Annotated in this window: 114 protein-coding genes, 4 tRNA genes, 1 pseudogene and 1 riboswitch (1 of these 120 running past the window's edge); of the genes and pseudogenes, 86 read left to right on the forward strand and 33 right to left on the reverse strand. The window is 45.1% G+C overall.

Annotated features, from left to right (window positions below):
- Positions 1-288: 288 nt before the first annotated feature.
- The 7 genes from gyrA to dnaA all read right to left on the reverse strand — a co-directional run bounded on the left by gyrA (position 289) and on the right by dnaA (position 9,342).
- Entirely contained in the window at positions 289-2,748 is a 2,460-nt protein-coding gene (gyrA, locus tag G9F48_RS04975; RefSeq protein WP_014416706.1) for a DNA gyrase subunit A, read from the reverse strand.
- Positions 2,749-2,963: 215 nt separating this feature from the next.
- A complete protein-coding gene (gyrB, locus tag G9F48_RS04980) occupies positions 2,964-4,880 on the reverse strand; it encodes a DNA topoisomerase (ATP-hydrolyzing) subunit B (protein WP_004392900.1) in 1,917 nt (638 codons plus the stop codon).
- Between the two features lie 59 nt (positions 4,881-4,939).
- The gene (remB, locus tag G9F48_RS04985; protein ID WP_004392908.1) at positions 4,940-5,185 is read right to left on the reverse strand and encodes an extracellular matrix regulator RemB; all 246 of its coding nucleotides are present in this window, start codon (positions 5,183-5,185) and stop codon (positions 4,940-4,942) included.
- Between the two features lie 17 nt (positions 5,186-5,202).
- Positions 5,203-6,315 (reverse strand): DNA replication/repair protein RecF, encoded by a 1,113-nt coding sequence (gene recF, locus G9F48_RS04990; protein WP_007409910.1) that lies wholly within the window; start codon positions 6,313-6,315, stop codon positions 5,203-5,205.
- Positions 6,316-6,330: 15 nt separating this feature from the next.
- Positions 6,331-6,546, reverse strand: coding sequence for a ribosome maturation protein RlbA (gene rlbA, locus G9F48_RS04995; protein WP_004392910.1), 216 nt, complete (start codon positions 6,544-6,546; stop codon positions 6,331-6,333).
- A 134-nt stretch (positions 6,547-6,680) separates the two neighbouring features.
- A complete protein-coding gene (gene dnaN, locus G9F48_RS05000) occupies positions 6,681-7,817 on the reverse strand; it encodes a DNA polymerase III subunit beta (protein WP_165409135.1) in 1,137 nt (378 codons plus the stop codon).
- 184 nt (positions 7,818-8,001) lie between these two features.
- Positions 8,002-9,342, reverse strand: coding sequence for a chromosomal replication initiator protein DnaA (gene dnaA / locus G9F48_RS05005; protein ID WP_004392913.1), 1,341 nt, complete (start codon positions 9,340-9,342; stop codon positions 8,002-8,004).
- 621 nt (positions 9,343-9,963) lie between these two features.
- On the opposite strand from dnaA, the gene rpmH reads away from it, so the two are divergent.
- The 10 genes from rpmH (at position 9,964) to G9F48_RS05055 (ending at position 19,333) form a co-directional block, all read left to right on the forward strand.
- Entirely contained in the window at positions 9,964-10,098 is a 135-nt protein-coding gene (gene rpmH, locus G9F48_RS05010; RefSeq protein ID WP_003178075.1) for a 50S ribosomal protein L34, read from the forward strand.
- Between the two features lie 154 nt (positions 10,099-10,252).
- Positions 10,253-10,603, forward strand: coding sequence for a ribonuclease P protein component (rnpA, locus tag G9F48_RS05015; RefSeq protein WP_004392944.1), 351 nt, complete (start codon positions 10,253-10,255; stop codon positions 10,601-10,603).
- A 160-nt stretch (positions 10,604-10,763) separates the two neighbouring features.
- Positions 10,764-11,513: a YidC family membrane integrase SpoIIIJ gene (gene spoIIIJ, locus G9F48_RS05020; protein WP_007409906.1), complete on the forward strand. Its 750-nt coding sequence runs from the start codon at positions 10,764-10,766 to the stop codon at positions 11,511-11,513.
- Positions 11,510-12,151 (forward strand): RNA-binding cell elongation regulator Jag/EloR, encoded by a 642-nt coding sequence (gene jag, locus G9F48_RS05025; protein WP_017418434.1) that lies wholly within the window; start codon positions 11,510-11,512, stop codon positions 12,149-12,151. The genes spoIIIJ and jag overlap by 4 nt, the downstream gene beginning before the upstream one ends.
- A gap of 289 nt (positions 12,152-12,440) precedes the next feature.
- Positions 12,441-13,820 carry a tRNA uridine-5-carboxymethylaminomethyl(34) synthesis GTPase MnmE gene (mnmE, locus tag G9F48_RS05030; protein ID WP_165409136.1) on the forward strand — a complete coding sequence of 460 codons (1,380 nt, stop codon included), beginning with the start codon at positions 12,441-12,443 and terminating at the stop codon, positions 13,818-13,820.
- 16 nt (positions 13,821-13,836) lie between these two features.
- Complete coding sequence (gene mnmG, locus G9F48_RS05035; protein ID WP_004392959.1) at positions 13,837-15,723, forward strand: tRNA uridine-5-carboxymethylaminomethyl(34) synthesis enzyme MnmG; 1,887 nt, start codon at positions 13,837-13,839, stop codon at positions 15,721-15,723.
- Between the two features lie 13 nt (positions 15,724-15,736).
- Positions 15,737-16,456: a 16S rRNA (guanine(527)-N(7))-methyltransferase RsmG gene (gene rsmG / locus G9F48_RS05040; RefSeq protein WP_014306213.1), complete on the forward strand. Its 720-nt coding sequence runs from the start codon at positions 15,737-15,739 to the stop codon at positions 16,454-16,456.
- A 121-nt stretch (positions 16,457-16,577) separates the two neighbouring features.
- Positions 16,578-17,429: a nucleoid occlusion protein gene (noc, locus tag G9F48_RS05045; protein ID WP_007409900.1), complete on the forward strand. Its 852-nt coding sequence runs from the start codon at positions 16,578-16,580 to the stop codon at positions 17,427-17,429.
- Between the two features lie 298 nt (positions 17,430-17,727).
- Positions 17,728-18,489 carry a sporulation initiation inhibitor protein Soj gene (gene soj / locus G9F48_RS05050; protein WP_007409899.1) on the forward strand — a complete coding sequence of 254 codons (762 nt, stop codon included), beginning with the start codon at positions 17,728-17,730 and terminating at the stop codon, positions 18,487-18,489.
- A complete protein-coding gene (locus G9F48_RS05055) occupies positions 18,482-19,333 on the forward strand; it encodes a ParB/RepB/Spo0J family partition protein (RefSeq protein ID WP_004392966.1) in 852 nt (283 codons plus the stop codon). The genes soj and G9F48_RS05055 overlap by 8 nt, the downstream gene beginning before the upstream one ends.
- A 28-nt stretch (positions 19,334-19,361) precedes the next feature.
- On the opposite strand, the gene yyaC is transcribed toward G9F48_RS05055, so the two are convergent.
- Positions 19,362-19,976 (reverse strand): spore protease YyaC, encoded by a 615-nt coding sequence (gene yyaC / locus G9F48_RS05060; RefSeq protein WP_004392969.1) that lies wholly within the window; start codon positions 19,974-19,976, stop codon positions 19,362-19,364.
- Positions 19,977-20,353: 377 nt separating this feature from the next.
- Positions 20,354-20,614, reverse strand: coding sequence for a GNAT family N-acetyltransferase (locus G9F48_RS19960; protein WP_309251740.1), 261 nt, complete (start codon positions 20,612-20,614; stop codon positions 20,354-20,356).
- Between the two features lie 170 nt (positions 20,615-20,784).
- On the opposite strand from G9F48_RS19960, the gene G9F48_RS05070 reads away from it, so the two are divergent.
- From G9F48_RS05070 to G9F48_RS05125, 12 genes are all read left to right on the forward strand, one after another.
- On the forward strand, positions 20,785-21,810 hold the full coding sequence (locus G9F48_RS05070; RefSeq protein WP_095324108.1) for a YkvI family membrane protein: 1,026 nt from the start codon (positions 20,785-20,787) through the stop codon (positions 21,808-21,810).
- Positions 21,811-21,895: 85 nt separating this feature from the next.
- Complete coding sequence (locus tag G9F48_RS05075; protein WP_004392973.1) at positions 21,896-22,102, forward strand: DUF951 domain-containing protein; 207 nt, start codon at positions 21,896-21,898, stop codon at positions 22,100-22,102.
- 46 nt (positions 22,103-22,148) lie between these two features.
- Positions 22,149-24,152, forward strand: a complete 2,004-nt coding sequence (locus tag G9F48_RS05080; protein WP_165409137.1) for a molybdopterin-dependent oxidoreductase — start codon at positions 22,149-22,151, stop codon at positions 24,150-24,152.
- A gap of 126 nt (positions 24,153-24,278) precedes the next feature.
- Positions 24,279-25,379, forward strand: coding sequence for a redox-regulated ATPase YchF (gene ychF, locus G9F48_RS05085; protein WP_004392975.1), 1,101 nt, complete (start codon positions 24,279-24,281; stop codon positions 25,377-25,379).
- A gap of 111 nt (positions 25,380-25,490) precedes the next feature.
- Positions 25,491-25,778: a 30S ribosomal protein S6 gene (gene rpsF, locus G9F48_RS05090; RefSeq protein ID WP_004392977.1), complete on the forward strand. Its 288-nt coding sequence runs from the start codon at positions 25,491-25,493 to the stop codon at positions 25,776-25,778.
- A gap of 39 nt (positions 25,779-25,817) precedes the next feature.
- Positions 25,818-26,336, forward strand: a complete 519-nt coding sequence (gene ssbA / locus G9F48_RS05095) for a single-stranded DNA-binding protein SsbA (protein ID WP_004392979.1) — start codon at positions 25,818-25,820, stop codon at positions 26,334-26,336.
- Between the two features lie 43 nt (positions 26,337-26,379).
- Positions 26,380-26,619 (forward strand): 30S ribosomal protein S18, encoded by a 240-nt coding sequence (gene rpsR / locus G9F48_RS05100; protein WP_004392983.1) that lies wholly within the window; start codon positions 26,380-26,382, stop codon positions 26,617-26,619.
- Between the two features lie 188 nt (positions 26,620-26,807).
- A complete protein-coding gene (locus G9F48_RS05105; RefSeq protein ID WP_165409138.1) occupies positions 26,808-27,389 on the forward strand; it encodes a bifunctional transcriptional activator/DNA repair enzyme AdaA in 582 nt (193 codons plus the stop codon).
- Positions 27,386-27,913, forward strand: a complete 528-nt coding sequence (locus tag G9F48_RS05110) for a methylated-DNA--[protein]-cysteine S-methyltransferase (RefSeq protein ID WP_156735305.1) — start codon at positions 27,386-27,388, stop codon at positions 27,911-27,913. The genes G9F48_RS05105 and G9F48_RS05110 overlap by 4 nt, the downstream gene beginning before the upstream one ends.
- Before the next feature lie 26 nt (positions 27,914-27,939).
- Positions 27,940-28,698 (forward strand): exodeoxyribonuclease III, encoded by a 759-nt coding sequence (gene xth / locus G9F48_RS05115; RefSeq protein ID WP_165409139.1) that lies wholly within the window; start codon positions 27,940-27,942, stop codon positions 28,696-28,698.
- Positions 28,699-28,760: 62 nt separating this feature from the next.
- Complete coding sequence (locus G9F48_RS05120) at positions 28,761-29,699, forward strand: LacI family DNA-binding transcriptional regulator (RefSeq protein ID WP_014306206.1); 939 nt, start codon at positions 28,761-28,763, stop codon at positions 29,697-29,699.
- A 55-nt stretch (positions 29,700-29,754) separates the two neighbouring features.
- Entirely contained in the window at positions 29,755-30,135 is a 381-nt protein-coding gene (locus tag G9F48_RS05125; RefSeq protein WP_156735308.1) for a VOC family protein, read from the forward strand.
- Positions 30,136-30,165: 30 nt separating this feature from the next.
- On the opposite strand, the gene G9F48_RS05130 is transcribed toward G9F48_RS05125, so the two are convergent.
- Positions 30,166-31,497 (reverse strand): MFS transporter, encoded by a 1,332-nt coding sequence (locus G9F48_RS05130; RefSeq protein ID WP_004393001.1) that lies wholly within the window; start codon positions 31,495-31,497, stop codon positions 30,166-30,168.
- 214 nt (positions 31,498-31,711) lie between these two features.
- Here G9F48_RS05130 and G9F48_RS05135 point away from each other — a divergent pair, with 214 nt between their 5' ends.
- Positions 31,712-32,608 (forward strand): CPBP family intramembrane glutamic endopeptidase, encoded by an 897-nt coding sequence (locus G9F48_RS05135; protein ID WP_165409140.1) that lies wholly within the window; start codon positions 31,712-31,714, stop codon positions 32,606-32,608.
- Here the strand turns inward: G9F48_RS05135 and G9F48_RS05140 are convergent.
- Complete coding sequence (locus G9F48_RS05140; RefSeq protein ID WP_165409141.1) at positions 32,605-34,674, reverse strand: thioredoxin domain-containing protein; 2,070 nt, start codon at positions 34,672-34,674, stop codon at positions 32,605-32,607. The genes G9F48_RS05135 and G9F48_RS05140 overlap by 4 nt on opposite strands.
- Before the next feature lie 255 nt (positions 34,675-34,929).
- Between G9F48_RS05140 and dcm the strand changes: the two genes are divergently transcribed.
- The gene (gene dcm, locus G9F48_RS05145; protein ID WP_165409425.1) at positions 34,930-36,234 is read left to right on the forward strand and encodes a DNA (cytosine-5-)-methyltransferase; all 1,305 of its coding nucleotides are present in this window, start codon (positions 34,930-34,932) and stop codon (positions 36,232-36,234) included.
- 61 nt (positions 36,235-36,295) lie between these two features.
- Here dcm and G9F48_RS05150 read toward each other — a convergent pair whose 3' ends face one another.
- The 3 genes and pseudogenes from G9F48_RS05150 to G9F48_RS05160 all read right to left on the reverse strand — a co-directional run bounded on the left by G9F48_RS05150 (position 36,296) and on the right by G9F48_RS05160 (position 38,406).
- Positions 36,296-37,021 (reverse strand): PmeII family type II restriction endonuclease, encoded by a 726-nt coding sequence (locus tag G9F48_RS05150; RefSeq protein ID WP_043867603.1) that lies wholly within the window; start codon positions 37,019-37,021, stop codon positions 36,296-36,298.
- A 137-nt stretch (positions 37,022-37,158) separates the two neighbouring features.
- Positions 37,159-37,346 (reverse strand): annotated as a pseudogene (locus G9F48_RS05155) (DUF255 domain-containing protein); the annotation flags it as partial.
- Between the two features lie 148 nt (positions 37,347-37,494).
- Entirely contained in the window at positions 37,495-38,406 is a 912-nt protein-coding gene (locus G9F48_RS05160) for a DMT family transporter (RefSeq protein ID WP_165409142.1), read from the reverse strand.
- Positions 38,407-38,534: 128 nt separating this feature from the next.
- On the opposite strand from G9F48_RS05160, the gene pdxR reads away from it, so the two are divergent.
- On the forward strand, positions 38,535-39,983 hold the full coding sequence (pdxR, locus tag G9F48_RS05165; RefSeq protein ID WP_165409143.1) for a MocR-like pyridoxine biosynthesis transcription factor PdxR: 1,449 nt from the start codon (positions 38,535-38,537) through the stop codon (positions 39,981-39,983).
- A gap of 205 nt (positions 39,984-40,188) precedes the next feature.
- Here the strand turns inward: pdxR and G9F48_RS05170 are convergent, their stop codons facing one another.
- A complete protein-coding gene (locus G9F48_RS05170; protein ID WP_165409144.1) occupies positions 40,189-40,623 on the reverse strand; it encodes a GNAT family N-acetyltransferase in 435 nt (144 codons plus the stop codon).
- A 120-nt stretch (positions 40,624-40,743) separates the two neighbouring features.
- Here G9F48_RS05170 and G9F48_RS05175 point away from each other — a divergent pair, with 120 nt between their 5' ends.
- The 7 genes from G9F48_RS05175 to G9F48_RS05205 all read left to right on the forward strand — a co-directional run bounded on the left by G9F48_RS05175 (position 40,744) and on the right by G9F48_RS05205 (position 45,993).
- Positions 40,744-41,196, forward strand: a complete 453-nt coding sequence (locus G9F48_RS05175) for a MarR family winged helix-turn-helix transcriptional regulator (RefSeq protein ID WP_014306189.1) — start codon at positions 40,744-40,746, stop codon at positions 41,194-41,196.
- A gap of 182 nt (positions 41,197-41,378) precedes the next feature.
- A complete protein-coding gene (locus tag G9F48_RS05180) occupies positions 41,379-42,257 on the forward strand; it encodes a YitT family protein (RefSeq protein WP_014306188.1) in 879 nt (292 codons plus the stop codon).
- A gap of 110 nt (positions 42,258-42,367) precedes the next feature.
- The gene (locus tag G9F48_RS05185) at positions 42,368-42,829 is read left to right on the forward strand and encodes a MarR family winged helix-turn-helix transcriptional regulator (protein ID WP_185153149.1); all 462 of its coding nucleotides are present in this window, start codon (positions 42,368-42,370) and stop codon (positions 42,827-42,829) included.
- 13 nt (positions 42,830-42,842) lie between these two features.
- Positions 42,843-43,469, forward strand: a complete 627-nt coding sequence (locus G9F48_RS05190; RefSeq protein WP_032875378.1) for a nitroreductase family protein — start codon at positions 42,843-42,845, stop codon at positions 43,467-43,469.
- A 30-nt stretch (positions 43,470-43,499) separates the two neighbouring features.
- Positions 43,500-43,868, forward strand: a complete 369-nt coding sequence (locus G9F48_RS05195; RefSeq protein WP_004393040.1) for a DUF1304 domain-containing protein — start codon at positions 43,500-43,502, stop codon at positions 43,866-43,868.
- A gap of 347 nt (positions 43,869-44,215) precedes the next feature.
- On the forward strand, positions 44,216-45,433 hold the full coding sequence (locus tag G9F48_RS05200) for an MFS transporter (RefSeq protein WP_165409145.1): 1,218 nt from the start codon (positions 44,216-44,218) through the stop codon (positions 45,431-45,433).
- 50 nt (positions 45,434-45,483) lie between these two features.
- Positions 45,484-45,993 carry a DinB family protein gene (locus G9F48_RS05205; RefSeq protein ID WP_070082663.1) on the forward strand — a complete coding sequence of 170 codons (510 nt, stop codon included), beginning with the start codon at positions 45,484-45,486 and terminating at the stop codon, positions 45,991-45,993.
- 77 nt (positions 45,994-46,070) lie between these two features.
- Here G9F48_RS05205 and G9F48_RS05210 read toward each other — a convergent pair whose 3' ends face one another.
- From G9F48_RS05210 to G9F48_RS05230, 5 genes are all read right to left on the reverse strand, one after another.
- Complete coding sequence (locus tag G9F48_RS05210; protein WP_014306186.1) at positions 46,071-46,733, reverse strand: GntR family transcriptional regulator; 663 nt, start codon at positions 46,731-46,733, stop codon at positions 46,071-46,073.
- A gap of 79 nt (positions 46,734-46,812) precedes the next feature.
- The gene (locus G9F48_RS05215; RefSeq protein WP_094247908.1) at positions 46,813-48,369 is read right to left on the reverse strand and encodes a glycoside hydrolase family 32 protein; all 1,557 of its coding nucleotides are present in this window, start codon (positions 48,367-48,369) and stop codon (positions 46,813-46,815) included.
- A gap of 61 nt (positions 48,370-48,430) precedes the next feature.
- Entirely contained in the window at positions 48,431-49,852 is a 1,422-nt protein-coding gene (locus tag G9F48_RS05220) for a glycoside hydrolase family 68 protein (protein ID WP_014306184.1), read from the reverse strand.
- A gap of 347 nt (positions 49,853-50,199) precedes the next feature.
- Positions 50,200-51,117 (reverse strand): EamA family transporter, encoded by a 918-nt coding sequence (locus tag G9F48_RS05225; protein ID WP_281063059.1) that lies wholly within the window; start codon positions 51,115-51,117, stop codon positions 50,200-50,202.
- Positions 51,118-51,301: 184 nt separating this feature from the next.
- On the reverse strand, positions 51,302-52,231 hold the full coding sequence (locus tag G9F48_RS05230) for a manganese-dependent inorganic pyrophosphatase (protein ID WP_004393053.1): 930 nt from the start codon (positions 52,229-52,231) through the stop codon (positions 51,302-51,304).
- A gap of 206 nt (positions 52,232-52,437) precedes the next feature.
- On the opposite strand from G9F48_RS05230, the gene G9F48_RS05235 reads away from it, so the two are divergent.
- A complete protein-coding gene (locus tag G9F48_RS05235; RefSeq protein WP_004393054.1) occupies positions 52,438-52,809 on the forward strand; it encodes a winged helix-turn-helix transcriptional regulator in 372 nt (123 codons plus the stop codon).
- Positions 52,810-52,844: 35 nt separating this feature from the next.
- Here G9F48_RS05235 and G9F48_RS05240 read toward each other — a convergent pair whose 3' ends face one another.
- Positions 52,845-53,330 carry a spore coat protein gene (locus tag G9F48_RS05240; RefSeq protein ID WP_017418488.1) on the reverse strand — a complete coding sequence of 162 codons (486 nt, stop codon included), beginning with the start codon at positions 53,328-53,330 and terminating at the stop codon, positions 52,845-52,847.
- Positions 53,331-53,463: 133 nt separating this feature from the next.
- Between G9F48_RS05240 and G9F48_RS05245 the strand changes: the two genes are divergently transcribed.
- From G9F48_RS05245 to G9F48_RS05290, 10 genes are all read left to right on the forward strand, one after another.
- On the forward strand, positions 53,464-53,616 hold the full coding sequence (locus G9F48_RS05245; RefSeq protein ID WP_004393059.1) for a hypothetical protein: 153 nt from the start codon (positions 53,464-53,466) through the stop codon (positions 53,614-53,616).
- 243 nt (positions 53,617-53,859) lie between these two features.
- The gene (locus G9F48_RS05250; RefSeq protein ID WP_025650094.1) at positions 53,860-54,795 is read left to right on the forward strand and encodes a YybS family protein; all 936 of its coding nucleotides are present in this window, start codon (positions 53,860-53,862) and stop codon (positions 54,793-54,795) included.
- Positions 54,796-54,825: 30 nt separating this feature from the next.
- Positions 54,826-56,805, forward strand: coding sequence for a DHH family phosphoesterase (locus tag G9F48_RS05255; RefSeq protein WP_014306180.1), 1,980 nt, complete (start codon positions 54,826-54,828; stop codon positions 56,803-56,805).
- Positions 56,802-57,251: a 50S ribosomal protein L9 gene (gene rplI / locus G9F48_RS05260; protein WP_004393063.1), complete on the forward strand. Its 450-nt coding sequence runs from the start codon at positions 56,802-56,804 to the stop codon at positions 57,249-57,251. Before G9F48_RS05255 ends, rplI begins: the two co-directional genes overlap by 4 nt.
- A gap of 6 nt (positions 57,252-57,257) precedes the next feature.
- Positions 57,258-57,956, forward strand: coding sequence for a kinase (locus tag G9F48_RS05265; protein ID WP_165409146.1), 699 nt, complete (start codon positions 57,258-57,260; stop codon positions 57,954-57,956).
- Between the two features lie 87 nt (positions 57,957-58,043).
- The gene (locus tag G9F48_RS05270) at positions 58,044-58,700 is read left to right on the forward strand and encodes a PIG-L deacetylase family protein (RefSeq protein WP_004393067.1); all 657 of its coding nucleotides are present in this window, start codon (positions 58,044-58,046) and stop codon (positions 58,698-58,700) included.
- The gene (locus G9F48_RS05275) at positions 58,697-60,031 is read left to right on the forward strand and encodes a glycosyltransferase family 4 protein (protein WP_156735326.1); all 1,335 of its coding nucleotides are present in this window, start codon (positions 58,697-58,699) and stop codon (positions 60,029-60,031) included. The genes G9F48_RS05270 and G9F48_RS05275 overlap by 4 nt, the downstream gene beginning before the upstream one ends.
- Entirely contained in the window at positions 60,021-61,208 is a 1,188-nt protein-coding gene (locus G9F48_RS05280; RefSeq protein ID WP_156735327.1) for a carboxylate--amine ligase, read from the forward strand. Before G9F48_RS05275 ends, G9F48_RS05280 begins: the two co-directional genes overlap by 11 nt.
- Positions 61,201-62,256: a phosphotransferase gene (locus G9F48_RS05285; RefSeq protein WP_165409147.1), complete on the forward strand. Its 1,056-nt coding sequence runs from the start codon at positions 61,201-61,203 to the stop codon at positions 62,254-62,256. The genes G9F48_RS05280 and G9F48_RS05285 overlap by 8 nt, the downstream gene beginning before the upstream one ends.
- Before the next feature lie 22 nt (positions 62,257-62,278).
- A complete protein-coding gene (locus G9F48_RS05290) occupies positions 62,279-63,571 on the forward strand; it encodes a glycosyltransferase family 4 protein (RefSeq protein ID WP_165409148.1) in 1,293 nt (430 codons plus the stop codon).
- A 386-nt stretch (positions 63,572-63,957) separates the two neighbouring features.
- On the opposite strand, the gene G9F48_RS05295 is transcribed toward G9F48_RS05290, so the two are convergent.
- A complete protein-coding gene (locus G9F48_RS05295) occupies positions 63,958-64,101 on the reverse strand; it encodes a YycC family protein (RefSeq protein ID WP_014306172.1) in 144 nt (47 codons plus the stop codon).
- Positions 64,102-64,219: 118 nt separating this feature from the next.
- On the opposite strand from G9F48_RS05295, the gene G9F48_RS05300 reads away from it, so the two are divergent.
- On the forward strand, positions 64,220-64,429 hold the full coding sequence (locus G9F48_RS05300) for a hypothetical protein (RefSeq protein WP_015418617.1): 210 nt from the start codon (positions 64,220-64,222) through the stop codon (positions 64,427-64,429).
- Between the two features lie 31 nt (positions 64,430-64,460).
- Here the strand turns inward: G9F48_RS05300 and G9F48_RS05305 are convergent, their stop codons facing one another.
- Positions 64,461-64,658, reverse strand: coding sequence for a DUF2188 domain-containing protein (locus tag G9F48_RS05305; RefSeq protein WP_007407900.1), 198 nt, complete (start codon positions 64,656-64,658; stop codon positions 64,461-64,463).
- Positions 64,659-64,827: 169 nt separating this feature from the next.
- On the opposite strand from G9F48_RS05305, the gene dnaB reads away from it, so the two are divergent.
- The 21 genes from dnaB (at position 64,828) to G9F48_RS05405 (ending at position 84,330) form a co-directional block, all read left to right on the forward strand.
- Entirely contained in the window at positions 64,828-66,192 is a 1,365-nt protein-coding gene (gene dnaB / locus G9F48_RS05310; RefSeq protein ID WP_146275947.1) for a replicative DNA helicase, read from the forward strand.
- Positions 66,193-66,309: 117 nt separating this feature from the next.
- Positions 66,310-66,723 (forward strand): VOC family protein, encoded by a 414-nt coding sequence (locus G9F48_RS05315; protein WP_156735330.1) that lies wholly within the window; start codon positions 66,310-66,312, stop codon positions 66,721-66,723.
- A 238-nt stretch (positions 66,724-66,961) separates the two neighbouring features.
- On the forward strand, positions 66,962-68,254 hold the full coding sequence (purA, locus tag G9F48_RS05320) for an adenylosuccinate synthase (protein ID WP_165409149.1): 1,293 nt from the start codon (positions 66,962-66,964) through the stop codon (positions 68,252-68,254).
- 201 nt (positions 68,255-68,455) lie between these two features.
- A tRNA-Lys gene (locus G9F48_RS05325) sits at positions 68,456-68,531 on the forward strand.
- A gap of 8 nt (positions 68,532-68,539) precedes the next feature.
- Positions 68,540-68,611: transfer RNA gene (locus tag G9F48_RS05330), tRNA-Glu, on the forward strand.
- 84 nt (positions 68,612-68,695) lie between these two features.
- A tRNA-Asp gene (locus G9F48_RS05335) sits at positions 68,696-68,772 on the forward strand.
- A gap of 36 nt (positions 68,773-68,808) precedes the next feature.
- A tRNA-Phe gene (locus G9F48_RS05340) sits at positions 68,809-68,881 on the forward strand.
- A gap of 336 nt (positions 68,882-69,217) precedes the next feature.
- Entirely contained in the window at positions 69,218-69,925 is a 708-nt protein-coding gene (walR, locus tag G9F48_RS05345) for a cell wall metabolism DNA-binding response regulator WalR (protein WP_004393104.1), read from the forward strand.
- A gap of 6 nt (positions 69,926-69,931) precedes the next feature.
- The gene (gene walK / locus G9F48_RS05350) at positions 69,932-71,767 is read left to right on the forward strand and encodes a cell wall metabolism sensor histidine kinase WalK (protein ID WP_004393106.1); all 1,836 of its coding nucleotides are present in this window, start codon (positions 69,932-69,934) and stop codon (positions 71,765-71,767) included.
- A complete protein-coding gene (yycH, locus tag G9F48_RS05355; RefSeq protein ID WP_004393107.1) occupies positions 71,757-73,115 on the forward strand; it encodes a two-component system activity regulator YycH in 1,359 nt (452 codons plus the stop codon). Before walK ends, yycH begins: the two co-directional genes overlap by 11 nt.
- Positions 73,102-73,941, forward strand: a complete 840-nt coding sequence (locus G9F48_RS05360; RefSeq protein ID WP_165409150.1) for a two-component system regulatory protein YycI — start codon at positions 73,102-73,104, stop codon at positions 73,939-73,941. The genes yycH and G9F48_RS05360 overlap by 14 nt, the downstream gene beginning before the upstream one ends.
- 14 nt (positions 73,942-73,955) lie before the next feature.
- The gene (locus G9F48_RS05365) at positions 73,956-74,750 is read left to right on the forward strand and encodes an MBL fold metallo-hydrolase (protein WP_004393110.1); all 795 of its coding nucleotides are present in this window, start codon (positions 73,956-73,958) and stop codon (positions 74,748-74,750) included.
- 86 nt (positions 74,751-74,836) lie between these two features.
- Positions 74,837-76,033, forward strand: coding sequence for a S1C family serine protease (locus G9F48_RS05370; RefSeq protein ID WP_071392522.1), 1,197 nt, complete (start codon positions 74,837-74,839; stop codon positions 76,031-76,033).
- Between the two features lie 516 nt (positions 76,034-76,549).
- The gene (locus tag G9F48_RS05375; RefSeq protein WP_070082653.1) at positions 76,550-76,762 is read left to right on the forward strand and encodes a winged helix-turn-helix domain-containing protein; all 213 of its coding nucleotides are present in this window, start codon (positions 76,550-76,552) and stop codon (positions 76,760-76,762) included.
- Positions 76,759-78,177 carry a sensor histidine kinase gene (locus G9F48_RS05380; protein WP_165409151.1) on the forward strand — a complete coding sequence of 473 codons (1,419 nt, stop codon included), beginning with the start codon at positions 76,759-76,761 and terminating at the stop codon, positions 78,175-78,177. Before G9F48_RS05375 ends, G9F48_RS05380 begins: the two co-directional genes overlap by 4 nt.
- Positions 78,178-78,408: 231 nt before the next feature.
- Entirely contained in the window at positions 78,409-79,416 is a 1,008-nt protein-coding gene (locus tag G9F48_RS05385) for a ThiF family adenylyltransferase (RefSeq protein ID WP_156735333.1), read from the forward strand.
- On the forward strand, positions 79,413-80,735 hold the full coding sequence (locus tag G9F48_RS05390; protein ID WP_165409152.1) for an ABC transporter substrate-binding protein: 1,323 nt from the start codon (positions 79,413-79,415) through the stop codon (positions 80,733-80,735). The genes G9F48_RS05385 and G9F48_RS05390 overlap by 4 nt, the downstream gene beginning before the upstream one ends.
- An 18-nt stretch (positions 80,736-80,753) precedes the next feature.
- On the forward strand, positions 80,754-81,944 hold the full coding sequence (locus G9F48_RS05395) for an MFS transporter (protein ID WP_077723097.1): 1,191 nt from the start codon (positions 80,754-80,756) through the stop codon (positions 81,942-81,944).
- A 27-nt stretch (positions 81,945-81,971) separates the two neighbouring features.
- The gene (locus G9F48_RS05400; protein ID WP_165409153.1) at positions 81,972-83,597 is read left to right on the forward strand and encodes an ABC-F family ATP-binding cassette domain-containing protein; all 1,626 of its coding nucleotides are present in this window, start codon (positions 81,972-81,974) and stop codon (positions 83,595-83,597) included.
- A 13-nt stretch (positions 83,598-83,610) separates the two neighbouring features.
- Entirely contained in the window at positions 83,611-83,760 is a 150-nt protein-coding gene (locus G9F48_RS19690) for a hypothetical protein (RefSeq protein ID WP_238785803.1), read from the forward strand.
- Positions 83,761-83,766: 6 nt separating this feature from the next.
- Complete coding sequence (locus tag G9F48_RS05405; RefSeq protein ID WP_238785804.1) at positions 83,767-84,330, forward strand: cupin-like domain-containing protein; 564 nt, start codon at positions 83,767-83,769, stop codon at positions 84,328-84,330.
- A 45-nt stretch (positions 84,331-84,375) separates the two neighbouring features.
- Here G9F48_RS05405 and G9F48_RS05410 read toward each other — a convergent pair whose 3' ends face one another.
- A complete protein-coding gene (locus G9F48_RS05410; protein WP_446697966.1) occupies positions 84,376-85,791 on the reverse strand; it encodes a sigma-54 interaction domain-containing protein in 1,416 nt (471 codons plus the stop codon).
- A 207-nt stretch (positions 85,792-85,998) separates the two neighbouring features.
- On the opposite strand from G9F48_RS05410, the gene G9F48_RS05415 reads away from it, so the two are divergent.
- From G9F48_RS05415 to G9F48_RS05435, 6 genes are all read left to right on the forward strand, one after another.
- Positions 85,999-87,204 (forward strand): ornithine--oxo-acid transaminase, encoded by a 1,206-nt coding sequence (locus G9F48_RS05415; RefSeq protein WP_138093449.1) that lies wholly within the window; start codon positions 85,999-86,001, stop codon positions 87,202-87,204.
- A gap of 223 nt (positions 87,205-87,427) precedes the next feature.
- Complete coding sequence (locus G9F48_RS05420; RefSeq protein WP_017418506.1) at positions 87,428-88,828, forward strand: amino acid permease; 1,401 nt, start codon at positions 87,428-87,430, stop codon at positions 88,826-88,828.
- Between the two features lie 73 nt (positions 88,829-88,901).
- Complete coding sequence (rocF, locus tag G9F48_RS05425; protein WP_007407883.1) at positions 88,902-89,792, forward strand: arginase; 891 nt, start codon at positions 88,902-88,904, stop codon at positions 89,790-89,792.
- A gap of 131 nt (positions 89,793-89,923) precedes the next feature.
- Positions 89,924-91,039, forward strand: a complete 1,116-nt coding sequence (locus G9F48_RS05430) for a response regulator aspartate phosphatase (RefSeq protein WP_024086023.1) — start codon at positions 89,924-89,926, stop codon at positions 91,037-91,039.
- On the forward strand, positions 91,026-91,160 hold the full coding sequence (locus tag G9F48_RS19910) for a hypothetical protein (protein WP_004393139.1): 135 nt from the start codon (positions 91,026-91,028) through the stop codon (positions 91,158-91,160). The genes G9F48_RS05430 and G9F48_RS19910 overlap by 14 nt, the downstream gene beginning before the upstream one ends.
- A 37-nt stretch (positions 91,161-91,197) precedes the next feature.
- Entirely contained in the window at positions 91,198-91,671 is a 474-nt protein-coding gene (locus tag G9F48_RS05435; RefSeq protein WP_165409154.1) for a GNAT family N-acetyltransferase, read from the forward strand.
- Positions 91,672-91,700: 29 nt separating this feature from the next.
- Here the strand turns inward: G9F48_RS05435 and G9F48_RS05440 are convergent, their stop codons facing one another.
- Positions 91,701-92,681, reverse strand: a complete 981-nt coding sequence (locus G9F48_RS05440) for an aldo/keto reductase (RefSeq protein WP_165409155.1) — start codon at positions 92,679-92,681, stop codon at positions 91,701-91,703.
- A gap of 181 nt (positions 92,682-92,862) precedes the next feature.
- On the opposite strand from G9F48_RS05440, the gene G9F48_RS05445 reads away from it, so the two are divergent.
- The 7 genes from G9F48_RS05445 (at position 92,863) to G9F48_RS05475 (ending at position 98,424) form a co-directional block, all read left to right on the forward strand.
- On the forward strand, positions 92,863-93,612 hold the full coding sequence (locus G9F48_RS05445; protein ID WP_165409156.1) for a YiiX/YebB-like N1pC/P60 family cysteine hydrolase: 750 nt from the start codon (positions 92,863-92,865) through the stop codon (positions 93,610-93,612).
- Between the two features lie 10 nt (positions 93,613-93,622).
- The gene (locus tag G9F48_RS05450; protein ID WP_165409157.1) at positions 93,623-94,786 is read left to right on the forward strand and encodes a hypothetical protein; all 1,164 of its coding nucleotides are present in this window, start codon (positions 93,623-93,625) and stop codon (positions 94,784-94,786) included.
- Between the two features lie 5 nt (positions 94,787-94,791).
- Entirely contained in the window at positions 94,792-95,049 is a 258-nt protein-coding gene (locus G9F48_RS05455) for a hypothetical protein (protein ID WP_238785805.1), read from the forward strand.
- A 40-nt stretch (positions 95,050-95,089) separates the two neighbouring features.
- Positions 95,090-95,260: a hypothetical protein gene (locus G9F48_RS05460; RefSeq protein ID WP_004393146.1), complete on the forward strand. Its 171-nt coding sequence runs from the start codon at positions 95,090-95,092 to the stop codon at positions 95,258-95,260.
- Between the two features lie 153 nt (positions 95,261-95,413).
- A complete protein-coding gene (locus G9F48_RS05465) occupies positions 95,414-95,584 on the forward strand; it encodes a CxxH/CxxC protein (protein ID WP_004393147.1) in 171 nt (56 codons plus the stop codon).
- An 80-nt stretch (positions 95,585-95,664) separates the two neighbouring features.
- Entirely contained in the window at positions 95,665-96,144 is a 480-nt protein-coding gene (gene rlmH / locus G9F48_RS05470) for a 23S rRNA (pseudouridine(1915)-N(3))-methyltransferase RlmH (RefSeq protein ID WP_025650077.1), read from the forward strand.
- A 564-nt stretch (positions 96,145-96,708) separates the two neighbouring features.
- A complete protein-coding gene (locus G9F48_RS05475; protein WP_070082644.1) occupies positions 96,709-98,424 on the forward strand; it encodes an AIPR family protein in 1,716 nt (571 codons plus the stop codon).
- Between the two features lie 628 nt (positions 98,425-99,052).
- On the opposite strand, the gene G9F48_RS05480 is transcribed toward G9F48_RS05475, so the two are convergent.
- Together G9F48_RS05480 and G9F48_RS05485 are read right to left on the reverse strand one after the other, a co-directional pair.
- Positions 99,053-99,214: a hypothetical protein gene (locus G9F48_RS05480; protein WP_004393168.1), complete on the reverse strand. Its 162-nt coding sequence runs from the start codon at positions 99,212-99,214 to the stop codon at positions 99,053-99,055.
- A gap of 58 nt (positions 99,215-99,272) precedes the next feature.
- Positions 99,273-99,827, reverse strand: a complete 555-nt coding sequence (locus G9F48_RS05485; RefSeq protein ID WP_165409158.1) for a Pathogenicity island protein — start codon at positions 99,825-99,827, stop codon at positions 99,273-99,275.
- A gap of 317 nt (positions 99,828-100,144) precedes the next feature.
- On the opposite strand from G9F48_RS05485, the gene G9F48_RS05490 reads away from it, so the two are divergent.
- The 6 genes from G9F48_RS05490 to G9F48_RS05515 all read left to right on the forward strand — a co-directional run bounded on the left by G9F48_RS05490 (position 100,145) and on the right by G9F48_RS05515 (position 106,480).
- On the forward strand, positions 100,145-101,161 hold the full coding sequence (locus G9F48_RS05490; RefSeq protein ID WP_165409159.1) for an FUSC family protein: 1,017 nt from the start codon (positions 100,145-100,147) through the stop codon (positions 101,159-101,161).
- A 63-nt stretch (positions 101,162-101,224) separates the two neighbouring features.
- A complete protein-coding gene (locus G9F48_RS05495) occupies positions 101,225-102,241 on the forward strand; it encodes an XdhC family protein (protein WP_165409160.1) in 1,017 nt (338 codons plus the stop codon).
- Positions 102,238-102,858, forward strand: coding sequence for an NTP transferase domain-containing protein (locus G9F48_RS05500; protein WP_165409161.1), 621 nt, complete (start codon positions 102,238-102,240; stop codon positions 102,856-102,858). Before G9F48_RS05495 ends, G9F48_RS05500 begins: the two co-directional genes overlap by 4 nt.
- Positions 102,859-102,863: 5 nt before the next feature.
- Positions 102,864-105,194, forward strand: a complete 2,331-nt coding sequence (locus G9F48_RS05505) for a xanthine dehydrogenase family protein molybdopterin-binding subunit (RefSeq protein WP_165409162.1) — start codon at positions 102,864-102,866, stop codon at positions 105,192-105,194.
- Complete coding sequence (locus G9F48_RS05510; protein WP_156735347.1) at positions 105,181-106,023, forward strand: FAD binding domain-containing protein; 843 nt, start codon at positions 105,181-105,183, stop codon at positions 106,021-106,023. Before G9F48_RS05505 ends, G9F48_RS05510 begins: the two co-directional genes overlap by 14 nt.
- Positions 106,016-106,480 (forward strand): (2Fe-2S)-binding protein, encoded by a 465-nt coding sequence (locus G9F48_RS05515; RefSeq protein ID WP_165409163.1) that lies wholly within the window; start codon positions 106,016-106,018, stop codon positions 106,478-106,480. The genes G9F48_RS05510 and G9F48_RS05515 overlap by 8 nt, the downstream gene beginning before the upstream one ends.
- Before the next feature lie 60 nt (positions 106,481-106,540).
- Here G9F48_RS05515 and fbp read toward each other — a convergent pair whose 3' ends face one another.
- Positions 106,541-108,466 (reverse strand): fructose-1,6-bisphosphatase, encoded by a 1,926-nt coding sequence (fbp, locus tag G9F48_RS05520; RefSeq protein WP_146275918.1) that lies wholly within the window; start codon positions 108,464-108,466, stop codon positions 106,541-106,543.
- Between the two features lie 298 nt (positions 108,467-108,764).
- A riboswitch (glycine riboswitch) is annotated at positions 108,765-108,845 on the forward strand.
- A gap of 145 nt (positions 108,846-108,990) precedes the next feature.
- Between fbp and G9F48_RS05525 the strand changes: the two genes are divergently transcribed.
- Positions 108,991-110,337, forward strand: a complete 1,347-nt coding sequence (locus G9F48_RS05525) for an amino acid permease (protein WP_165409164.1) — start codon at positions 108,991-108,993, stop codon at positions 110,335-110,337.
- Between the two features lie 58 nt (positions 110,338-110,395).
- On the opposite strand, the gene ahpF is transcribed toward G9F48_RS05525, so the two are convergent.
- Both ahpF and ahpC read right to left on the reverse strand, forming a co-directional pair.
- Positions 110,396-111,925: an alkyl hydroperoxide reductase subunit F gene (gene ahpF / locus G9F48_RS05530; protein ID WP_165409165.1), complete on the reverse strand. Its 1,530-nt coding sequence runs from the start codon at positions 111,923-111,925 to the stop codon at positions 110,396-110,398.
- A gap of 13 nt (positions 111,926-111,938) precedes the next feature.
- A complete protein-coding gene (gene ahpC / locus G9F48_RS05535) occupies positions 111,939-112,502 on the reverse strand; it encodes an alkyl hydroperoxide reductase subunit C (protein WP_004393188.1) in 564 nt (187 codons plus the stop codon).
- A gap of 298 nt (positions 112,503-112,800) precedes the next feature.
- On the opposite strand from ahpC, the gene G9F48_RS05540 reads away from it, so the two are divergent.
- Positions 112,801-113,487 (forward strand): VOC family protein, encoded by a 687-nt coding sequence (locus G9F48_RS05540; protein WP_165409166.1) that lies wholly within the window; start codon positions 112,801-112,803, stop codon positions 113,485-113,487.
- A gap of 36 nt (positions 113,488-113,523) precedes the next feature.
- Here G9F48_RS05540 and G9F48_RS05545 read toward each other — a convergent pair whose 3' ends face one another.
- The 3 genes from G9F48_RS05545 to G9F48_RS05555 all read right to left on the reverse strand — a co-directional run.
- Positions 113,524-113,979, reverse strand: a complete 456-nt coding sequence (locus G9F48_RS05545; protein WP_004393190.1) for an RDD family protein — start codon at positions 113,977-113,979, stop codon at positions 113,524-113,526.
- A gap of 69 nt (positions 113,980-114,048) precedes the next feature.
- Positions 114,049-115,215 carry an MFS transporter gene (locus G9F48_RS05550; RefSeq protein WP_165409167.1) on the reverse strand — a complete coding sequence of 389 codons (1,167 nt, stop codon included), beginning with the start codon at positions 115,213-115,215 and terminating at the stop codon, positions 114,049-114,051.
- Between the two features lie 78 nt (positions 115,216-115,293).
- Positions 115,294-115,343, reverse strand: partial view of an ArsR/SmtB family transcription factor gene (locus G9F48_RS05555; protein ID WP_007407855.1) — the 3' portion only. 262 nt of this gene lie beyond the right edge of the window; the window shows 50 of its 312 coding nt (coding positions 263-312); its start codon lies beyond the right edge, outside the window — the gene reads right to left on this strand; its stop codon occupies positions 115,294-115,296.

Raw genomic sequence — 115,343 nt, forward strand, 5'->3', positions numbered from 1 at the left:
GACTACGCACATCGCTGTGCGATTTATTTAAAACTTTGAATTAACAGGTACGTTTTGTCTTGTTTAGTTTTCAAAGAACTTTTTCCACTTCTCTCGAAGCGACCTCTTAATCATAACATTTTCAGTTTGCTAGGTCAATACTTTTTTTAAAAAATATTTTCGCTAGGCTTGCCTTTCTATTAAAAAGACAACAAAAAGAATTATATCAGCATCATTACTATGTGTCAAAGCTTTTTTTCATTTCTTTATATAGTAAAAGCGCAGCCTGTTGCAGCTGCGCTTTTTCGTTTATACTTCTTCCGTTTCTTCCGGCTCTTCTTCATTCTTTTCGACAAGCGCCACAGTGGCTACATGCTCTTGATCAGACATGCGGATCAGACGGACGCCTTGAGTTACGCGTCCCGTAGTGGAGATATCATTAATATCCATTCTGATTAACACGCCGCTTGCCGTAATAATCATTAAGTCCTCTTCGCCTTTTGTTGCTTTCACGGTTACTAACGGACCGTTGCTGTCAGTGATTTTACATGTTTTAAGGCCTTTTCCGCCCCGGCTTTGAACTCTGTATTCTGAAGCCGGTGTGCGTTTGCCGTAGCCGTTTTCTGTCACTATGAGGACATGGGAGTCTTCTTCAAGAATCTCCATGCCTACAACGACATCATCGTCTGTCAGCGTGATGCCTTTAACACCCGCAGCTGTGCGTCCCATTTGTCTTACATCTTCTTCAGGGAAACGGATCAGCAAACCGTTCTTCGTTCCGATGATGATTTGTTTCTTGCCGTCAGTCAGGCGGACGGCCATCAGTTCATCGTCTTCCCGGAGACCTAGGGCGATCAGCCCGTTATTCCGTATATTCGCAAACTGGGACAGTGCCGTACGTTTCGACACCCCTTGTTTGGTCGTAAAGAAGAGGTATTGCTCCTCATCAAACGTGCTGACCGGAATAATGGCATTAATCCATTCGCCTTTTTCAACTTCCAGAAGGTTAATAATCGGAATGCCTTTTGCCGTACGGCCGTATTCAGGGATTTCATATCCTTTAGAACGGTATACCTTCCCTTTATTAGAGAAGAACAGAATCGTATCGTGCGTTGATGTGGAAATTAAGTGTTCCACAAAGTCATCTTCATTCGTTCCCATTCCCTGTACGCCTTTTCCGCCCCGTTTTTGGCTGCGGTATGTGGACGCCGGGAGACGTTTAACATAGCCGTTATGGGTCAGTGTGATGACGATATTTTCTCTCTCGATAAGATCTTCATCTTCAATTGTTTCAAGACCGGACGTCACGATTTCAGTGCGTCTCTCATCATTGAAACGCTCTTTGATTTCATTAAGTTCTTCACGGATGATCTCAAGAACTCTTTCTTCATTGGCTAAAATATCTTTCAGCTCAGCGATAAGCGCAACAAGTGATTGATATTCCTCTTCAATCTTTTCGCGCTCCAGACCGGTTAATCGCTGAAGGCGCATATCCAGAATGGCTTGCGCTTGTTTTTCAGTTAGTGAGAATTGTTCGATCAAACCCGTTCTCGCAATTTCAGCCGTCTGGGAACTGCGGATGAGAGAAATAACGGCATCTAAATGATCGAGAGCAATTCTTAAACCTTCCAAAATGTGAGCTCTCGCTTCCGCTTTGCGGAGTTCGTAAGCCGTTCTGCGCCGGATCACAACCTTTTGGTGATCAAGATAATGCTCCAGACATTGTTTCAGGCTTAGTACCTTCGGCTGTCCGTCAACGAGCGCCAGCAGGTTGATCCCGAAAGACGTCTGCAGGGCCGTTTGTTTGTACAGGTTATTCAAAATGACGTGAGCATTGGCGTCACGGCGGATCTCAATGACGATTCTCATTCCGTTACGGTCGGATTCGTCTCGCAGATCGGTAATTCCTTCGATTTTTTTGTCCCGGACAAGATCCGCGATTTTTTCAATTAATCTCGCTTTGTTCACCTGATAAGGAAGTTCCGTGACAATAATTCTTTCTTTTCCCGATGAAGTCTCTTCGATTTCAGCCTTAGCCCGGATCGTGATTGATCCCCGTCCGGATTCATATGCCTTGCGGATGCCGCTCCGGCCCAAAATCTGACCTGCAGTCGGAAAATCCGGACCCGGGATGTATTCCATCAGCTCCTGGTTTGTAATCTCAGGATTCTCACTTACGGCAAGCACGCCTTCAATGACTTCTCCAAGCTGATGCGGGGGAATGTTTGTCGCCATTCCGACCGCAATACCGGCAGCCCCGTTTACGAGCAGATTCGGAAATCTCGAAGGCATAACGGCAGGCTCTCTTTCTGAACCGTCATAGTTATCTTGATAGTCAATCGTGTCTTTCGTAATGTCACGCAGAATTTCCATTGCGATTTTTGACATTCTCGCTTCTGTGTAACGCATCGCGGCCGCTGAGTCGCCGTCAACCGAACCGAAGTTGCCGTGTCCGTCAACAAGCATGTAGCGGTAGTTAAAATCCTGCGCCATTCTGACCATTGATTCGTAAACCGCTGAGTCACCGTGCGGGTGGTACTTACCGATAACTTCACCGACGATACGGGCAGATTTTTTATATGGTTTGTCACTGGTCATGCCTAAATCATTCATTGCGTACAAAATCCGTCTGTGAACCGGCTTCAGACCGTCACGCACATCCGGAAGCGCCCGGGATACGATAACGCTCATTGCATAGTCCAAGAAGGATGTCCGCATTTCCTGACTGATATTGACTTCACGTACTTGTGGTGTGTTTTGTTCACTCATTAAAAAAACCTCCCTGAAGTATCACATGAAATAATGTGGGAGTAGATTGTCCATTATGATCTTCAATACGATTTCACTATTCTCCATTATATCAATAAACTTGTGTTTATACACATTAATTTAGTAGAATATACGGGTTTTGCGGGTTTTCAGAGGCTTTAGAAGCCGCTTTGAGAAAAAAGCCTTATTTCTTAACGAAAATAAGGCTTTCTTGGTTAAATATCAAGATTTTTCACGTATCTGGCGTTTGCTTCTATGAAGTTTCTCCGCGGTTCTACTTTGTCACCCATCAGCATTTCAAAAGTCTCGTCAGCGTCCATTGCATCTTCAAGATTGACTTGCAGAAGCGTTCTGGTCGCAGGGTCCATTGTCGTTTCCCAAAGCTGAGTCGCGTTCATTTCTCCAAGACCTTTATAACGCTGGAGGCCGGGCTTAGGTGATTGCGGAAGCTCTTTTAACAGCTCATCAAGCTGCTTATCGTTATAAGCGTATTCCACCCGTTTTCCCTGCTGCACTTTATAAAGCGGCGGCTGGGCAATGTAGACATAGCCGTTTTCGATGATTTCCCGCATGTATCTGTAGAAGAACGTTAATAAAAGCGTTCTGATATGGGCGCCGTCAACATCGGCATCCGTCATGATGACCACTTTATGATAACGCGCTTTTTCAAGATTAAAATCTTCTCCGATCCCTGTTCCGAGGGCCGTGATCATTGATCTGACCTCATTGTTTGAGAGAATCTTATCAAGTCTGGCTTTCTCAACGTTCAGAATCTTACCGCGCAGCGGCAGAATGGCTTGGAAATGACGGTCCCGTCCCTGTTTCGCTGATCCGCCCGCAGAGTCACCCTCTACGATATACAGCTCGGAAATGCTCGGATCTTTAGAAGAACAGTCCGCCAGTTTGCCCGGCAGATTGGAAATCTCAAGCGCACTTTTGCGCCGGGTCAATTCCCGTGCTTTTTTCGCTGCCATCCGCGCTCTTGCGGCCATTAAACCTTTTTCAACGATTTTGCGGGCTGAGTCCGGATTTTCAAGAAGGAATGTTTCCAGCGCAGAAGAAAACAGCGTATCAGTGATCGTTCTCGCTTCGGAGTTGCCGAGCTTGGTTTTCGTCTGCCCTTCGAATTGCGGATCAGGGTGCTTAATTGAAATAATGGCAGTCAGCCCTTCTCTCACATCATCCCCGCTTAAATTCGGATCATTTTCTTTGAAAATCCCTTTTCTTCTTGCATAGTCGTTTATGACACGGGTCAGACCGGTTTTAAATCCGGCCTCGTGCGTGCCGCCTTCGTATGTGTTGATATTATTTGTGAAAGAATAAATATTGCTTGTATAGCTGTCGTTGTATTGCAATGCAACTTCAACCGTTATGCCGTCTTTCTCGCCTTCGATATAAATCGGCTCTTCATGAACGACTTCTTTGGAACGGTTTAAGTACTCAACATAGCTTTTGATTCCGCCTTCGTAGTGGTACTCGTTTTTCCGTTCTTGTCCTTCACGTTTGTCTTCAATCGTGATGTTTACGCCTTTTGTCAGGAAGGCCAATTCCCGGACACGGTTTGAAAGCAGATCATAGTCATATACGGTTGTTTCTTTGAAAATTTCCGGATCCGGAACGAAGTGCGTAATCGTTCCGGTCTTATCAGTTTCGCCGATCACTTCAAGATCGGCCACAGGTACACCGCGCTCGTACGCCTGATAGTGGATTTTCCCGTCACGATGAACCGTAACGTCAAGAGTGGTCGACAAGGCGTTTACGACGGACGCCCCTACACCGTGAAGACCGCCGGATACTTTATATCCGCTTCCGTCAAATTTACCGCCGGCGTGGAGAACGGTCATGATGACTTCAACCGCAGGGCGGCCCATCTTCTCCTGGATACCGACCGGAATTCCGCGCCCGTTGTCCTTAACGGTAATGCTGTTATCTTTTTCAATCTCGATGTTAATATCTGTACAATAACCGGCCAGGGCTTCGTCAATACTGTTGTCGACGATTTCCCACACCAAATGGTGAAGGCCTTTGCTGTTAGTTGATCCGATGTACATCCCCGGTCTCTTTCGAACAGCTTCCAAACCTTCTAATACCTGTATCTGATTCTCATCATAACTATTTTGCTGCTGTTCCATAGCCATGCACATTCACCTACACTTTTCTTAAACGATAATATATTCATTGTAAAGATCCGCTAAGAATCTATTTCTAACATAAATTGCGCACGTTTCTTCAGTGTGCCGGAAGATAAGGGAGAGTAATATATATTCTCAGTCGTGACTACGATAGACTTTGGCGTGCCGTTTACGGACGGCACTACTTTTTCTTTCTGTCTGTCCAGAAATTCTTCAACGATCGGCGATACATTGACCTTGCAGTCAAAAATGCCGACAATATCGCGGGTTGAAACGACAAAGTCGTCACCTAAATGAATATACAATCGCTCACCTCATTTCTTCACTTCACTAACGTACCGTTTTCCACACGGAACATTCCTGCTTGATGTAAGGTATCGTGGTCAATGCCATCCACGCTCGTCGTGGTGACAAATGTCTGCACACGGCCTTGGATCGTATGAAGCAAATGGGACTGCCGGTAATCATCCAGCTCGCTTAGTACATCATCCAAAAGTAAAATGGGGTATTCTCCGATTTCTTCATGAATCAAATCTATTTCAGCCAGCTTCAGAGACAAAGCCGTCGTACGCTGCTGTCCCTGCGAACCGTAAGTCTGCACATCGCGTCCGTTCACATAAAAAAGGACATCATCCCGATGCGGTCCGAATAATGTGACGCCTCGTTCTATTTCTTTTTCTTTTAATTTCGAAAAAGACTCCTGGTAGCTGTTACCTATTTTCGACAAATCTTTAGGATCTGATACATCAAGCGCCGTGTGATACTTAAGCGTCAGTTCTTCAAGTCCCCGGGAAATGCCGGAATGGATCGGCTGCGCCCATTTTTCAAGCTGCGCCGTAAACTGCAGACGTTTGGCGACAACCTTTGCGGCTGCTTCAATCAGCTGATCAGTGAGAACGTCAAGCATGGTCCGGTCAGTCTGTTTCCGGCTTTGCAGCTGTTTCAGAAAATGATTCCGCTGTGAAAGGATTTTTTGATAAAGAGATAAATCATACAGATAAACGGCAGAAACCTGCCCGATCTCCATATCGAGAAATCTTCTCCTCACCTGAGGGCTTCCTTTGACGAGATTTAAATCCTCAGGGGCAAACATAATGGTGTTCAGCGCTCCGACATACTGACTGAGTTTTTGCTGCTCTATATGATTGACCTTGCCCTTTTTACCTTTTTTGGAGATGACAAGCTGCATCGGGATGTCCCCGTTGCGCTTCATCACTCTTCCTTCTATTTTAGCATAGTCTTCGTCCCACCGTATAAGTTCTTTGTCATTTGAGGTGCGGTGTGATTTTGCCATCGAAAGGACATAGATGGCTTCCATCAGATTGGTTTTGCCTTGGGCATTTTCCCCGATGATCACATTCACCTTGTTTTCGAATTGAAGCTCAGCGCGCTCATAATTACGGTAGGATGTTAATTCTAAATTTTGGATATACAACCGCTGTCACCCGCTTTAATTGACGACTTGAAATGAACCAAATCCTTCAATCGCGACCACGTCTCCAACGTAAAGCTTTCTGCCGCGGCGATTGTCAGGTTCATTGTTGACAGTCACCTCATGCTCGCTCAGAAACCACTTCGCCATGCCGCCGGACTGAATCACATCGGCTAATTTTAAAAACTGGCCAAGCGTAATCATTTCTGTATCAATCGAAATCGGATTTGCCATAATATCGACCTCTTTCAAATATCACTAATATCTAATTGTACTAAAAAATCCTGAAATAAGGAAAGGGAAAACTTGAGGGAGCGGCTGATGAATAGAAAAGCTGCCGAACTAAGCCGGCAGCACATTCTGTTTGATTAATACGTTCTGACCGGAAGGATGAGCTGAACGATGGTCTCATCATTCGGCGTACGGATAAGAAACGGTCTCATCGCTCCCGTAAAGCTGATGCGGATGTCCGCTCCTTCAAGTACTTTCAGTGCGTCCATCATATATTTTGGACTGAATGAAATATTTAATTCCTCGCCGTCAATCTTGTCAGCCAGCACAGCTTCGACCACTTTCCCGATTTCCGGAGAATTTGATGAAATCTCAAGCGAATCCGCCGGTTTGGCAGAAAGTTTTACAACGTTGTTGCGGCCTTCTCTCGCCAATAAAGAAGCACGGTCTATCGCCTGTAAAAATTCCTTCGTGTTCACGACGATTTCCGTTTTGCTTTCCTGCGGAATTAAGCTGGTCGTGTCCGGATAGTTTCCGTCAAGCAATCTTGAGAAGAACAATACGTTTTTCGCTTTGAACAGAACTTGGGTTTCTGTAATGACGATATCCACCAGCTCTTGGTTGTCATCAAGAATTTTACTCAGCTCGGTTAAGCTTTTCCCGGGAATGACGACGTTATAAGAGCTGTCTTCCGGAATATCAAGCTTCGCCTTTCTTAAAGCGAGTCGGTGGCTATCCGTGGCAGTGCATAATAATTCACCGTTTTCAACTTTCCAGTTTACACCTGTCAAGATAGGGCGTGTTTCTGAGGCGGACACAGCGAACACGGTTTGGCGGATCAGGTTTTTCAAAAGATCCGTCGGAATCTGAATGGCGTGATGCTCTTCGATTTGCGGTAGATGCGGATATTCATCTGCATCAAGGCCGTTTAAATTAAATTCGGCTTTTCCGGAACGGATAATCGTTAAATATTGATTTTGAACTTCGATTTCAACAGTCGCCATCGGCAGTTTTTTAACGATTTCACTGAAGAAACGCGCTTGCAGCACGATACTTCCCGGCTGATCGATCGTCACGATTTCTTTATCATCTTCTTCTTTCGGAATGAATGACTCGATTGAAATATCAGAGTCACTTCCTGTGAAAGATACTCCTTCATCTGAGGCGACGATCTTAATACCGGTGAGAATGGGAATTGTGGTTCTGGATGAAACGGCTTTTAGAACGTCTTGTACACTTTCGACTAACCGATCTTTTTGAATCGTAAATTTCATGTTTATCCTCCTAACGGATAATATAATTAATATATTTTAAAAATAGCAGTAGTAATAGTAGGGCCTGTGGATTTGTGGATAAGTTGTGAAAAAGACAGGAAACACAGCCTATCCACATGTGGACAGACTGTGTATGGCTATGAAAAAGTTATTCACACTTTCCCCGATTCATCCGAGGACACTATTATTTAAGCAGTTCTTTTATTTCTTTCACCTGCTGCTGAAGCTGCTCGTCATCAATCAGCAGTTTTGAAATCTTTTCGTGGGCGTGAATGACGGTTGTATGGTCTCTCCCGCCAAATTCTTCACCGATTTTAGGTAAAGAAGAATCCGTCATTTCTCTTGAAAGATACATCGCAATTTGTCTTGGGAAAGCCACGGATTTCGTACGCTTTTTCGCTTTGAAATCTTCAAGCTTAATGTTGAACTGCTGTCCGACAATCCGCTGAATCTCTTTTATCGTAATGACCTTCGGCTTAGAAGACGGAATAATATCTTTCAATGCTTCTGCTGCCAGGTCTGCGTTAATGTCTTTATTGATTAAGGATGAATAGGCGACAACCCGGATTAATGCCCCTTCCAGTTCGCGGATGTTGCTGTCAATCTGATTCGCGATGTAAAGCATGACCTCGTTCGGAATATCAAGGCCCTCCGCCTTCGCTTTCTTTCTCAGAATGGCAATCCGCGTTTCCAGATCCGGCGGTGTGATATCTGTAATCAATCCCCATTCGAACCGCGAACGCAGGCGGTCTTCAAGGGTCGGGATCTCTTTCGGCGGTCTGTCACTGGAAATCACGATTTGTTTGCTTTCTTCATGAAGCGTGTTGAATGTATGGAAAAACTCTTCCTGTGTTTGTTCTTTTCCGGCTAAAAATTGAATATCATCTATCAAAAGTACATCAACGTTCCGGTAGCGGTTGCGGAAATCAACGGCTTTATTATCGCGGATTGAGTTGATGAATTCATTTGTGAATTTTTCAGAAGACAGGTACACCACTTTGGCTGAAGGATTATGATCAATGACATAATGGCCGATCGCGTGCATTAAGTGGGTTTTTCCTAAGCCGACTCCCCCGTATATAAATAAAGGGTTGTATGCTTTAGCGGGTGCTTCCGCCACAGCCAGTGATGCTGCATGGGCGAATCGGTTTCCCGATCCGATGACGAATGTGTCGAATGTATATTTCGGGTTAAGCATGCTTTGGGGAAAATCAGACGGTTCCTCTTTTGCCGCTTTTTTCACTTGCGGTTTCGGCAAAAAGTCTTCTTCGTCCTGATTTTGAGGAATGACAAATTTGACGCTCAATTCTTCCCCGGTTAATTCATATATGGTATCTGCAATGAGATGTAAGTACCTGGACTCCAGCCAGTCTCTGGCAAATTCATTGGGAGCGGTGATGGTTAAGGTATCTCCTTGCAGCGAATGGGCTTTCGTCGACTTCATCCAAGTTTCGAAACTCGGTTTGCTTAGCTTTTTCTCAATTTGAGCTAGAGCTTGATTCCAAAGATCCAATATATTCTCCATTATCCGGCACAGCCCTCCTTTTCTTTAAAAATCAGCGCCCTTCCCCTGTTATAGAACACAAAAAAAGAGCATATGGCTCTGACCATTCGTACACACGAAATGTTGAAAACATATAGTATAGTAGAAAAATAGCTTTTCGACAAATTCCACAAGTTGTGGACAACAATCTACACAAGCTGTGTGAAAACAATCCACAACTTATCCACAAATTGTGGATAAAGAGAATGGACTGGATAAGTAATTAAGAGTTAAAACACAAATATAATATCAAATTAAGCGAGGACTTGCAATGGTTCTCGTAATCTTATCCACAAACCTGACAACTTGTTGAAAAATCTTTGTCCACAGGAGTTAGCAATGTGAAAATGTTGTCGATAACGATTGTGGATATTAAAAAAAGACCGAAAAATTATCCACATGTCGTTTTTTCGGGGGAGCGCGGCTTTTTTTGTACGTTAAAAAAAGGAATATGAAAAATAAGGTTTCTAATCTGGTTAAGGTATGTTATCCTATTATGGTTGTAAGAAATAAAAGCACTGCTGAAGTTGACAATGAATAGGCAGCACAAATATAATAAGTAAGACTGTCTTTAACAGCTATTCCTCGAGGGAGGTGTCATAAATGAAAAGAACATTCCAACCGAATAACCGTAAACGCAGTAAAGTTCATGGCTTCAGAAGCCGTATGAGTTCAAAAAACGGTCGTCTAGTATTAGCACGCCGTCGCCGCAAAGGCAGAAAAGTATTATCAGCTTAGGCCACTGAATAATGTCAGTGGTCTTTTTTCACATTAAGAGAAAAGAGATGTCATGCGTCGCCCGGTACTGGAGAAATTTCTTCAGTATTCCGGCGGCCCGTTTTTTTTAGATAGAAATAAAAGTTTCTGCGAGTGAATATCGGAGTGAATTAAAGTGAAGAAGCGAAATCGGTTAAAGAAAAATGAAGATTTTCAAAAAGTGTTTAAACGCGGAACGTCTATGGCAAACCGCCAGTTCGTGCTGTATACGCTTGATCAGCCGAAACAGGAAGAGCTCCGGGTAGGGCTTTCTGTCAGTAAAAAAATCGGCAATGCCGTCGTGCGCAATCGGGTGAAGCGGTTAATCAGACAGGCGGTTCAGGAGGAAAAAGAGCTGCTCAAGCCGAAAGATTTTATTATTATCGCAAGAAAACCCGCCGGCGACCTCAGTTTTGAAGAAACGAAAAAGAGTCTGCAGCACTTATTCAGAAAAACCTCATTATATAAGAAATCTTCGTCAAAATAGCTCATATTTTGTTTTCTTCACGTTTTTAAAAGCGCTTCCTTTTATTTGGCGAAAAATGAACGCCATTTGAAACTGAAAGATGCTAAAATACATACAAGGTTTATAAAGATTGGTATAGGAGGACACGTTCTTGAAAAGGAGAATATGGTTACTACTGAGTATGGTCGGTATGCTCGTGCTGCTGGCCGGGTGCTCGAGTGTGAAAGAGCCGATTACGGCGAATAGTCCGCATTTCTGGGACAAATATGTTGTGTATCCATTGTCAGAAGTCATTACGTACGTAGCGAAACTGACGGGCGATAACTATGGTTTATCGATCATCATCGTTACGATTTTAATTCGTCTGCTGATTCTGCCGCTGATGATCAAGCAGCTTCGAAGCTCAAAAGCGATGCAGGCGCTGCAGCCTGAAATGCAAAAGCTCAGAGAAAAATACAGCTCTAAAGATCAAAAAACGCAGCAGAAGCTTCAGCAGGAAACAATGGCCCTGTTTTCAAAGCACGGGGTAAACCCGCTGGCGGGATGTTTCCCGATCCTGATTCAAATGCCGATTTTGATCGGATTCTACCACGCCATTATGCGTACGCAAGCCATTTCACAGCACAGCTTTTTATGGTTTGATTTAGGAGAGAAGGATCCTTACTATATTCTTCCTATCGTTGCCGGTGTGGCCACTTTTGTCCAGCAGAAGCTGATGATGGCGGGAAATCCGACTCAGAATCCTCAAATGGCAATGATGGTATGGATTATGCCGATCATGATCATCGTATTTGCGATCAACTTCCCGAGCGCGCTTTCTCTGTATTGGGTAGTCGGAAACCTGTTTATGATTGCTCAGACATTCCTTATTAAAGGACCTGACATTAAACACGATCCGGAAACGCAGAAAGCCGGAGGAAAGAAAAAGTGAAGAAGGTGACTGCTGCGGGACGGAATGTCGAAGAAGCAGTTCAATCAGGCCTTCAGGAACTTCAACTGACGAAAGATCAAGTAGAAATAACAGTGGTGCAAGAAGAATATAAAGGGTTTTTGGGTATTTTCGGAAAAAAGAATGCGATCGTAGAACTTGAAGAGAAAAGAAATCCTGTTCAGGAAGCGAAAGCGTATTTAGAAGAAATCATCCATTCTATTGCCGGGCCTTCTGAGATTGTTACGGAAGAAAACAAGAAAACAGTCTGTTTTCACATTAAAGGTGAAAAAGCGGCGCTGCTTATTGGCAAAAGAGGACAAACACTCAATGCATTGGAAACATTGACGCAGCTTGTTTTGAACCGCGGCTCCGGCCAGTATCGCCAAGCCGTTGTCGACGCTGAGAATTATCGGCGGAAAAGAAGAGAAATTCTGGATCAGCTGGCAAACAGGCTGGCCAAGCAAGTGTCGAAAACGAAAAAAGATGTGCATTTAGAACCGATGCCGTCAGGTGAAAGAAAAATCATCCATGACGCGCTGTCAAAGCATCCAAATATCAAAACGTTTTCTACTGGCGAAGGCCGATACCGCCATCTCGTTATTTCCCATAAAGATAGCAGAAAACCGAAGTCCGGGTAAAATCGGAACTTCGGTTTTTTTATTGGTAAAAATGGCTCTATTCCTGAGCAGAATCGCATTTTTTGCGTTTAAGTTTTTTCTTTTTCGGTCTATGCTGTTGATAAAAAAGGTTTTAGGAAATAAAATTAATTGTTATTCACATGTGGATAAGTTAAAGTAATAAGGGATGAATTTCTGCCTTTGTGGATAACGTATCTTCCACTTCAAACCAAACTATGTTATCTTTTAATTTTGGCGTAAATAAAATTTTTTATATAGATGGAAACAGAGATAAAGAGAGGTGAACAGCATGGATACAATTGCAGCGATTTCAACTCCGATGGGTGAAGGCGCGATTGCGATCGTTCGGCTGAGCGGCCCGGAAGCCGTAAAGATCGCCGACAAAATGTACAAGGGTCCGAAAGGCAAAACGCTCAGTTCGGCAGAATCGCATACCATTCATTACGGGCATATCGCGGACAGTACGACGGGACGGATTATTGAGGAAGTCATGGTGTCTGTTTTAAGAGCGCCCAGGACATTCACAAGGGAAGATGTCATAGAAATCAACTGTCACGGGGGTATTGTGACGGTTAATCAGGTGCTCCAGCTTGCTTTAAGAGAAGGTGCGAGACTGGCAGAACCCGGTGAGTTTACGAAGCGCGCATTTTTAAACGGACGGATTGACCTTTCACAGGCGGAAGCGGTGATGGATCTGATCAGGGCCAAAACGGACCGTGCCATGAATGTCGCCATGAACCAGATGGAAGGACGGCTTTCCGCGCTTGTCCGCCGTCTGCGTGATGAGTTGTTAGAAACACTTGCCCATGTTGAGGTGAATATAGATTATCCGGAATATGATGACGTCGAAGAAATGACGCATCAGCTTTTAGTGGAGAAGGCAAGCGGCGTGAAGAAAGAAATCGAGGCGCTGCTCCGTACGTCTGAGCAGGGGAAAATTTTGCGTGAGGGACTGTCTACCGTGATCATCGGCCGTCCGAACGTCGGGAAATCCTCTCTGCTTAACAGCCTTGTCCATGAAACGAAGGCGATCGTAACCGATATTCCGGGAACGACGCGTGATGTGATTGAGGAATATGTCAATGTGCGAGGCGTGCCGCTTCGGCTTGTCGATACCGCCGGAATCCGTGAGACAGAAGACATCGTCGAAAGAATCGGTGTGGAACGGTCACGGCAGGTTCTGAAGGAAGCGGATCTCATTTTGCTTGTGCTTAACCACAGCGAAGCGCTTTCTGAAGAAGATGTTAAATTGTTTGAAGCGGTTGAGGGAATGGACGTCATTGTCATTATGAATAAGACGGACCTTGAGGCTAAGATTGACGCTGAGCGCGTCAAGGAACTGGCGAAAGGCCGGTCTGTCGTCACGACCTCATTGCTGAAAGAAGAAGGCATTCAAGATTTAGAGGAAGCGATTCAGTCGCTATTTTATACAGGAGCGATCGAAAGCGGAGATCTCACCTATGTCAGCAACACCCGTCATATCTCGATTCTGCATCAGGCCAAGCAAGCGATTGATGATGCGCTGAACGGAATTGAACAGGATGTTCCGATTGATATGGTGCAAATTGATTTGACAAGGTGCTGGGAACTGCTGGGCGAAATCATCGGTGATGCCGTCCACGAAAGCTTAATTGATCAGCTCTTTTCACAATTTTGTTTAGGTAAATAAAAAGGAGGAAAAAACCATGGGGTATGAAGCAGGCCAATACGACGTGATTGTCATCGGCGCCGGGCATGCCGGTGTTGAGGCTGCCCTCGCATCCGCGCGCCAGGGAGCCAAAACGCTTGTTTTGACGATTAATCTTGATATGGTTGCGTTTATGCCATGTAATCCGTCTGTCGGCGGCCCCGCGAAAGGGATTGTCGTCCGCGAAATTGACGCGCTCGGCGGAGAAATGGCTAGAAATATAGATAAAACTCATATTCAAATGAGAATGCTGAATACAGGAAAAGGTCCGGCCGTACGGGCGCTGCGTGCGCAGGCGGATAAATTCCAATATCAGCACGAAATGAAGCATACGCTGGAAAAAACACCGAATTTGACACTTCTTCAAGGGATTGCCGAGCGTTTAATCATTGAAGACGGAGAGTGCCGCGGTGTCATTACGCAAACCGGTGCTGAATACAAGGCAAAAACGGTCGTGCTGACCACCGGAACGTATTTAAGAGGGCGGATCATTCTCGGTGATCTGTCTTACTCAAGCGGTCCGAATAACCAGCAGCCGTCTATTAAACTTTCTGAGCACTTAGAGGAGCTCGGTTTTGATCTCGTCCGTTTTAAAACGGGCACGCCTCCTCGTGTCTCAAGCGATTCCATTGATTACAGCAAAACAGAAATCCAGCCGGGGGACCCGGTTCCGCGCGCTTTCTCATATGAAACGGTTGAATACATTACCGATCAGCTGCCTTGCTGGCTGACTTACACGAGTCCTGAGACTCATGAGATCATCGACAGCAACCTGCATCGTTCGCCGATGTATTCCGGTATGATTAAAGGAACGGGACCGAGATACTGCCCTTCGATTGAAGATAAAGTCGTTCGGTTTAATGATAAACCGCGTCATCAGATTTTTCTTGAGCCGGAAGGCAGAAATACGCAGGAAGTATACGTTCAAGGTCTATCCACGAGTCTTCCTGAGGACGTGCAGCAGCGGATGCTGGCGACCATTCCGGGACTGGAAAAGGTGCAGATGATGAGAGCGGGATACGCGATTGAGTATGACGCGATTGTACCGACACAGCTCTGGCCTACACTGGAGACGAAAAAAATCCCTAACCTGTACACAGCCGGTCAAATTAACGGTACATCAGGTTATGAGGAAGCTGCCGGGCAAGGAATTATGGCAGGGATCAACGCAGGGCGTAAAGCGCTTGGAAAAGAAGAAGTGATCCTCAGCCGTTCCGATGCTTATATCGGTGTATTGATTGATGATTTGGTAACGAAAGGAACCAATGAACCGTACCGTCTGCTGACTTCACGGGCGGAATACAGACTGCTGCTCCGTCACGATAACGCGGATCTTCGTCTGACGGAAATCGGCCATGAGATCGGCTTGATTTCTGATGAGCGCTATGAAGCGTTTGAGAAGAAAAAAGCGGCGATCGAGGCAGAGAAAAAACGTCTCTGGTCTGTTATTATCAAGCCGTCTCCTGAGAATCAGGAATATATCCGTTCACTCGGCGGAAGCGAGCTGAAAGACGGAGTGCGCGGCACAGATTTAATGAAACGTCCGGAAATGAACTATGAAACAGTGACAAAACTTGCACCTGCAGATTCTCCGGTTCCGCAAGATGTGGCGGAACAAGTGGAAATCCAAGTGAAATATGAAGGATATATCGAAAAATCCTTGCAGCAAGTGGAAAAGCTGAAGAAAATGGAAAACAAAAAAATCCCTGATCGGATTGATTATGACGCCATTAAAGGAATTGCTACTGAAGCCCGTCAAAAGCTGAAAGAAGTGCGTCCTTTATCAGTTGCTCAAGCGTCCCGTATTTCCGGCGTCAATCCGGCAGATATTTCAATCCTGTTGGTATACCTGGAGCAGGGCCGTATTGCCAAGGTAGCTGAATAGAAAGGATGACGGCATGAATATAGAGGAATTTACATCCAGTTTAGCGGAGAAAGGGATTTCCCTTTCTGACCGCCAGCTGGAGCAATTCGAGTTGTATTACCGGATGCTCGTGGAATGGAACGAAAAAATGAATCTGACATCCATCACTGAGAAAAAGGAAGTTTATCTCAAGCATTTTTATGATTCGATAACGGCGGCATTTTATATTGATTTTGAAAAGGTCACCACTCTTTGTGATGTCGGCGCCGGCGCCGGTTTTCCAAGCCTGCCCGTCAAAATCTGCTTCCCGCATCTGCATGTCACCATCGTCGATTCACTGAATAAGCGGATTACGTTTTTGGAAACTCTCTCTGATGCTTTACAATTAGAGCATACGACATTTGTCCATGACAGAGCGGAGACATTCGGACAGCGGAAAGACGTCCGGGAAAGCTTCGATCTCGTGACGGCCCGTGCGGTGGCGCGTCTGTCAGTCCTGAGTGAGCTTTGTCTGCCGCTGGCCAAGAAAAACGGTATATTTGCGGCACTAAAAGCTGCAGCCGCTGATGAAGAGCTGAAAGCGGGGCAAAAGGCGATTAAAGTATTGGGAGGAGAGCTTGAACAAGTTCATTCCTTTACACTTCCCGTTGAAGAAAGTGAACGGAACATTATGATCATTCGCAAGACGAAAAGCACTCCGAAAAAATATCCGAGAAAACCGGGTACTCCAAATAAATCGCCAATTGAAGGGTAATTTAGACAGCCTGATGTGACAATTCCATCATATTTTCTGCAAAATTGATGAAGATACAGCAGGAAAAACCATGAGAAAATAGAATTATAAAAATGGCAGTTTTTAAAGGTGGTGTAGGTACATGAAGCATTCATTCTCTCGTTTCTTCGGGTTTGGTGAGAAGGAAGAGGAACCGGAGATAGCTGAGCATGATACAAACAAAGAAGAGATACTCGAAATACCGGTACATGCTATCGTTCCCAACCGTTTTCAGCCACGCACCATTTTCTCAGATGAAAAAATCAAAGAGTTAGCAATGACTATCCATACACACGGCATCATTCAGCCGATTGTTGTCAGACATACAGAAGATGAAGGACAATATGAGCTCATTGCGGGTGAAAGGCGCTGGAGAGCGGTACAGACGCTTGAATGGGAGAAGATTCCCGCAATTATTAAAGATTTTTCTGATACTGAAACAGCATCTGTCGCTTTGATTGAAAACCTGCAAAGGGAAGAATTGTCCTCCATTGAGGAAGCTCATGCGTACGCAAGGCTGTTAGAACTTCATGATTTAACACAGGAAGCCTTGGCGCAGCGCTTAGGAAAAGGCCAGTCAACGATTGCGAACAAGCTCCGATTGTTAAAGCTCCCGGAACCCGTCCAGGATGCGATTATGGAGAAAAAAATTACGGAACGTCATGCAAGAGCACTGATTCCGCTCAAACAGCCGGAGTTCCAGGTCACATTGCTTGCGGAAATCATTGAGAAAAGCTTAAACGTCAAGCAGACGGAAGACAGAGTGGTGAAAATGCTTGAACAGAATAAGCAGAAACCAAAGCCGAGACGCAAAGCGTTCAGCAGGGATACAAGAATTGCGATGAATACGATTCGTCAGTCACTGTCCATGGTGGAAGACAGCGGCGTCAGGCTGAACACTGAAGAAGAAGAATTCGAAGAGTACATCCAGCTTACCATTCGGATACCTAAATAAAAACTCTCCTGATCAGCAGGGGAGTTTTTATTTTAATCAAAAAATTATTTTGAGATAATGATAGATTTATTGTGCACTATACATTATATATGTAAAATTTTATCTTTTTGTGTCGTGAATTGTCTTTTTACAGTCAAAAAAGTCACTTTATCGGAGAACTTATATTAGAAAGTGTCTTTTTCGTTTACATTTTTTTCACTTGCTGATAAACAAATTATGAAAAAAATAAAACGCTTTACTCTTTTTTTGATAAGATAGAAACAAGACAGTACATGTTCATGTGAAGGTAGGTGACATCGTGGGAAAAATCATAGCAATTACGAACCAAAAAGGCGGAGTCGGGAAGACGACGACTTCTGTTAATCTGGGGGCTTGCTTGGCTTACATAGGTAAAAGGGTTCTTCTTGTTGATATTGATCCGCAGGGCAATGCAACGAGCGGATTAGGGATTGAAAAAGCCGATGTGGATCATTGTGTGTACGACATTTTAGTAGATGATGCAGATGTTACAGATATTATTAAACCGACTTCAGTAGAGAACTTAGATGTCATTCCGGCCACGATCCAGCTTGCGGGAGCGGAAATCGAATTGGTTCCGACGATCTCACGGGAGGTCAGGCTGAAAAGAGCATTAGAATCTGTGAAACAAAATTACGATTACATGATTATTGATTGTCCTCCGTCTCTCGGGTTATTAACGATTAATGCGCTTACCGCTTCAGATTCAGTCGTTATCCCGGTTCAGTGCGAATACTACGCTCTTGAAGGATTGAGTCAATTATTAAATACAGTTCGGCTTGTGCAAAAACATTTAAATACCGACTTAATGATAGAAGGAGTGCTTCTGACGATGCTTGATGCCAGAACGAATCTCGGCATTCAAGTGATAGAAGAGGTAAAGAAATACTTTAGAGATAAAGTGTATCAAACCATTATTCCTCGCAATGTCCGTTTAAGTGAGGCGCCGAGTCACGGCAAGCCGATCATATTATACGATCCGCGTTCGAGAGGTGCGGAAGTATATTTAGATTTAGCAAAGGAAGTGGCAGCGAATGGCTAAAGGCGGGCTCGGAAAAGGGATTAACGCGTTGTTTAATCAGGTTGATTTGTCTGAAGAGACAGTGGAAGAGATTAAAATCAGTGATTTACGCCCCAATCCTTATCAGCCAAGAAAACAATTTGACGATGAGTCATTAGCTGAACTGAAGGAGTCCATCATTCAGCATGGCATTCTTCAGCCCATTATCGTGAGAAAATCATTGAAGGGCTATGATATTGTAGCAGGCGAACGCCGTTACCGCGCCGCAAAACTTGCCGGTAAAGAGACAGTGCCGGCTATCGTGCGGGATTTATCTGAATCGCTGATGCGGGAAATCGCTCTTTTGGAAAACCTTCAGCGTGAAGATTTATCACCGCTTGAAGAAGCTCTGGCATATGACTCACTGCTGAAGCATTTGGACTTAACCCAGGAACAGCTCGCTAAACGGCTCGGGAAAAGCAGGCCTCATATTGCCAACCATTTAAGACTGCTGACGCTGCCGGAAAGCATCCAGAACCTCATTGCAGAAGGTACGTTATCCATGGGACACGGCAGAACCTTGCTTGGTTTGAAAAATAAAAACAAGCTTGAACCGCTTGTGAAGAAAGTGGTTGAAGAACAGCTGAACGTCCGTCAGCTTGAGCAGCTGATTCAGCAGTTAAACAACAATGTTCCACGTGAAACAAAGAAAAAAGAACCTGTTCAAGATGTTGTGTTAAAAGAGCGGGAATCGTATTTGCAAAATTACTTCGGAACAACAGTCAATATTAAGAGACAAAAGAAAAAAGGGAAGATTGAGATTGAGTTTTTCTCAAATGAAGATCTTGAACGTATCCTGGAACTATTGTCCGAGAGAGAAGCGTAAAAACCATCTTTGTTTAAAAGATGGTTTTTTATATACGTCTTGTCAGCTTATGAAACGGACTGAGCCGTTCCTGCCGGCCTTCTGATTTATCTGTCAGCTGTAACCCCTCTGCTAAAACATTTGCCATGCTCATAACAAGATGAAGCCTCGTATTCTGCAGGACAAAATACTCCATAAACCCGCTGACATTGACGATTCCATTGATATGGACGTCACCGATTTCAGGAAGATCTTTTTGAACACCTGCTCCGGGCTTCAGCGGCCCATCGCCGATTTGAAATGAGCCTACGCTTTTGACGCGGCCTAAACAAGCATCAACCGCTATAATAAACGGATTTTTATGTAGATGTTGAATATCTTTCAGCTTGTCTTTCATATTGACGGCGTGAACAGGATCTGACAGCGTGCCGTAAACGTGCAATCTGCCTAAATTCATTTTTTCTAACTTTGTTCCTACGAGCGGACCTAATGAATCTCCGGTCGACCGATCTGTACCGATACACACGGTGACTAACGGTCTGCCGGCTGCTTTACGTAAAGATGAAGTAAGGATCGCTTGTATTTGATTCGCAGCAGAAGAATCCGTATGGGATACATATTGTTTTGCCCGTTCTTGAGAAAAAAGCCCGCCTTTTCGATTCATAAGGTTCACTTCCTTGTCATGTCATACGAGTATTACATTGTTGTTTTTGGTGATGTATGGTTGTTTACAGTATATCCAGCGCTGCCTTTTTTTATGCTTATGTCATGATCAGCATGCCGGTTGCTTGAAAAGAGCGGGATAGAAAAAAGAACCCAGAGCAGTTATTCTCTAAGTTCATGAAAGAAATAAGACCATTTGATCTACATCAACATATTGCTGATGATCTAATTTCAGCGCTCTTTTTTCTGTAGAGAAGAGGATAAATCCTAACTGAGCGCAGAGTTTTTTGCGGGTTCATTTGTTGAAGTAACAAAGAGATGGAGCTGTTCTGTGTCTTTCATCTTTTTTGCTTGGCTGATGGCTTCCGTCATTAAAGCTTATCCCGCGCCTGACCCTCGGTGTTTGGGGGAAATATACATAGAACCAATAACCGCAATGTGTCTTAGTTTAAACAGCGAATGCTTGGAGATCTTGAGGATTCCTATCAGTCTGTCTTGTTCAAAGGCGCCAAGCACGATGGCATTGCCGGCTTCAAGCCTGGCTTTGCATTTTTCGGACGGCCATTCTTTCTCCTCATCATAGCTGACGGCGAATGCGCCCGGGTGATCTTCTAAAGCTTTGAGCCTGATATCGGGTATCGCTTGCGGTTAAACGCCTGATGTCCATGATTTGAGCGCCTAACATAAATAAATTTTCTGAATAGTCAATCGTCGTTATCATACCATATTTGTCCCATTTGTATGAATGTTTGCCGCTGTCACTCAATATAGTAGCAATATGCGGAGATGATCAGAAATTTTATGAGGTGATGAGGGTGTGGAGAGCCGGGATGAAGTGGATGCTGCTCATATTAAGCAGCCAGATTGGGGCCGGGTATGCAAGCGGGCAGGAAATATGGCAGTTTTTCGGTGTCGAAAGCGGACTGGCTATTGTATTGTTTACAGTCATGTTTACGATTTCGGCTTATATTGTGTTGAAGATCAGCTATCGGGTTCAATCAACGCACTTTTTACCTGTGCTTGAGCATCTGATGGGGCCGGCTCTTGCTAAAGTCTATGATGTGCTTATTATGTTTTATTTGTTTTCAATGACGATGGTTATGATTGCCGGCGGCGGTGTGACACTGCAAATGTACAAGCTGCCGTTTTGGATCGGTATTTTTCTTCTTTGCATTGTGACCGTCGGTTTATTCTTTTGGGATATAAAAGGAATATTATCTCTGAATAGTATTTTGATACCGATTCTTGTAGCGGGGCTGTTATATGCATTGGTCTTTTTTCAGACAACCCATCATTACACGTGGACGATAGATTTGACCCGCCAGTATAATTGGCCGGCAAGCATTACCTTCACGTCCTTAAACATCCTTTCTGTTGTCGCTGTTCTTTCTTCAATCGGGAAAGATATGAAGGGACTGGGAGAAGCGAAAATCGCAAGCGTTGCAAGCGGGCTGATTTTCGGTATGATTTCATTTGTTTACAATGAAACGCTTGTACAGCTTTCAGGCAGTCTTACACAATATGAGATTCCTCTTTTCGCCGTCCTTGAAGGCGCTCCTTATCCGTTATTTCTTTGTATGGCCGCCGTGCTTTTTTTAGCCATCTATACGACAACGGTGACCGGTCTGTTCGGGCTGTCCAGCCGCATGCTTGCATTTGTGAAATTGCCGAGATGGATGCTCGTATCTCTTCTTTTAGCTGTGATGGTGCCTTTTACGACAATCGGTTTTTCAGATTTGATCGCCATTTTATATCCCATTTACGGGCTTTTAAGTCTTTATTTGCTGGTATGTCTTCTTCTTTACCCTATTTTAGGGAGATGGAAAAAAGTATAATGCTCATTTTGAGTGCGGCCGTTGCTCTTATCCTGTTTTTTTTTGTACAATAAATAAAGCAGTCTATGGAGAGAGGTGAAGGGTCTTGGCGGATAAAGACTTTGGCCTGAATGATATTGTTGAAATGAAGAAGCCGCACCCTTGCGGTGAAAACAGGTGGAAAATCATTCGGATGGGAATGGATATTCGGATCAAATGCACGGGTTGTTCCCACAGTGTCATGATTCCGAGAAGAGATTTTGAGAGAAAGCTGAAAAAAGTACTCGTCAAGCATGAGGAGCCTACATCATAAGGGCTGGCGCTCATGCTTTTTCATATAGAGGAGAGGAAGAGGCCCGATGAGCAAAGTGCATCAGTCAGCGTGCCCGCTGAATTGCTGGGACAGCTGCGGCTTTTTGGTGACAGTTGAGGATGGAAAGGTGACGAAAGTAGACGGAGACCCGAATCATCCCATTACGGAAGGGAAAATTTGCGGCCGGGGCAGAATGCTGGAGACGAAAACGAATGCGCCGGAACGGCTTCGTTTTCCTTTAAAAAAGAAAGACGGCGAATTTGTCCGCATTTCCTGGGAGCAGGCGTTAGATGAAATTGCTGAAAAAATGGCGGTGATTAAGGAGACGCTGGGCACTGCCGCAGTGCTGCACAGTCATGACTACGCCAATAACGGTCTTTTGAAGGCGCTCGACCAGCGTTTTTTCAATGGATACGGCGGTGTAACCGAGATTGCGGGCAGCATTTGCTGGGGTTCCGGCATTGAAGCGCAGCGCTGGGATTTCGGGCGTTCTTACGGGCATGGACCGCTTGATATTTATCACAGCAAGCATGTGATCGTATGGGGCAGAAACGTGTCCCGGACGAATATGCACCTCTATCATCATCTGCAGCAGGTGAAGAAAAAAGGAGCGACACTGACGGTCATTGATCCTATTTTTAACCCGACTGCAAAGCTTGCTGACCGGTATATATCCGTCAAACCCGGCATGGATGGCTGGCTTGCGGCGGGTGTTTTAAAAATATTATGCCAAACCGGCAGAACCGATTCTGATTTTATTCAAAAGCATTCGGTCGGTTTTGAGGAAATAGACAAGCTTCTGCAGACGATTTCTTTTGAGGAGATCATTGAGAAAACAGAAACGTCTTTAGAAGCGCTTGAATATCTTGCCGATTTATATGCTGACGGTCCCGCCTCCACTTTTATGGGTCTTGGGATGCAGAGATATAAAAACGGGGGCGGGACGATACGGTGGATTGACGCTTTAGCTGCGGCGAGCGGAAATGTCGGTATCAAAGGCGGCGGCGCAAACTTCGGAAATGTGCAAGTCGGTGAAAGCTTTGCAAAGGCCGAGCTCACTCGTCCTGATTTGAAGAAAAGTTCGAGAACGTTTTCGATGATGACTCAAGCTGAAGAGGCGCTGAATGCAGCCGACCCGCCGATTGAGATGATCATCGTGACGTGCGGCAATCCGCTGACACAGGTGCCGAATACAAAAAAAGTGAAGGAAGCGTTTGAAAAAACACCGGTCACAGTGGTCATTGATTCGGTCATGACCGATACGGCGAAGCTCTGTGACTATGTGCTGCCGACGGCCGTTGTTTTCGAAGAGGAAGATATTTATTATTCCAGCATGTATCATCACTATATTCAATATGGCAAGAAGCTTGCGGAACCGCAGGGAGAGGCAAAATCAGACCGCTGGATCTGGACGGAACTCGCAAAGCGTCTCGGATTCGGGGAGCTGTTTGATTACAGTACGGAAGATTTCTTAAAAATGGGGCTCTCTTCTTTGGAGAAAGAAGGAATCACCCTTGAGCAATTAAAGGAAAAAGGACATATGCCGCTTCCGGTTAAACAGGTTCCGTGGAGTGATTTTCAATTTTTAACCCCGAGCGGAAAATTTGAATTCGTCTCGTCACAGGCAGAAGAGAAAGGATACAGCGGCCTCCCTCAATTGGAGGTGCCGGAGGAGTCTGTTTATCACGACGCCGGACTGGCCGGGAAATATCCGTATACGCTGCTGTCCATTCACCCGCAGCGCTCCAATCATTCACAGCACGTGCCGTTTATTGAAAAGCTTCAGCAGATTCAGGTGGACCTGTCGCCGGATATCGCGGAAGAGCTTTCTCTTCAAGACGGAGATACGGCAGAGGTTTACAATGACCGCGGCCGTCTGCGCGGCAGGGTGAAAATCATGAAGCAGGCTCACCCGAAGACGGTGAATATAGATGAAGGCATGTGGGCGGCATTCGGAGGCTCCGTCAACATGCTCACAAAGGATTCAAATTCCGATAATGGAATGGGAAGTACGCTTTTTGACTGTCTGGTAGCGGTTAAAAAAGGATAATCTAAGGAGAGAGAGGGCGGGAAATGCTTTTTTCTCAGCTTGTCTTTTCCTATGAACCTCCTTATAATTGCTCTAGGTTTACAATACGTTTATACGATGATGGTTTGATATAGAGGAGATGAAAGAATGGCTTTAACTGCTGGAATTGTCGGTTTGCCGAATGTCGGAAAATCGACGTTATTTAATGCAATTACCCAGGCTGGTGCCGAATCAGCCAACTACCCGTTCTGTACAATTGATCCGAACGTGGGGATCGTGGAAGTGCCGGATGAACGTCTGCAAAAGCTGACTGAATTGGTGAACCCGAAAAAAACGGTGCCGACTGCGTTTGAATTCACTGATATCGCGGGGATCGTAAAAGGCGCATCTAAAGGTGAAGGACTCGGAAATAAGTTTCTTTCTCATATCCGTCAGGTTGATGCGATCTGCCACGTTGTACGCGCATTCGCTGATGACAATATTACGCACGTGTCAGGGAAAGTCGATCCGATTGACGATATTGAAACGATCAATCTTGAATTGATTCTTGCCGACATGGAGACAGTCGAAAAACGCATCACGCGTGTAAGCAAGCTTGCGAAGCAAAAAGACAAAGAAGCGGTTTTTGAATTTGACATTCTGTCTAAATTGAAAGAAGCTTTCGAACAAGAAAAGCCTGCCCGTTCCGTTGAATTTACGGAAGAACAGCAAAAGCTTGTGAAGCAGCTTCATCTGCTTACGTCAAAACCCGTGCTTTATGTGGCGAATGTAAGCGAAGATGAAGTGGCTGATCCTTCAGACAATGAATACGTTGCGAAAATCCGTGAGTATGCCGCGGGTGAAAATGCCGAAGTCATCGTCGTCTGTGCGAAAATCGAGTCTGAAATTGCTGAATTGGAAGGCGAAGAAAAGCAAATGTTCCTTGAGGAGCTCGGCATCGAAGAATCAGGTCTTGATCAGCTGATAAAAGCGTCATACTCTCTTCTCGGCCTTGCAACATACTTTACGGCGGGCGAACAGGAAGTGCGCGCATGGACATTCAGAAAAGGCATGAAAGCTCCTGAGTGTGCGGGTATCATCCACACTGACTTTGAACGCGGCTTTATCCGCGCTGAAACGGTTGCTTATGAAGACCTTTTGGCAGGCGGCGGAATGTCCGGAGCGAAAGAAGCCGGAAAAGTGCGTCTGGAAGGTAAGGAATATGTAGTCCAAGACGGAGATGTCATTCATTTCCGATTTAATGTATAGGACACAGTTGTAAAGGGACAAGAGCTTTGGTATAATATAAACTTGTGAGTAATAGAATTATTGCTCCTTGCCCATTATAGGGCCGCTTAGACCAAAAGGAGGTGCAAACAGATGAAAAAGTACGAAGTTATGTACATTATCCGTCCGAACATTGACGAAGAGTCAAAGAAGGCAGTTATCGAGCGTTTCAACAACGTATTGACTTCTAACGGAGCGGAGATCACTGGAACAAAAGATTGGGGTAAACGTCGTCTTGCTTACGAAATCAACGATTTCCGTGACGGTTTCTACCAAATCTTAAACGTTCAGTCTGAAGCTGCAGCGGTTGCTGAATTCGACCGTTTAGCTAAGATCAGTGACGATATCATTCGCCACATCGTTGTTAAAGAAGAAGAATAAGCAATTTGAAATATATAATGTTAAAAGGTGGTCTTTCATATGCTTAACCGAGTTGTATTAGTCGGAAGACTGACAAAAGACCCAGAGCTTCGTTATACGCCAAGCGGTGCGGCTGTCGCCACGTTTACTCTTGCTGTGAATCGTACATTCACGAACCAGTCCGGAGAACGTGAAGCCGATTTCATTAATTGTGTCACTTGGAGAAGACAAGCCGAAAACGTTGCAAACTTTCTTAAAAAAGGAAGCCTTGCCGGCGTAGACGGCCGACTCCAGACAAGAAATTATGAAAATCAGCAGGGACAGCGTGTCTTCGTGACAGAAGTCCAAGCTGAAAGTGTTCAATTTCTTGAGCCTAAAAACAGCGGCGGTTCTGGATCAGGCGGATACAACGAAGGAAACAGCGGCGGAGGCCAATACTTTGGCGGAGGCCAAAATGATAATCCGTTCGGCGGAAATCAGAACAACCAGAGACGAAATCAAGGGAACAGCTTTAATGATGATCCATTTGCCAACGACGGCAAGCCGATTGACATCTCGGATGATGATCTTCCGTTCTAATAGATTATCGCTATATTCATAGCGAGAAAGGTGGGAAATGACAATGGCAGGAGGACGCAGAGGCGGTCGTGCGAAACGCCGTAAGGTTTGTTACTTCACTTCTAATGGCATTACGCACATCGATTACAAAGATGTAGATCTTCTTAGAAAGTTTGTTTCTGAGCGTGGTAAAATCTTACCTCGCCGTGTAACTGGAACAAATGCGAAATACCAACGTAAATTGACTATCGCGATCAAACGCGCACGTCAAATGGCTTTACTTCCATACGTAACTGGCGAGTAAGCCGAAAGAAAAGAGCAAGAGCCTGCGGGCTCCTGCTCTTTTTTTATATCAGTCCTCCTCCATCCTGCCGAAATGTTTCACATGAAACATGGAAGTGCTTCTTACACCTTTGTTATCTTGCTCCTCTATTCAAATACGCGTACTTATGCAATGAATTTGTTTATACTGAAGAACAGGGGGTGGCTGAGATGGAGACAGACAGAAATATCCTGACTGATGAAAAGTGGAGGGCAATCATACGCAATGATGCTTCTTATGACGGAGCATTTTATTATGCAGTAAAAACGACGGGGATTTTCTGCCGGCCTTCTTGTAAATCGAGAGTTCCGAATAAAGAAAACGTGCTGGTGTTTGATACGGCTGATGCAGCGCTCGATAAACATTTTCGTCCCTGTAAAAGGTGCCGGCCGAACGGTCTTCGTCTTCCTGATGAAGAATGGATTGTTCAAATCATTGAGTACATTGACCGCCATTATCACGAATCTCTGACTCTGAGTGTACTGGCCGAAATGTGTCACGGCAGCCCCTATCATTTACAGCGGACATTTAAAAAAATCAGGGGAATATCCCCGATTGAGTATTTACAGAAAATAAGATTGTCGAAGGCGGAACACCTTTTAAAGCATACTGATATGACAGTCATGGAGATCGCTCTGACGGTCGGAATTCCAAACACAGCGCATTTTGCCACTCTTTTTAAAAAGAGAATCGGAAATTCGCCCACAGAATACCGAAAAACTGCCGGAATGGGACAGGGAGGTTCAATATGAGTAAAGAGACAATGGTCTATTGGACACTTTTCACACGGAATGATTGGAGCCTGTATACAGCCGCCACATCTAAGGGGCTATGCTTTATAGGTTCAAATCATGGAAGCTTTGAAGAGATTGAGCAGTGGGCAAAAAAATCACTGCCGCAATACCGATTGGCACGTGATGATGAGAAGCTGGCGTCTTACACGGCAGAGCTGTCCGAGTACATCGAAAATGGCAGATCAGCTTTTTCAGTGCCGGTGGATCTTTACGGGACAGAATTTCAGCTTGCTGTATGGAAAGCGCTTATGGACATACCGTACGGCGAGACATACTCCTATTCGGATATAGCAAAAATGATTCAGAAACCGTCAGCCGTAAGAGCCGTGGGCGCCGCGATCGGAAAAAATCCGGTATTGATTACGGTTCCGTGCCATCGCGTCATCGGAAAAACCGGAAAACTGACCGGATTCAGAGGCGGTTTAGAAATGAAAAAGCAGCTGCTGGCATTAGAGGGCGGAAACATTGAAACACTGGAATGACGGCTGAGCCGGACAGGAGGGAACACATGAAACTGATTTCTTGGAATGTAAACGGCTTGCGTGCCGTGATGAAAAAGATAGATATCAATACTTACGTTCAGGAAACGGCAGCGGATATTTTATGTCTGCAAGAAACGAAAGTACAGGACGGACAAGTATCATTACAGCTTGAAGGATATCACGGCTATTGGAACTATGCGGTGAAAAAAGGCTACTCAGGCACGGCTGTTTTTTCGAAAGAAAAGCCGCTGCACGTGTTTTATGGATTGGGAATTGACGATCATGATAAAGAAGGACGGGTGATCACACTTGAATTTGAGAACGTGTTCGTCGTCAACTGTTATACGCCGAATGCCAAACGCGGATTAGAGCGAATTGATTACCGTCTTCAATGGGAAGCCGATTTTAAGGAGTATCTGCAGAAGCTTGACCGGAAGAAGTCCGTGATATTATGCGGCGATCTGAATGTCGCACACAGGGAGATAGATTTAAAAAATCCGAAAGCCAACCGGAAGAACGCCGGTTTCTCGGATCAAGAGCGGGAAGCGTTCAGCGCCCTGCTGAACACCGGATTTACCGACTCATTCCGCTATTTATATCCTGATCGGGAAGGCGCCTATTCCTGGTGGTCTTACAGGACGAACGCACGTGAGAAAAACATCGGCTGGCGGCTTGATTACGTCATTGTTTCAGACAGACTGAAGACGCGGATCAGCCAAGCGGCCATTTGTGCCGATATCATGGGTTCTGACCATTGCCCTGTTGAAATGACAGTGGATTTATGATGAGATAGCAGTAAGAGAAATCCACTCTTGCTGCTTTTTTATCACCGAAAATGGAGGAGCACATGGCAAATATAAAAGAGATTGCGAAACTGGCGAATGTGTCGGTGGCCACCGTATCACGCGTATTAAACCGACACCCGTACGTATCTGAGGAGAAAAGGCGTCTTGTGAATCAAGTGATGAAGGAGCTGGATTATACCCCTAATCGAACCGCCATTGATCTGATTCGAGGAAAGACCAATACAATAGGCGTGATTTTGCCGTACAGTGACCATCCCTGCTTTGACAAAATTGTAAACGGTATCACGAAGGAAGCGTTTGCCCATGATTACGTGACAACCCTTCTCCCCACCAACTATGACCCCGCTATAGAGATGACCTATTTCGAACTGCTGAAAATGAAAAAGATTGACGGACTGATTGTCACGTCCCGCGCGAATGAATGGGAAACCGCCGTGCCTTACCTGGAATACGGCCCCATTGTCGCTTGTGAATATACGCAGCATCAAGAGATTCCCTGCGCTTATAATGACAGGCAGGCAGCTTACAGAGAAAGCTTTTTGTATTTGAAAAACCGCGGACATCAAGACGTTGCTTTTACATGTGTGCGGGAAGCGGAAAAAAGCCCGAGTACGGCCGACAAGGTAACCGCATATAAGGCCGTTTTCGGCTCTCTTGATGAAACCCGTATTCTGATCGGATGCCATGATATGGACGACGGGAAGCGGGCAGGTGAACACTTCTGGGGTTTCGACAAGGCGCCGACGGCCATCTATGCGCACAGTGATGACGTGGCTGCCGGCTTGTACCAGTTTGCGAAAGAACAGAAATGGGACGCGGAGATCATCGGCGAGGGAAATCTGAGCGTCAGCCGGGCATTGAATATCCCATCTCTGGAACTTCATTTGGAACGGGTCGGAAGGGAAGCATTTTTGCTGTTTTTGCACGGAGAAACGGCTAAAAAACAAATTATGCATCAATTTCAGCGGAAAAAGTCTTGAGCTGAAATGGGTTTCATGCTTTATAACTAGATTGAGAAAAAAAGGAGGCGGACATATGCGAATTGAACATGCGGCCATATGGGTGAAAGATTTAGAACGGATGAAAGAATTTTATGAGAAATACTTCGGCGCCAGGGCCAATGACCTTTATCATAATGAGAAAAAAGATTTCAAATCGTATTTTCTTTCGTTTGACTCCGGATGCAGGCTGGAACTTATGAAAAAAGGCGGCATTGATGAAGCTCCGTCACAGAATATGACCGGATGGGCGCATCTCGCATTTTCTACAGGCAGCAAGGAGCGGGTGAATGAATTGACGGAGACGTTTAAAAACGACGGATTTCAGGTTGTAAGCGGCCCGCGCGTGACGGGTGACGGATATTATGAGAGCGTGATAGAGGATGGGGAAGGCAATTTGATAGAAATCACAGTGTAACAGTGCGGGGAACCCGCACTGTTTTATTGATTAAATTTGCTGAGCATTAGTTTTCGGACCGAAGAGGATTAACAAAACGGAACATAGAAGCCAGCAGCCGCCGATGAACAAAAAGACGCTGATGTAGCCGAGCTTAACGGCAATAAATCCGACGAGCAGGGAACCGAATATATTGGAAAAACGGCCGAGCCCGTACGCCAGCCCGCTCCCGGCCGAGCGATATTCCGTAGGATACGGCTCCGATGTATATGCGTATAAGTTTGAGGTGAATACCCGTTCCGTAACGTTGACGACAAATCCAAACACAATAATCATGACGGGAATAAACGTCATGCCGTATAACAGTCCGGCAATGGCAGTCAGAAAAGCGCTTGCGGCCAGGATCCATTTCCTTTGGAACGTCTCGGATATCATGGAACCGAGCAATGCGCCAAGCGGTGCGCCGACAGAGTGAAGCACATTGTACCACAGCGTTTTTTCCATGGTGATGCCGTTGCTTTTCAGCAGGCTGGGCACCCATGAAGCAAAGCCGTAAAAGCCAAAGGTTTCAAGAATCCATACCGCTGACAGGATGATGGTGATCTTTAAATTCCTGCCCTGAAACAGCCCTAAGTAGCCTGCGTGCTTCACTGTATGTACTTCTGCCGCCTCTTTTGGCGCGGGAAGCGGGCCTTTTTCTTTCTCTATACGTGCTTCAAGACGGTTCATAATGGCGTTTGCCTGATCATATGCGCCCCGATTTTCGTGCCAGCGCGGCGATTCCTCAAGCCGGCGGATAAAAAAGAAATAAATGAGACCGGCCGCCCCCCATACGAATACGAGCCGCCACCCCCATGAGCCTAAAGGAATGACAAAAGCGGAAACAACGTTTGTGACGGGAACGCCGATTAGTCCGATCATGGCGCAAAAGGAGATGTATTTTCCCCGTACGGATGATGGGAAAAATTCCGCCAAATAGCTGTTCGTCACAATCATGGCGGCCGCGACGCCGAGCCCGGTCAAGAAGCGGAAAATCATTAAGGACGGAATGTCCCATGCCAGCGCATTCAGAAAAGATGAGATCGAAAAGACAAGGACAAAACAATTCAGCGCTTTTTTCCTGCCGATCCGATCGGACAGCCTTCCGCCGATGGAGGCGCCTAAAAACATGCCCAGGAAGGATGCAGCCGTGATGTCGGCAATGACGGACAGCTTCACGCCCCAATGCTCAATCAGCGCCGGAGCCACGTTGCTGAGCGTAAACAGATCAGCGAGATCGAAAAAATAGATGATTCCGAGAGCGGTTAATACTTGATAGTGCACACGCGAAATGGGGAGACGGTCTAATCGGTTCGCTACATTTGAGAATGTCTGATGTTTCATAAAAAACCCCCTGACTTAGCAATTGTAATCAGAAAATACTGTAAATTTATCTGACGAATACATTATAAAGGTCTTTTTTTGGCAAAAACAGAGTGTAAATAACCAGAGCCAAAGGAAACGGCATAGCGCTTTCTTCTTAAAATATATAACATTTCCTATATCTGTTTCTGTTTATATTGTAAAATGTTGAAGGAAAGGAAGTTGATGCATAAATATGAATACATTTGTACGGCCCGCAGAGGGAAGAAATAGTGTATCGAGATATCTTCTTTCTCTGTTGCTCATTGTGGGTTTGTTCTTTTTCGGAAGCATACTGACCGTGTTTTATATGTTTCTCACGTCCGCTTTCAATCCTTCACTGACGATAAATTGGGATGAGGCGGCATTAAGTGACCCGCTGGCGGATATTTATTTACAGCATATCGTCTATTTCATAGCGATTCCGGGCATTTGGATAGCGGTTCGTTTCATTATGAAGCGGCGGTTTTTATCCATCATTACACCGAATCAGTCGCTGAACTGGAAGAGAATTTTCTTTGGATTCGGCACATATGTTGTGCTGATGTTTGTCGCGGGGCTGATTGATTTTTTAATTCATCCGGATCGTTTCACGCTTCAGGAATTCCATGCTTCACGTTTTCTGCTGCTGTTAACGGCGGCCGTCTTGTTGGTTCCGATTCAAACCTCTGCGGAGGAATTTCTCTTTCGCGGTTTTCTGCTACAGTTTGCCGGAAAATTGACGGCAAACGCGGTGGTTCTGACGGTCATTATCGGCGGATTATTCGGCGCACTTCATTTCGGAAATCCGGAGATGGAAAATGGAGCTCTCTGGGCGGGAATCGGATATGTCACCATCGGCATGATCTGGACCTTTATCACGGTTAAAACGGGCAGTCTGGAGATGTCCCTTGGCGGTCACGCTGCCAATAATATGTTTTTATTTATCTTTCTCACAGAGGATCATTCGGTGTACGGCGGCATTCCGTCGGTATTTACAACAGCAGCCGGGGGCTATGAAATATACGATTGCATATCGACTCTGGTGATCAATATCATCTTCGCATGGCTCGCGTTCCGTTTTGTGAAAAAAGAAAAGCAGCAGGCCGCCTAGGCTCTGCTGCTGATTTGTAAGGTGTTCATCGCTTCATCAATATCCGTCGTCGGCCTCCGGCAGGCGAAATTCTCACAAATGTAGACCGTTGTCTTCCCATCGATCATTTGATAACCCGCGGCAAAGTCAGAAATGCCAGCAAGCTCATCCGGATGTTCTGCCGCGAGAATCGTATAGGCGGGAGTAAAATGCTCCTGAAGCGCCTCAATGAAACGTTTTCTGTCCGGGTCATCTTTCCTTCCGAACACAACGATTTCTTTTTGGGGCATTGTGTGTGCCAGTACGCTTTGCATGAAGAAAGCATTGCTGCTCGGATAGGCCTCTATTTCCCGTTTGAACACGGAAAACATCGCTTCGGCTTTTTCAATCAGTGATACATCACCCGTCAGGCGGCCGAGACGAAGCAGCTGTACGGCAGCCGCGCTGTTTCCGGAAGGCACGGCCCCGTCATAAACCTCTTTTTCCCTGACAAGAAGGGTCTCAGCATCATTCCCCGTAAAGAAGAAACCCCCGTGCCGTTCATCCCAGAACAGCTCCAGCATGCTTGTACATAACGTTTTCGCTTTCTGCAGATAAGACGGATGAAAACCCGCTTCATACAGTTCAAGATAAGCCCAGATGAGAAAAGCGTAATCATCGATAAACCCTTTGTTTTTCACTTCGCCCTCGCGATAGCGGACCATGACGCGCCCGTCCGGCATGAGGTGCCGTTCGAGAAAGCGGATCGCTGTTTCCGCCATGCTGAGATAGTCAGGCTCGTGAAAGACCTTTGCGGCTTTTGCCAGCCCGGCAATCATGAGCGCGTTCCATGAGGTCAGCACTTTGTCATCTGTATGCGGATAGCTTCTGTTTTCACGGGCCTCCAGCAATTTTATTCTTGCCTCTTCAAGACGTTCGGCCAGCTCATGTCCGGTGAGGCCGGTCTCTTCGAGGATGGCCTCACGCCGCGTGAAAATGAGGTGCGGGATGTTTTCGCCTTCAAAATTGCCTTGATCTGTGATGTTATACACCTTGCAATAAAGCGGGCCGAGTTCATCACCGAGAAGATTCATGATTTCTTTTTTGGACCATATGTAATATTTCCCCTCACGGCCTTCGGTATCAGCATCTAAAGCTGAGAAAAAGCTGCCGTCTTCATGCATCATTTCCCGCTGAATAAACGTTACGATCTGCATCGCAATCTGTTTGTAGCGCTCATTACCCGTGACTTGATAGGCTTCCGTATAGGCGGTCAGGAGAAGGGCGTTGTCATACAGCATTTTCTCAAAATGCGGCACGAGCCATTCATTATCAGTCGAGTAGCGGGCGAATCCGAACCCGATGTGATCAAAAATTCCGCCGTTCGCCATGCCGTCGAGTGTCTTGGTTACGCCGGCCAAAGCCTGTTCCTTGCCCGTATAGCTGTAGTAGCGAAGCAGAAACATGAGCATATGCGGCATCGGAAATTTCGGAGCCTGGCCGAACCCGCCGTACACCGTGTCAAACCCGCCGGCCAGCTGGCGATACGTGTCATGAACCGCCTGTTCGTCAAGCATGCCCTCAGCCGGGTGAACCTTGACTTCAAGATGAGCGGCGGCGTTTTCAGCGATATCCTCGACATGCTGCCGGTCATTCGCAAATGTTTCGGACAGATGTTCAAGCACATCGATAAAGCCCGGACGGTTAAATTTGCTCGTCTTCGGAAAATACGTCCCCGCATAAAACGGCTTCTGATCTGGTGTGACGAACACGTTCAGCGGCCACCCGCCCTGCCCCGTCATCAGCTGGCAGATTCTCATATACACGGAATCCACATCAGGCCGCTCCTCACGATCAACCTTGATGGCTATGAATTTATCGTTTAACATACCGGCGATCTCTTCGTCCTCAAAGGACTCGTGGGCCATTACATGGCACCAGTGACAAGTCGAATAGCCGATGCTGACAAGAACCGGCTTGTTTTCGCGTTTTGCTTTTTCGAAGGCTTCTTCTCCCCAAGGGTGCCAGTTTACGGGGTTGTGGGCGTGTTGGAGCAGATAGGGGGACTTCTCCGTGATTAAACTGTTGGGTTTACTATTGTTTGGCATGGGCTCACCTTCTTTCAATACTTTGATATATTTATCATATCCTAAAGTAACACAGTGATGTATATAATATTCAGGTTTTTTCAAACACAACAAGATTCAATACAACATATAAAAAAACTGCAATAGTTTAATTTTGTTTTATTGACTTAAAGTTAAAAATCGATCATAATAACCCTATTAAAGTTAAATATTTTTTTAACTCTATTGGAGGGTTATTCATTGTATACTATAAGTAAGAATAAAGTTAGATTACATATGGAAAAACATGGGATATCTACTCAAAAACAATTAGCAGAGCAGCTAGGAATTAGTAAAAATCAGCTTTCCATGCTTTTGTCACCTAATTTTAATCCTATAAAATCAAATGCACTAAAATTATGTGAAATATTAGATGTGAATTTTGAAGAAATTATTGAATCTGAACAAATGGAATTATCACTAGATGGAACGGATAATTTAATAGATTCTAATATAGATGAGGAAATAAATGTTTCAAGTTTTGAAGGTAATGAGTTTTTAGACATAAGAGATATTAAAGCCAACAAAAATTATTCAGTAGTAGAACTTTTTGCTGGGGCTGGTGGGTTAGCATTAGGACTAGAACAAGCAGGATTTAAATCTAGAGGTCTTGTTGAGTTTGATAAATATGCTTGTCAAACTTTGAGAAAAAATAGACCCCATTGGAATGTTATTGAAAAGGATATTATTGATGTTGCTGAAGAAGGGATTAAAAACTATGTAAATGTTCCAATTGGAGAATTAGACTTACTATCAGGAGGTTATCCTTGTCAAGCGTTTAGTTATGCAGGAAAGAAAATGGGGTTATCCGATGCGAGAGGTACAATGTTTTATTACTATGCCCAAGTTTTAAAACAGTTACTTCCGAAAATGTTCTTAGCTGAAAATGTTAGAGGGTTGGTTAATCATGATAATGGTCGAACTTTAGCTCTTATGTTAAAAGTATTCTCTGATATTGGTTACACAGTAAAATGGAAAGTTTTAAGAGCATTAGATTATGATGTAGCACAGAAGAGGGAAAGAATAGTATTAGTTGGTATTAGAAATGATTTAATAGAGAAATACGAGACGGATTATTTCTTCCCTCAACCATATGGATATGAGCTTACATTAAATGATGTGCTAAAAAATGTTCCAGAATCTGAGGGAGCAAAATATCCAGAATCGAAAAAAAGAGTTTTAGATCTCGTCCCTCCTGGTGGCTACTGGAGGGATCTTCCTGACGAAATAGCGAAAGACTACATGGGAAAAAGTTATTACTCAGGTGGTGGAAGAACGGGGATGGCTAGGAGATTATCTTGGGATGAGCCTTCTCTGACTTTAACTTGCTCTCCCGCACAAAAGCAAACAGAAAGATGTCATCCAGATGAAACCAGACCATTTACAGTAAGAGAATATGCTAGAATACAAAGTTTCCCTGACTCATGGAATTTTGATTGTTCAACAAACAATGCTTATAAGCAAATTGGGAATGCTGTTCCAGTAAATATGGCTAAAGCTATTGGTTTATCTATAATTAGCACACTAAATCAGATAACATGAGCATTCTGCTTTTTCTGTGAAAATTAACAGGGATGAAAATTATACATCCCTGTTTTCACTCCTACTCTTCCAAAGACTCTTGTTCTTTTAATTCCTCCTCTATTTGTTTGGCTAGACTATCAATTACTTCTTCTATAAGTTTTGATCCATCAAATTCTGATGCAATTTCTCCTATTGCATCAGTTAATCGCTTATAGAAGTTTTCTTCACCTGTAAGTCTATACCAAAATTCGGCACCTACAATTACTGGATATTCTTCTTTTATTTTTTTGTAGTGACCACTTAATTTATCATCGGAACCATAAAAAACACCTACAACAAGGTCATTAAATCCAATACTCAAATTATTTGTTCGAGCAAGATTTTTGATCCCTAAAAAGTGATTTTTAATAGTTGGAACATCGTCAGCATTAATTGTGTTGGGGCCGGCCTTTATTTGACAGTACTTTCTATTGCCGTCTAATTTATCAATGAATTCAATATCAATTCCAGATGTAGTTGAGGCGAAACCATCCAAGACGTCACTACAGAATTTCTGTAACTTGTTTCCAAATGTCGTGTTTAAAGATGTGCCTAATACTCTTGGATAAACTAATGCTCTTGCAATATTTTGCGGATTATCATTCCCTGCCAAGAAGTTAGCTCTGTACTTATCTAAAAATGGATTCAGTGATAAATGTTTCAATTCTTTCAACTTTAAAGTGTTCGCAAGGTGACTTTTTGCAATTTCGTTTCTAAAAAAATCTTTTGCTTTCTCAATAATATCATCTGGATGTTGTGTATTCATTATTCTCCCCCATTTCTCTTTAACACTTCTATTATAGGGTCTTTTGCACTATCTGTAAAATTAACCATTTATGTATTTGAAAGTTTGACTAAGAAAAAAATGTGTTAGAAGCAGTTTTAAATTAAAAATTGGACCTAGTGGTGTCTGTTATGACACCAATGACACGTCGAATAGCCGATGCTGACAAGAGCCGGCTTGTTTTCGCATTTTGCTTTTTCGAAGGCCTCTTCTCCCTAAGGGTGCCAGTTTACGGGGGTGTGGGCGTGTTGGAGCAGATAGGGGACTTCTCCGTGATTAAACTGTTGGGTTTACTATTGTTTGGCATGGGCTCACCTCTTTCTATTCATATTTGTATGTTTAACATACCACAATCCTCTAAAATAATTCATACACTCAACTTTGTGATCCAAACCCAAGTCATTAAAAAGGAGAACGGCTTATGACTCTATTTTCAGGGATAAATGTCATCCACTTTATTGCTTTTTAGATAAGAAATAAGGATTTAAAATCTTTATCATTTTATTTACTGTTAGATAAGTGAAACACACCCCGGCGACTGTAACCATCCCGCCTGTCAGTGCAATAAGCGTGGGTACTTCACCTAACCACACCCAAGAAATGACCAAGGTTATGGCTGGTGTTAAATAAAGTGAAATGGCTGCTTCTGAAGCACCGACGAGTGAAGTGACATACGCAAGTGCAAAGTAAGGCACAACCGTTGGTAATAAGCCTAAGTAAACGATAGACAATGTTGAGTTCATGGAAGCGTTCAAAAACTCTTCCCCTAAGCCAGGCAGAAATAGAAGCATAGGTATTGTCCCGCCCCAAATAGTGAATGTAACGAATGGAATAAATCCATATTTTTTTATATAGCGGGCTTGAAAAACGAAATAAATACTCTCCGAAAAAGCTGCCAGCAGGATTAACAAAATGCCGTTCACTGAATTTGTATAGTTTCCTGCCCCAAATGAAATGATCGACACACCTAATAAACTTATGATAGAGCCAATCCATTTATAAAGCCCAAAATGTTCACCAAAAAACAGACGAGATAACATTGCAGAAAAAATAGGTGTCATGGTCACGAGTAAGCTTGCTACCCCTGCGCTGACGGTTTTTTCTCCGATATTCAGCAAAATGTGATATAGTGCAAAACCTAAAAATCCTAAAGATAAAATAGCAGGGATATCCTTCATGTCAGGTAAACGCATATGAGTCAAAACAGCAAAAACCAGCAGTGCCATTGACCCAATCAACAAGCGAAACAAAGCGAGGTGTTCCGGTGTGTAACTCTCCAAACCCGCGCGAATTCCCGGGAAAGCTGATGCCCACAACCCAATCATCAGACTGTAAGATATACCGATTCGAACTGTTTTCTTTCGCATCTTTCTCACTCCTCTTTACAAAAACCAACCAGTTATTTAATGTTTTTCTATATTAATAAAGATTTGATGAGATGACTTCAACCAGTTAAATAGATTTTGACCCAACCACTTTAAGGAGGATCCTTTTTATGAGCGCTCCAGAAGAAAAAAAGATGAGAAAGCTTCCTAAGTACATACAAATCATTCAATTTATAAAAGAGAAAATAGGAAATGGAGAATGGCCGATCGGAAGTAAGATTCCAAGCCAGCGCACGCTTGCCAAACACTTTGAGGTGAACAGGAGCACAGTCATTACAGCTTTAGAGGAATTGACGGCGGATGGATTAATCGAAGGCAGAATGGGCAAAGGGACAGTTGTTACGAACAATACATGGACACTTTTGGCTAAGAATTCCGCTCCCGATTGGGATCAGTATGTAACCTCCGGAATTCAGCAGCCAAGCCAAAAAATCGTTCAAGAGATCAATAAATCAGAATCAAATTCTGATCTTATACAGCTCAGTAAAGGAGAACTTTCACATGAGATTTTTCCTTTAGCTGTTATGAAAGAGATCATGGGAAAGGTATCTCAAAACATAGAGGCATTCGGATATGAGGAACCAAAAGGATATTTGCCTTTGAGAGAGGCATTAAGCGGCTATTTAAGAACAATCGGCATTCAAGCTTCTCCTTCTTCCATTCTTATTGTTTCTGGAGCGCTGCAAGCCTTACAGCTTATATCAATGGGGCTTTTACAAAGAGGATCGACCGTATTTCTCGATCAGCCTTCCTATCTTTATTCATTACACGTATTTCAATCAGCCGGTATGAAGCTGACTGGAGTTCCTATGGACAATGATGGACTTTTGCCGGAACATATCCGCATGGCAAGGGGGGAACGGGGGAGAGCTATCTTATATACAAATCCTTGTTTTCATAACCCGACAGGTATTTTAATGTCAAAAAAGAGACGAGAAGAAATCCTTGCGGCAAGTGAGAATGCACAGCTTCCCATTATTGAAGATGACATTTATCGGGAGTTATGGATCGATGAGATTCCTCCAGATCCTATTAAAACAATAGATAAAAATGGGCATGTGCTTTACATAGGCAGCTTATCGAAAACATTAAGTCCGGGCTTGAGGATTGGATGGATCGTCGGGCCGGAACCAGTGATTGAACGTTTATCCGACATAAAAATGCAAACAGATTACGGCTCCAGTTCGTTATCCCAGAGAGTAGCGGCAGAGTGGTTTACATCCGGTGAATACCAGCAGCATCTAGAACAGGTGAGAAGTCAATTAAAGGTGAGAAGAGAATTGGCCTTGAGTGTTTTAGAAACTCATTTGAAAGATGTGGCGACATGGAATATCCCAAAGGGAGGATTCTTTGTCTGGGTAAAAATATTGCCTTCCATATCCATGAAATTACTTTATACCAAAGCCTTATCAAAAGGGATACTTCTCAATCTCGGCAGTATCTATGCTCAAGAAAAAGGGAATTATATTCGCTTATCATATGCTTATGCATCTCTTGAAGACCTTCAAAAGGGAATTTATGAATTGGGTTTGATGATTAAGGAATTGGCAAGCAGATAAATTTAAAAGACAGCGGCATACCGGAATTCAAACTGCATGGTTCGTTTTAAACTTGGCGAATCGGGATGCAGTGAGTGACAAGGCAGGGATAGATAAGAAAGTTAAAGGAGGTCAGAATATTCTAATCTCCTTTAACTTCGGTCAACCTTGCATCCTTAATATACTAAAGATTAAAAAGGAAGAAGTCCGGCCGTTTGTTATTCGGTTAAGCCAGCTCTTTTGTCATTAAGACATGCGGGATGCCGTCTTCCATAAATTCCGGTGAATCTGTCTGATAGCCCAGTTTGTGATAAAAGCCTTCCGCATGTGTTTGTCCATGCAGTTTACATTGGGTGATGCCTTTTTCTTTTACCATGTTTTCTAATTCTCTTATGATTACTTTGCCTAACCCGTATTTGCGGTAAGGTTTCAGGATGCAGATTCGTTCGAGCTTGCCTGTATGGTTTACGATGCGGACCCGTCCTGTGCCGGCAGGCTGATTTTCATGATAAACCAAGACATGCCCGCACTGTTCCTCAAGCGTATCGAACTGATCAAATTCATCGGATTCAGGTACTTGCTGTTCCTCAATGAATACTGCTTTTCTAATCTCAAGCGCTGCTTGCAATTCAATTGCCGTTGTTATTCTTTTTATCCTCATGATCAATCAATCCTTTTCACATATTAATCTGGACTGCACGGCTTGCTTGTGGTCTTATAGAAGTAACGATAAAACAATTATATTGCAAATGCAACAAAAACATGAAAGGTTTGAAAAGATATGACTGATATTTTGCGGGAAATCGGCATGATCGCACGGGCATTGGATTCCATCAGCAATATTGAATTTAAGGAATTAGACTTAACAAAGGGGCAGTATCTCTATCTTGTGCGTATATGTGAAAACCCGGGAGTGATACAGGAAAAACTTGCGGAAATGATTAAAGTTGACCGAACAACAGCGGCGAGAGCGATCAAGAAACTGGAAATACAAGGATTTGTTGAAAAGCGTCCTGATGATCAAAATAAAAAAATAAAAAAACTGTTCCCGACCGAAAAAGGGAGAAAGGTTTATCCGTTATTGCAAAGAGAAGGAGAGCACTCTGCGGAAGTAGCCCTGTCCGGCTTTACGTCTGAGGAAAAAGAAACCATTTTCAGCCTTCTTCAGCGGGTGAGAAAAAATATAGAGCATGATTGGGAATATGTGAAGAAGGGAAACAAAAGAGACTATTAATGGATGATAATTCCTTTTACTGAATGATTGCGTTGTGAATGATTAAAGTCATAAATGGATACGTTATCTGTGAAATCTCCTTCCTCGGTTCCTGCTTCAACTAGCCGATAGGCTTATTTTTAACGAAAAGTATCAATTATGGTATATTTAAATAAGACAAAATAATTGAAGCGGGGAATGATATGAGTACAATCGAAAAACAAAGACGTAAGAAATTCAGAGCGAAATCAATCGTACGGGCCATCATGGTCATCATCGGCGGAATTATTGCCGCGTATGGACTGGAAACCGTACTGATTCCGAATAGTGTATCTGACGGCGGTGTAACCGGACTCAGCATTGTCGGTTCACAGCTCTTTCATTTGCCTCTTGGGATCTTGATTGCGGTGATCAATATACCGTTTGTCTGGTTAGGATATAAGCAAATCGGGAAAGGTTTTGCGTTTCTATCAATTATCGGTATTGTCTCACTTGCCGCGGGCACGAGTTTTTTCCACCACACGCCGGCTATCATTGAGGGAGATACCCTGTTAATCACCGTTGTCGGCGGGATTATTCTCGGCTTGGGAATGGGATTGGCATTGCGCAACGGCGGCGCCTTAGATGGAATTGATATGCTGGCTGTGCTTCTGTCACGGAAACTGCCGTTTGGTACGAGCGATCTCATTTTATTTTTAAACATTTTTGTGTTTATTTTTGTTTCTTTTGTATTCGGGCTGCAAGGCGCATTGCTTTCCGTCATTGCTTACTACATCGCATCCAAGGTGATCCATGTGGTTGAGGAAGGCTTAAGCGGTTCTAAAACATTTCAGATTATCACCAATGAGCCTGCATTAATGGTGGAGACCATTCGTGAAGAATTGGGCCGGAGCGCTACGTATAAAGAAGCATACGGCGGTTTTTCTCATGAAAAGTTCAAAGAAATCACATGTGTCATCAACCGTTTGGAAGAAACCAAACTGAAGGAAATTATTAATGACATTGATAATCAAGCCTTTGTGACGGTATATGATGTCGCTGAAGTAAAAGGCAGTAATTTCAGAAAAATCCATAATCATTAAGAAGGAGCTGCCGTTCACCGGCAGCTTTTTTTAAAAAAGGAGAAAACACTTGCAAAAAAAGAATAACGGATGTATATTATTGATATATCAAACATTGACTAGTCAATCAATTGCGCAAAAGAAAGTGGGGATGGGTTTTGACAGCATGTTGTTCAGAGGAAGGCGAGATTTTGTATCAGCTCCAATCACTGCACAAAGTGATCGGCACGAAGTTTGAAGCGTGCACCGGAATCAGCCAATCCCGCCTTGAGCTTCTCGCCGTGCTTTTTTACGTCGATGAGATCAGCCAAAGCGATCTTCAGAAAAAGGTGAATATTGATGGCGCAGCCGTGACAAGACACTTGAAACAGCTTGAAGCCAAAGAAATGGTCACAAGAAGGCGGAAGCCCGAGGACAACCGAATTATACTTGTCCGGCTTACTGATCAGGGGCGGGAGAGAATTGAGGCTTCCAAAAAGGAGAAGGAGCGTTTCATAAAGGAAATGCTTGCCGGTGTCAGCGAGGAAGAACGCAATATGTTAAAAAACGTATTGTCGCAGATGCAGAATAATATAGAAAATATGAAAGCATAGGAGTGTATTACACATGAAAACAAACGACTTTATGGACATTATGAAAGGGCGCCGTTCCATTCGGAATTACGATCCGGCCGTAAAAATCAGCAAAGAAGAAATGACTCAAATTCTTGAAGAAGCAACGACAGCGCCGTCTTCAGTCAACGCGCAGCCATGGCGTTTCCTCGTCATTGACAGCCCTGAAGGAAAAGAAAAACTCGCGCCGCTTGCCAGCTTTAACCAAACACAAGTCAGCACATCATCTGCGGTGATCGCGGTTTTCGCAGATATGAACAGTGATGACTATTTAGAAGAAATTTATTCAAAAGCGGTCGAACTGGGCTACATGCCGCAGGAAGTAAAAGACAGACAAATCGCTGCGTTGACGGCGCATTTTGAAAAACTGCCGGAGCAAGTGAACCGTGAAACGATTCTGATTGACGGAGGTCTCGTTTCCATGCAGCTGATGCTTACGGCACGCGCGCACGGCTATGACACAAACCCGATCGGCGGCTATGATAAAGAAAAGATTGCCGAGGTTTTCGGAATGGATAAAGAGCGTTATGTACCGGTCATGCTGTTATCAATCGGAAAAGCGGCAGACGAAGGATATGCTTCCTACCGTCTTCCTATCGAAACAATCGCACAATGGAAATAAGGTTGAAGTGAAGCTGAGAGGAGAGGGACAGTGGACATAATTGCGGCTGTTTTCGTCGGAATTGTAGCTTTAGAACATATATTTATCATGATACTTGAAATGTTTTTTATCAATTCGAAGGCTGCCAAGCGGTCTTTCAAATTGCCGAAGCATTTAGAAGGTGATCGGAATGTGGCGGTCATGTTTGCAAATCAAGGTCTGTATAATGGATTTCTGGCTGCCGGCCTCATTTGGGGACTGATCCTCGGAGCTGATCCGATTGGCCATATGATTCAAATGTTTTTCGTTATTTGTGTGGTCATCGCGGCCATTTTCGGAGGCTTTACTTCAAACAAATCAATTATCGTAAAACAAGGACTTCCGGCTGTCCTAGCGCTTATTTTTCTTTTATTGGCGTAGCAGACGGAGTGAGGGCTTCCGGAAAGGAAGCCCTCTTTTTTTATTCTGTTTTGAAAATCATTTCTTATATACATCACTATAGATCGGGGAATGTCAAATCAGCGGGGGCAAGCAATGGATTGCAGTCGCTTGGAATGAGTATGGTTCCGGATGTGATCAGCTCGTTTCAACACATATATCCTTATGTCAATTTTCAGTTGAACCAAGCGTCAAATCAGCTGTCACTCCTTCTTAATTGTTATTTGCTGAAATAGATGGAGCGGACTCCATGCCAATCTGTTTTTTTAAAAAAAGCTGATCGGCAAATATGGTATGATTTACATAATCAGGGAGTGGGGTTGCAGAGGATGAATACGAAGAGAGCGTATTACGCTATTTTATACAGCCAGACCGCTATCAACTTGGGCTTTTCACTTTATACGATGGCCGTTATCTTGTTTTTGTTTACAAAAACCGGTTCGACAGCGATGGCCTCTCTTATGACGCTCGTCAGCATTGTATGCCGCGTATTGGGCAGCGCCGTTTTGCCGCTGGTCACCGGCCGGTTCACGCTTCGTTCTTTGTTAATCAGTTCTCAATTGATACAGATCACACTGTTAGTCTGTTTGTTTTTTGTCATCCAAACCGGTTCATCCGCATTCTTTTTTCTGCTGTTTTGTCTGATCGGAGGCATTTCTTTTTGCAACGGATGGTTTGCTCCGATAAAAAGCGCGCTGATTGGGGAAATCATTCCTCCTGATCGAAGGGCGAAAGCGAACAGTTTATTATCTGCGGCGGATCAGACCGTTCAGTTTGCGGGGTGGTCTTTGGGCGGCGTCATCATAGCGTTCCTGGGAGAGAGCGATACAATGATCGTCACTGTCATGTTATTGGTTTCTTCGGTGTTAGGCATCATTCTGTTTCTTCAAGTACGCATGTGTGCGCCGGCAGCAGTCAGGGAACGTTCCCTTTTTGCAGATGCGGCAAGCGGCTGGGTGTATTTATTTCAGCAAAAACAGCTCAGGGTTCTCATTGTGATGGATGTGATCGAATCGTGGGCAGGCATGATATGGATCGGGTCTGTGTCCTTAACTTATGTGCATGACGTCCTTCATAAAGGAGAGGCTTGGTGGGGGTATGTCAACGGAGTCTATTATGCAGGGACGATGATCGGCGGACTGATCATCTATAAGTTATCCGGTAAGCTTCAGCATCATCTCATTCCGCTTATGCTGACGGGAGCCTTGGCATATGGAATGTTCACGCTTATTTACGGGCTGATCACAAGCGCCGTTGCGGCCCTTTTTCTGGTGCTGTGTATGGGGCCGGCTTGTGTATTACGAGATCTCACGCAGGAAACATTACTTCAAAACATCACGACCGAAAAGACACGGGTCAATATATTAGCGGCGAGATCAGCTTTAGTTCAGTTCATTTTTATGTTTTCCATTATCGGAACGGGGGTTATCTCGGATGTATTCGGCGTGCGGTTTATTTATATCGGCGCAGGCCTTCTCTTATTAATTTCGGCTTTTATCGGATTTTCTCAGCTGCGAATGAAGAAAATGGTACAGAGCGGCATGTAGTGTAGTATAATCAGGAACGTACGTTCTATATCGAGAGAGGAGAGGGTAATGTGGGACATCTGGCACTGCAATTGTATGATTATCATCTTTGGGCAAATCAGCAAATATTCACCCGGCTTAAAGAGCTTCCGGAGGATGTGTACCGTAAGGAGATTCAAAGTGTCTTTCCGTCGATAGCCGGTGTATTGACTCATGTGTATCTGTCCGATAAGGGGTGGTTTGATGTGTTCTCCGGAGAGCGTCTGGAGGATACGCTGAAATCAGCTGAACAGCAAAAAGGGGACATCTTGTCTAAAGAGATAGAAGAGCTGGAAGATCTATTTTTGGAATTATCAGACCGGTATCAACTATTTTTGCAGAAGGAGGAAAATATCAGCCTCCCCCTTGAAATAGAGCATCCGTCAGGTGACATCATGAAAACCGCAGCGGCCGATATGATCCTCCATGTTGTGAACCACGGAACGTATCATCGCGGGAATATAACAGCTATGCTCAGACAGATGGGGTATGCTTCTGTACCGACGGATTACGGTATTTATTTATATATAAACAAAAAGTAAACAAGACAGCCCACGCGGCTGTCTTGTGATATCCGCAAAAAAGCCAAATCATATGAGTGATTTGGCTTTTTCGTTTGCTATGCCATGTTTTGCAGCCGTTCTAAACTGTTTTTCCAATTCGCTTCAAGCGCTGTAAAAGCAGCGGCGGCATCTTGCTGTTCTAATGCGTGAATGATATCAGAGTGTTCATTATATGATCTGTTTAAAGCGCCGTTTTCACTGAAATAGCGGATTTCCAGTCTCTGAATTTTGACTTTCAGGCTTACAAGCAATTTGTGAAGTTCAGCGTTGTCCGCAAGCAGAATGATGCGATGGTGAAATGCATTATCCGCTTCCAGAACGGCCATTTTATCGCCGTCTTTCATCGTTTGAAGAAGATTTTCATTCAGCTGTTTCAATTCTTGAATCACGGCATCGTCCATACGCGGGAGGGCTTGCTGCAATGCGAGTTTTTCAAGCGTCCAGACGATGGAATACAAGTTTTCCGCTTCTTTTAACTCAATCGGAGCGACAAGCGTCCATCTGTTCGCTTTTGTTATCACCAAGCCGTCATCTTCCAGCCGCAATAAGGCTTCCCGTATCGGGGTGCGGCTGATTCCCAATGTTTCCGACAAATCCTTGTCCTTTAACTTTGTTTCCGGTTTGAGCTTGCCCGTTATGATCCAGTTTCTGAGTGTGCGATACACTTCGTCCCGCATGATGGTTCTTTTCAGCACAGGTTCTTTGTTTTGATTATCCAATGGAACACCTCATGAATCGTAGTATACATATTTGCATTTTACCACAGTCCGGGCGCCGGTTAGAAATGAAGAGGGACGTCTAAGAATGAATCGAACCGAGATGCTTCATCTCAATATGCTGAAAGTCAGCGGAGCCGCCTTCAGAAAAGAGCGTGATTCCCTGATCTTCGTGTTTTGGGAACACTTCATTTGTCAGAACGGTTTTTCCGTCGTCTGCAAATACTTCAATACTTGTTTTATCTACGAGAATTTTCAGATGGACGCGTCCTTTGTTTCCGTCAAATGGGGCTTTGCTTTCGACGTATGCGCCGGTTTTATCAGGCTGGTCTGTAAACGATCTGTTCACATACGCACAGCCGTCTTCTGCTGAAATACCGACATCAATATGCCGGCTTTGGTCTGCTGATTCTCTGAGTCTGACGCCTGCATTTTTGATATCTGACCAAGCGATATCCATATCAAGCTGATATGTATCACCTTTGATCGGCAGTGTCTCTGAACCGTTCACCTGTTTGTGTTCTATGCTGTCAGTTGAAGAAGTTAATTGGTTCAATGCTTCAACCGGCTCTGACACAAGGCTGTATGTGCCGCCGTCCTGCTGCTGAAGACGGATTTCACGGACGATAGAATCCGTGCCGTTAAAGCCGTTTTTTAGTGTCGGTGTTTCATTCGGATAATCCCAATTGTTCATCCATGCCAGCGCATAGCGTTTTGTCAGCGGATCTTCGCTATTACCGTCTTCAAATGTGACGCCGCCGTACCAGTCAAAGCCGTAATCGAGCCATTGCGGTTCTTCTTGATCGGCGGTAAATTCCTTCCCGTCAAAGTTTCCGGTCCAATACGCGTACGTATTCGGTTTGCCTGCGGGTTTGCCGTTTGCGCTTGCGCCCAGAACCCACTTGGCTGTTCCGTCATCTGCACGCATCATATAAAGGTCGGGGCATTCGACGAGGCCGATCTGCTGAGTGATAAAACCGCCCGTGTATTTCCAATTTTTTAAATCGGGTGATTCATAAAAACCGATTTTTTCTCCTTCGGCCATGGCCATCACCCATTTGTCATCCTGTTCATCCCAGATCACTTTCGGGTCCCGGAAATCCTTAGTTCCCGGGTTTTTCATAACGGGCTGATCACTATAGGAAGTAAACGTTTTTCCCTTATCCGTGCTGTACCATAAATATTGTTCCTGGGCTTTTGTTTTGGCTGTCGGCTGCGTTGTGACGGCGACCAGCGCGTTTTTGCCGAAGCCCGCCGTGTTGTGTTTATCAATGACGACAGAACCGGACCATATATCGCCGTTTTCGTTGGTGTATTTCGGAATAGCCGTGCCTTCGTCCGTCCAGTGCACCAAGTCCTCTGATACGGCGTGCCGCCATTCTGTGCCGTTGCCGTTCGGGTAATCCCGATTATAAAGATAGTAGTAATGATATTTCCCCTCGAAAAAAATGGGCTTTTGAGGGTCGTTTTTCCATTTGTCCGGGGTCGTAAAATGATACGCCGCCCGGTAATCCTTCTTATGCTCCGTGTTTGTGTCAGAGGAATTGTGGGTTTTGTTCGGCAGTAAGCCGACAAACAGGAACGCACCCAAAAAGATCAATATTACAACGGGCCATTTTCGAGCCATGATTGAGTTCACCATCTTGTTGAGAAATAAAAGAAAATGCCAATGAAGTATCGGCATTTTCTTTTTGTTGTTATTAGTTGTTAACCGTAAGCTGTCCTTGTTCAAGGATGCTGTTTTTAACAACGGATGTTTTCTTGCCTTTGATGTTCATTAAGAAGCTTGGCGCAAATGTTGCCTTTTTATCCTCAAAGAAGCCTCTGTTTGTCATGTAGCTTGTGATCACGACATTGTTGCCTTTGGCTTGCGGCACTGCGAAGTGAGAGTAAGTGAACGTTACATCGTTAGGATCAAGACCCATTTGCAGGACAAGACCAGTTTTGTTCAGCGGCTTGTAAGGCCCTGTTAAAGAGTTTGATACATAACCAAGCATGTAAATATCGTTTGAGTTAATGCCGTCGATCGTCATTTTTGAACCGCGTGAATCAGTGAACAGGTACCATTTGCCGTTCATTTTGAAAACATTCGCGCGCTCAATTTCATCAGTTACCGTGTTTGAAGTGATCAGCGGCTTCATGACTTTTTTCAATGTGTAATCATCGTTTAACTCTACCATACCGAGGGCGCCGTTCGCTAATTCAGCATCGCGTTTTTTAGCGCTTTGCTGAAGCTTCTGACTTTCTTTACGGAAGAAGTTTGTGCTGCCGCCGTAGTACGCTTTGTTAAATAAAGATTCTTCGCCTTGGTATCCGTTTTCTGTTCCCGTGTTGGCTTCGAATACAAGGTATTTATGGCCTTTGTCTTCAACGTAGTGAGGGTCTCTCAGCGTATGGTTGTCGCCGGATGTATAGTTCCCTTCATCGATAAACTGCTGAACGTTTTGATATGTTTTTCCGTCGCCGTCAAAAATCGTTTTATGATCTTCCACTCCGTTGATCTTGAGCGTGTCATCAGATTTTGACACATTTACCTGCGCCGTTGTCAGGCTTTGTTTACCGTAATGTTTACCGGAAAAGTCAGTGTAGAATAAACGGATTTTTCCGTCAGATGTAAAGGTTGCAGAACCGGACCATTCTTGTGTCTGTTCTTTCAGGATTTCATCGTTGGCGTCGAACTTATCGCTGTCTTTAAAGACACGGCCCGCGTTTTTCCAGCTGTCGATCGAGTTGTCGCCGACTTTTTGGTAAAACATGTAGATGGATGTGTCATCAGCGTCTTTCGGGCTTCCCGCAAGAGCAAACACGACGTGATAGCCGTTGTATTCAGCTACTGTTCCGTCAGCGTTTTGGAGCGGCCAGCTGTCCCACACATCCAGTCCTTTCGCGGACTCGATATTTTTAATTGTTGATGGGTCGAATTGAGGCACTTGGTATTTTTCACTTTGCTGCTGTTTAGGGATCTGCAGCATATCATGGCGTGTGATATGAGAGACGCCGTACGTTTCTTTGTAAGGTTTTTGGGTATTTTCTTTCGCGAAGGCTTGAGTCGCTCCCCCTGCCAGAAGTGCAGTCGTAAAAGTTAGAACTGTGGCTCGTTTTGCAAATTTTTTGATGTTCATGTTCATGTCTCCTTTTGTATGTACCTTTTTTTGCGATCTGCCGATTCGATCCTCCTGCATTCATGGATGGCAGGTTTGTTACAGAAAAAAAGACCTAAAATATGTATGGGGTGACGCCAAAGAATACACTTTGCCCTTAACACATTTTAGGTCTTGCCTGCTTTATCAGTAACAATCCTGCATGATTTACTTGTCGACATCATTCTATTAGACTCTGATTCTATTGACAACTGGTCTATTTTCCTCTTTTGGATGATAGTAAAATGAAAAAAGGCCTTTTAATATATGGGTAATTGAGACTAAGGGGTGCTCTGGGCCTAGGAAAAAACCTCTCTAAAAAAGAGAGGTTATTTTTTCTTGATAGATAATAAAGCGATGGTGGCTAAAATCAGCAAAGTACCCAGCCATTCTGATATTCCGAAGGGAACATGCAGCCAGATAACAGCTAAAAAAGCTGCCGACAGCGGCTCTGCACAGGCAAGCAGGCTGGTTTCAGAGGCACTCAGATATTTCAGGCTTTCCAAGTAGCAATAAAAAGCGATGAGCGTTCCGAAAATGATGATAAACACAATCGCGGCATATGCAGGAAAGGACCACTCGCCTTCAAATGTCCAGGGCGGGCGGATCAAGCTGAGGGCGGCTCCGCCGATCAGCATGCCCCATCCGACAACAATGGCGGATCCCCATTTCTTCAGCAGACGATGCGGCTGAAGGGTGTAAAACGCCAGTGCAAACGCCGAACTGATTCCCCAAAAGACGGCCAGACCGGATATGGACAGGCTTCCGGCATTCCCGTGAGTGACCAAAATGAATGTGCCGGCAACCGCCAATAAGACGGCGAGCAGTTCTTTTCCCGAAGGAATTCTCTTTGCGCGAATCGCTAAAAAGCATGTAATGATCGCCGGCCCTAAATACTGAAGAACGGTAGCAGTTGCCGCGTTGCCGTACTCAATTGCCGCGAAGTAGGTGTATTGAACGCCTAACATTCCGAAAATCCCGAATAAAAGAAGGGGAATTCTGTCCCGTCTGTCTTTCCAAACAGCCCATATCCGTCCTTTTTCTTTGCGGTACGCGATTCCGAGCAGAAGCGCCCCTGACACCAGAAGGCGCACCGAAGTCAGCCATTCTGTATTAAAATGGCGGTGCTGGAACAGATACTGGGCAACCGTTCCCGAGACCCCCCATAAGATAGCTCCTGTAAGCACAAGCCAAATGCCTGTTGTTCGTGAATAAGAAAGAGCAGCGTGTTTTTCCAGGATAGACACCCCCGATTCTGATGTTGCGATAGCAACTTACAATAATTAGGAAAGCGAACGCCTTACATGTGATATATTATATATTGTATATTAGCAGGCGTCAAAATAATTTTAAAGTAAGCGCTTACTAAATGGCCGTCTGATGAACGAGCTGTAAAAAAAAACACCCCGGCTGGTTTCCGGGGTGTGTTGGTTATTCTGCAATCGCGTCTGTTAAAACAGGAACGACTTGTTTCTTTCTGGATACGACGCCTTTTAAAAGAGCCGTGTTGTTTTCTAACGTCACGTTGAATGCTTTTTCAACTTTTGACGCTTGATCACCGATGGCGAGCGCAAGGGAATCGTTTTCTAAAATATCCGTAATCACGAGAAGGAACAGGTCAAGGTTCTTCTCAGCAATTACTTTTGAAAGAGCCGCTTCTAATTCCGGCTGCCGCTTTTTGACATCTTCAATATCAACTGTGTTGACTTGGGCGATTTCGACTTTTTTGCTGCCGAGCGTGAACTCTTTCGCATCAAGAGAAATCAGTTCTTCCACAGTTTTTTTGCTTAAGTCGGCGCCCGCTTTCAGCATGTTTAAGCCGTACTCTTCCGCATCTACGCCGGCAATTTCAGCAAGCTCTTTTGCCGCTGCGATATCTTGCTCCGTGCAAGTCGGAGATTTAAATAACAGAGAGTCGGAAATGATTGCTGAGAGCATGAGGCCCGCAATTTCTTTCTCGATTTTCACGTTATTTTCTTTGTACATTTTGTTTAAGATCGTAGCCGTACAGCCGACCGGCTCAGCACGGTAGTAAAGAGGTTCCGCTGTTTCGAAGTTGGCGATACGGTGGTGGTCGATCACTTCAAGAACCTGAACGTCTTCGATATCCTTGATGCTTTGCTGGCGTTCATTGTGGTCAACAAGGATGACGCCGTTTACTTCGTTTGCGGCTGTTTCCACCAAACGCGGGCTTTCCTGCTTGAAATAATCAAGCGCGTATTGTGTTTCGCCGTTGACTTGTCCAAGGCGGACGGGCTCAGCATTGAAGCCGAGTTTATTTTTTAGATCAGCATAGGCAATGGCAGAGCAAATGGTATCTGTGTCTGGGTTTTGATGTCCGAAAATAAGAATTTTTTCCATAATAACTCCTTGTCCTTTTTTGTAGTGTAAACAATCTTTTTATAGTTTAACACGTCTTGCGGAGGGTGTAATCTTCAAAACCTTAAAAATTGATGTGAAAAAGAAGCATTTTTGTTGAGCGGTGAGGAGGATTGCGAGTAAAATACTGGGTAAGTCAGATGCTAATCAGCATATAGTATCAAAAAAGGTACTATGGAGGATGAATTATGAACATATATCCGAATAAAGAAGGTTGTCCGGTTGAACTGACGCTTTCCGTTATCGGCGGAAAGTGGAAGGGTATTTTGTTTTATCATATGATCGGCGGAAAAAAGCGGTTTAATGAGTTTCGGCGCATTTGCCCCAGCATTACGCAGCGTATGCTGACGCTTCAGCTTCGTGAGCTTGAGGCGGACGGCATCGTGCATCGCGAGGTATATCAGCAGGTGCCTCCAAAGGTGGAGTATTCTCTTACCGAATTCGGCAGGTCGCTGGAACCGATCGTTTTGCAAATGAAGAAATGGGGAGATGCCAACCGGGAGTTTCTCGAGACATACCGGGAAAAAACGTCGCCTCAAGATCAGTCCGCTCAAAAATAAGAAGCAGCAAAGGATTAAATTCCTTGCTGCTTTTTTTATTTCATCGCGATGGCCTTTCTGGCGTTGCGCACGTCATTCTTCAGCAATTCGCTCAGGTTGTAAGCCGGATATTGACCGCGTTCTTCCATATACTCAAAGACCATTTGATGCCACTTGATGGCCGCGTTCAAGTGCTTGACGAAAACATGTCTTAATTGAGGTGTGGCCGTCTCTGTAATGGCTCCGGCGTAATTGCGGACAGACGTTTTGGCCATGATCAGCAGGCCGCCGCTGTAAAAGGAGGAATCAGCGCGCTCTTCTGTTTCATCCTCACGAAAAGCGGGAGCTTCAGGGAAAAAAGGAAGCAGTTCACGCAGATTTTGTTCCAGCGAATGGATGGAAAATCTGTAAAGCTGTTTTAATCTGGCATCGCTTACGTCCCGCTCTGTTCTTTTTAATTTCACAAGTCCGTTTGCCTGGAAAGCCACTAACTCATGCAGTTCTAACGTTTCATGCCATGCTAATGTTCTCCGCTCGGTCATGGTGTAAGAATCTCCTTTATCCTTCATTTTCACTTTCAGCATATGCCCCGGTCCCGATGTTGTTCCTGATGTTTTGAAGTTTCCAGAAAGGGAAACTCAATGTAAAGGAAATACGAAATAGAGGTGAAACTATATGTGGGACATGATAAAGAACTTCTTCCTTTTCAGCAGCGGGGTTTTACAGGCGACCACTCTCTTACTTATCGTTATCGTCTTGTTATATGTACGAAAAACCAAAAAGAAAAACAGAGATACTTCTGGTTTCATGGATGATCAGGATCACTGATACAACGGGCATTCTTTCACTGGGATGTCCGTTTGTCTGTTTTCATGTTTCACATGGAACATTGCGGGTGTCCGCGCTCATTTTACTTGCGATTTCGACTTATGTTAAAATATATACGTGTATTTTGGAGAGTTTATGGAAAATTCAGGTCTTGAAAGAGACATTGCGGCGTCAAAAGAGCAGTCGTCTAAGCTGCTCTTTTCTATTCGTATGTTCGAATGATACAAGGTTTGAGGTGAGTAAGTGAAAAATACAAGGGCTCTAATAGAAGGCGCCATTTTGATCAGTATTTTTGCAATCATTTCCCTTTTGGTCGTGTACCTCCCTTTACTGGGGGCAATTCTTCTCTTTGCTTTGCCGCTGCCGATCATTCTTTACACCATTCGGCACGGTCTGAAGCCCGGGGTATGGATGGGGCTTGCCAGCCTTCCTGTCAGCTTTATTGTAAGTTCGTTTACCGGGCTTACAGGCGCTTTTACGGCTGCCTGTACGGGAATCGCCATGGGATATTATTTTAAAAAGAAACAGCCCGGCTATGCGGTTGCTGCCGGCGCTATGGCGTATGTGCTGTGCGGCGTCGTTTTTTTTGTGGTCAGCATCGTGTTCCTTAATATGAATGTGATCGATACCACCATGTCCCAGCTTCGGGAGTCGATGTCTTTAGCAGAAACCATGTCAAAGCAGCTCGGTTACGGAGATCAGTTCGGGAAGCAGATCAAGCTGATGGAAAGTCAGCTGAGCACGGTTCAATATCTTTTTCCGACAGTGCTCGTATTGACCGGCATCGTTTTTTCTTTCCTCAGTTATGCTATGGCAAGGCCGCTTTTACGGCGATTTTCCCCTGATCTTCCGAAGATGAAGCCTTTTAGAGAGCTCAAACTCCCGCAAAGCGTTGTCATTCTGTATTTTATTGTGACGATATTAGGGTTTCTGCCTTTAGAAAAAGGGCATATGCTGTATTCGGTTTCATTGAATGGGGGATTTATTCTCAGCTTGCTGATTTGTATTCAAGGATTAGCGTTTATTTTTTTCTATTGCCGCGAAATGGAGATGCCGAAAGCCGTTCCTGTTTTAGCAATTGTGCTGGGTGTGCTTTTTCCGCTCATCTTGTCCGTGTATCTCCTCTTAGGCATCATTGACATAGGCTTTAACATAAGAAATAAGGTGACGCGAAATTGAGTGTGACTTACAGGTGGGGAGTTGATAGAAATGCCTAGTTTTTATGAAAAACCGTTGTTTCGGTATCCCATCTATGCATTGATTGCATTGTCAATCATCATAATCCTCATCAGCATTTACTTTAACTGGCTGATAGGAGCCATCGGCGTTGTGCTGCTCGCCGTGATCCTGTTTTTCATTAAGCGTGCGGATTCTCTGATCAGAAAAGAAATTGACGATTATATCTCCACGTTATCGTATAGATTGAAAAAAGTAGGCGAAGAGGCATTAATGGAAATGCCTATCGGGATTATGCTGTTTAATGATCAATATTACATTGAGTGGGCGAATCCGTTTTTGTCTTCCTGTTTTAATGAAAGCACACTCGTCGGGCGCTCGCTGTATGACACATGCGAGGCCGTCGTGCCGCTGATCAAGCAGGAGGTCGATTCGGAAACGATCACCTTGAATGAGCGGAAGTTTAAAGTAGTGATTAAAAGAGATGAGCGCCTGCTTTATTTCTTTGATGTGACAGAACAGATTCAGATTGAAAAGCAGTACGAAAATGAGAGAACCGTGCTGGCATATATCTTTTTAGATAACTATGATGACGTCACACAGGGGCTGGATGACCAAACGAGAAGCACGATGAACAGCCAGGTCACCTCATTATTAAATGCGTGGGCGCAGGAGTACGGCATTTTCCTGAAACGGACGTCCTCTGAGCGGTTTATCGCGGTGTTAAATGAACACATTTTAACGGAGCTTGAAAACGCGAAATTTTCGATTTTGGATGAAATCCGAGAAAAAACATCCGTTCATACTGTATCTTTGACCCTCAGCATCGGGATCGGCGCATCGGTTTCTTCCTTGAAGGAGCTTGGAGATCTGGCGCAGTCCAGTCTCGATTTGGCTCTCGGCCGCGGAGGCGACCAAGTGGCGATCAAAATGCCGAACGGCAAGGTGAAATTTTACGGCGGCAAAACAAATCCGATGGAGAAACGCACAAGGGTGCGCGCCCGGGTGATTTCTCACGCGCTCAAGGAGATTGTCTCAGAAAGCAGCAATGTCATTATCATGGGGCACAAGTTTCCTGATATGGACGCAGTCGGAGCCGCAATCGGAATATTGAAGGTGGCGCAGGCCAACGGCAAAGAAGGCTACATCGTCATTGATCCGAACCAGATCGGATCAAGCGTTCAGCGCCTGATTGAAGAAATTAAAAAATATGAAGAGCTGTGGTCGCGGTTCATCACGCCGGAAGAGGCGATGGAAATTTCAAATGACGACACGCTGCTTGTCGTCGTTGATACACATAAACCGTCCCTTGTGATGGAAGAGCGTCTCATGAACAAAATCGAGCACATCGTTGTGATTGACCACCACCGCAGAGGCGAGGAATTTATTAAAGACCCGCTGCTCGTTTATATGGAGCCATACGCTTCATCCACCGCAGAACTCGTGACGGAGCTGCTTGAATACCAGCCGAAGCGGCTCAAAATCAATATGATTGAAGCGACGGCCCTGTTAGCTGGTATAATAGTGGATACGAAGAGTTTTTCCCTTCGCACGGGCTCGCGGACGTTCGACGCCGCTTCTTATTTGAGAGCGAAAGGCGCAGATACGGTTCTGGTGCAGAAAGTTCTCAAAGAATCCGTCGGTTCTTACATCAAGCGGGCGAAACTGATCCAGCATACGGCTCTTTATAAAGAACATATCGCGATTGCTTCTCTGCCTGAGAACGAAGAGGAGTACTTTGACCAGGTGCTGATTGCGCAGGCGGCTGATTCCCTCTTATCGATGAGTGAAGTGGAAGCTTCATTTGCGGTAGCCAGACGGGATGAGCATACGGTGTGCATCAGTGCGAGATCGCTGGGCGAGGTCAATGTGCAGATTATTATGGAGGCGCTGGATGGCGGAGGGCATTTAACCAATGCGGCAACCCAGTTATCGGGCATTTCTGTCTCAGAAGCGCTCGTCCGGCTGAAGGAAGCCATTGATGAATATTTTGAGGGAGGCGTTCAGAGATGAAGGTTATTTTCTTACAAGATGTAAAAGGTAAAGGAAAAAAAGGCGAAATGAAAAACGTAGCAGACGGTTATGCACATAACTTTCTCATTAAAAAAGGCCTCGCTGTCGAAGCAAATGCGACAAACATCAGCGCATTGAAAGGACAGAAAGAAAAAGAGAAAAAAGAAGCGATTGCCGAGCTTGAAAGAGCGAAAGATTTGAAAGAAACGCTTGAACAGCTGACTGTTGAGCTGAGTGCCAAATCCGGTGAAGGCGGCCGCCTGTTCGGGTCTGTCACAAGCAAGCAGATTGCAGAAGCGCTGCAAAAAACGCATAAGATTAAAGTGGATAAACGGAAACTGGAGCTCCAAGACGGTATCCGCACACTGGGATATACAAACGTTCCTGTAAAGCTGCACCCTGAAGTTCAGGCTGTGCTGAAGGTTCACGTAAAAGAAGAAGCGTAACGCACAATGAAAAACCCGCCGATCCGGCGGGTTTTTTTTATGTCAGCAGACGGCGCAGCGCAAGAAAATGATGAGATTGTTTCATTTCCGATCGTTACCAGATTGCATATTATATTACATCATAACGAAGGATGTGTCGGTATGAAACGATTTTTTTCTGAAACATATTTTAATAATCCGGAGAATAAAAAGGCGCTGGAGCACTATCCGCTGATCGGAGACGGAAAAGACGGGGAAGTCTACCGCTTAACACACGACAAATGCATAAAATACTTCTTTGAAAAAGGGACATGCAAGAAGGAATTGGCGGCTTTAAAGACCGGACAAGGTTCCCCGGTGATTCCAAGACTGTATGAACACGGAGATCGTTATATTGTGATGGAATATGTCCAAGGCACCTCTCTTGCCCGCCATATCAGAAAAGAAAAATCCCTGTCCGTCAAACTGACTGCTGATATTTTAAATATGCTGGATGAATTAAAAAGAATCGGTTTTACCAGATGGGATGCCGAAATCAGGCACATTCTGATCAATGAACACGGAAATCTTAAGGTCATCGACCATAAAAGAGCTTTTTCCGCCATTACCCGGTTTCCCGTAAAACTATTAAAAGGACTGGACAAATACGGCTTGGCGGATGAGTTTTTGAACACTATAAAAAAATTAAATCCGTCACGTTACCTGGAATGGCAGCCGCACATGTAAGTTTCTGAAAATCCGCATATGTAAGTTTCCTTTTTTTAGGGTCGTCATATGATATTTGTAACATTTGTTTGGTGGAGTGTGGAAAAAATGGCAGAATACATTATGGTTATCGGCGCTCATCCCGATGATGAACTATTGGGAGCAGCGGGCACCATAAAACGGCTGATCAATGAAGGATATAAAGTGATTTCCATTATTACGGCATTAGGAAGAAAAGAAGAAGCTCATCATATTAAACAATTAGGCGAACGCGCGAATCAAGAGCTTGGAATTGAGAAAGTCATCTTTTTGGAGCATACGAATTTAGAGCTGGAATGTATCCCTCTTCATAAGCTTGTCAAAGAATTAGAGCAGCTCATTCGCGTCTATCAGCCTGATAAAATCTTTACACATCATTACGGCGATATCAATATGGACCACCAGAGAACATTCCAAGCAGTTTTAACAGCCGCCAGACCGCTTCCGAATCAAAAGCCTATCGAACTGCTTACGTTCGAAACGCTATCTTCAAGCGAGTGGGAGAGGAATACGGCTGATAAACTCTTCAAACCTAATTACTTCGTTAACATCACAGACACAATGGATGCCAAACTCGCGGCGCTTCACCACTATGACGTAGAAATGAGGGATTACCCTCATCCCCGTTCATATGAAGGCGTTAAACATTTAGGAAGAGTCAGAGGGATGACGGCGGGTGTAGAATACGCTGAAGCTTTTGAAGTCGTGCGGAGGATCTGGAAATGATCAAGACATTTTCCGTCCCGTATCCGTATATGGTTCAGACGCTTGACCGCTACTACGGGGTCAAAACGGGCCCTCAAAAAAAGGCGGCAGTAAAGACACAGTTGAAACATGAACATCATATTCCGCGGTTATACAGGAAAAAAAAGAAGTTATCCATTTTGATTGCCACGTTTTGGGACTACCCGCACACGGGCGGTTTATCAAACTATATTAAAACGCTTAGTGAAGGCCTGAAGAAGAGGGGTCATAAGGTGGATGTCATCTCCCCTAATCTGTTTCCGTCCGCACAGGTAAAAGAACTGCGGGCGGCTGTTGTTCCGAAATTAAAAGATTTCTTTAAAGACAGATATGGGGATTATAACAATCATATTTTGAAAAATAATCGGCTGATGTTTATATACGAGCAAATGCTTCAAAAGATTCATTTGGAAAGATATGATGTGTTTCATGCTCAAGATTTATTTACAGCCAATATATTAGGCAGATTCAATCAAATCTATAAGAAACCTTTATTTTTCACACCGCATGGCATGTTTACTTTCAACAGACTTAAATTTCACATCTTTAAAAAAGGATCGGTAGAAGAGTTTTATTATAAAAAACTAGAGATGAAAGCCATTGAATACGCAGATCGCCTGATTATTATCAGCGATACGTTCCGCAGCCCGCTCATGAAGCTCGGAGCCGAACAGGAAGACATGACAACGGTGATCACAGGAATCGATTACGATGCAAAAACAGGCGGGAAAAGAAAAATCCCGCTGCCGAAAAATAAGATCATCATCTCGTGTATTGCAAGATTAGGCCCGAGAAAAGGACATAATCATTTGCTTGACGCACTTTCACGAATTCCGTCTGATGTGCTTGAACATGTTCAAGTGCTGATCGCGGGCGACGGAGAGATGAGGAGCGCTTTAGAGGAACAGGCTCGAAAACTGAATCTATCTATGGTCTCCTTTTTAGGAAAAAGAGATGATGTTCCCGCTATTTTGAATATGACGGATATATTCGTACTGCCGACCATTAATGATAGTCTGCCCATCTCGATTATTGAAGCGATGTTCAGCGGCTCGGCTATCATCGCGACCGATTGCGGGGGTATTCCGGATCTGATCCGCCATAACAAAACGGGACTTATTGTCGAGCCCGGAAATGCAAAGGTTCTTGCCCGGGCTTTAGCGTTTTTTATCTCTAACAAATCTGCGCGGGAGAAGGCTGCTTCAAACGCAAAGGCCTACGCGGAGAAATATTTAAGCAGTGAGACGATGATAAAAAATATCGAATCGATTTATCAAAATACCAACAGCTCGGAGGGAGATCATGAAACATGAACATGCAGCCGTTGTACTTGATTTCAGTGCAAACGGGATTGGGATCATTCGCAGCCTGGCCCGAAGAGGAATCGATGTTTACGCGTTTGACACGGAGGGACCTTATCGTATCGGAAAATCAAGATTGGCAGATTGCGGGATATGTCCCAGCCCTTTAACACAAGAGGAAGAACTGCTGACATTCCTGACTGATTTCGGGAAGCGATTCCAAGCAAAGCCGGTTCTGTACGCAGGATCTGATGATTATGCGGGATTTATATCTAAATTCCGCGAGACATTAGCCGGTTTTTTTTTATTTTTGCTCCCGAGCCGCTCTCTGTTAGAAACGGTCTTAGATAAAAGCAAAGCATATGAATTAGCGGTCAAGCATAACATCCCCTGCCCGAAAACCTTTTTTCCGAACAACCGGGATGAGCTGGAAGAGGCCATCGCCAATATTGACTTCCCGTGTATTTTAAAACCGGTGGCCGGCCATGAATACAGAAAAAAAGTAAACAAAAAAGCAATTGTAATGAAGAATGCCGCACAATTGCGCAAGGAGTTCAGCTCCTACAGAGAAAATGGAGAACTGCTCGTACAGGAGATCATCCCCGGAGACAACCAGTGTTTTTATAAAGTCGCCACTTTTTATGATGACCAAATGAAATTAATCGGTTTATTCTCTCTGCAAAAGAACCATCAATTCCCTGCTGATTTTGGCGCGGGGGCCCACGTCGTCAGCAAACGGCTTCCTGATTTAATCGAGAAGACCCTGCCGTTTTTTGAAGCGATTCAGCTGAAGGGAGTAGGCATGGCGGAATTTAAAAAGGATCCCCGGGACAATGTTTACAAGTTTATCGAAATTAATCCGCGCTTTTGGCTCAGCCATAGCCTGACAGAACCGGCAGGCATTCATTTCGTTTACATGTACTATCTGTATTTGACCGGACAGCATGTGAAGCCCCAGCTCGAACAAAAAGACGGAATCAACTGGATTTATGAGGTGCGTTACTTCTTAACGTTTTTGAAGAAACGAAAAAGAGGAGAAATGACGTTCCGGGATTTTTGGAAAGGATTTAAAGGAAAAAAAGAGTACGCTCTTTTTGCTTGGAATGACCCGATGCCATTTATCAGAAACACTTGGTCTCATCTCAAAAACAGCTGGAAACGGAAGCGGAAGGAAGATCGGCATGTATGAAAAGGATCTTTTGTATGACGCATTTCAAAAACTGAGAATTGACGAAAAACTGTCGTACTCGTTCGGTGAAAGGGCTGCGGTGAATCCGGATGACATCACATGCCTGAAATCAACAGACAGAAGCGCCATTTATAAACTGTTTGTAAAGAAAAAATCCGGCACTGTGCCGCTGATATTGAAGGTGTATAAATCTTCCCGTGAAAAAAACAAGGTCGAGATTAATATATACGGGAAAGCCCGTTCTGTTTTAGGAGATTTGCTGCCGGACATCTATCTTATAGAGGAAAGTGACCATGAAACGTGGATATTTATGGAGTTTGTCAGCCAGATCAGAGGACAGCTTACATTTCATCCGAAGCATTTCAAGTATATTATTCCGTCTGTCGCAGAACTGCACAGCCGCACCTTTGAAAACAAGACTATTTCTGACGGTAAATGGCGGTCGTGGCTGCCGGTCTACGAATCGGAAACCATGAGAAAAGGGCGTAAAAAGCAGATCAAAAAGACAGCGGAATTATTGGATAGAGCTCTTAAAGATGAGCGCACAAAAGATATCGTGAAGCCTCATTATCGGCAAATCACAAACTTGCTGGAGCAGGAGGAGCCGGATTTTTTCCCTGAATTGATACAAAACGGCTCAGCCATCACACACGGTGATCTTCATATGCAGAATATCTGCACCCACGATGCGTCCGGACATGAACCGTGGGATATTCAATTCATCGATTGGGAATCCGCAAAGTACGCGCCGATTTGGTTTGATATGACGGTGCTGGTCGAAATTCTGCTCGGCTTCAGAAAAGACTGGAGCCGGCACGCAGAAGATATTCGGACGTATTGCGTAAAAGTGTATACGAAAGAAATGAAAAAGCGGGGTATTCATTTTCAGACCCCTCCTATGACGCTTTATAAAATGGCTTATTTGCAGAGAACACTTGAGAAAGGGCTTCATACCCAATTGCGGAGAATCTTCGACAATCGGGGAGGAGAACTGCTGCCGTATCATGTTGACAAAGTGTCAAAATGGGGACGGGAATTAGGATTATAAGTTTAAGAGAGGGGGAGCGGATTTGAAAGAAGAGATCGGCAAGCCGAACGGTCTGGTGCCTCTTGCCTTATTGCGCGTCATGGATCAATTTTACGGGATTGAACATCAAAGTGAGCCGGAGATGCTCTATTCGTTCTGTGCGGAAGGAAAAAGCTCCCCCAAACGAAAAAAGCCATTGCGTATTCTGTACGCAACCTTTCTCCGTTACCCGAATGTCGGAGGACTGGCGAGTTATATCACGTCAATTAAGACGGGTTTTGAGCGCATCGGTCACCAGGCGGATGTCATCTCGCCGCTCCAAATGCCGCCAACTTCTTTTCAGGAAGATATCCCGCGGGCCGCTGACGAGATCAGAGCGTTTCTTGTTGGCAGATACGGGGCCGCAAACGAAAAGTTTGTGAAGAATCTCAGCTATTTACATGTCTTTCAAAGATTTTTGAAGGAGAAAGACTTAGAACAATATGACCTGTTTCACGCGCAGGATTTATTTGCGGTATTTTTGCTGGGATACCTTAATCAAACGTATCGGCGTCCGCTTTTTTTCACGCCGCACGGACATTTTACGAAAAGCCGGATGAAGTTTCATAAAATCCAAAAGGGTTCAATAGAAGAGGCATATTTCAGTGAAATAGAAAGGCAGGGTATTCGGGCTTCGGATAAAATCATTACAATCAGCGACTCCTTTCACGAGCCCTTGCTGGAGTACGGAGCGAAGGAGGCTCAGCTGACGACTGTTCATACCGGCATTGACATCCGGGATGCACCCGAGCCAAAACGTGCTGAAAAGCTCGTGATTGCGTGCGTTTCCCGTCTGACCGAGCGAAAAGGACATGATGTGCTGCTGGACGCTCTCGCCCGCATCCGGCACCATTTATCCGGAGTGGATATATGGATCATCGGAGACGGAAACATGAGAGAGTTTCTGGAAGAGAAGAGACGGAAACTGGGCCTCTCAAATGTGTTTTTCCTCGGAAAACGACATGATGTGCCGGCGCTTTTGGCTGAATCATCTATATTTGTCCTGCCGACATTGAATGATAATTTCCCCATAGCGATCATCGAAGCGATGTTCTCAGGTCAAGCCATTGTCGCAACTGACTGCGGAGGAATCCCTGAGATGATCCGGCATGAGGACACAGGGCTTATCTGTCAGCCCGGCAACAGCCGCGAACTTGCTGATGCTCTCGTAATGCTGATTACGGATCAGTCTCTCAGGGAACGGCTTGGAAAAGAAGCGCGCTCCTATGCCGGCCGGCATCTGTGTCAGGAACTGATGGTTTCAAAAATAGAAAGGATTTATCAATCATTTTTCTGAATGATACCGGCACCGCATGGCAGGTGCTTCAAGAGCAAAATAAAGAGGCCGGCGTTTAACTATCCAGCCTCTTTCCGAGCTGTTTTTTCATCTCATACAGAGTCCGCTGGCTTTGTCCGCCCGGGCCGCCTGTCATTCCTCGCCGGGCTGAGCTTGTTTTTCCGGTGCTGTATCGGTCAGCTGAGATTTTTGTGCCGATCTTTTTAATCCATGAGACAAGCTTTGTGTTGCCTGAATTGTTTCCGGATTATAAGAAATAGTTCACTTTTCCTTCGTCAACAAGTTGTTTCAGCTGTGAGACGGTTTTACCGAAATTTTCTTCACGGAAAAAAGAGGCGGAAAGCCATCGCTTCCGCCTCCCGCACATATATATGAGAGAGCGGCCTTTATTTGTGATCGTTCTCTTTTTGGATTTCAGCTAATTTGGCAAGCAGAATGTGCTGAGGCATGTGCATGATTCTCTCAAGCGGCATATTCAGTGATTCTGCGAGCTTTTGCGCCGTTTCGGCGGAAATTTGCAGCGGTTTCATGTGATCACTCCTTCCGTTTCTTTATTGTACTAAAATCAGAAATCTATCGTAAGAGGATATGACAAAGGAATGGAGGTTTGAAAAGCGGGGCTTTATAACAGAATGGGGGAGGTTTTTTATGCAATCGCCATTGATGTTATTACAGCTGAAGCTGGCTGATTATCAGAAAAAAGCCGCAGAACTGCGGACAATTGACGAATTTATCATACTGAAACAGACATTGCAGGATATGATGAAAGTATTCGCCGCCTGTGAAGAATGGGAGCTGTATCAAAAAACGGCCGATCTCATGGCGCAGACGGTGCTGCACATCCGTTTCATCGAATAAGGAAAAGCCCTCGCTCGGGCGAAGGCTTTTCTTAAAAGGACCGTTCTTCTTCAATGTTTTTATGCTGATCATAAATGACAAGCTTAGACGGGCTGTTCTCTTTCGCCGTCTGCTCCGCTTTCTCAATCGCCGCGTCCTTTGATGTATAAAGAGCCGTCGGCGCCACATTTTCCACCTTCACAAACCATCCGTCCGCATCAACACTGGGTGTTACTGCATATGTTTTCATCCTTCTTACCTCCCGGTTTCGATTTATTTATTTGTTTCCCGGCATTCGGAACGGCAAAACACATAACCCTCTCCTCCAAATACAGGGAAAGTGATATTTTTCTATTCTTTTTCATGAGAAATGGTAAAATGGAGTTTGGATATTTTTTAAGGAGAGGACGGTGCTTAGCATGACAGACCTTCTGAATGATCGGCTGCCGCCGCAAAACATAGAAGCTGAGCAGGCCGTGTTAGGTGCTGTTTTTTTACAGCCGTCTGCGTTGACACTGGCTTCTGAAGTGTTGATTCCGGATGATTTCTACAGAATGTCACATCAAAAAATTTACAATGCCATGCTCGTGCTCGGAGACCGCGGCGAACCGGTTGATTTGATCACGGTAACGTCAGAGCTTGCGAATACCGATTTGTTAGAAGAGGTGGGAGGCGTCTCTTACCTGACGGACATCGCGAATTCCGTTCCGACAGCGGCTAATATAGAATATTACGCGAAAATCGTTGAGGAAAAATCCATTCTCCGCCGTTTAATCAGAACGGCGACCTCGATCGCTCAAGACGGGTATACGCGCGAGGATGAAGTTGAAGATTTATTAAGCGATGCGGAAAAAACGATTATGGAGGTCGCGCAGCGAAAAAATTCGGGCGCCTTCCAAAATATTAAAGACGTGCTTGTGCAAACATACGACAACATTGAGCAGCTTCACAACCGGAAAGGCGATATAACCGGGATTCCGACCGGTTTCATCGAGCTTGACCGGATGACGGCGGGTTTTCAGCGGAATGATCTGATCATTGTCGCAGCCCGTCCGTCTGTGGGGAAAACGGCGTTTGCCTTAAATATTGCGCAAAACGTGGCCACCAAAACGGATGAGAGCGTCGCGATATTCAGTCTTGAGATGGGTGCCGAGCAGCTTGTCATGCGTATGCTCTGCGCTGAAGGGAATATTAACGCCCAAAATCTCAGAACGGGTAATCTGACGGAAGAAGATTGGGGCAAGCTGACGATGGCGATGGGAAGCCTGTCAAACAGCGGTATCTTTATAGATGACACCCCCGGCATCCGTGTCAGCGAAATCCGTTCAAAATGCCGCAGACTGAAGCAGGAGAACGGATTGGGCATGATTTTAATTGACTACCTGCAGCTCATTCAGGGAAGCGGCCGTTCGAGCGACAACCGTCAGCAAGAGGTATCGGAAATTTCACGGGCGCTAAAAGCGCTGGCGCGGGAGCTTGAAGTCCCGGTCATCGCCCTGTCTCAGCTCTCCCGGGGTGTTGAGCAGCGGCAGGATAAACGTCCGATGATGTCAGATATCCGTGAGTCGGGAAGTATTGAGCAGGATGCCGACATCGTCGCCTTCCTGTATCGTGATGATTACTATGATAAAGAATCCGAAAACAAAAACATCATCGAAATCATTATTGCCAAACAGCGTAACGGCCCGGTGGGCACCGTCTCACTGGCTTTTGTGAAAGAATACAATAAGTTCGTAAACCTGGAAAGGCGCTTTGATGACGGCGGTGTTCCGGCAGGTGCGTAAAGCCTCAAGCAATGTCTTGAGGCTTTTTTTCATCCGAAAGAATGAGAGAATGCCGTCCGTTCGGCAGACGAAAAAAAGAAAGCGCTTTTATATAATGGCATTAAGGGAGGGATGATGATGACAATTGAATTTCCGCAATTTCAAGCGGCGCAAATCCGGATTGCCCGGCCGACCGGACAGCTTAAGGAAATCATCAGGTTTTATGAAGAAGGCCTCGGATTGAAGAGAATCGGCAGTTTTTCCGGACATGAGGGCTACAGCGGCGTCATGTTCGGCCTGCCGCATACGCAATATCACTTAGAATTCACCGAAGAAACCGGCTCGTCTCAGCCGGCGCCCGTTCCGCACGGCGACAGCCTGCTTGTCTTTTACATCCCTGATCAGCAGGAGGTCATTCGCATCAGCACGAAATTAAAGCAGATGGGATATGAGGAGAAAGAACCCGAAAATCCGTACTGGGAAGAAAAAGGCGTGACCATCGAAGATCCTGACGGCTGGCGGATCGTCCTGATGAATACAAGCGGAATATAAATGACTGTCTGAAGAACCTGGGATACGGGTTCTTTTTCATGTTAAAGTATGAAAGTTTCGGGAGTAATAGATAGCAAATGAAAGAGAAAACGCTTTTAATCAGGTTTAAGGCGAACAAATATAGAATAATAAGATTTAAACGTTCGGATTTACGATTGACTTTCTGTTTCGGCACTGATACACTTAATTTGTTTGAATGAGATATCGTTTTGAAAGGTTAACGGAGGTGCACGGATATATGTCTTCAGTAGTCGTAGTAGGTACGCAGTGGGGCGATGAAGGAAAAGGTAAAATTACAGATTTCCTATCAGAAAATGCAGAAGTGATCGCACGTTATCAAGGCGGAAACAATGCAGGACATACCATCAAGTTTGATGGCGTCACGTACAAGCTTCATTTAATCCCATCAGGAATTTTTTATAAAGAAAAAGCGTGTGTCATCGGGAACGGAATGGTTGTTGATCCGAAAGCGCTCGTAACGGAGCTTGCGTATCTTCATGAGCGCAATGTGAGCACGGATAACTTGAGAATCAGCAACAGAGCCCACGTCATTCTTCCATACCATCTGAAACTGGATGAAGTAGAGGAAGAACGCAAAGGGGCCAACAAGATCGGCACAACGAAAAAAGGCATCGGACCTGCTTATATGGACAAAGCGGCGCGGATCGGCATTCGGATCGCAGACCTGTTAGATCGCGACGTGTTTGCAGAAAAGCTTGAGCGGAACCTTGAAGAGAAGAATCGTCTTCTTGAAAAAATGTATGAAACGGAAGGCTTCAAAATTGAAGATATTCTGGATGAGTATTATGAATACGGCCAGCAGATTAAAAAGTATGTATGCGATACATCCGTCGTCTTAAATGACGCGCTGGATGAAGGCCGCCGCGTTTTATTTGAAGGCGCTCAAGGAGTTATGCTTGATATCGACCAAGGGACATACCCGTTTGTCACTTCATCCAACCCGGTCGCCGGAGGGGTGACGATCGGTTCAGGCGTAGGCCCGACAAAAATCCAGCACGTCGTCGGCGTATCTAAAGCGTACACAACCCGTGTCGGTGACGGTCCTTTCCCGACTGAGCTGAAAGATGAAATCGGAGATCAAATCCGTGAAGTCGGACGCGAATACGGCACAACGACAGGCCGTCCGCGCCGTGTCGGCTGGTTTGACAGCGTTGTTGTCCGCCATGCCCGCCGCGTCAGCGGAATCACAGATCTTTCTCTGAACTCAATCGATGTGCTGACTGGCATTGAAACATTGAAAATCTGTGTCGCTTACCGCTACAAAGGTGAAGTGATTGAAGAATTCCCGGCAAGTCTGAAAGCTCTCGCAGAGTGTGAACCGGTATATGAAGAAATGCCTGGCTGGACGGATGATATCACAGGCGCAAAAACATTGAGCGATCTTCCTGAAAATGCGCGCCATTATTTGGAACGCGTATCTCAGCTGACAGGTATTCCGCTTTCTATTTTCTCTGTCGGTCCCGACCGTTCACAAACGAACGTCATCCGCAGCGTATACCGCGCTAACTAAGAATTTGCAGCAAACAAGCCTCCGGTCACGGAGGCTTGTTTTTTATGTAGGAAAAAAATAATAGATTTTTTTCAAAAAAGTAGTTGCCACTTTCGAATGTTCTATGATATTATAAATCTCGTTGTTACGGAACAGCTTCAATAGAGTACTGCAAGAAAGCTTTTGTCTGAATGCTCTATGATACATAATCCGACACATCAAGAGCCATTAGCTCAGTTGGTAGAGCATCTGACTTTTAATCAGAGGGTCGAAGGTTCGAGTCCTTCATGGCTCACCACTTTTTATGGCCCGTTGGTCAAGCGGTTAAGACACCGCCCTTTCACGGCGGTAACACGGGTTCGAATCCCGTACGGGTCATTGATTTACTTTAGCGTTATTGCTAACTCCTTATTTGTCCTCGGAGGGCCGCCACGATACGGTTCTCCGGACAAATTACTGTAAGGTCCGGTAGTTCAGTTGGTTAGAATGCCTGCCTGTCACGCAGGAGGTCGCGGGTTCGAGTCCCGTCCGGACCGCCATTTTACTTTACTTTATAGTATAGAAAAGAAACATCTGGCTCGGTAGCTCAGTTGGTAGAGCAACGGACTGAAAATCCGTGTGTCGGCGGTTCGATTCCGTCCCGAGCCACTTACCCAAACGCATCTGCAATAGTAGGTGCGTTTTTTCTTTTGTTATAAAAAAGGGAGAGCCGGCTTTTCAGCCGGCCCAGAAGAAGACGTCAAACACTAGACGGCGTTTATTTTCGTGAGGTTTCAAAAAAATATTATTTTTTAAAAGAAAATAAAAAACATGACAAAAGGATGGCAGTTCAATACGTTTTTGCGCTGTTCTCTTTAATTTTTTTATCTTTTGACCTGAAACCGTTATAATAGACGGGGAACGTTTTTCACGATGCGAATTGTGATCATCATGAAACATCAATAGATGAAATGAAGTCATTCTGGCAGGAGGAAAATCAAGATGATGGATAAGAAAATCCTTGTAGTCGATGATGAAAAACCGATTGCAGATATATTAGAGTTTAATTTAAGAAAAGAAGGCTATGACGTGCATTGTGCGTACGACGGAAACGAAGCCGTGGAAATGGTGGAGGAGCTTCAGCCTGATTTAATTCTTTTAGATATTATGCTTCCGAATAAAGACGGAGTTGAAGTGTGCCGGGAAGTCCGGAAAAAATATGATATGCCGATTATTATGCTGACGGCAAAAGACTCGGAGATTGACAAGGTCATCGGGCTTGAAATCGGAGCGGATGACTATGTCACGAAGCCTTTCAGCACGCGTGAGCTTCTGGCCCGCGTCAAAGCGAACCTGCGCCGCCAGCTTACGGTTGCGCCGGCTGAGGAAGAATCAGCTTCTAATGACATTCATATCGGTTCTCTCGTCATCTTCCCTGACGCTTATGTCGTATCAAAAAGAGAAGAAACGATCGAGCTGACTCATCGTGAGTTTGAATTGCTTCATTACTTAGCCAAACATATCGGACAGGTTATGACGCGTGAGCATCTGCTGCAGACTGTGTGGGGCTATGACTATTTCGGTGATGTGAGAACGGTGGATGTAACAGTGCGCCGTCTCCGTGAGAAAATCGAGGATAATCCGAGCCATCCGAACTGGATCGTCACAAGACGGGGTGTCGGTTATTACTTGAGAAATCCTGAACAGGACTAACCGGCGATGAATAAGGTTGGTTTTTTTCGGTCGATTCAGTTTAAGATCACGCTGATCTATGTGCTTCTCATTATCATCGCCATGCAGATTATCGGCGTGTACTTTGTGAAACAGGTGGAGAATTCTCTTCTCAAGTCCTATGAATTATCGTTAAATCAGCGGATTGACAATCTTTCCTATTATATTGAGCAGGAATATAAAGGAGATAATGACAGCACCGTCATTAAAGATGACGTCAAACGGATTTTGAATGATTTTACGAAAAACAATGAAATACGGGAGATTACATTTGTTGATAAAAGCTATGAGGTCGTCGGTTCTTCGAGGCCTTATGGCGAGGAAATAGCGGGGAAACAGACGACTGACCCGATTTTTAAACGGATTTTCTCAACAAAACAGGCCTATTCAAAAAAATATTATGATCCTAAAAGCAAAAACAGAGTGCTGATTTCAGCAAAACCTGTCGTCACAGAGAATCAGGAAGTTGTCGGCGCGATTTATGTCGTGGCCAGTATGGAAGATACCTTTAACCAGATGAAAACCGTCAACTCGATTCTTGCTTCAGGAACAGGCTTAGCCCTGGTTCTGACGGCCCTTCTCGGTATATTTCTCGCCCGCACCATCACCCATCCGCTGTCGGATATGCGTAAGCAGGCGATGGAACTGGCAAAAGGGAATTTCTCAAGAAAGGTGCGGAAATACGGGCATGATGAAATCGGTCAGCTCGCAACGACGTTCAACCATCTGACGAGAGAGCTTGAAGATGCCCAAGCCATGACGGAAGGGGAGAGAAGAAAGCTTTCTTCCGTTATCGCGTATATGACGGACGGTGTCATCGCTACGAATCGCAACGGGGCTATTATTCTTTTAAACAGCCCTGCGCTTGAGCTGCTGAATGTTTCACGTGAAACGGCTTTAGAGATGCCGATTACGTCTTTATTGGGCATAAAAGAGAACTTTACATTTGAGGATTTAGTAGAACAGCAGGATTCAATGTTGCTGGAGATCGAACGTGACGATGAGACGACTGTACTGCGGGTGAATTTTTCCGTTATTCAGAGAGAGCACGGAAAAATCGACGGTTTAATCGCGGTTCTTTATGATGTCACCGAACAGGAAAAACTCGATCGGGAGCGCAGAGAGTTCGTTGCCAACGTGTCTCATGAGCTGCGGACACCGCTGACGACCATGCGAAGCTATTTAGAGGCGCTTGCAGAGGGCGCGTGGGAAAACAAAGATATCGCTCCGCGTTTCTTAATGGTGACCCAAAATGAGACTGAGCGCATGATCAGATTGGTGAACGACCTGCTTCAGCTTTCTAAATTCGACAGTAAAGATTATCAGTTTAATCGGGAGTGGATTCATATGATCCGCTTTATGTCACTGATTATCGATCGTTTTGAAATGACGAAAGAACAGCATGTCGAATTTATCCGCGAGCTTCCGGACAGAAATCTGTACGTGGAGATTGATCAGGATAAAGTGACGCAGGTTCTCGATAATATCATTTCTAACGCACTGAAATACTCACCGGAAGGCGGGCATGTCACTTTCTCAGTCGATGTGAACGAGAAAGAAGAGCTGCTTTATATCAGCGTAAAAGATGAAGGTATCGGCATTCCGAAAAAAGATGTGGAAAAAGTCTTTGACCGTTTCTACAGAGTGGATAAAGCGCGCACGAGAAAACTCGGCGGCACCGGGCTCGGCCTTGCGATTGCAAAAGAGATGGTTCAGGCGCACGGCGGAGACATTTGGGCCGACAGTGTAGAAGGCAAAGGAACGAAGATTACATTTACTCTTCCATATAAAGAAGAGCAAGAGGATGATTGGGATGAGGCGTGAAAATATAAAAACAGTCATACTGTCAGTGCTGGTCGTCATTAGTCTTGTTTTAACATGGGGAATTTGGACATTCCAGCCCAATTTTTCAGAAGGCACGGCCTCAACCAAATCGACTGTCCGGGAAAAGCATAAAATTGATAAAACGAGCCAAAAAGTGTCGCAAACGGTAAAACCCCGGGATATGTTTATTCATACAAACGGCTCTCATTATAAAGTGGATGATGAGACGCTCTTTAATGACCTGTGGGCGGATTTGCCGCAATGGGAAGTAAAAGGGATGAAGGATATTTCCGATCAATACGACAAGCTCGGTTTTAAAAATTGGCTTTACGGCAGAAACGGCAATTCGGCAAAGCTCGATCTGCAATTCAATGACACCATTCCGATTGATTTCTTCCAATCGATGTTTAAATGGTCAAATCCGTCAATGGAATACAGCTCATTTGACCATATTGTTATTCCGTTTAATGAGAATAAGACGAATAAGAAGATTTACATGGTCTCGTACAGCAAGCAGCTGATTTTGGAAGTGACTGTGGAATCGGCGAATTACCGCAATCTGATGAATGAGCTGTACAGCAAAAAGTCGAGTATGCCGTTATACCACCTCTATTCGGTCGGAAAAAGCAAAGAATTTCTCATGCCGAATGCGCGGTTTAATATGAAGGAAAAAGAATTTATCACTGAAACCATTAAGACGAACCTGTTTAAGCAGACGCTTTTTAATGATCCGAGCACGGTCAGAGAAGACCCGAATTACAATCGGAATGTGCTGACTGACGGAATCAGCCGTCTGGAAATCAATTCGACACAGCGGCAGATTCAATTCCAGCATCGGAACCTGGCACAAAGCGCTTCTTACCAAACGGGCGAGCTGATTAAGAAAAGTTATAAATATTTAGAGGATACGGGAAGCTGGACGGATCATTATCAATTTTTCAATGTGAGTGATAACCAGCAGCTGAGTTTCTACATGTTTAAAGACCAAATGCCCGTGATCAACAGCACGTCTAAGCCTTTCGGATCCGGACCTGTTTTGACCCTGCAATGGGCCAATGATGAGGTTCTCAGCTACAAGCGGCCGAACTATGTTCTCGGACCGAATCCGATTAAAACAAAAGACGTAAAAATGATGAACGGCAATGAGGTTGTGTCTCTGCTGGAGCAGCAGGATAAATACGACGTGAATAAAATCGACCAGATCTTCCTGTCCTATCAAATGGTCTCTTCATCAACGAATGATCTCGTTGAACTGGAACCCGTCTGGAGTATGAAAATCAACGGGAAGATCGTCCCGATTACGAAAGATCTGCTGGGGAAGGAGGAGGACGATAATGGAGTGGAATAAGACAAAAACGATCTTCATCATTGCCTTCCTCATCCTCGATATTTTTCTCGGCTATCAGTTTTTTGAAAAACGCTCGAGCAGTGAATACGAAGTGATTAAAAATTCAAACGTGGAAAAAGACATGGAGATGGATCATATCACATTCGGCAACCTGTCTTCTGATTCCGCGACGGGCTACCGGCTGACGGCGGGCCAAAAGGTATTTACCGCCGAAGATATTGATGCTTTGAAAGATCAAAAGCCTTTAATGGAGATGCCGGCGGATGATCACAAGGTTACGACGCTGAAAATGAAATTTACCGATCCGGTCGGTTTATCGAAGCAAAAAACGCAGGAGGATGCGGAATCGCTCGTCAGCTCTAAAGTAACCGGCGGCGAAAAATATAAACTGTGGAAAGTCGACAAGGATCAAAAACAGATCATTTTTTACCAGACGTATGACGGACAGTTTATTTATCAGGACTTTGACTCGTCCACGGATGCGATCGGACAGGTGATTCTGCATCTGAACGATAAAAACGAGGTCGTATCTTACGAGCAGACCATGCTGGAGTCATTCAAGCGAATCCAGACGGAGAGCCTGATTCCTGAGCTTGATGCGGTCGAATTATTGTATTCTCAAAATTACTTAAAAGCGAATTGCGCCGTTAAAAGCGTTAAGTTCGGCTATATTGCCCAATATCCGCTGACAAGTACGCAGGTGCTGGCGCCGGTATGGAGAATTACAATCGAAGATAAGTCAAAAGGGACGAAGAAAAAGACACTGCAAACGTATACTGTGAATGCATTGGAAAGTACAGTCATTGATAACAATCAAAATAAATAATGGAGTGAGACACAATGGGCTTGCAATTTAGCGTGCTTGCGAGCGGGAGTACCGGAAACGCGTTTTATCTGGAGACAGAGGAGCACTCTTTTCTGGTGGATGCCGGCCTGAGCGGTAAAGCGATGGACGGGCTGATGGAGAGAATCGGCCGCAAGATAGACGACGTCGACGGCATTTTTGTTACTCACGAGCACAGCGACCATATTAAAGGGCTCGGCGTCATTGCGAGAAAGTACGGACTTCCCGTCTACGCCAATGAAAAGACGTGGAAAGCGATGGAGAATCAGATCGGCAAGCTGGATACCGGACAAAAGTTTTTGTTCCCGATGGAAAGCGTAAAATCTTTCGGCGGGCTTGATGTTGAGTCATTCGGCGTCTCTCATGACGCGGCCGAGCCGATGTTTTATGTTTTCCACTATCAAGGCAGAAAGCTCGCGCTGATGACGGACACCGGATATGTGAGCGACAGAATGAAAGGCATCATCCGTTCGGCCAATGTGTTTGTGTTTGAAAGCAACCATGACGTCGGCATGCTGCAAATGGGCAGATACCCTTGGAGCATTAAGCGGCGGATTTTAAGCGATGTCGGCCACGTCTCGAATGAAGATGCGGCGCTCGCCATGACTGATGTCATCGGCGACGGCACATCGCGCATTTATTTGGCGCATCTGAGCCAAGACAACAATATGAAGGAACTGGCGAGAATGTCCGTGCAGCAGACATTGGCTGCGAAAGGATTTGTCGCCGGGGAAACGTTTCAGTTATTTGATACCGATCCGAAAATTCCGACGCCGCTGTGCGCCGTGTAATTTTTCCAAATGAATCATGATTATTAATCCGCGATCTGACCCACACTATAAGCAAATCGAGTACTCTTGAAAGGATTTGAGATAGGGTGGATTATAATCGCGATGATGAACAGTACGCCTCCGAACAGCCCCGCCGCAGCAAGAGAGGATACTTTCTATCAAGTCTGATCGGCGTCATCGTCGGGGCCGCGCTCATGGCTTTCCTGCTGCCGTACTGGACAGGCGGAGACCATGGAGACAGCAGCAAAAGCACCAGCCAGCGTCTCGGCAGCGAACAGGTGAAAACAGTCAACGTAAATGTCAATGACGCTGTCACGAATATGGTCAGCCGTGTATCAGATTCGGTAGTCGGCGTTCTCAATATCCAAAAGACCGATATTTGGGGAGAGGGCGGCGAAGCGGGAAGCGGGTCGGGCGTCATTTACAAAAAGAACGGAAACACTTCTTATATCGTAACCAATCACCATGTCATTGAAGGTGCGACTGAGATTGAGATCAGCCTGAAGGATGGCTCGCGCGTGCCTGCTGAGCTGATCGGGAGCGACCGTCTGATGGATCTCGCGGTACTGAAGGTGAAGTCTGATAAAATCAAATCGGCCGCCCAGTTCGGCAATTCTGATCAAGTCAAAGTCGGAGAACCGGTCATTGCGATCGGAAATCCGCTCGGACTTGAATTTGCGGGATCAGTGACACAGGGGATCATTTCAGGCACGGAAAGAGCGGTGCCCGTTGACTCAAACGGCGACGGACATCCGGATTGGAATGCGGAAGTGCTGCAGACCGACGCCGCGATTAATCCCGGTAACAGCGGCGGCGCTTTGATGAATATATCGGGCAAGGTGGTCGGCATCAACTCAATGAAGATCGCTGAATCCGCCGTTGAAGGAATCGGCCTGTCCATTCCGTCAAAGCTTGTCATTCCCGTTATTCAGGATTTAGAAAAATACGGAGAAGTCCGACGGCCTTTCCTCGGTATTGAGATGAAATCCTTAACGGATATTGCGAGCTACCATTGGAGCCAGACGCTGAAACTCCCGAAAGGCGTTAAAACCGGGGCGGTCATTATGGGTGTCGACGCGTTTTCACCGGCCGGAAAAGCGGGTTTGAAAAAGCTCGACGTGATCACCGGGTTCGACGGACATAAGGTCAATGACGTTGTGGATCTCCGCGAGCGCCTGTATCGCAAAAAGATCGGCGACCGTGTGAACATCACGTTCTACCGTTCGGGAAAGAAAAAAACAGCGGAAGTCAAACTGACCGAAGCGGATCGATTACAGAAATAAAAAAGCAGCCCGGACATCCGGGCTGTTTTTTTATTGAATTATTTGTTAATATTATACTATTGTGAAGCGGGGAGGTGAAACACATGAAAACGGCTGATGTGATCATCGTATTGAATGAAATCGAGGGTGAATGTGAAGGAAGAATTATTTTAGAATGCAGAATTTAAGAAAATGAAACACGTCATATCAAACGTCCTTTTTCGGGGGCGCTTTTTTTATGCCTTTTTTCAGAAGCCATAAAAAAGAACTGAACGCGGGTCTCAACACGTTCAGTTGAAAATGGATATATGTAGAAAAAGGCAGACATGACCTTAGAACTTTGTGATTGAAACAGACTGGTGCTGCTGAATAACGGCAGATGAAACTGCCGGCAGCTTATTTGCAGATGGCTCCGTTTTCAGCGTTTATTTTCACCAATTCAGCTTAGCTTCCGTTTTGTTTCAGATAAAAGCGAATAATAGAAGGGGAAGCGAAAAAAATAAACACAGGCTGATACATCTAAGGAGAGACTGCATCATGGATAAGTTGAAAGGCATCAAGCTGCTGAGTGCAGACGGCGAGTCTGCACTCATTGATTCTTTAACGATGGGGCTTCATCACGGAACGGTCCTCGGGGAAGACAATATCGTCGAGGCATACATCCGTTCTTTGCGCGAAAAGCTGAAGGACAAAGAACACAAGGTGATTCGCACGGTTCGGGGCGCCGGGTACAGGGTGGATCTGGCATGAAACGGCTGTACAGAACCCTGCGGTTCCAGCTCCTGTTCAGGTCACTGGCGATGTTGACCTTACTGTTATGTTTCATCGGCGGCACACAGTACATGTTGATGAAACGGACGATGTATGAAAATCAGGCGATCAGCATTCAGAGTGATATCAATTCAATGGATCAAAGCTTATGGAGGTCAATCAAAACCCTTGCCCGTTCCGAAACACCGGCTCATCCGAAGGTGATTTACCCCGGGGTGACGGTTGCTTTTATCAATCAATCATACAAGATGTCAGTTTTATCAGAAGACCCGCACGCGGGGGCCGCTCCTTCTTTTCCGAAAAACGTGTATCGGGATGCGCTGACAGATACAATGGCGCTTCACTATCAGGTGGCTCACAATAAGGCGGGTGAGGAAATCATCGTCGTGTTTCAGGCGATTTCCGTTGACGGAAGGCAGGCGGGAGTTGTGCAAATGAGCACGCTGACACAGCCTCTGAATGATTCGCTTTTCCGCCAGATCAGCATTTTCGCGGTGCTTTCCTTTGCGGCTTTGGTCATCGGACTGTTTGTTTTTTTGCCGGTGGTCCGGCTCACACTCAAGCCGCTGTCCCGTATTGTGCATATGATGGGTGACATTCATGCCGGAAGTCTCGATAAACGGCTGCCGATTGATAGGAAGCAGGCCGAAATTGAGTCATTGGGCATCTCCATCAATCAGATGCTGGAACGGATTGAAACCTCTTTTCAGGCGGAAAAAGAAGCGAAGGAGCGCATCCGGCAGTTTGTATCAGACGCATCACATGAGCTGAGAACGCCGCTTACCTCCATTCACGGCTTTATCGAAATTTTAATGCGCGGAGCGGCGGAAAAGCCGGAGCAGAAAGAAAAAGCGCTTCAAAGCATGTACGCGGAATCCGTCAGGGCGAATAAGCTGATAAAGGATCTTTTGTTTCTCGCGAAGATTGACCGGGAGCCGAGCTTTGAAATGAAAAAAGGGGCATTGGGAGACGTCATTTTGGAAATGGAGGCTGAGCTGAAGCTGCTCGCGAGAAACCGGAAACTCGAGTTCTTTGTTGATCAAAAGATAGAAGCTGTTTTTGACAAAGACAAAATGAAGCAGGCCATTCTCAATCTCTTTTACAATGCGGTGCAGCATACGGATGAAGACACGGGTGTCATCACCGTCTCCCTGCAGAAAGACGGAGGAATCATGCTTATGATTGCGGATAACGGAACGGGAATCGCTCCGGAGCATGTGCCTCATGTGTTTGACCGGTTTTACAGGCCGGAAACCTCCCGATCCCGTCAATCCGGCGGCGCGGGGCTGGGTCTTGCCATTACAAAAACCATTATCGACAGCCATAACGGAACAATTGAAGTGAAAAGTGAGCAGGGAAAAGGCTCCGTGTTCATCATCCGGCTGCCGGGGTAAACCGGGATAGCGGAAGAAATATCACAATTTATATATAAATTCTAAATTTTCAAAAAATAACTTGTCCTTTTCCAATATTGATGTTAATATCTAGATATTGGCAAAGGGGGTGTGTACTGATGAAGATTGAAGAACTTGATCTTGATACAGAAACAGCAAGCTTGGTGCATCGCTGCTAGTAAAGCCGTGACTCCCCTTTTTGGGGAGTTATTATCTTTCAGGGGGTATGTCATGATGTCAACGGACTGTAAGCGCTGGAAGTTTAAAGACAGCGTGCAGGTGCTGACCTACACGGGCCATATTATCATTCAATATCGAAAGGCGATTAAACTTGCGCATACGAGTGAGATCAAAGAGGCGGTTGAACGGCTGATCACCGGCTGTGAAAAACAAGAGCTTTCTGATCTTCTGGGAGAGGAAGCGGGAAACCGGTTTTTCGATGCGTTAATGAAATTGGATGCTTTAATAGAGCCATGGCAAAACGGCCGTGAAGGCTGCATCACTGAAAAGCAGCTGTACCATTTTGAGAAATACAACCAAAACCCCAATCTGATCCAAAACAGATTAGACGGCAGCAGGGCAGCGATCGTGGGTCTGGGGGGCGTCGGAACGATCATTCTTCAAAACCTTTTGGCGGCGGGCATGCAGCATTTTATTCTCATTGATTTCGATGCCGTATCAGTACATAACCTGAACAGACAATTCGTCTATAATAAATCTTCTGTAGGCAAATTAAAGGTCTCAGAATGCAGAGATTATATTGCGGGTATCAATCCCCATGCGGACGCAGCACTTTACCATCAGGAAATAACACAGCCGCAGGACCTGCGTGTGTTAGATCCGTATGAAATTGATATCGTCATAAATGCTGCTGACAAACCCCATAACATTTCTGAATGGGTTTATCAGTATTGTAAGGAGCGGAATATCGCGTTTATGACCGGGGGTGTCGGCAGCTTCAGCGGCCAATGGGGGCCTCTGCTCACGCCTGAATCCTATCAATCCGGCGTCACCTATGAAAAAAACATGCCGGCCGGACTTCTGAACTGTTACCCCGATGAACCGATCAAAGGTTCCTTAGGAGCGACAAACGGTATTATATCCTCGTTTATGTCTCATGACATTATCACATACCTTGCAGGCGGAAGCCCGAAATCCCTGAATACCCGCATCGGCCTGGACTTTGACGGACTTCATATTACAGAAACGAAGCTTTCTCAAAAGGAAAGCGCTTTATGAAGACGATGCATCGTACGGCGAGAAAACCGGGCGACCCTCTGAAAATAGAAATCGACACAAGCCCGATACGCTTGAACCCATTAGATACGCAGGATTACACAAGCAAGATGATTTGCAGCATTATGTATGAAAGCCTGCAGGACGGCTATAACTGCCGAATCATCCGCAAAGATCGCCGCACCTGTCAGGTGGACATTCACCCGGACTATTTAGGTGACGCCGAGGGTGTGGTTCAAACGATCATCTATCATCTGACAAAAGAAAACCAAAGTCCCCATCTCGGCAGTTTCCTGAACATAAAACAGGCCGTTCCGTATGTAAAAGGCCTCGTCTCATCCGATCAGCTCGGGGTGAACGTAACGGGCGAAAAACGCTTTGAAGTCACCTTGGACGAGCCGTCTGATGAAATAGAAGCCGTTTTGCAGAGCAGCTTTCTGATTCCGGGAACCGCCGGGGGCGATGTGCCGGAAAACGGCCCGTACCGATTCAAGCGTACGTTTGAGAAGGGGCTGGAATTTGAGCGGAATCCGCAATATAAAATGACGCCCGCGGATGACCGCACCGTTCAGACCATCCAATTTATTTTGAATGATGATCTGGAAAAAAGCATCGGGCTGTACGAAGCGAATCAAACGGACGTGACCTGCCACACCCAGTTTCATCATTCCAACATGAGGTATCGGCAGTATGTTGATTTTAAAGAAAATCATTTGCCGATGTTATTTACCTTCAAGGTAAAGGACGGCATGCTGAGAACTTTCATTCAGCATTATTTTGATAAACAAAAGCTGGCCGGCGATTTGGGGCATATCATCACACCGACTGATTCACTGATCGGTATATGGGAAAGCGGGCGGACACCGCAGAAAGATCCGCCCCTTTTGACAAAAGGAGAGCCGATCCGAATTGTTTATGCCGATTATTATCCCAATGGAGAGATCATTGAAAGGCTGGCTGAATTGTTTCGGAGGGCCGGAGCGGACGTATCCGTCTCCCGCGTCAGTCATTTCAATGATTATTACCATATGGATAAAAGCGGGTTTGATATTGAGCTCCATTTGTTCCTGCCGGCTTACATGCATGAGCTGAGCTATATCAAATATTTCATCCGCGACATCAGCGATCCGGGGAAGAAAAAAACGATCATTGATGCCATAGGATCTGAAAAAAAGAAGGAACTTTTTGGGTTATTCGAGAATACAACTCATTATTGCCCAATTTGTTTTGGGAAAAGTCTGTATCTGCAAGATCCATGTATAGAGGGTTTTAGTGTAAAGACTGACGGGCTCCTTTCTGTTCATGATGTTAAATGCAGATAGCTGGAAAGGGGTATTCATTTGCGGAATCGAAATTTGCTTTACTTCTCCGGTTTTTTCGGAAACTTCTTTTTCGAACGGGGAATTTGGATTTTATATTTAACAAGCATGAATTATTCATTGTTTCTAGTGGGCATCCTGCAATCGGTCCTGAATTTGGCGATGTTTCTGGCGGAAGTGCCGAGCGGCGTCATCTCGGACAGAATCGGGAGAAAAAAATCGCTCTTGCTCGGCCATTTTATGGTCATTGTCTATTTGGTGATGTTCCTGAGCTTCCATAACTTCATCGCCCTCTTCATCGCTCATATTATATACGGTATCGGGCTGACGTTTATATCAGGAACGGATCACGCCTTTTTGTTTGATTCACTGAAAGAACAAGGGAAAGAAAAGTGGTACGGCAAATCCATCGGAAATTATAACGGACTTGTCATACTCGGTCTTGCGATCGCCATGGGCATCGGCGGCTACTTGCAGGAAATATCATGGTCGTATGTGTTTATCGCCGGGGTTGTGACTCAGTTGATTGCGATGGCGGTCATTACACAGCTGACGGAAATCAAATTTGAAAACAGTGAACACGAAACGCAGACGGTCGGGGACATCTTAAAAGAAGTCAAAGATTTCTTCAGGCTGAACAAAGCCTTTAAATATCTGGTGCTGTCACTTTCTGTTTTCTTTGCGATTACATCGGTTTTTTATATGTACGGACAAGATCTGTTAAGTCAGGAAGGGCTGTCCGTGCGCAATATATCCATTATTTTTGCGGGACTGTCCATCTTGCAGGCGCTGTGCTCCATCTTTTCTTCAAAGCCGGCGGAAAAATTTACGCCGAGGCGCGTGCTTCTGCTGACATTCTGCATCATCGGAGCGGCCTATCTGTTTATACCATCGGGCAGTCTGTACGTGACGATTGCAGCTTTTGTCGTCATTAACGCGCTCTATGATGTGATAGAACCCGTATCCAGTCAGGTGGTGAATAATGAGATTCCGTCCAGAACGAGAGCCACGCTGCTGTCCATTATCAGTTTGATGACCTCGCTTTTCATGTTCATTGCCTTTCCGTTTATCGGATTCTTAACGGACTATTTTGATTCAGCTTTGCTGCTGACCGCAATCGGGGTATTATCCATCTTATTGTCGCTGTTTATGATGCTCAGCTTTTACAAACTGAAAGCGAGCGTCGCCATCCAGAATAAAGTCGAGCTTTGAACCAGAATGACAAAGGGATGATGTGAGTTGCTGAATATTCATAATCTTACGGTAAATATAGCGGGAGATACCATTTTCAAACAAGTTTCTTTTTTCATCAATGAAGGCGAAAAAGTGCTTGTGGCCGGGCCGAACGGTTCCGGCAAAAGCACGCTGTTCAGGGTGCTTTCAGGAGAGCTTGAGGCGGATGAAGGAACGATTGCGATCAACAAAGGGGCGAAGGTCGGTTTGCTGAAGCAGATCGCTGATCCCCATGAGGATCTGACGTTGTATCAATATCTGGAAAAATCGTTTGAAGCTCTCGCGGCGATCCAGAAGGAAATGAAGGCCATTGAGCTGAAGCTTTCGGAACCGATGAGTGATGACGAGCTGACTGCTTTATTGGAAAAGTACAGTCAATACACGGAAACATTTGAGCGGAACAACGGCTACCAGATGCACGCGATGATTGACGAGGTATGCAACGGGCTCAGCCTCAGCGAATTAAAGGACCAGCCGTTTTCAAAGCTGAGCGGCGGCGAAAAAACAAAAGCCGGCCTTGCCGAAATTTTAATCCGCAACGACGACATTATACTGCTGGACGAGCCGACCAACCATTTGGATGTCCATGCGATTGAATGGCTTGAAGGGTTTATTAAAAAATCGAACAAAACCATTCTGTTTACGACCCACGATAAAACGTTTGCCGACCAAACGGCGATGAAGGTGCTCGAGATTGATGATACTGAGGTGAAGATTTGGCCTTACGGTTTCAGCGAATACCTGAAAAAACGGGAAGAATTCATCATCGCCCAGTTTGAGAAATATGAAGAACAGCAGAGAAAAATACAGAAGATGAAGGAATCCATCGCCCAGCTGAGAGATTGGGCCAACCGCTCGAATCCGCCGTCTGTCGGCCTGCACAGACGCGCGAATAATATGGAAAAGGCGATGAAAAGGATCGAGCTGATCAATAAGCCGGTCCGGACGGAGCAAAAATTAAAAAACGCATTTCAGGAAGCGGGCGCCGGTTCAAAAGATATTGTGTTCATTGAAAACGGAAAGGTGGCCAACGGATCTTCCCTTTTATATCAAAATGTGAATCTGCGCATAAAGCATAAAGACAGAATCGGCATCGTCGGCAGAAACGGCGTCGGCAAAACAACGCTGATCCGCTGCATCATCGGGGAAAGAGAACTGTCGGACGGCACCATTAAAGTGGGGGAAAATCTTAAGATAGGCTACATTGATCAAAAGAGCCAGGTCGGAGATTCGAGTCAGACGATTCTGCAATTCTTTAAAGAAAATCTGCTGACTGAAGAGGGCATGGCCCGGAATATGCTGGCCAAGTACGGATTTTACGGGTCGTCAGTCTTTAAAAAACTTTCCGTCCTGTCAGGCGGTGAGAGAATCAGGCTGAAGCTGTCCATCTTAATGGAAAAAAAGCTGAATGTCCTGATCCTGGATGAGCCGACCAACCACTTGGACATTGAATCTCAGGAAATTCTCGAAAACAGCCTGATGCAGTTTCAAGGCACCATCATCTGCGTTTCTCACGACAGAAACCTGCTGGAGAAGTTCAACAAGATTTTCTGGCTTGAGAATCAAAACGTCACCATCTTTTCAGGTCCATACAGTTACGCCAAACAAAAAAAACGGCAGATTGCCGAATAAAAGGGGAATGGATATGACCATTGACAGACTGACAATCAATGAGTTATCGTACGATCTTTTTGTAAGCGAGTATGCTGATAAGAAACCTTTTATTTTGACGGGGGCAATGGATCACTGGGAATGCAGGCCGTGGACGCTTGAATACATTGACGAACACTATTGAGACAGAATGGTCACCATCCGGAAATCAGATATCGAAGGGGTCAAAACGTTTAAACAAGTAAAGCTTTCCAACTATATCGAGTACATTGATCAGAATGATGACAAATGGTACTGTGACTGGAATTTTACGCAGCTGAACCAAAATGACTTAGACCTTGTCTATTCCGCACCCGAGTATTTTACAAAAGACACATTGAGAGCGGACGAAGAAACGGGACGGGACTGGAAATGGTTCTTTCTCGGTTCTAAGCAGACAGGCACGCCGCTGCATCAGGATTTTAACAGCACGCACGCGTGGAACGGCGTCATTTTCGGGGAGAAGGAATGGATCTTCTATCATCCGGACGACTCTCCGTATTTGTACGAAGGAAATATCAATGTCTTTGATGAAAAAGACATTGAGCAAAAACCGCTTGCGAAAAAGGCGTCTCCGATCCGCTTCAGACAAAAGGCGGGAGAAATCATTTATGCGCCGCGCCATTGGTGGCATCAAGTCGAGAATACGGAACATACATTGGCAGTGAGTGAGAACTTTTGGTTTACCGGAGAGCGGCTTGCCAATCAGATATAACCTGACGAAAGGCTGAGGAGCATCTCAGCCTTTTTTTGTATGGATTCATTTCATCCGGTCCAGACCGAATTTTTTCAGGCGGTATTGCAGGCTCTGTCTGCTGATTCGGAGCTCGTTTGCCGTTTTGGATATGTTATTGCCGTGTTTTCTCAGGGTTTTTTCGATCATGTATTTTTCGAAGTTTTCCATTTTTTCTTTTAAATCGGTGCCGGGCTGGGTGGTTGCGGCGGCTTTGCTTTCCGTGTCAGCGGGTTTGATTTTCATCCGGTATTGGTAAGGCAGGTGGGCCGCCGTAATCGTCGTTTCATCCGTCATAAAGTTCATGGCGCCTTCAATCATATGTTCAAGCTCGCGGATGTTGCCCGGCCAGTCATATTCCAGGAAAAATTGCTGCACATCGTCACTGATCGAATCGACATGCATTTGGAACAGGTGGTTGTTTTTCTGGATAAACACTTCGGCCAGAGGCAGAATATCCTCCTTGCGCTCCCGGAGCGGGGGAATGATCAGCGTGACAACGCTTAAGCGGTAGTATAAATCTTTGCGCAGCCGCTCTTCTGAAATGGCGGTGATCGGGTCTTCATTCATCGTGGCGATAATGCGGACGTCAATCGGTTTGTCCTGAGCTGATCCGATGCGCCTGATTTTCTTTTCCTGAAGGGCGCGGAGCAGTTTTGCCTGCAGGCTGAGATTGAGAGAGTTGATCTCATCGAGGAGCAGGGTGCCTCCCTGCGCCTGCTCAAATAAACCGGGCTGGTCGATGGCTCCGGTAAAGGCGCCTTTTTTCGTGCCGAATAAAATACTTTCGACCAGACTGTCCGGCAGGGCGGCGCAGTTTTGTGATATGAACGGGGCCCCTGAGCGCTGGCTGCCGTTGTGAATGCTTTGGGCGAACAGTTCCTTGCCTGTTCCCGTCTCGCCGGCCAAAAGCACGGACGATGACGTACGGGTTGCCCGTTTCGCGTTTTCTATGACTTCCCTAATGACCGGGCTGTTGCCGAGAATGCTGTCAAACGTGTAGCTGTTCTGTTCTTTCCTGTGCATGTTCTCCCTGATCAGCCGTTCGAGCTTGGTGACGTCCTTGGCGATTTCCACGGCGCCCTTGATCTCGCCGTTTTGCACAATCGGGAAGGTGTGGTTGATCGTCGTGATTTCCTGGCCTTTGTTATTGAAATAGCTCTGCTTTACATTTTTAATCGTTTTGCCTTCTTGAAGGGCCTGAACGAGCGTGCTGTCCTGCTGATTGGAAAACATAAATACATCAGTCAGGTTTTTATGCAGGACGTCCCGTTCATCCATATCTTCAATCTGCATCATTTTCTTATTGTAAATGACGGTGCTGCCCTTCTCGTCCACCACATGCAGCCCGACATCAATCTCTTCCAGAATGCTTTGTAACACGAGTGTGTAAAATTCGCTGGTTGTGTGCAGGTCAATTCCCCCTCTCAATCGTCTTAACATTCATTATTTTAAAATAAATCGAACAGGAAACGCAAAAAAATTTTGCGCTTGGCTGAAGTTTGCACGCAAACTGCCGGAATATTTTGCAGGAAAAGAAAGAATGCTGGCGAAACATCCCGTTTTTTCGGATTGGCACGGAACTTGCTTTATAAAAAGGGAAAGCAAGATCTAATGTTGAATGATTACAAAACAAGGGGGAATCAGATTATGTCAGCTTTCACAAAATCTCAAGAAATTATCAGCCAAACTTCACATTACGGCGCGAACAACTATCATCCTCTGCCGATTGTTATTTCCGAGGCGCAGGGTGTTTGGGTAAAAGACCCTGAAGGTAATCAATATATGGATATGCTGAGTGCTTATTCTGCGGTGAACCAGGGGCACAGACATCCGAAGATCATTCAGGCGCTGAAGGATCAGGCGGATAAAATCACTTTGACGTCACGCGCGTTCCATAACGATCAGCTCGGCCCGTTTTATGAGAAAACAGCCAAGCTGACCGGAAAAGATATGATTCTGCCGATGAATACGGGAGCGGAAGCCGTTGAATCTGCTGTCAAAGCGGCGAGACGCTGGGCATATGAGGTCAAAGGAGTAGCCGATAATCAGGCGGAAATCATTGCGTGTATCGGCAACTTCCACGGCAGAACGATGCTTGCGGTATCCCTTTCTTCAGAAGATGAGTATAAACGCGGTTTCGGACCTATGCTTCCGGGTATAAAATTAATTCCATACGGAGACGCCGAAGCGCTGCGCCGGGCGATCACGCCGAACACAGCCGCTTTCTTATTCGAACCGATTCAGGGAGAAGCGGGCATCGTCATTCCGCCGGAAGGATTTTTACAAGAAGCGGCCGCTATTTGTAAGGAAGAAAATGTACTTCTGATCGCTGATGAAATTCAGACGGGACTCGGCCGCACAGGGAAAACATTCGCGGTTGACTGGGAAAATATCGTACCGGATATGTTCATCTTAGGCAAAGCGCTCGGCGGGGGCGTCTTCCCGATTTCGTGCATTGCGGCGAACCGTGACATTCTCGGCGTGTTTAACCCGGGTTCCCACGGCTCGACATTCGGCGGAAACCCGCTCGCTTGCGCGGTATCGCTCGCATCTCTTGAAGTCCTTGAGGAAGAAGGGCTGGCAGAGCGTTCCCTTCAGCTTGGCCGTTATTTTAAAGAAGAGCTTGAGAAAATTGATAACCCGATCATAAAAGACGTGCGCGGTCGCGGCCTGTTTATCGGCGTTGAACTGACAGAAGCGGCCCGCCCTTATTGTGAAAAGCTGAAAGGCGAAGGGCTTTTATGCAAAGAAACACATGATACCGTGATCCGTTTTGCACCGCCGTTAATGATTTCCAAGGAAGACTTGGACTGGGCGGTCCAAAAGATCACACACGTGCTTCAAAACGCGTAAAACTTTGATGCGGCAATGCTTTCCCTCTGGCTTGTATGGAATTTACAAATAAAAAATTCAGTACACTCTATTTGCGCGGAGACAGTATTTTAGTATAATGTATCTTTATGTACGAAAATGAATTTCATATAACATTCATATACAAATAGAGGTCTTTGGACAGCAAATCGGTTTCAAAGCACCGGCTTGGTTCCAATACAAGTTGCTGAAGGGGTGCAGAATAGTGAATACAAATCAAAAAGAGAATCAGCTTCAGCGCACAATGAAATCGCGCCATTTGTTTATGATTTCATTAGGCGGAGTGATCGGCACCGGGTTTTTCCTGAGTACCGGATTTACAATTAACCAGGCGGGACCGCTGGGCGCGGTTCTGTCTTATCTGGTCGGCGGTTTTATTATGTTTTTGACAATGCTCTGCTTAGGCGAGCTTGCGGTTGCCCTTCCCGTATCAGGGTCGTTTCAGACGTACGCAACCAAATTCATCAGCCCCGCTTTCGGTTTCGCATTCGGCTGGCTGTACTGGCTCGGCTGGGCGGTGACATGCGCCATTGAGTTTTTATCTGCGGGACAATTGATGCTCCGCTGGTTTCCGCATGTTCCCGTATGGGTGTGGTGCCTCGTGTTTGTCGGACTGATGTTTCTTTTGAACGCGATTACCACAAAAGCGTTCGCTGAGTCGGAATTTTGGTTTTCCGGCATTAAAATTGTAGTCATTCTGCTGTTTATTATTTTGGGCGGCGCGGCCATGTTCGGCCTGATCGACATGAAACACGGCGAGCAGGCTCCTTTCTTCTCTCATTTTTATGAGGATGGATTGTTTCCGAACGGCATTAAGGCTATGCTTATTACGATGATTACCGTAAACTTCGCGTTCCAGGGAACGGAGCTGATCGGGGTTGCCGCGGGAGAAAGTGAAAATCCCGAGAAAACGATTCCGCGCTCTATCCGGCAGACGGTATGGAGAACGCTTGTCTTTTTCGTTCTCTCCATCATCGTCATTGCCGGCATGATTCCGTGGAAGCAGGCGGGAGTGGTCGAAAGCCCGTTTGTCGTGGTGTTTGAACAAATCGGTATTCCATATGCGGCCGATATTATGAACTTTGTTATCTTAATTGCGCTGCTCTCAGTGGCCAACTCAGGCCTGTTTGCATCGACGCGTATCCTATATGCCATGGCGAACGAAGGACAAGCCTTTAAATCGCTCGGCAAAACAACTAAACGCGGCGTGCCGATGAACGCTTTGATCGTGACGCTGGCCGTCGCCTGCCTGTCCCTGCTGTCTAAAGTGGCAGCGCCGGAAACCGTTTATATGTTTCTCTTATCATTAGCCGGACTAAGCGCGCAGGTCGGCTGGATTACGATTTCCCTGTCACAGCTGATGTTCAGACGGAAATACATCCGCGAAGGCGGCAAAGTGGAAGACCTGAAGTTTAAAACACCGCTGTACCCGGTGCTGCCTATTATCGGGCTGACGTTAAACACGGTCGTTCTGATCAGCCTCGCATTTGATTCAGAACAGCGGCTCGCCCTTTATTGCGGCATCCCGTTCATGGCGGTGTGCGTTATCGTCTATCATCTGTATGTAAAAAAGCATAAGCAGTCAGAAAAACAGATAGAGCTTTAAATCTTTTCGTGTCCAAGTCATCTTTGAGAAACCCGCACAGGACAACATACAACATGTTGAGGTGGAAAAACGGATGAACAAGAATATCTCAGTTATTGGAATGCCGATGGATTTAGGACAAGCACGACGCGGAGTGGACATGGGCCCGAGCGCCATCCGCTATGCGCATCTCATTGAACGGTTATCTGACATGGGATATGCGGTGGAAGACTTAGGCGACATCCCCGTCAATCGTGAAAAACTCAAAAATGATGAAGAGCTGAAAAATTTGAACTCTGTGCTCTCGGGGAACGAGCAGCTCGCCCAAAAGGTGGACAGCGTCATTGAGAATGAGCGGTTCCCTCTCGTCTTGGGCGGCGATCACAGCATCGCGATCGGAACGCTGACAGGAACGGCAAAGCACTATAAACAGCTCGGCGTCATCTGGTACGACGCGCACGGCGACTTAAACACGCTGGAAACATCGCCGTCAGGCAATATTCACGGAATGCCGCTGGCCGTCAGCCTCGGCGTCGGGCACGACACGCTGGTGAATCTGGGCGGGTATGCCCCGAAAATCAAGCCGGAGAACGTCGTCATCATCGGCGCGAGATCGCTTGATGAAGGCGAGCGTGAATACATTAAGGAAACAGGCATGAAAGTCTATACGATGCATGAGATTGACCGCCTCGGCATGACAAAGGTCATTGAAGAAACCATTGACTACCTGTCAGACTGTGACGGCGTTCACCTCAGCCTTGATCTAGACGGCCTTGATCCGAGCGACGCACCCGGCGTAGGCACGCCTGTCGTCGGCGGCATCAGCTACCGTGAAAGCCACTTGGCAATGGAAATGCTGTATGATGCCGACATCATCACTTCAGCTGAATTTGTCGAAGTCAACCCGATCCTCGATCACAAAAACAAAACCGGCAAAACAGCGGTCGAGCTGGTAGAATCTTTGTTAGGAAAAAAACTATTATAAAATATGCGCCTCCGCACCTGCGGAGGTTTTTTTTGTTGCCACGAGGAAACTAGCGGGCTGTCATCCTCTTTTCGGACCTGTAAATATGATATATTTATTACACAAAATGGGAAAGGGAGGTGTCCTGACAGATGGCTGAAGTGATGGCCCACGAAACAGTTGCGAAAAAAATCAGTGACTGGTATGAGGAAATCAAAAAGCACAACACCGAATCGGCTGAGGCGTTAAGAGAACAACTGCTTACGGATCTGCAAAATATGACACAAAATCAAACGGTGCTCCTTTATTTTAATTTAATTGATTCCCGCTATAAGCTTTTGATGGAAGAGTATGAGAAAACAGACGGCATTTTAAAAACGATCCAGCTGAACGCCGATAAAGAAAAAACAGACCAGATGATTCAATACTATTATTATTTCTTTTCCGGAATGCACGAGTTTTACCGTAAACGGTTTATGAACGCCATTAATTTTTACCGGATTGCTGAAAGCAGGCTCCGGCACATACCGAATGAGATTGAAAGAGCCGAGTTTAATTATCAAGTGGCGATTGCCTACTATGAAATCCGCCAAAACTACTTTGCGATGAACCACGCGGAAAAAGCGTTGGAGATCTACAAAGCCAATGAAATGTACGCGGTCAGAGAAGCACAGTGTTTAATGGTGATCGGCTGTAACAGAATGGACTTGTTTCACTATCAGAAAGCCGAAGAGCTCCTGCAGACGGCGGTTCATCAAGCTGCCAAAGCGGGCGATCCGCATATTGAAGCGCTCGCCCACTTTAACGCAGGCATTTGCTATGAAAGACAGGAAAAACTGGAGGAGGCGCGGGTCGAGTTTGAAACGGCTCTTGATCAAAAGGAGCATTTGCGATCAGCGTATTCGGTGCGGAGTCTCTACATGCTGGCCAGAGTGTTATTGAAGCAGGAAAAGACGGATGAGGGCCGGTTTTGGCTGCATAAAGCGCTGAATGCCGCTGAAGAAAAAAACGAGCCCGTATACACTCAAAAGCTGCGCATCTTACAGCATGTCTTTATTGACCGCAATGAAGAAGCGCTTGAATCAGCTTTCGCCGAGTTAAGAAGGAAAGAGCTGTGGAGTGACGTTTCCGATTTGTCGTATCAGGCCGCGGCGCATTTTAAAAAACAGGAGAAATACAAACCGGCGGCGAAGTATTTTCAGGAATCAATTGATGCCAATGACCAAATTTTGAGATTAACGGAGGGGATTCGTAATGAAAACATGTAAATTCATTGTACTCTCAGCAGCCTTGGCAAGTCTCATTTCGATTGGATTATTTGCGCAAACTGGTTCAACGGCACAAGCCGACCAAATCATAAAACCGGCGGAAAACGGAGCCTTCGGATAATACTTCATGATACCGCTTTCGTGTAAGGAGTGATTCAATGGCTATCACGCTGCAGCCGATGACAGGACAAGAATTTCAGTCCTATCTCGCTCATTCAACCAAGCATTACGCTGAAGAAAAGGTAAAAGCGGGAACGTGGCTGCCTGACGAAGCGCCGGAATTAGCGGAACTGGCGTTTGAAGACCTGCTTCCTGACGGCTTGGAGACGGCCGATCACTATTTATGGACGCTGACATTGGACGGAAAGGAAAATGCCGGCTGGCTGTGGATGCACGCCGATCCGGACCACCCGCAGCAGGACGCATTTATTTATGATTTCGGCCTTCATCCGCCTTTCCGCGGCAAAGGCTATGCAAAAGAGGCGCTCGCAAGGCTGGAGGACAAAGCCAAAGATCTGGGTGTCCGCAAGATTTCTCTCCATGTGTTCGCTCATAACGAAACGGCGCGGAAGCTGTATGAGAAGACGGGATTCCTGGAGACGGATGTCATCATGAGCAAAAAGCTGTCATGAAAAGAGGCCCGCACGATGGGCCTCTTTTGTTATTCATCTAACAATGTCATCATTTGTTCCGGATAACGCTCGCCGGCCGCCGTTCCGATCGGAAACATCTCATCCAACCGCGCCTTCACATCCTCCGGAAGCACAATGTCGAGAGCGGCGAGGTTCTCTTCCAAGTAGTGTTTCTTTTTTGTACCCGGAATCGGAATGAGGTCATCGCCGTTTGCGAGAACCCATGCGAGCGCAAGCTGAGGCGCGGTGATATTCATTTCCCGGGCAATGGCGGTAAGCTTTTGGACGAGCCCTATATTCACCGCCAAATTGTCTTCCTGGAATCTCGGCGTTCTTCTTCTGTAATCATCGGCATCCAGCTGATCGGTCGACGTCATCTTTCCGGAAAGAAAACCTCTGCCGAGCGGACTGTAAGGCACAAAAGAGATGCCGAGCTCACGGCAGGCGGGCAGCACATGCTCCTCCGCTTCCCTGCTCCATAACGAATATTCCGATTGAAGCGCGGCAATCGGGTGAATGCGGACGGCGCGCCTGATCGTTTCTGCGGAAGCCTCTGACAATCCGATAAACCTCACCTTTCCTTCGTCTATCAGCTCCTTCATGGCGCCGACAGTTTCTTCAATCGGCACCCGCGGATCAACCCGGTGCAGATAATAAAGGTCGATATAATCCGTCCCGAGACGTTTCAGACTGGCGTCACACGCTTTTTTCACATAATCGGGCCGTCCGTTAATTTCGATAAACTCACCCTTTGCGCTTCGGACATAACCGAATTTCGTCGCGAGGCACAGCTCCTTTCTGAATGGGGCGAGCGCTCTGCCGACAAGTTCTTCATTCGCACCCAATCCATATTGATCAGCCGTATCAAACAAATTCACGCCGAGATGAACGGCATGATGCAGTGTGGAAATCGAATCTTCCTCACGCTGGCTGCCATAGTATTCCGACATGCCCATGCACCCTAACCCCATTGCGGAAACCCGCATCGAACCGATCGTTCTGTCCTTCATATGTCCGCCCCCTTTCTTATATGATAACCGGATTTCCTGATATTTGAAAATGATTTATGTATATGATTTGCATATTGTTATAAAATTTTTAAAAATCTGTAAATTGTATATTTTTTTATCGCAATTCCGTCATATAATGAAAATGTGGAAAAATTAACCTTAAAGAAAAGAGGCGAAGTCAATGTGTAAAAAGCTGTTCAAAGCCGTCCTCCCGTTTGCCCTGTCATTCACCATGGTTCTGTCATTCTCCGGTTTGAATGTAAAAGCGAAAGAAACAGAAACAGCCCGCTACGCAAAAGAAATCGCAGACCTTCAGCAGGGCACGACTCCTCAAGACGTTCTCCAATCCGCCAAAGAGCTTGCCAAACAGAAGCACGTTTCAACAGAAGCAATTCTCAAGCAGTTTCATCAAGAAATCACGGCAGACAAGGTGCAAGGAAATATAATCGCTTCCAAAGAAGGACTCTCTGCAATGGGCGGATCGTCAGGAACCAAAAAACTTCCGAAAAGCACAAAAGGCAATATTTATTACACGAACTCATACACGGCTTATTACAACCACGGGCATGTCGGCATGTATTCATCCGCTGATAAAATTGTCGAATCCGTGCCGGGAGACGGCGTCCGCCAGATTGCTTATAACGGCAGAGAAGTCGAAGACAATTCAATCGTCCAGACCGTGAAAGTTACCGATGCTCAAAAGCAAGCCGCCGCTGACTGGGCTGTATCAAGAGTGGGTGATGAGTACTCCTTCAACTTCGTCAATAACAGAAATACGGGCCATGAAGGCGCCAAAAACTGCTCAAAATTGCTGTGGTCGGCATTCCTTTTAAAAGCGGGGATTGATATCGACTCTAACGGCGGCTTAGGCGTATACCCGCGCGACATCACAAGCTCGTCCTACACAACCACGATCCTGACCATTCACTAAGGAGAACAACGTGAAAAAAATCATCTGGATACCCTTAGTGATCATCGCCGCCGCAGCGGTCTTATGCTTCTTCTATTTCCGCACGGAAGACCCTGCGGAGGTTGCGAGAGACACATTAAATGACCCTGATTTTCTGAAAGATAAAGAGGCGCTGCTGTATTTCTCCACTGCGGCTGACCAAGACACGTTCGGCGGCGGAAAAAGCTATGCCCTCTTCGCCGATGAAAAAGGGCGGCTCTCTTCTTATCAAATGAAGGGGCTTGAGCTCGGATCGGCCAAAGTGCATGACGAAAGCGTCCTGCTGGAGGACAAAAAAGGAATCTACACCGTTCAGGACGGCCTTCACACGTATAAAAGAGCGTACCAGCATACGGGAGACAGCGCGGGATATATCGAACGGGCGAAAGGCTTTTACACGCTGTATAATTCGGGCTACGACAAGAGCGGCGGCAGCTATCGCTCAGAGCTGTACCGCCAGATGGACGGCAGGTGGAAGCAAAACGTCATCCCGCACTATATCCGCGCTTCAGGCTTTTTTAAAGATCATCTTTTCGCGCTCACGCCGACAGATGACGAAAAAGGCTATCACGTCCAAGACATTCAGGCCGATAAAGAAAAGCTCCATACAACATCAATCGCGACATGGATGTATAAAGAAGGCACGTCAGTCGAATCCCAGCTCGCCGCGGACGACAGCGCCATCTGCTTTGTCACCAGAGGGGAAAAAGCCGATCACATCTATCAAATGGTGAAAGTCATGAAAAACAGCGGCGCCATCAAAACGTATGACATCGCCGCTTATAAAAATGACGAACAGACGATCTATGACTCCATGCCGTTCAGCTTCAAAAAAAGCTTTTTCATGGAGCGGCGCAGCTTCTATTTCGTTGACGGCTTCGGAACCGTCTACCGCATCAACCCTGAGACCGGAAAAAGCAAAAAGGCCTTCACCCTCCCCGCATCACGAATGAAAGCCGACTTCAAGGAGCTGACCCATCAAAACGGAAAGCTGTATCTGTTTACGTACAGCTACAAAAAGCCCGCCAAAATCGAGTCCTTCGACCTGAAAACGGGCAAAAAACTGAACGACCTGACCATCCCAAACTTAAAAAACATCGTCACGCCGAAAAGCCATCTCAAGCTGTATGATGTGCAGGTGATGGAGGGGTTTTAAAGAGTATGAACATTTGGGAAGAGCTTGCCGCTTTTGGTAAGCTTTTTATAATGAAACGTTACTGCAAGAAAGAAGGTGTTCATATGAAATCATTCAGTATCTTCTTATTGTTGTCCGTCATTTGTATAACCATTGTTTTTGTCATAATGAATATGTTGATTGGATACCCTGATGTGAGTAACGGGGCATTGATTATGATTGTATATATCGTTGTGACCCTCATGATAAGGCTATATAGCAAGAAAAAGAATAGAGGAATTTGAACCGTAAAAGCAGAAGACAGTCAGATGAAGGAGGGAGCCGATGAAGAAAAAGCTTGCCGCGGTGACCGTAACCATTCTCCTGGTTTCTGTAATAACCAACTCTTTTTTAAACGGCGGAAAGCCGGACTGGATTGATGTATGCTGTACGCTGCTGGCGTGTCTATTAGGAATTCTGTTCGTCCTTCGCTTAGAAAAAAGAGAAAACACGTAAAGAGCCGGATGCTGCAAACGCCGGCTCTTTTTGCGCGTGATTTGCCGAATTGTGGATAAAACTCAGCCCGAAGCACTACTAACATGTGTATAAATAGGTTATATTGAAAAGAGAACAATTGCCGCGCGCAAAAGAAAACCGGAGGATGTAACAATGAAAACCGCTTATTATTCTTGTGAAGAACATATCGAAACCGTGCTGGACATGTACATAGACGATCATGAGCTTCCGCCCGAAATCAGAAAAATCGAACATACTAACAGTTTATCCACAGCCTGTGAATTATGTGGGGACACTGCAACATATCTAGTAGGGAACGAATGATCCTACACAAAATACAGAAAAGATATCCACAATTGTGGACAATATATATGAATAACTTGTTTCTAAAGTGGGGATGACCTGTGAATATCAATATTGTGACAATCGGAAAACTAAAAGAAAAATACCTCAAGCAAGGCATTGAAGAATACAAAAAACGACTCTCAGCCTACGCAAAAATCGACATCATCGAACTCCCGGACGAAAAAGCACCGGAAAACCTGAGCGACCAAGACATGAAAATCGTCAAAGACAAAGAAGGCGAACGCATCCTTGCCAAAATCAGCCCGGACACCCACGTCATCGCCCTCGCCATCGAAGGAAAAATGAAAACATCCGAAGAACTGGCCGATACAATAGATAAGCTGGCGACATATGGAAAAAGCAAAATCACCTTCGTCATCGGCGGCTCACTCGGACTAAGCGACGCCGTCATGAAACGGGCAGACGACAAACTGTCATTCTCGAAGATGACATTTCCTCATCAGCTCATGCGGCTTATTTTGGTGGAGCAGGTTTATCGGGCGTTTCGGATTAATCGTGGGGAGCCTTATCATAAGTGAGTGAGGTTCTTGTTTTTAGAAATAAAATTGGAATATCCAATTTGGAGAAGATGGTGGTAATATGGAAAAAGTTGATTATAAAGAGTATCCGTAAATAAGAATTTGGGAAATCAAGGTTGCCACTATGCCGAATGTACCCAGAGGAGAGAAAGGTTTCTAAGAAACAATAAAATGTATTTTAAACACATTGAAAAATAAAACTCCAATCAATTCTCGTATTAAAATTGAAGGAAGTAAGCGTAATAATACATTAGAGCAATTATATATTAAATTAAGACCATCGGGGTTTGTAAAAAAAATTAATAACTGGGTGGGAGCTTTCTGCAGAAGCTGATAAATTTCTGGAATCAAGCATGTACTTAACTTTAAGAGTTTGAGAGTTATAGAAAAACTCCATTTAGATATATCATAGAGAGCCTTATTAAGGAATTGAACAAGCATATATGAAAACTGGATAAATTAATAACATTTCTATTTAGAATAATGGTATTTATAAGGTGAGATATAATTAATACCGTTTAAAAAAATAAATTAAGCCTAAAAAGTAAAAGGAAGTGTAATAGCATGGATAGAATAACAAAAAGTTTAATGATGGACTTTTCTAGTGTTATGGAAATGTCCTCTAAAGATCAAAGTAAATTGTTTGAAAACTTCTCTTGTTATAGCATAATTTCAAAAATACATAATGAAAAATTTGAGTTAGAGGATATTGTCGGAGGCGAAGGAGGTGATTGTGGAATTGATGGGATTGGAATTATTGTGAGTGGAATTATGATTAATACAATTGAGGAAATTGAGGATCTCTTGGACAGGTCAGGAAATATTTCTGAAGTAAAGTTTATAATTATACAGGCTAAAACCTCATCTTCTTTTAATGGTGCGGATATGCTGAATTTTGGAGACGGAGTATTAGACTTTTTTGCTGAAGAGCCTCAATTAGTTAGAAATGACTTTATTAAAAAGAAAGCAGAAATCGTAGAATTTATTATAGATAAAGCAGCTAGAATAAATAAGATGATAATTGAGTTATTTTATGTAACAACTGGCCAATGGTTAAATGATGTGAATCTAACTGCTAAAATAAATAAAATTGTAGGTGATATAAAAGCTTTAAATTTATTCAAACAGATTAAGTTCAATCCGGTGGGAGCCAATGAAATTCAAAAATATTACAGGCAATCAAAAGAAAAGGTAAGTGCCACCATTAATTTCCCTAATAGAGTAGTAATGCCTGATATTAAGGGAATAAATGAATCATACACTGGAACATTGAATTTAACTGAATACTTAAAACTAATAGAAGATGAATTAGGCAATATTAGAAGGTCAGTTTTTTATGATAATGTAAGAGACTATCAAGGAGAAAATGATGTTAATGAAAGCATTTCTAGCACCCTGAGATCAAATAACTCTGATAGACTAGCAGTACTTAATAATGGAGTTACAATAGTCGCAAAAAAAGTCTCAGTAGCAAGGCATGATTTTACTTTAGAGGATTATCAAATAGTAAATGGTTGTCAAACTTCCCATGTTATTTATTATAACAAGGATAATATAGACAACGAAAAAACTAATTTACCAGTCAAAATTATAATTACAGAAGATGAAGAAGTTATTAGTGATATTATTATTGCAAATAATAGTCAAACTGAAGTGAAGAAGGAAGAATTGATGGCACTATCTGATTTCCAAAAGAAGTTGGAGTTATTTTATAATTCCATTGAGGAATCAAAGAGGAAATTATTTTATGAGAGAAGATCAAAGCAGTATGACGCCGTTCCAAACATTGAAAAGGTTAGAATTGTAACTATTTCTTCTCAAATAAAAAGTTTTGCCTCTATGTATTTAGATAGACCAAACTTAGCAAGTAGATTTTATGGTAAATTATTAGAACAACTTTCAGAGTCTGCTTTTGTTGCAAATCATCAGCCCATGCCGTATTATACAAGTGCATTTGCACTATATAAACTAGAGTTTTACTTTAGAAATAAAAGTCTTGACTCTCGATTTCGAAAATTTCGCTTTCATATGCTGATGATGTTGAAATATTTTGTGAATAATGAAAATACCCCTAATATGGACTCTAAAAAAATCAACAGATATTGCGAGAATATTAACAAGGTATTATACGGTTCTAATGCATTGAATATTTTCAAAAAACTTACTGATATAATAGAAGATACTGTAGAGGATATAGGGGATACAGAGATAACCAAAAAGCAATCTTTGAATGCTATTTTAATAGAAAAGGTAACTGAATTAAGAAAAATGACTGTTTGAAAATTGTATTTGTATGAAAAAAAGTTTTTTTTTCAAACTAGATATACAATTAAATTAATAAAAACGCTTCAGACAAGACAGTTTGGCCGTTCTAATTTTAATATAGATTATGGATATTAACTGTTGATATCCATATCTTATCCTTATTATACAGGGGCTTACCACCTACTTTTTGTATGTTCAGTTCCCTTCTATTTCTCTATATAAATGAATATTAGACTGTAAAATAGATCATAATTCCCATATTTTAAAGAAGAGGAATCTAACAGATACCCTTGCGTGAGCTGAACGACACCCACTTCGGAAACAACTCAGTCAGTAATCTACGTGTGCTCTAAATTTGTTTCACGAAGTTATCTCCCATGCATGCAAATCAAAAGAAACCAATCACCTTATAGTCTCTCCAAGATATATTGGAAGAAATCAAGAGAGAAAGATTGAGTGTTTGTTCATTATGATTTTTTAAATTAGAATTCTTTAAAGCAGAAATAATTGTTTGATTAGCAAGTCTTGCTTTATAAGCATATTCGCTTTACTGTGAATTCTCTTGTTAGCTTATAGAGTGAAGAAAACACAAAAAAACCAGATTCCACTAAAAATCTGGTTTCCCTAAGCTATTAGAAGCAACCTACTGTTGCTTCTCTTTCACCATCTTTATAAAGAGAAAGAAGACAATGAATACAATAAAGTAATTCAATGGATTCTTAACGATGCTTATCTCCAGTGAAATCTGTAAGAGTATCCAGAGAATGAAGATGGCTAGTATTGAAGGAATGATGATTTTGTACATGTCGACCACCTTCCATAGTTAGTAAAAGAAAGGGGCGCGGGCCCCTTTTTCTTTATGGTTAAAAGCAAGATGCGGCAGCTCCTGTCATTGCACCGCCAACAGCGCCGGTAATTGCTCCAACGGCACCCGCTCCTACTGTTCCGATGCCGGGTATTGTGACTGTGCCTACAGCAGCTCCTGCAAGACCCAGTGTGCCGCCGCCAGTTACCGCACCGCCGCCAGTACCTAAAATACATTTCCCGACTGATTGGGTGCTGATTGAACCGCTCGTTTTTCCAGCGTCTTTGTTTACGACTTTGACTAAAACGCCATTTTTGGTTTTTTCATATTTCAGTGTAACGGGGTCACCATTTTTGTCAGTAGAGCTTTTCGGAAGAGCCTGCTCCTCGCCCGTTATGTTGTCTTTTATGGTTGCATTGCCTTTAGCGTCAATATGAACATCTGCGTGATTGAACGTCATCTTCAGCTCACTGTCGTTGAGGTTTTCAACTTTGTATGTAGCTTGGGATTCTGCGGCAGCCGCAGCATGGGGTAAAACCGGGAGGGCAAAGGCACCTGCTAGGAATACCAAGGCTGCCAGTTTCACTGCGGTTAGCTTCATTCTGCTTTGCATAATTGATCCTCCTCCTTTGGTTGCCATACTAACAAAGGCACTCTGCTTGTTAAACCCTTACCATATAAAATGATAAAAAATTCACCCAATTTCATCACATTAACCAACAAGGTTTGTATGTTTACCTTCGAAAGTCATAGGAGATCAGGGTTCATATCTGATGCGAAGTTATCAAGGAGGATAGAAACCGTAAAGAAGAGCTCAGAGAAGCACCTTTTATTGCAAACAACAGCTTCTTCCTCATTTTCCACACGACAGTATAAATCCCTTTCCGTCACGGAAACCTAGTGGAAAAGGTTTCTGAAAGGAGGGGGCGTATGATGAAAAGTGAAAAAATTCAAAACAAAACATCTTTGGTTTGGAAGATGGCGATTGCCTCTGCGGTTTCTTGGGAAGCGGCAAAACTGGCGGGCTCTGATCATTCCTATTTAGCGCCTCTATCTGTTATCTTATGTTTGCAGCCAACGATAGATCAGTCGATTCGCTTTTCTTTTCATCGTATTGCGGGAACTGCGATTGGGATCATGCTAACGTCCTTTCTTGTCAGTCACTTGCCAATGAATGGCTGGATGCTGGGGCTGTTCCTGTTAGGCGGGACTTACATAGCGAAGTGGTTGCGAATAGATGTAACGGTTCTGCATCAGGTAGCGCTCACCATTTTATTGGTCTTTACGTTTGAACGGAACTCTAAAGATTATGCATTCGACCGAATCATCGATACGGTGATCGGCGTCATCATCGCGATTCTGGTTCACATGTTCCTGTTTCCGCCGGATTACACAAAAAAGGCAGCGGACTCTTTTCAAACATTGGCCCGTCAGCTTTCCGACGCACTTTCAGACCTTTCCAAATGGGTGCAATCAGAGTGGGGGCAAGGAAAAGGGAACCTTATGGAATATAAAATGAACCATCTTCTGCAGGAGCTGCATATGACAAAAGAGATGCTGCAAACAGCTTCTGACAGTTTAAAATTCAACCCTGTCAGAAAAAAACATAAACACATCATTTCAAGCTATCAAATAGAGATGCAAAAGTTGAACGCCGGATTTGAGTATCTGTCAAATATAGTGAAAACGTTAAAAGAATGGGAAAAAGAAGGAGCTTTATCTTCAAGTGATAAAAGGGAGCTGGGGAATGATTTACAAGTGTTAAGTGAATACTTTTCGGGTCTTAAAGACATACAGGAGGGTGAAACAGACAATCGGAAACAGAAGGAACAGAACGTGTTATTGGAATCTCTCCGCTCCGACTTGCTGTCGCACCCGCCGCCCGGTCATAAGGTCTATAAAGACTCTTTTTTTTTAGAAACGAAGAAATTGCTGAAGCGTTTGTAATGTTTTCTGGAAAAAAAGAATACGGATATACAGATATGATCAGGTAAAAGCGGGGGACATGAGATGGATGATATACACCGGATTTTGGATGTCATCGCTAATTCTAAGAAGGCTAAGGTACTGGCTACCATCATTCAAACAGAGGGGTCCGCTTATAAGAAAGAAGGGGCTTCGATGTTGATTTTAGGGGATAAAACAAGAGTCGGCATGTTATCCGCCGGTTGTCTGGAAGAAGATCTCGTTGAAAGGGCAGAGCAGGTCTGGTCTGCGGGAGAGCCGTTGATTGTCCGCTTTGATATGAGTGCGGAGGACGATTTATCCTGGGGACAGGGCATTGGCTGTAATGGTGTTTTGACGGTGTTGCTTGAGCCTGTAAAAGGGGAATTGGAACGAAATCTGACGACAGTCAAGACATGCTTAGATGAAAAAAAGTCTGTGACCCGAATGAAACGATTCACTGAAACGTTAGAGCCGAAGGAAGATCTGTATATCGCTGAAGACGGCAGCGTGTTTGGAACCGGGGATGTTATGGAACAAGGCTGTATTCAAAAACTGAGACAGACGGAAAAGGGAATCAAAAGGGATGAACATACCTCTGATTTATTTTTTATCCATCAGATGGTGCCAAAACCTTGTTTATATGTCTTCGGAGCAGGGGAAGATGCGAAGCCGTTAGTTTCGTTGGCGGCTCGTGCGGGTTTTCATGTGACGGTGATTGACTGGCGCCCCGCTTTATGTCAGCACGGCCATTTTCCTGAAGCCGGCCATTTGATAACGGGAGCGCCGGAAGAAGTCATGGAAGGCCTGAGCATGACAAAAAGGGATTTTGTTGTCATTATGACGCACAGCTTTCAAAAAGATCAGATCATTTTACATACATTAAAAAACGAGAATGTGTTTTATAAAGGCGTTTTAGGCCCCAGAAGGCGCACGGAGCGGCTTTTAGGCGGGGGTGAGATTCCGGTAGATATTCATTCCCCTGTCGGACTTCCCATCGGGGCACAAGGCCCTGAGGAGATTGCTGTAAGTATTGTCGGCGAGATGATTAAAAAAATGCGAAAGCAAAGGTCTGCTTTATGAAAACAGCAGCCATTTACCTGGCAGCCGGTACAAGCAGACGCATGGGAACGGATAAGCGAAGTTTATTTCTCAGTGGCGTCTCTCTGGGAAGTATAGCTCTAAAAAATGCCTTGTTATCTGAATTAGATCATATTTTCGTTATTACGAGAAAGGGAGATTCACTGCATTGGCTTTCGGATTTTTTCTTTTTAGATCCCATATCAAATAAGTGGAGCCAGGCAGAATGTGAGCAAGCGGGTAAAGGCCAAGGCCATTCTATACAATGCGGTGTGAAAAAAGCGGCAGCGTACGAGGCTGACGCCGTTATCATTCTCCTTGCAGATCAGCCGTTTGTCACCGCAGATATCATCAATACGTTAATTGATTCCTATCAAAAGGAGCGCCGTTATTCATTCATCGCCGCTGAAAATCATCATCTTCCTATGCCCCCCATTTTATTCTCCAATCAATGTTTTCCGGTATTGCATCAGTTAAAGGGAGACCAGGGCGCCCGGCATGTGATCCGTGAAAGTATGATCAAGACGGGAAAAATGATCAGCTTTCAAGACCCTTTGCTTTTTTATGACGTCGATACAGCTGAAGATTATACGCTGCTGCTGAATAAATTCGGGGAGTGAATGAGTTGGAGTATATCGGGAAGAGTGTCATTCGGAAAGAGGCCCTTGAAAAAGTGACGGGTAAAGCGAAATATACGGATGATTTTCAAGAAACAGGGACGTTACACGCAAAAATGCTGACCAGTCCATATGCGCATGCCGATATTGTGTCGATGGACTTTTCAGAAGCTTGGAAGATTCCCGGCGTGAGAGCGATATTGGGGGATGAACCTTTTCCGCTTGCAGGTGAGGAAATTAAAGACAGATCGCCGATTGCTTATAAAAGGGTCAGATACCATGGTGAGCCGGTTGCTGTTGTTGTTGCGGAAAATCCGATTACAGCTAAAAAGGCCGCGGATGCCATCAAAGTATCCTATAAACCTCTTCCCGTCGTCAATTCCCCCCGTGAGGCCTTTCAAAAGGATGCGCCGCTCGTCCATGAACATGCGGACCGCTATGAGAAGACAAAAGGTGTATTCCCGGTTCCGAAGACAAATATCGCAAACTTGGATAAGGTTAGAAAAGGAAATATTGAAGACGGATTTAGGGAAAGTGATGTGACAGCAGAATTCCAGATTTCCTTTAACCCTTCTGATCACGCTGCGATGGAGACAAGATGCTCGATCGCTGAAATTCGGGCGGATGAGGAGATTATCATTACCACATCCTCTCAAGCCCCTTTTGCCATTAAAAAATTAATGCAGTGGTACTTTGGGATTGAACCCGGAAAGGTTATCGTCAAAACGCCTTTAGTAGGAGGAGCGTACGGGGGAAAAGCAGCCGTTCAGTTAGAGGTCATTGCCTATTTGGCCTCAAAAGCAGTCGGAGGCCGGCCCGTCAAATTGTTTAATACGAGAGAAGAGGATATGATCACATCTCCCGTTCATGTAGGATTGGATGCCATTGTCAAATTAGGGGCCACAAAGGATGGAATTTTAAAGGCGGCGGACATTCAGCTTTTATTTGATGGCGGAGCATACTCTGATAAAGGAGTGGACATCAGCCGGGCTGCGGTGGTTGATTGTACGGGTCCGTACGCTATCGACCATATATCGTGTGATTCATATTGTATGTATACGAATCATCCATATCCCAGTGCATTCAGAGGCTACAGCCATGCTGAAGTGTTATTTGCCTTTGAGCGGACGATGGATGTATTGGCGGAAAAGCTGAACATGGACCCGTTAGAACTTCGCAATAAAAATGCCATTCGCCCCGGTGATACCACACCGACTCAAGTTCTTCTCAATTCAAGCACGGTCGGAAATGTACCGAAATGTATTGAAAGATTGAAGGAATTAATGAATTGGGACGAGGGACAGCGAATTGAAATCGACGGCCGGAAGATACGGGCGAAGGGAATCAGCTGTATTTGGAAAACCTCAACATTTGATACAAATGCAACGTCCGGAGTGATTTTAACCTTTAATCCTGATGGAAGCATTAATTTGATGTCAGGGGTCGTGGAAATTGGAACAGGGACAAAAACAGTGCTAGCCCAAATCTTAGCGGAACGAATGAAAATGGATATAAGCAAAATTCACGTAAAAATGCTTGTGGACACACAAACAACTCCCGAGCATTGGAAAACCGTCGGGAGCAGAGGGACGTTAATGGCCGGAAATGCCGTACTGAATGCAGCGGAGGAAGCCATTCGAAAGCTTAAGGACGCGGCTTCATGTGTGTTGCGGGTTCCTGTCGAGGAATTGGAAGTGGCCGACGGAAAGGTTTATTTTATAGATCATCCTTCTGTACATGTTGAAATAAAAGACATTGCTTACGGATATACATTTCCGAATGGAAATACCATTGGCGGCCAAATCATTGCGAGCGGCAATTACACATTAACCCGGATGACGAATTTAGACCGGGAAACGGGAAGAGGAAAGCCGGGACCCGAGTGGGCTGTCGGTGCTCAGGGAATTGAAGTTGAGTTGGATAAGAGGGATTATACGTATCGAATTACAAAAGCCTATTCTGTTGTGGATATAGGAACTGTACTGAATGAAAAAGCTGCAAGGGGGCAAGTGATGGGGGGGATGAGTATGGGAATCGCATTCGGAGGAAGAGAAACCTTTGTCTTTGATCCGTATGGCAGAGTATTAAATCCTCAGCTTAGAACATACCGCCCCCTTCACTATGGAGAGCAGCCTGAATATATCATTGAATTTGTTGAAACCCCGCATGTGATTGCGCCTTATGGAGCGCGCGGCGGCGGGGAACACGGACTGTTGGGGATGCCGGCAGCATTGGGAAATTGCCTTTCCGCCGCTTTAGGTGTCCAATTGAATCAACTTCCTCTCATTCCCGAACAATTATGGAGGACGCAAGAGGGGTGGAAAGATGATACCGTTTGATTTTGATTATTTTAAACCGAAGACCATTCAAGAAACAATCAATCTATTTCACTCGCTTGCGGCTGAAAAGAAAACACCGATGTATTATTCCGGCGGCACGGAAATTATCACGTTAGGAAGGCTGAATATCGTCTATACGGATGCGGTGATAGATATGAACGCGCTTCCGGAATTTCACGCCATCCGCTTTTATGAAAATGATCTGGTGATCGGAGCGGGCGTGTCATTAACGAAACTGGAGGAAGAAAATCCATTTCCGCTATTAAGTAAAACAGTCAGTGAAATAGCCGATCGGACGACTCGAAATAAGATCAGCCTGGGCGGAAACATTTGCGGGGGCATCTATTACCGTGAGGCCGTGCTGCCGTTGCTGATTTCTGATAGTTTGCTAGGGATTGCAGGGAGAGCGGGGATTCATTACCGCCCCATAAATAAAGTATTTAACAAGGAAATACAGTTGCGAAAAGGAGACTTTTTATTTCATGTCGTTGTCGATCGAGCGTATGTTGACCTGCCGTTTGTCAGTATCAAAAGAAGACAGCAGTGGAATGTCGGATATCCATTGGTGACAGTCTGTGCGCTGAAAAAAGATGATGAGATCAGAATGGCCTTCAGCGGCGTATGTCCATTTCCGTTTCGTTCTGCTGAAATGGAGGCTGTGCTTAACGATAAAAGCTATTCATTAGAAGATAGAGCGCGCAGGTCTTTACAGTATGTACCCAAACCCGTTCTTGATGATGCGGAAGGCTCAAGTGAATACCGAATATTTGTCTTGCAACATACAATTTTAGATGCCTTACAGGAATTAGAAGGAGGTCCAAATGTCTGATCCTATTACGTTAAAAGTAAATGGCGAGGAAAGACAGATGACGGTCAGACCGGCTGATACTTTGTTATTTGCTCTTCGTCTTCGTCTCGGATTAACTGGTGCAAAACCGGGCTGCTTAAATGGGGATTGCGGCGCCTGTACGGTATTAACGGACGGGGTGCCGATGAAATCTTGCTTAATGCTTGCGGCAGAAGGGGAAGGAAAGGACATTACGACAATTGAAGGACTGATCAATACGCCGATTCAAAAGGCTTTTATTGAAAAATTCGCGTTTCAATGCGGTTATTGCACACCGGGTTTTCTAATGAATTGTCATGCTTTAGTGAATACTGAGCCGAATGCAAGTGATGACACGATAAAAAATTGGCTGGAGTCCAATATTTGCAGATGTACGGGTTACAGGGAGATTGAAGAAGCGGTTAAATCAGTTTTACATGCAGGGAAAGGGGATCATTAGCCGTTGTTACGGAGAATCATAAAAAAGAGCCCAGAGAATCATCCCTGAACTCCATATTCTTCACTTCATATACCGATACTCCCGCAGTTTCTCCAAAATCGCGACTTCTTTCATCAGTTCTTCACCGACATTCGTTTCTTTCACTTTCTTCCGCTCCAGCTCTTTGTCAACTAATCGTTTCACCGTTAAGACGTCGGTTCCGGTGCTCAGCACTTCGGCCTTGGAGTTAAAGTGTTTATGGGCGACGAGCTGCATGCCGTAGGAGTTGTATAAGAGCGTGTAGCCGGCGATGCCTGTTGTGGATTGGTAGGCTTTGGAGAAGCCGCCGTCGATGACGATCATTTTTCCGTTTGCCTTGATCGGATCTTCGCCTTCGATTTCTTTTACCGGTGTATGGCCGTTGATGATATGGCCGTGATCCGGATTGAGGCCGAATTCCTTCAGGATGTTTCGGCAGGTTGCCTCGTCTTCACGCAAATAGTAATACGGGTTTTTCTTTTCTTTATGCGTTTCCTTCTCCTTAATGAAATACCGCTCAAAGGTTGTCATGGCCCGTTTTCCGAAGAGGGAGGAGTATTCGCCTGTCCATAAGTACCACGTCATATCTGTCGCCAGATCATCAGTTTCTTCCGGATGGGCAAACGCTTCCCGTAAGAACCGTTCAAATACATCGAGCAGCTCACGGCCCGCATAAGCTTTATCCTCTATCATCATCGTTTCCATGCTGCCGTTTTCATCGACGGGAATACAGCCGTGAATCAACAGGTTGCCGTTATATTTCAGATACAGGCTGCCTTTTTTCATCATAAAATTCATATGGCGGCCCAGCTTTTCGGAGTGCTGGACAGAAAACAGCAGCTTGTCCATGACTTCTGCTTCTTCTTCTAGCAGCTCGTCAGGCTGTTTAGGATTCACCGTCGCAAAGCAGGTGTTTTCCAGTTGATATGTTTTTCCGTTCAGCGTGATTTCATTGCGGTCATAATCGATCTTTTCCAGTAACAGCCGTTCTTCCATATTAAAGTTCGGCCGTCTCTTAATAATCGGGCTCTCAAGCTTGAATTGGATCATCGCGATCGCCTGATGAATTTTTGTGATTTGTTTAATCTCATCTTCCGGTCTGTTTTCGTCCGCTTTCGGGCGGAAAGACGGGTTATCATCGTAATATTTTTCGGCAAGGTTCAATAGCGGTCTCAGATTGATGCCGTAAACGTCTTCAATAATATCCAGATTGTCATAGCGGGCACAGATGCGGATAATGTTTGCCAGGCATACTTTTGAGCCGGAATAAGCGCCTATCCAGAGAACATCATGATTCCCCCATTGAATATCCACTGAATGATAGTTGATCAGTTCTTCCATGATTTTATCCGGCTGCGGTCCGCGGTCATAAATATCGCCGACAACATGCAGATGGTCGACCACCAATCGCTGCGTGCTGTAGGCAAGACCGGTGATCAGCTTATCGGCCTGGCCGAGCGCAATGATCTGTTCTATGATTTCGGAGTAGTATTGTTCCTTGTTGGCGGCTTGTTCTGTTTTGTACAGCAGCTCTTCGGAAATATAAGCAAATTGGGCGGGCAGCGCTTTGCGCAATTTGGAGCGGGTGTACTTGGAAGAACAATAAGAAACGAGCTTAATCATCCGATGAATCGTTTCTTTATACCACTCGTTCAATGCCTCTTTCGTATCAAAGTTATGTTTGATCAGCTTCAGTTTGTCTTCCGGGTAATAGACCAAAGCCGCCAGTTCATCAATTTCTCTATCGTAAATGACGCCGCTGAAAATATCGCGGATCTTCTCTTTTACTCTTCCTGAACCGTTCCGCAGCACGTGCTGGAATGCCTGATACTCCCCGTGCAGATCACTGACGAAATGCTCGGTTCCTTTCGGCAGGTTCAGTATCGCTTTCAGATTAATGATTTCCGTGACCACTTTTTCTTCACAATCGTATTTTTGTGCGAGCAGATCTAAATATTTGGTTTCCAATCTCGTCCATCCCCTTTTTATTTACGAGCAATTGTATGGTAAGGTGAATTTAAAGTATGACATAATGTTTACATCATTAGACCTTATATGATAGTACCGCATAACGCCTTTTTGAGACAATGAAAACGGAAAATACGGCGCTTCAGGCATCGAAAATTGGACCGGGATAACGCCGTGAGCTCATCCCCCTATTGACAATGAATTCAACTTCCATTAAAATAAAAAGTTAGCTGATAGTTGTTTCTGTCGGAAACTTAATACGTAGCAGGCTATGATTGCTGTGGGTCGCACTACAGCAGGAGCGGCTTCTGGAGAGACCGCGGGTTTTCCGCGGCGCCGAAGGGTTCACAATCTCAGGCAAAAGGACAGAAGAGTACCGAATATGTATTTGTCATGCTGTTGATTGTCAGCGGCGCAAATATAATTTGATATTCTTATGACCATGAGATTGGAGGGCATCCAATCTCTTTTTTTATTGGCTTTTTTTGCTCGTCGTTCACTAGAGAGGTAAGGAGGAGTCAGATGTGGAGCAGCGAGAGCTAAAGAGGGACTTATCGAATCGGCACGTGCAGCTGATCGCCATTGGCGGCACGATCGGCACCGGATTGTTTTTAGGGTCCGGTAAGGCGATTCAGCTGGCGGGTCCTTCTATCATCTTTGCGTATTTTATTGTAGGTATTGCGCTTTTTTTCGTCATGCGGGCGCTGGGAGAACTGCTGTTATCTAAAGCGGGCTACCAATCATTAACGGATATAGCCGAGGCGTATTTAGGGCCGCGTGCAGCGTTTGTCACCGGCTGGACCTACTGGTTTTGCTGGATTATGACGGCTATGGCGGATGTGATCGCCGTCGGTGTGTATGTGAAATATTGGTTTGATATTCCGCAGTGGATTCCGGCACTTATCTGTTTGCTCATTTTATTAGGGCTTAATCTGTTAACGGTTAAGATTTTTGGAGAATTGGAGTTTTGGTTCGCCTTAATTAAGGTAGTCACGATTCTCGCGTTAATTGTCATTGGGGTGGTTCTGCTGGTGATTGGGTTCAAAACGCATACCGGAACGGTTTCAGCGGCGAATCTGTGGGAGCACGGCGGCTTGTTTCCGAACGGATTTTCAGGCTTTTTGCTTTCGTTCCAGATGGTGATTTTCGCCTATGTCGGTGTGGAATTAGTGGGTGTGTCAGCGGCGGAAACGTCAAATCCGAAAAAAAATATTCCGTCCGCTATCAATAAAATTCCTTTACGGATTTTATTTTTCTACGTCGGGGCATTGATCATTCTTTTATGTATTAATCCGTGGATGCAGCTGAATGCAACGGAAAGTCCATTTGTAAAGACCTTCAGTCTGGTCGGCATTCCGTTGGCTGCGGGAATCATTAATTTTGTCGTATTAACGTCTGCCGCTTCTGCTTGTAACAGCGGGATGTTTTCAACAAGCCGGATTTTGTATAACTTAAGCAAAACGAAACAGGCGCCGGCAAGTTTTGCGAAGCTGAATAAAAATCATGTGCCGAGCCGCGCGTTATGGATATCGGTTATTGTGCTGTCAGCGGGCGCTCTTTTAAGCAAATTGATACCGGAAGCGGCCTTTGGCATCGTGACCACCATCAGCGCGATTTGTTTCATTTGGGTGTGGGGTGTGATTCTTGTCTGTCATATCAGATACAGGAAAACCCGTCCGGACTTACACGCAAGCTCGTCTTTCAAGGCGCCGTTTGCACCGTTTATCAATTACGCCGTGCTGTCGCTGTTTGCCGTCATTCTGGTGATTATGCTGTTTGCGGATGCGACGCGCCCGGCTTTGCTGCTGACGCCGCTGTGGTTTATTGGATTATTTCTCATCTATCGGGCGAGAGGGAGAAAGACAGATTGAATGGCTTTAATATAAAAAAGCGCTATCCTGCCGTGTAAGCAGGGTAGCGCTTTTTACATTAATTCCGGATCAAATAATCAAATGCGCCTAAAGCGGCAGTTGCACCTGATCCCATGGAGATAATGATTTGGTTGTACGGGCCGTCTGTGCAGTCCCCTGCGGCAAATAGGCCGGGAACGCTTGTCGCGCCGCTCTTATCGACGATGATTTCGCCGATGCGGTTGCGTTCGACGGTTTCGTCTAACCATTCTGTATTAGGCACGAGACCGATTTGGACGAATACACCTTGGAGTTCAACGTGTTTTTCTTCGCCTGTTTCACGGTCAACGAACGTAATGCCGTTTACGTTTTGGTCGCCTGTGATTTCTTTCGTTTGTGCATTTTTGTGCACAGTGACGTTTGGCAGGCTGTAAAGACGTTTTTGCAGGACTTCGTCTGCTTTCAGTTCAGGCGCGAATTCCAGCACAGTCACGTGATTGACGATACCTGCAAGGTCAATCGCCGCTTCGATTCCGGAGTTTCCGCCGCCGATAACGGCTACGTCTTTGCCTTCAAATAATGGTCCGTCACAGTGCGGGCAGTATGCAACACCTTTGTTTTTGAACTCTTGCTCACCAGGTACGTTGACATTGCGCCAGCGGGCACCTGTTGAAAGGATCACTGTTTTACTTTTCAGTACAGCGCCGTTTTCGAGTTCAAGTTCGAAGAGGTCTTTTTTCTCAAGGCGTTTCGCGCGCTGAAGGTTCATGACGTCAATATCATAATCTTTCACGTGCTCTTCAAGGCTTGCAGCGAGCTTCGGTCCTTCAGTCGCTTTGACGCTGATGAAGTTTTCGATGCTCATGGTGTCGAGTACCTGGCCGCCGAAGCGTTCAGCGACGACACCGGTGCGGATGCCTTTACGCGCCGTGTAGATGGCCGCGCTTGCGCCGGCAGGTCCGCCGCCGACAACAAGAACGTCAAACGGGTCTTTGTCGGCAAACTCAGACGCATCTGCGCCGCTGCCCATTTTCGCGAGAATCTCTTCGATGGTCATACGGCCGCTTCCGAAAGATTCACCGTTTAAGAAAACAGTCGGAACAGCCATAATGTTTTTGCTTTCTACTTCTTCTTTGAATGCCGCGCCGTCAATCATTGTATGTGTGATATTCGGGTTGAGCACGCTCATCATGTTTAATGCTTGGACGACATCAGGGCAGTTGTGGCACGTCAGGCTGATATAAGACTCAAAGCAGTATTCTCCGCTGATGTTTTTAATCTGGTCAATGACCTTTTGATCAGCCTTAGGCGCTCTGCCGCTGACTTGAAGCAATGCCAGCACTAATGATGTAAATTCGTGGCCGAGAGGAACACCGGCGAATGTAACGCCTGTGTCTTCTCCGGTACGATTAACGCTGAAGCTCGGTGTTCTGTTTAATTCAGTTTTTTCAACTGAAATTTTAGATGACATGGAAGCCAGTTCGTCAACGAGAGCCAGCATATCCTTAGAAGTGTCATCGTCACCGGCGCTTACTTTGAGAACAATGTCGTTCTCAATTAGCTGCATGTATTGATTTAATTGTGCTTTGATATTTGCATCAAGTACCAATGGAATGCACTCCTTAGATTTTACCTACCAAATCAAGGCTAGGTGTAAGTGTTTCGCCGCCTTCTTCCCATTTAGCCGGGCAGACTTCACCTGGGTTTTGACGAACGTATTGAGCTGCTTTTACTTTGTTTACTAGGTTGCTTGCGTCACGGCCGATACCGCCTGCATTGATTTCAACTGTTTGGATAACGCCATCAGGATCGATGATGAATGTTCCGCGGTCAGCAAGACCAGTTTCTTCGTCAAGAACGTCGAAGTTGCGGGAGATCGTTTGAGATGGGTCACCGATCATTGCGTAAGTGATTTTGCCGATTTTTTCAGAGCTGTCATGCCAGCCTTTGTGTACGAAGTGAGTATCTGTAGAAACAGAGTATACTTCAACACCTAATTCTTTCAGTGCAGCGTATTGTCCTTGAAGATCTTCAAGTTCAGTCGGGCAAACGAAAGAGAAATCCGCTGGGTAGAAGCAGAAAACGCTCCATTGACCTTTCAAATCTTCGTTTGTTACATCGATGAATTCACCGTTTTTGAAAGCTTTTGCTTCGAATGGCAGTACTTCTTTTCCGATTAAAGACATAATATCTTCCTCCTGAAATGTGATTTGAAATATATTAAAAAGACAAAGCATTCACTTTATCTTTCAATAATAATTCTAATTATATATAGATTATTAAATAACATTTATTTTTTGTCAAGCTATATGGGGTATTATTTTCTGCTTTTTTTGCTTTAGACATTTAAAAGCGCCTGGTATAAGCGGTTTGTCGCTGTTTGTCATGTGTAGCGCCGGGCGAAAGGGGGATTCTCAATTGGTGAATCGAAACAGTAGGAATCACCCCCTCTATATGGCAGTATAAACCAAAGGGGGTATGATCATGCAAATAAATCACATTACTTTGTACAGTTGTGCGTTGGAGGAGACGAAACACTTCTATGAACGGGTGTTAGGTTTTCCTTTAATTGATGAGTCCGGTGATTCGTTTACCATCAAGGCGGGAGAAAGTGAGTTGGAATTCAGGCGCGCCGATTCTCACTCTCAACCGAATTATCATTTCGCGTTTAACATTCCGAATAATCGTTTTGATGAGGCGAAGGCGTGGATAAAGGATAAAGTCGTTTTTCAAACGGAAGATGGGGAGGATGAGGTGTATTTCACTCATATTCAGGCGCGTTCCTTTTATTTCAAAGATTCGTCCAACAATCTGGCGGAATTCATCGCGAGAGACACATCGCCGCCAAGCGCGGAACGTTTTTCGATTGAGTCCGTTCTTAATATCGGCGAGGTGAATCTGACGGCTGCCGAGGTGGTATCGACGGGGAAGGAGCTGCAGCGTTTCGGTATACCGGTGAGAGACGGCGCGCCTCTTAAGGAAAACGGGTTTCATTTTATGGGTGATTACAATGATGGGGCGTTTTTGCTTTTAGGGCCGAGCGGCCGCCGCTGGATTTTTTCTGATCAGCATGCGGTGTTCCATCCGCTGTCTGTCATTGTGAACGGGACGATCCGCATTGAGGCTGACGGAGAAGGCGGCATTGACATCAGGAGGGCACAGCCGTCATAAAAAAGCCCGGGCTCAAAAGGCCCGGACTTGGGGACACTATTTATAAACAACCCGGGTGCTGCACATGATGTCGTGCAGCGTTTTTTTCTCTCCGAAGGCGCCCATGATGAATCCGATATAAAGAATGAGCTTAGATATGATATAAGCGAAAGCGCGTCCGAAGGCCTGGCCGATGGAAATGCGTCCGCCATCTTCATTGACGACCTTAAGGCCGAGCAATGCTTTTCCCAGGGTCCCCTGCATCTTTGAGGCTGTGAGCAGGCTGAAATATAAGATGCTGATTACAAAAGAGCTCACAAGAATCGGGATGACGCCGAACACCAGAAAAGAGATGTTAAACTGATTTTCGGTCATGAAGGGGTCAGCCGCCGCAACGCCTGCCGCAAATAAAAAAGAGACCATAAATTGAATGATAAAAATCGGAATTCCTATGATGATTTGATCAATGACGTAAGCCAGAAACCGAATCCAAAATCCTGCCGGTCTTTCCATGTATCTTTTTCTCTCCCTTGCTTTAATCTGGAATATTATACGTAATCATTCCGGATTTTGCAACGGAGCTTAAGCTTCTGCGAGCAGCCTCTTTCCCCATGCCAAGCGTCCCATGATCAGCCCGAAAGCCAGAAGGGCAAACATGATGCCGCACCACATCAGCTGATGGATTCCCAAATGTGAAATAAACCAGCCGCCCGCCGCCGTTCCGATGGTGATGCCGAGGTTGGAAAAAGAGACAAACAGGCTGTTGCCGAATTCGGGCGCCTCCTTTGCTTCCGCAGTAAGCCATGTCTGGCTGACAATGAGACCGCCGGAATGAACGGCGCCCCATACGAAGACGAGGACGGCCATCGGCGCGAAAGACGTCCCAAACCCGTATATGAGCAAGTAGGCGGCTGTATAAAGAAGCGGAAACAGGATGACGGTCTTTTTCATATTTTTATATAACAAAGCACCGAAGACGAAATTCCCGGCTATCATAATCACCCCGAAACTCATCAGCATGAAGCTGACCCATGTGCCGATCATATGGGACACCCGCCCGAGGTACTCCGCAAAATAGCTGTAGACAGAAAACATGGCCGCAAAGAGACAGGTGACGGCAGCGATATTGAGCCACAAAGCCGGTTTGCGAAGAATGCCGAGCTGGCTACTGAAAGACATTTTTTCTATGACCGGCATGGATGGCAAAAAGAGAAGAATGCCCGTGAACGCAATGAGACTGATGATAGCGCCGAATAAGAAGGCGGCTTCAACAGAGAGACGATCCGCCAGATAAGACGTGAAAGGCACGCCGAACGCAAAGCCGGCGGTGATGCCTGAAAAGACTTTCGTTACGGCTTTTCCGGATTGGCCGGCGGGGACAAGCCGGGCCGCGGCCGCAAGCGCTACAGAAAAGAACACCGGGTGGCATAAAGCCGGAATGATCCGAAACGCCAGCATGACACTGAAATGCGCCGTATACGCGTAGACCGCATTTGAAACGGCAAACATCAGCACCGCTAAAAGCAGAATGTATTTTCGGTTTATACCTGAAGCAAGCAAGGTCAAAAACGGTCCCGACACAGCGACGATGAACGCGAAAATACTGACAAGCCACCCCGCTTTTGAAGCAGAAATATGAAATCTGTCCGCCACTTGCGGAAGAACGCCGATAATGCCCATCTCGGTCGTGATAATCCCGAAAACCCCTAGTGCCAAAAATAGAATGAAGATGGAGCTGCTTTTTTTCATTGTTATGTATGCCTCCTTTTATAACTACATATACAGAAAAATGGATATGTTAGAACAAAAAAAGCCCTCCTTTCATGGTTATAGCTGGTGCTGGACATAGTCAGCAAAGGCTTTAATTTGTTTTTCAT

It is taken from the genome of Bacillus sp. EKM420B, from assembly GCF_011065565.1.
In the GTDB taxonomy this organism is placed as follows: domain Bacteria; phylum Bacillota; class Bacilli; order Bacillales; family Bacillaceae; genus Bacillus; species Bacillus velezensis.

Bases quoted from the DNA above. Each gene is read 5' to 3' on its own strand.
- gyrA (WP_014416706.1), bottom strand. From the start codon at position 2,748: ATGAGTGAACAAAACACACCACAAGTACGTGAAGTCAATATCAGTCAG.
- gyrB (WP_004392900.1), bottom strand. From the start codon at position 4,880: ATGGAACAGCAGCAAAATAGTTATGATGAGAATCAGATACAGGTATTA.
- rlbA (WP_004392910.1), bottom strand. From the start codon at position 6,546: ATGGCAAATCCGATTTCGATTGATACAGAAATGATTACGCTTGGCCAG.
- dnaN (WP_165409135.1), bottom strand. From the start codon at position 7,817: ATGAAATTTACGATTCAAAAAGATCGGTTAGTCGAAAGTGTACAAGAC.
- dnaA (WP_004392913.1), bottom strand. From the start codon at position 9,342: ATGGAGAATATATTGGATCTTTGGAATCAAGCTCTAGCTCAAATTGAG.
- rpmH (WP_003178075.1), top strand. From the start codon at position 9,964: ATGAAAAGAACATTCCAACCGAATAACCGTAAACGCAGTAAAGTTCAT.
- spoIIIJ (WP_007409906.1), top strand. From the start codon at position 10,764: ATGGTCGGTATGCTCGTGCTGCTGGCCGGGTGCTCGAGTGTGAAAGAG.
- mnmE (WP_165409136.1), top strand. From the start codon at position 12,441: ATGGATACAATTGCAGCGATTTCAACTCCGATGGGTGAAGGCGCGATT.
- mnmG (WP_004392959.1), top strand. From the start codon at position 13,837: ATGGGGTATGAAGCAGGCCAATACGACGTGATTGTCATCGGCGCCGGG.
- rsmG (WP_014306213.1), top strand. From the start codon at position 15,737: ATGAATATAGAGGAATTTACATCCAGTTTAGCGGAGAAAGGGATTTCC.
- noc (WP_007409900.1), top strand. From the start codon at position 16,578: ATGAAGCATTCATTCTCTCGTTTCTTCGGGTTTGGTGAGAAGGAAGAG.
- G9F48_RS05055 (WP_004392966.1), top strand. From the start codon at position 18,482: ATGGCTAAAGGCGGGCTCGGAAAAGGGATTAACGCGTTGTTTAATCAG.
- yyaC (WP_004392969.1), bottom strand. From the start codon at position 19,976: ATGAATCGAAAAGGCGGGCTTTTTTCTCAAGAACGGGCAAAACAATAT.
- G9F48_RS05070 (WP_095324108.1), top strand. From the start codon at position 20,785: ATGAGGGTGTGGAGAGCCGGGATGAAGTGGATGCTGCTCATATTAAGC.
- G9F48_RS05080 (WP_165409137.1), top strand. From the start codon at position 22,149: ATGAGCAAAGTGCATCAGTCAGCGTGCCCGCTGAATTGCTGGGACAGC.
- ychF (WP_004392975.1), top strand. From the start codon at position 24,279: ATGGCTTTAACTGCTGGAATTGTCGGTTTGCCGAATGTCGGAAAATCG.
- rpsF (WP_004392977.1), top strand. From the start codon at position 25,491: ATGAAAAAGTACGAAGTTATGTACATTATCCGTCCGAACATTGACGAA.
- ssbA (WP_004392979.1), top strand. From the start codon at position 25,818: ATGCTTAACCGAGTTGTATTAGTCGGAAGACTGACAAAAGACCCAGAG.
- rpsR (WP_004392983.1), top strand. From the start codon at position 26,380: ATGGCAGGAGGACGCAGAGGCGGTCGTGCGAAACGCCGTAAGGTTTGT.
- G9F48_RS05105 (WP_165409138.1), top strand. From the start codon at position 26,808: ATGGAGACAGACAGAAATATCCTGACTGATGAAAAGTGGAGGGCAATC.
- G9F48_RS05110 (WP_156735305.1), top strand. From the start codon at position 27,386: ATGAGTAAAGAGACAATGGTCTATTGGACACTTTTCACACGGAATGAT.
- xth (WP_165409139.1), top strand. From the start codon at position 27,940: ATGAAACTGATTTCTTGGAATGTAAACGGCTTGCGTGCCGTGATGAAA.
- G9F48_RS05120 (WP_014306206.1), top strand. From the start codon at position 28,761: ATGGCAAATATAAAAGAGATTGCGAAACTGGCGAATGTGTCGGTGGCC.
- G9F48_RS05125 (WP_156735308.1), top strand. From the start codon at position 29,755: ATGCGAATTGAACATGCGGCCATATGGGTGAAAGATTTAGAACGGATG.
- G9F48_RS05130 (WP_004393001.1), bottom strand. From the start codon at position 31,497: ATGAAACATCAGACATTCTCAAATGTAGCGAACCGATTAGACCGTCTC.
- G9F48_RS05135 (WP_165409140.1), top strand. From the start codon at position 31,712: ATGAATACATTTGTACGGCCCGCAGAGGGAAGAAATAGTGTATCGAGA.
- G9F48_RS05140 (WP_165409141.1), bottom strand. From the start codon at position 34,674: ATGCCAAACAATAGTAAACCCAACAGTTTAATCACGGAGAAGTCCCCC.
- dcm (WP_165409425.1), top strand. From the start codon at position 34,930: ATGGAAAAACATGGGATATCTACTCAAAAACAATTAGCAGAGCAGCTA.
- G9F48_RS05150 (WP_043867603.1), bottom strand. From the start codon at position 37,021: ATGAATACACAACATCCAGATGATATTATTGAGAAAGCAAAAGATTTT.
- G9F48_RS05160 (WP_165409142.1), bottom strand. From the start codon at position 38,406: ATGCGAAAGAAAACAGTTCGAATCGGTATATCTTACAGTCTGATGATT.
- pdxR (WP_165409143.1), top strand. From the start codon at position 38,535: ATGAGCGCTCCAGAAGAAAAAAAGATGAGAAAGCTTCCTAAGTACATA.
- G9F48_RS05170 (WP_165409144.1), bottom strand. From the start codon at position 40,623: ATGAGGATAAAAAGAATAACAACGGCAATTGAATTGCAAGCAGCGCTT.
- G9F48_RS05175 (WP_014306189.1), top strand. From the start codon at position 40,744: ATGACTGATATTTTGCGGGAAATCGGCATGATCGCACGGGCATTGGAT.
- G9F48_RS05180 (WP_014306188.1), top strand. From the start codon at position 41,379: ATGAGTACAATCGAAAAACAAAGACGTAAGAAATTCAGAGCGAAATCA.
- G9F48_RS05190 (WP_032875378.1), top strand. From the start codon at position 42,843: ATGAAAACAAACGACTTTATGGACATTATGAAAGGGCGCCGTTCCATT.
- G9F48_RS05200 (WP_165409145.1), top strand. From the start codon at position 44,216: ATGAATACGAAGAGAGCGTATTACGCTATTTTATACAGCCAGACCGCT.
- G9F48_RS05220 (WP_014306184.1), bottom strand. From the start codon at position 49,852: ATGAACATCAAAAAATTTGCAAAACGAGCCACAGTTCTAACTTTTACG.
- G9F48_RS05230 (WP_004393053.1), bottom strand. From the start codon at position 52,231: ATGGAAAAAATTCTTATTTTCGGACATCAAAACCCAGACACAGATACC.
- G9F48_RS05235 (WP_004393054.1), top strand. From the start codon at position 52,438: ATGAACATATATCCGAATAAAGAAGGTTGTCCGGTTGAACTGACGCTT.
- G9F48_RS05240 (WP_017418488.1), bottom strand. From the start codon at position 53,330: ATGACCGAGCGGAGAACATTAGCATGGCATGAAACGTTAGAACTGCAT.
- G9F48_RS05245 (WP_004393059.1), top strand. From the start codon at position 53,464: ATGTGGGACATGATAAAGAACTTCTTCCTTTTCAGCAGCGGGGTTTTA.
- G9F48_RS05255 (WP_014306180.1), top strand. From the start codon at position 54,826: ATGCCTAGTTTTTATGAAAAACCGTTGTTTCGGTATCCCATCTATGCA.
- rplI (WP_004393063.1), top strand. From the start codon at position 56,802: ATGAAGGTTATTTTCTTACAAGATGTAAAAGGTAAAGGAAAAAAAGGC.
- G9F48_RS05265 (WP_165409146.1), top strand. From the start codon at position 57,258: ATGAAAAACCCGCCGATCCGGCGGGTTTTTTTTATGTCAGCAGACGGC.
- G9F48_RS05270 (WP_004393067.1), top strand. From the start codon at position 58,044: ATGGCAGAATACATTATGGTTATCGGCGCTCATCCCGATGATGAACTA.
- G9F48_RS05275 (WP_156735326.1), top strand. From the start codon at position 58,697: ATGATCAAGACATTTTCCGTCCCGTATCCGTATATGGTTCAGACGCTT.
- G9F48_RS05280 (WP_156735327.1), top strand. From the start codon at position 60,021: ATGAAACATGAACATGCAGCCGTTGTACTTGATTTCAGTGCAAACGGG.
- G9F48_RS05285 (WP_165409147.1), top strand. From the start codon at position 61,201: ATGTATGAAAAGGATCTTTTGTATGACGCATTTCAAAAACTGAGAATT.
- G9F48_RS05295 (WP_014306172.1), bottom strand. From the start codon at position 64,101: ATGAAACCGCTGCAAATTTCCGCCGAAACGGCGCAAAAGCTCGCAGAA.
- G9F48_RS05300 (WP_015418617.1), top strand. From the start codon at position 64,220: ATGCAATCGCCATTGATGTTATTACAGCTGAAGCTGGCTGATTATCAG.
- G9F48_RS05305 (WP_007407900.1), bottom strand. From the start codon at position 64,658: ATGAAAACATATGCAGTAACACCCAGTGTTGATGCGGACGGATGGTTT.
- dnaB (WP_146275947.1), top strand. From the start codon at position 64,828: ATGACAGACCTTCTGAATGATCGGCTGCCGCCGCAAAACATAGAAGCT.
- G9F48_RS05315 (WP_156735330.1), top strand. From the start codon at position 66,310: ATGACAATTGAATTTCCGCAATTTCAAGCGGCGCAAATCCGGATTGCC.
- purA (WP_165409149.1), top strand. From the start codon at position 66,962: ATGTCTTCAGTAGTCGTAGTAGGTACGCAGTGGGGCGATGAAGGAAAA.
- walR (WP_004393104.1), top strand. From the start codon at position 69,218: ATGGATAAGAAAATCCTTGTAGTCGATGATGAAAAACCGATTGCAGAT.
- walK (WP_004393106.1), top strand. From the start codon at position 69,932: ATGAATAAGGTTGGTTTTTTTCGGTCGATTCAGTTTAAGATCACGCTG.
- yycH (WP_004393107.1), top strand. From the start codon at position 71,757: ATGAGGCGTGAAAATATAAAAACAGTCATACTGTCAGTGCTGGTCGTC.
- G9F48_RS05360 (WP_165409150.1), top strand. From the start codon at position 73,102: ATGGAGTGGAATAAGACAAAAACGATCTTCATCATTGCCTTCCTCATC.
- G9F48_RS05365 (WP_004393110.1), top strand. From the start codon at position 73,956: ATGGGCTTGCAATTTAGCGTGCTTGCGAGCGGGAGTACCGGAAACGCG.
- G9F48_RS05375 (WP_070082653.1), top strand. From the start codon at position 76,550: ATGGATAAGTTGAAAGGCATCAAGCTGCTGAGTGCAGACGGCGAGTCT.
- G9F48_RS05380 (WP_165409151.1), top strand. From the start codon at position 76,759: ATGAAACGGCTGTACAGAACCCTGCGGTTCCAGCTCCTGTTCAGGTCA.
- G9F48_RS05385 (WP_156735333.1), top strand. From the start codon at position 78,409: ATGATGTCAACGGACTGTAAGCGCTGGAAGTTTAAAGACAGCGTGCAG.
- G9F48_RS05390 (WP_165409152.1), top strand. From the start codon at position 79,413: ATGAAGACGATGCATCGTACGGCGAGAAAACCGGGCGACCCTCTGAAA.
- G9F48_RS19690 (WP_238785803.1), top strand. From the start codon at position 83,611: ATGACCATTGACAGACTGACAATCAATGAGTTATCGTACGATCTTTTT.
- G9F48_RS05405 (WP_238785804.1), top strand. From the start codon at position 83,767: ATGGTCACCATCCGGAAATCAGATATCGAAGGGGTCAAAACGTTTAAA.
- G9F48_RS05410 (WP_446697966.1), bottom strand. From the start codon at position 85,791: ATGTTAAGACGATTGAGAGGGGGAATTGACCTGCACACAACCAGCGAA.
- G9F48_RS05415 (WP_138093449.1), top strand. From the start codon at position 85,999: ATGTCAGCTTTCACAAAATCTCAAGAAATTATCAGCCAAACTTCACAT.
- rocF (WP_007407883.1), top strand. From the start codon at position 88,902: ATGAACAAGAATATCTCAGTTATTGGAATGCCGATGGATTTAGGACAA.
- G9F48_RS05430 (WP_024086023.1), top strand. From the start codon at position 89,924: ATGGCTGAAGTGATGGCCCACGAAACAGTTGCGAAAAAAATCAGTGAC.
- G9F48_RS19910 (WP_004393139.1), top strand. From the start codon at position 91,026: ATGAAAACATGTAAATTCATTGTACTCTCAGCAGCCTTGGCAAGTCTC.
- G9F48_RS05435 (WP_165409154.1), top strand. From the start codon at position 91,198: ATGGCTATCACGCTGCAGCCGATGACAGGACAAGAATTTCAGTCCTAT.
- G9F48_RS05440 (WP_165409155.1), bottom strand. From the start codon at position 92,681: ATGAAGGACAGAACGATCGGTTCGATGCGGGTTTCCGCAATGGGGTTA.
- G9F48_RS05445 (WP_165409156.1), top strand. From the start codon at position 92,863: ATGTGTAAAAAGCTGTTCAAAGCCGTCCTCCCGTTTGCCCTGTCATTC.
- G9F48_RS05455 (WP_238785805.1), top strand. From the start codon at position 94,792: ATGAACATTTGGGAAGAGCTTGCCGCTTTTGGTAAGCTTTTTATAATG.
- G9F48_RS05460 (WP_004393146.1), top strand. From the start codon at position 95,090: ATGAAGAAAAAGCTTGCCGCGGTGACCGTAACCATTCTCCTGGTTTCT.
- G9F48_RS05465 (WP_004393147.1), top strand. From the start codon at position 95,414: ATGAAAACCGCTTATTATTCTTGTGAAGAACATATCGAAACCGTGCTG.
- G9F48_RS05475 (WP_070082644.1), top strand. From the start codon at position 96,709: ATGGATAGAATAACAAAAAGTTTAATGATGGACTTTTCTAGTGTTATG.
- G9F48_RS05480 (WP_004393168.1), bottom strand. From the start codon at position 99,214: ATGTACAAAATCATCATTCCTTCAATACTAGCCATCTTCATTCTCTGG.
- G9F48_RS05485 (WP_165409158.1), bottom strand. From the start codon at position 99,827: ATGCAAAGCAGAATGAAGCTAACCGCAGTGAAACTGGCAGCCTTGGTA.
- G9F48_RS05490 (WP_165409159.1), top strand. From the start codon at position 100,145: ATGATGAAAAGTGAAAAAATTCAAAACAAAACATCTTTGGTTTGGAAG.
- G9F48_RS05495 (WP_165409160.1), top strand. From the start codon at position 101,225: ATGGATGATATACACCGGATTTTGGATGTCATCGCTAATTCTAAGAAG.
- G9F48_RS05500 (WP_165409161.1), top strand. From the start codon at position 102,238: ATGAAAACAGCAGCCATTTACCTGGCAGCCGGTACAAGCAGACGCATG.
- G9F48_RS05510 (WP_156735347.1), top strand. From the start codon at position 105,181: ATGATACCGTTTGATTTTGATTATTTTAAACCGAAGACCATTCAAGAA.
- G9F48_RS05515 (WP_165409163.1), top strand. From the start codon at position 106,016: ATGTCTGATCCTATTACGTTAAAAGTAAATGGCGAGGAAAGACAGATG.
- ahpC (WP_004393188.1), bottom strand. From the start codon at position 112,502: ATGTCTTTAATCGGAAAAGAAGTACTGCCATTCGAAGCAAAAGCTTTC.
- G9F48_RS05540 (WP_165409166.1), top strand. From the start codon at position 112,801: ATGCAAATAAATCACATTACTTTGTACAGTTGTGCGTTGGAGGAGACG.
- G9F48_RS05545 (WP_004393190.1), bottom strand. From the start codon at position 113,979: ATGGAAAGACCGGCAGGATTTTGGATTCGGTTTCTGGCTTACGTCATT.
- G9F48_RS05550 (WP_165409167.1), bottom strand. From the start codon at position 115,215: ATGAAAAAAAGCAGCTCCATCTTCATTCTATTTTTGGCACTAGGGGTT.